Source organism: Mycobacterium sp. SMC-17 (assembly GCF_045310915.1).
Taxonomy (GTDB): domain Bacteria; phylum Actinomycetota; class Actinomycetes; order Mycobacteriales; family Mycobacteriaceae; genus Mycobacterium.
The window spans coordinates 1-112,045 of record NZ_JBJIAK010000017.1; the positions used below are offsets into that span (position 1 = coordinate 1).

General features: G+C 67.9%; 109 protein-coding genes and 12 tRNA genes (1 of these 121 cut by a window edge). 61 read left to right on the plus strand and 60 right to left on the minus strand.

The window, feature by feature from the left end; translation table 11 throughout:
- The first annotated feature begins 336 nt into the window (after positions 1-336).
- From ACJH7A_RS13060 to ACJH7A_RS13080, 5 genes are all read left to right on the plus strand, one after another.
- A complete protein-coding gene (locus ACJH7A_RS13060; protein ID WP_406802099.1) occupies positions 337-990 on the plus strand; it encodes a TetR family transcriptional regulator in 654 nt (217 codons plus the stop codon).
- On the plus strand, positions 987-1,910 hold the full coding sequence (locus ACJH7A_RS13065) for an ATP-binding cassette domain-containing protein (RefSeq protein ID WP_406802100.1): 924 nt from the start codon (positions 987-989) through the stop codon (positions 1,908-1,910). The genes ACJH7A_RS13060 and ACJH7A_RS13065 overlap by 4 nt, the downstream gene beginning before the upstream one ends.
- Entirely contained in the window at positions 1,907-3,544 is a 1,638-nt protein-coding gene (locus ACJH7A_RS13070; protein WP_212812635.1) for an ABC transporter permease, read from the plus strand. The genes ACJH7A_RS13065 and ACJH7A_RS13070 overlap by 4 nt, the downstream gene beginning before the upstream one ends.
- An 8-nt stretch (positions 3,545-3,552) precedes the next feature.
- Positions 3,553-4,227: an isoprenylcysteine carboxylmethyltransferase family protein gene (locus ACJH7A_RS13075; RefSeq protein WP_212812636.1), complete on the plus strand. Its 675-nt coding sequence runs from the start codon at positions 3,553-3,555 to the stop codon at positions 4,225-4,227.
- 72 nt (positions 4,228-4,299) lie between these two features.
- Complete coding sequence (locus ACJH7A_RS13080) at positions 4,300-4,890, plus strand: DUF4126 domain-containing protein (protein ID WP_212812637.1); 591 nt, start codon at positions 4,300-4,302, stop codon at positions 4,888-4,890.
- Here the strand turns inward: ACJH7A_RS13080 and glgC are convergent.
- Positions 4,887-6,101, minus strand: a complete 1,215-nt coding sequence (gene glgC / locus ACJH7A_RS13085; RefSeq protein WP_064857802.1) for a glucose-1-phosphate adenylyltransferase — start codon at positions 6,099-6,101, stop codon at positions 4,887-4,889. The genes ACJH7A_RS13080 and glgC overlap by 4 nt on opposite strands.
- A gap of 77 nt (positions 6,102-6,178) precedes the next feature.
- Here glgC and glgA point away from each other — a divergent pair, with 77 nt between their 5' ends.
- The gene (gene glgA / locus ACJH7A_RS13090) at positions 6,179-7,348 is read left to right on the plus strand and encodes a glycogen synthase (RefSeq protein ID WP_212812638.1); all 1,170 of its coding nucleotides are present in this window, start codon (positions 6,179-6,181) and stop codon (positions 7,346-7,348) included.
- A gap of 1 nt (position 7,349) precedes the next feature.
- Here the strand turns inward: glgA and ACJH7A_RS13095 are convergent, their stop codons facing one another.
- From ACJH7A_RS13095 to folP, 5 genes are all read right to left on the minus strand, one after another.
- The gene (locus ACJH7A_RS13095; RefSeq protein WP_005059648.1) at positions 7,350-7,517 is read right to left on the minus strand and encodes a DUF3117 domain-containing protein; all 168 of its coding nucleotides are present in this window, start codon (positions 7,515-7,517) and stop codon (positions 7,350-7,352) included.
- A gap of 153 nt (positions 7,518-7,670) precedes the next feature.
- Positions 7,671-8,252, minus strand: a complete 582-nt coding sequence (locus ACJH7A_RS13100; protein ID WP_212812639.1) for a DNA-3-methyladenine glycosylase I — start codon at positions 8,250-8,252, stop codon at positions 7,671-7,673.
- The gene (locus ACJH7A_RS13105; RefSeq protein ID WP_212812640.1) at positions 8,249-8,554 is read right to left on the minus strand and encodes a DivIVA domain-containing protein; all 306 of its coding nucleotides are present in this window, start codon (positions 8,552-8,554) and stop codon (positions 8,249-8,251) included. The genes ACJH7A_RS13100 and ACJH7A_RS13105 overlap by 4 nt, the downstream gene beginning before the upstream one ends.
- A 46-nt stretch (positions 8,555-8,600) precedes the next feature.
- Complete coding sequence (locus tag ACJH7A_RS13110) at positions 8,601-9,533, minus strand: glucosyl-3-phosphoglycerate synthase (RefSeq protein ID WP_212814938.1); 933 nt, start codon at positions 9,531-9,533, stop codon at positions 8,601-8,603.
- 5 nt (positions 9,534-9,538) lie between these two features.
- Positions 9,539-10,363 (minus strand): dihydropteroate synthase, encoded by an 825-nt coding sequence (gene folP / locus ACJH7A_RS13115; RefSeq protein ID WP_212814939.1) that lies wholly within the window; start codon positions 10,361-10,363, stop codon positions 9,539-9,541.
- 225 nt (positions 10,364-10,588) lie between these two features.
- On the opposite strand from folP, the gene ACJH7A_RS13120 reads away from it, so the two are divergent.
- Complete coding sequence (locus ACJH7A_RS13120) at positions 10,589-11,413, plus strand: hypothetical protein (protein WP_212812641.1); 825 nt, start codon at positions 10,589-10,591, stop codon at positions 11,411-11,413.
- An 86-nt stretch (positions 11,414-11,499) separates the two neighbouring features.
- Here the strand turns inward: ACJH7A_RS13120 and fadD6 are convergent, their stop codons facing one another.
- The gene (gene fadD6, locus ACJH7A_RS13125) at positions 11,500-13,281 is read right to left on the minus strand and encodes a long-chain-acyl-CoA synthetase FadD6 (RefSeq protein WP_212812642.1); all 1,782 of its coding nucleotides are present in this window, start codon (positions 13,279-13,281) and stop codon (positions 11,500-11,502) included.
- 11 nt (positions 13,282-13,292) lie between these two features.
- Entirely contained in the window at positions 13,293-13,856 is a 564-nt protein-coding gene (locus ACJH7A_RS13130; protein ID WP_212812643.1) for a TIGR00730 family Rossman fold protein, read from the minus strand.
- Between the two features lie 101 nt (positions 13,857-13,957).
- Between ACJH7A_RS13130 and ACJH7A_RS13135 the strand changes: the two genes are divergently transcribed.
- The gene (locus tag ACJH7A_RS13135) at positions 13,958-15,616 is read left to right on the plus strand and encodes a tetratricopeptide repeat protein (protein ID WP_371824596.1); all 1,659 of its coding nucleotides are present in this window, start codon (positions 13,958-13,960) and stop codon (positions 15,614-15,616) included.
- Between the two features lie 71 nt (positions 15,617-15,687).
- Entirely contained in the window at positions 15,688-16,554 is an 867-nt protein-coding gene (locus ACJH7A_RS13140; RefSeq protein ID WP_212812645.1) for a type VII secretion target, read from the plus strand.
- Between the two features lie 126 nt (positions 16,555-16,680).
- Here ACJH7A_RS13140 and abc-f read toward each other — a convergent pair whose 3' ends face one another.
- From abc-f to ACJH7A_RS13170, 6 genes are all read right to left on the minus strand, one after another.
- Complete coding sequence (abc-f, locus tag ACJH7A_RS13145; RefSeq protein WP_406775602.1) at positions 16,681-18,270, minus strand: ribosomal protection-like ABC-F family protein; 1,590 nt, start codon at positions 18,268-18,270, stop codon at positions 16,681-16,683.
- Between the two features lie 142 nt (positions 18,271-18,412).
- Complete coding sequence (locus tag ACJH7A_RS13150; protein WP_073697652.1) at positions 18,413-18,775, minus strand: RNA-binding S4 domain-containing protein; 363 nt, start codon at positions 18,773-18,775, stop codon at positions 18,413-18,415.
- A complete protein-coding gene (gene dapE, locus ACJH7A_RS13155) occupies positions 18,772-19,836 on the minus strand; it encodes a succinyl-diaminopimelate desuccinylase (RefSeq protein WP_406784226.1) in 1,065 nt (354 codons plus the stop codon). The genes ACJH7A_RS13150 and dapE overlap by 4 nt, the downstream gene beginning before the upstream one ends.
- Positions 19,837-19,954: 118 nt before the next feature.
- Entirely contained in the window at positions 19,955-21,235 is a 1,281-nt protein-coding gene (locus ACJH7A_RS13160; RefSeq protein WP_318986206.1) for a GAF domain-containing protein, read from the minus strand.
- 23 nt (positions 21,236-21,258) lie between these two features.
- Positions 21,259-22,053, minus strand: a complete 795-nt coding sequence (locus ACJH7A_RS13165) for an acetoin reductase (protein ID WP_406802101.1) — start codon at positions 22,051-22,053, stop codon at positions 21,259-21,261.
- A gap of 14 nt (positions 22,054-22,067) precedes the next feature.
- Positions 22,068-23,114, minus strand: a complete 1,047-nt coding sequence (locus ACJH7A_RS13170) for a 2,3-butanediol dehydrogenase (protein WP_406802102.1) — start codon at positions 23,112-23,114, stop codon at positions 22,068-22,070.
- 114 nt (positions 23,115-23,228) lie between these two features.
- On the opposite strand from ACJH7A_RS13170, the gene ACJH7A_RS13175 reads away from it, so the two are divergent.
- Positions 23,229-25,043 carry an NAD(P)-binding domain-containing protein gene (locus tag ACJH7A_RS13175; RefSeq protein WP_406802103.1) on the plus strand — a complete coding sequence of 605 codons (1,815 nt, stop codon included), beginning with the start codon at positions 23,229-23,231 and terminating at the stop codon, positions 25,041-25,043.
- 82 nt (positions 25,044-25,125) lie between these two features.
- Positions 25,126-26,058: a 2,3,4,5-tetrahydropyridine-2,6-dicarboxylate N-succinyltransferase gene (gene dapD / locus ACJH7A_RS13180; RefSeq protein WP_318986210.1), complete on the plus strand. Its 933-nt coding sequence runs from the start codon at positions 25,126-25,128 to the stop codon at positions 26,056-26,058.
- Positions 26,059-26,130: 72 nt separating this feature from the next.
- Here the strand turns inward: dapD and ACJH7A_RS13185 are convergent, their stop codons facing one another.
- Positions 26,131-26,544: a PPOX class F420-dependent oxidoreductase gene (locus ACJH7A_RS13185; RefSeq protein WP_318986211.1), complete on the minus strand. Its 414-nt coding sequence runs from the start codon at positions 26,542-26,544 to the stop codon at positions 26,131-26,133.
- A 143-nt stretch (positions 26,545-26,687) separates the two neighbouring features.
- On the opposite strand from ACJH7A_RS13185, the gene ACJH7A_RS13190 reads away from it, so the two are divergent.
- Positions 26,688-28,013 carry a hypothetical protein gene (locus tag ACJH7A_RS13190; protein ID WP_406802104.1) on the plus strand — a complete coding sequence of 442 codons (1,326 nt, stop codon included), beginning with the start codon at positions 26,688-26,690 and terminating at the stop codon, positions 28,011-28,013.
- Here the strand turns inward: ACJH7A_RS13190 and ACJH7A_RS13195 are convergent.
- Complete coding sequence (locus ACJH7A_RS13195; RefSeq protein ID WP_406784224.1) at positions 28,010-29,407, minus strand: acyl-CoA synthetase; 1,398 nt, start codon at positions 29,405-29,407, stop codon at positions 28,010-28,012. The two genes, ACJH7A_RS13190 and ACJH7A_RS13195, sit on opposite strands and share 4 nt — an antisense overlap.
- Positions 29,408-29,548: 141 nt before the next feature.
- On the opposite strand from ACJH7A_RS13195, the gene ACJH7A_RS13200 reads away from it, so the two are divergent.
- The 4 genes from ACJH7A_RS13200 (at position 29,549) to ACJH7A_RS13215 (ending at position 32,552) form a co-directional block, all read left to right on the plus strand.
- Positions 29,549-30,532, plus strand: a complete 984-nt coding sequence (locus tag ACJH7A_RS13200; RefSeq protein WP_406784223.1) for an NAD-dependent epimerase/dehydratase family protein — start codon at positions 29,549-29,551, stop codon at positions 30,530-30,532.
- Positions 30,533-30,600: 68 nt separating this feature from the next.
- Positions 30,601-31,098 carry an NUDIX hydrolase gene (locus ACJH7A_RS13205; protein ID WP_318986276.1) on the plus strand — a complete coding sequence of 166 codons (498 nt, stop codon included), beginning with the start codon at positions 30,601-30,603 and terminating at the stop codon, positions 31,096-31,098.
- Positions 31,099-31,212: 114 nt separating this feature from the next.
- Positions 31,213-31,449 carry a hypothetical protein gene (locus tag ACJH7A_RS13210; protein WP_318986215.1) on the plus strand — a complete coding sequence of 79 codons (237 nt, stop codon included), beginning with the start codon at positions 31,213-31,215 and terminating at the stop codon, positions 31,447-31,449.
- An 83-nt stretch (positions 31,450-31,532) separates the two neighbouring features.
- Positions 31,533-32,552, plus strand: coding sequence for an isopenicillin N synthase family dioxygenase (locus ACJH7A_RS13215; protein WP_406784222.1), 1,020 nt, complete (start codon positions 31,533-31,535; stop codon positions 32,550-32,552).
- On the opposite strand, the gene ACJH7A_RS13220 is transcribed toward ACJH7A_RS13215, so the two are convergent.
- Complete coding sequence (locus tag ACJH7A_RS13220) at positions 32,540-35,995, minus strand: proline dehydrogenase family protein (protein WP_406802105.1); 3,456 nt, start codon at positions 35,993-35,995, stop codon at positions 32,540-32,542. The two genes, ACJH7A_RS13215 and ACJH7A_RS13220, sit on opposite strands and share 13 nt — an antisense overlap.
- 69 nt (positions 35,996-36,064) lie before the next feature.
- Here ACJH7A_RS13220 and ACJH7A_RS13225 point away from each other — a divergent pair, with 69 nt between their 5' ends.
- On the plus strand, positions 36,065-36,991 hold the full coding sequence (locus tag ACJH7A_RS13225) for a LysR family transcriptional regulator (RefSeq protein WP_406802106.1): 927 nt from the start codon (positions 36,065-36,067) through the stop codon (positions 36,989-36,991).
- 5 nt (positions 36,992-36,996) lie between these two features.
- Here the strand turns inward: ACJH7A_RS13225 and ACJH7A_RS13230 are convergent, their stop codons facing one another.
- A complete protein-coding gene (locus ACJH7A_RS13230) occupies positions 36,997-37,470 on the minus strand; it encodes a MarR family winged helix-turn-helix transcriptional regulator (protein ID WP_346415134.1) in 474 nt (157 codons plus the stop codon).
- Positions 37,457-38,497: a TIGR03617 family F420-dependent LLM class oxidoreductase gene (locus tag ACJH7A_RS13235; RefSeq protein WP_406802107.1), complete on the minus strand. Its 1,041-nt coding sequence runs from the start codon at positions 38,495-38,497 to the stop codon at positions 37,457-37,459. The genes ACJH7A_RS13230 and ACJH7A_RS13235 overlap by 14 nt, the downstream gene beginning before the upstream one ends.
- A 150-nt stretch (positions 38,498-38,647) precedes the next feature.
- Here ACJH7A_RS13235 and ACJH7A_RS13240 point away from each other — a divergent pair, with 150 nt between their 5' ends.
- Together ACJH7A_RS13240 and ACJH7A_RS13245 are read left to right on the plus strand one after the other, a co-directional pair.
- Positions 38,648-39,772 (plus strand): sulfotransferase family protein, encoded by a 1,125-nt coding sequence (locus ACJH7A_RS13240; protein WP_406802135.1) that lies wholly within the window; start codon positions 38,648-38,650, stop codon positions 39,770-39,772.
- Positions 39,762-41,054, plus strand: coding sequence for a DUF1214 domain-containing protein (locus ACJH7A_RS13245; RefSeq protein ID WP_406802108.1), 1,293 nt, complete (start codon positions 39,762-39,764; stop codon positions 41,052-41,054). The genes ACJH7A_RS13240 and ACJH7A_RS13245 overlap by 11 nt, the downstream gene beginning before the upstream one ends.
- Positions 41,055-41,124: 70 nt before the next feature.
- Here the strand turns inward: ACJH7A_RS13245 and dapC are convergent, their stop codons facing one another.
- On the minus strand, positions 41,125-42,228 hold the full coding sequence (gene dapC / locus ACJH7A_RS13250) for a succinyldiaminopimelate transaminase (RefSeq protein ID WP_406802136.1): 1,104 nt from the start codon (positions 42,226-42,228) through the stop codon (positions 41,125-41,127).
- Positions 42,229-42,230: 2 nt separating this feature from the next.
- Positions 42,231-42,551 carry a ferredoxin gene (gene fdxA, locus ACJH7A_RS13255; protein WP_029121628.1) on the minus strand — a complete coding sequence of 107 codons (321 nt, stop codon included), beginning with the start codon at positions 42,549-42,551 and terminating at the stop codon, positions 42,231-42,233.
- Between the two features lie 257 nt (positions 42,552-42,808).
- Between fdxA and ACJH7A_RS13260 the strand changes: the two genes are divergently transcribed.
- Positions 42,809-43,375 carry a PadR family transcriptional regulator gene (locus tag ACJH7A_RS13260; protein WP_346415138.1) on the plus strand — a complete coding sequence of 189 codons (567 nt, stop codon included), beginning with the start codon at positions 42,809-42,811 and terminating at the stop codon, positions 43,373-43,375.
- Entirely contained in the window at positions 43,372-45,387 is a 2,016-nt protein-coding gene (locus tag ACJH7A_RS13265) for an FAD-dependent oxidoreductase (protein WP_406802109.1), read from the plus strand. Before ACJH7A_RS13260 ends, ACJH7A_RS13265 begins: the two co-directional genes overlap by 4 nt.
- A 119-nt stretch (positions 45,388-45,506) precedes the next feature.
- On the opposite strand, the gene ACJH7A_RS13270 is transcribed toward ACJH7A_RS13265, so the two are convergent.
- Together ACJH7A_RS13270 and ACJH7A_RS13275 are read right to left on the minus strand one after the other, a co-directional pair.
- Positions 45,507-45,968, minus strand: a complete 462-nt coding sequence (locus tag ACJH7A_RS13270; protein WP_406802110.1) for a DUF2231 domain-containing protein — start codon at positions 45,966-45,968, stop codon at positions 45,507-45,509.
- Positions 45,969-46,120: 152 nt separating this feature from the next.
- Positions 46,121-48,700, minus strand: coding sequence for a bifunctional FO biosynthesis protein CofGH (locus ACJH7A_RS13275; RefSeq protein ID WP_406802111.1), 2,580 nt, complete (start codon positions 48,698-48,700; stop codon positions 46,121-46,123).
- Positions 48,701-48,913: 213 nt separating this feature from the next.
- Here ACJH7A_RS13275 and ACJH7A_RS13280 point away from each other — a divergent pair, with 213 nt between their 5' ends.
- On the plus strand, positions 48,914-50,260 hold the full coding sequence (locus ACJH7A_RS13280; protein ID WP_406802112.1) for a hypothetical protein: 1,347 nt from the start codon (positions 48,914-48,916) through the stop codon (positions 50,258-50,260).
- A gap of 231 nt (positions 50,261-50,491) precedes the next feature.
- Here the strand turns inward: ACJH7A_RS13280 and ACJH7A_RS13285 are convergent, their stop codons facing one another.
- Positions 50,492-50,944: a hypothetical protein gene (locus tag ACJH7A_RS13285; protein ID WP_406775583.1), complete on the minus strand. Its 453-nt coding sequence runs from the start codon at positions 50,942-50,944 to the stop codon at positions 50,492-50,494.
- Between the two features lie 90 nt (positions 50,945-51,034).
- Positions 51,035-51,913 carry an N-acetyl-1-D-myo-inositol-2-amino-2-deoxy-alpha-D-glucopyranoside deacetylase gene (mshB, locus tag ACJH7A_RS13290; RefSeq protein WP_406802113.1) on the minus strand — a complete coding sequence of 293 codons (879 nt, stop codon included), beginning with the start codon at positions 51,911-51,913 and terminating at the stop codon, positions 51,035-51,037.
- A 28-nt stretch (positions 51,914-51,941) separates the two neighbouring features.
- On the opposite strand from mshB, the gene ACJH7A_RS13295 reads away from it, so the two are divergent.
- A complete protein-coding gene (locus ACJH7A_RS13295) occupies positions 51,942-53,240 on the plus strand; it encodes a chloride channel protein (RefSeq protein ID WP_406802114.1) in 1,299 nt (432 codons plus the stop codon).
- On the opposite strand, the gene ACJH7A_RS13300 is transcribed toward ACJH7A_RS13295, so the two are convergent.
- Positions 53,227-55,071, minus strand: a complete 1,845-nt coding sequence (locus tag ACJH7A_RS13300) for an ABC transporter family substrate-binding protein (RefSeq protein ID WP_406802137.1) — start codon at positions 55,069-55,071, stop codon at positions 53,227-53,229. The genes ACJH7A_RS13295 and ACJH7A_RS13300 overlap by 14 nt on opposite strands.
- Positions 55,072-55,168: 97 nt before the next feature.
- Here ACJH7A_RS13300 and ACJH7A_RS13305 point away from each other — a divergent pair, with 97 nt between their 5' ends.
- Positions 55,169-56,029, plus strand: coding sequence for a hypothetical protein (locus ACJH7A_RS13305; protein WP_318986229.1), 861 nt, complete (start codon positions 55,169-55,171; stop codon positions 56,027-56,029).
- A gap of 48 nt (positions 56,030-56,077) precedes the next feature.
- Here ACJH7A_RS13305 and typA read toward each other — a convergent pair whose 3' ends face one another.
- Complete coding sequence (gene typA, locus ACJH7A_RS13310; protein WP_318986230.1) at positions 56,078-57,982, minus strand: translational GTPase TypA; 1,905 nt, start codon at positions 57,980-57,982, stop codon at positions 56,078-56,080.
- Between the two features lie 68 nt (positions 57,983-58,050).
- Here typA and ACJH7A_RS13315 point away from each other — a divergent pair, with 68 nt between their 5' ends.
- Together ACJH7A_RS13315 and ACJH7A_RS13320 are read left to right on the plus strand one after the other, a co-directional pair.
- Positions 58,051-58,218, plus strand: coding sequence for a hypothetical protein (locus tag ACJH7A_RS13315; RefSeq protein ID WP_406802115.1), 168 nt, complete (start codon positions 58,051-58,053; stop codon positions 58,216-58,218).
- Between the two features lie 93 nt (positions 58,219-58,311).
- On the plus strand, positions 58,312-58,584 hold the full coding sequence (locus tag ACJH7A_RS13320) for a hypothetical protein (RefSeq protein WP_073698499.1): 273 nt from the start codon (positions 58,312-58,314) through the stop codon (positions 58,582-58,584).
- On the opposite strand, the gene ACJH7A_RS13325 is transcribed toward ACJH7A_RS13320, so the two are convergent.
- Together ACJH7A_RS13325 and ACJH7A_RS13330 are read right to left on the minus strand one after the other, a co-directional pair.
- Complete coding sequence (locus ACJH7A_RS13325) at positions 58,578-58,964, minus strand: (deoxy)nucleoside triphosphate pyrophosphohydrolase (RefSeq protein ID WP_406802138.1); 387 nt, start codon at positions 58,962-58,964, stop codon at positions 58,578-58,580. The two genes, ACJH7A_RS13320 and ACJH7A_RS13325, sit on opposite strands and share 7 nt — an antisense overlap.
- 74 nt (positions 58,965-59,038) lie before the next feature.
- Complete coding sequence (locus tag ACJH7A_RS13330) at positions 59,039-59,893, minus strand: DUF559 domain-containing protein (RefSeq protein WP_406802116.1); 855 nt, start codon at positions 59,891-59,893, stop codon at positions 59,039-59,041.
- Positions 59,894-60,037: 144 nt separating this feature from the next.
- Between ACJH7A_RS13330 and ACJH7A_RS13335 the strand changes: the two genes are divergently transcribed.
- Complete coding sequence (locus ACJH7A_RS13335; protein WP_064979105.1) at positions 60,038-60,313, plus strand: 4a-hydroxytetrahydrobiopterin dehydratase; 276 nt, start codon at positions 60,038-60,040, stop codon at positions 60,311-60,313.
- On the opposite strand, the gene ACJH7A_RS13340 is transcribed toward ACJH7A_RS13335, so the two are convergent.
- Positions 60,294-61,472, minus strand: coding sequence for a mannosyltransferase (locus tag ACJH7A_RS13340; RefSeq protein WP_318986232.1), 1,179 nt, complete (start codon positions 61,470-61,472; stop codon positions 60,294-60,296). The two genes, ACJH7A_RS13335 and ACJH7A_RS13340, sit on opposite strands and share 20 nt — an antisense overlap.
- A 183-nt stretch (positions 61,473-61,655) precedes the next feature.
- Between ACJH7A_RS13340 and ACJH7A_RS13345 the strand changes: the two genes are divergently transcribed.
- Together ACJH7A_RS13345 and ACJH7A_RS13350 are read left to right on the plus strand one after the other, a co-directional pair.
- Positions 61,656-62,441: a hypothetical protein gene (locus tag ACJH7A_RS13345; protein ID WP_318986233.1), complete on the plus strand. Its 786-nt coding sequence runs from the start codon at positions 61,656-61,658 to the stop codon at positions 62,439-62,441.
- 45 nt (positions 62,442-62,486) lie between these two features.
- Positions 62,487-63,497: a hypothetical protein gene (locus ACJH7A_RS13350; protein WP_406802117.1), complete on the plus strand. Its 1,011-nt coding sequence runs from the start codon at positions 62,487-62,489 to the stop codon at positions 63,495-63,497.
- On the opposite strand, the gene ACJH7A_RS13355 is transcribed toward ACJH7A_RS13350, so the two are convergent.
- The 5 genes from ACJH7A_RS13355 to ACJH7A_RS13375 form a co-directional block, all read right to left on the minus strand.
- On the minus strand, positions 63,498-64,913 hold the full coding sequence (locus tag ACJH7A_RS13355; RefSeq protein ID WP_406802118.1) for a CHAD domain-containing protein: 1,416 nt from the start codon (positions 64,911-64,913) through the stop codon (positions 63,498-63,500). It lies immediately after the preceding gene.
- Between the two features lie 98 nt (positions 64,914-65,011).
- Entirely contained in the window at positions 65,012-65,752 is a 741-nt protein-coding gene (locus tag ACJH7A_RS13360) for an SDR family oxidoreductase (protein WP_318986236.1), read from the minus strand.
- Between the two features lie 58 nt (positions 65,753-65,810).
- Positions 65,811-66,173 carry a nuclear transport factor 2 family protein gene (locus ACJH7A_RS13365; protein ID WP_318986237.1) on the minus strand — a complete coding sequence of 121 codons (363 nt, stop codon included), beginning with the start codon at positions 66,171-66,173 and terminating at the stop codon, positions 65,811-65,813.
- 32 nt (positions 66,174-66,205) lie between these two features.
- Complete coding sequence (locus ACJH7A_RS13370) at positions 66,206-66,634, minus strand: MarR family winged helix-turn-helix transcriptional regulator (RefSeq protein WP_406784236.1); 429 nt, start codon at positions 66,632-66,634, stop codon at positions 66,206-66,208.
- Positions 66,635-66,806: 172 nt separating this feature from the next.
- Positions 66,807-66,956: a DUF1059 domain-containing protein gene (locus tag ACJH7A_RS13375; RefSeq protein WP_064859942.1), complete on the minus strand. Its 150-nt coding sequence runs from the start codon at positions 66,954-66,956 to the stop codon at positions 66,807-66,809.
- Between the two features lie 33 nt (positions 66,957-66,989).
- Between ACJH7A_RS13375 and ACJH7A_RS13380 the strand changes: the two genes are divergently transcribed.
- Positions 66,990-67,652 carry a nitroreductase family protein gene (locus tag ACJH7A_RS13380; protein ID WP_318986238.1) on the plus strand — a complete coding sequence of 221 codons (663 nt, stop codon included), beginning with the start codon at positions 66,990-66,992 and terminating at the stop codon, positions 67,650-67,652.
- Between the two features lie 73 nt (positions 67,653-67,725).
- Here the strand turns inward: ACJH7A_RS13380 and ACJH7A_RS13385 are convergent, their stop codons facing one another.
- On the minus strand, positions 67,726-68,304 hold the full coding sequence (locus tag ACJH7A_RS13385; RefSeq protein WP_318986239.1) for an HhH-GPD-type base excision DNA repair protein: 579 nt from the start codon (positions 68,302-68,304) through the stop codon (positions 67,726-67,728).
- Positions 68,305-68,423: 119 nt separating this feature from the next.
- Between ACJH7A_RS13385 and ACJH7A_RS13390 the strand changes: the two genes are divergently transcribed.
- Positions 68,424-68,720: a DUF732 domain-containing protein gene (locus ACJH7A_RS13390; RefSeq protein ID WP_318986240.1), complete on the plus strand. Its 297-nt coding sequence runs from the start codon at positions 68,424-68,426 to the stop codon at positions 68,718-68,720.
- Positions 68,721-68,726: 6 nt separating this feature from the next.
- On the opposite strand, the gene ACJH7A_RS13395 is transcribed toward ACJH7A_RS13390, so the two are convergent.
- Together ACJH7A_RS13395 and ACJH7A_RS13400 are read right to left on the minus strand one after the other, a co-directional pair.
- Positions 68,727-69,614, minus strand: a complete 888-nt coding sequence (locus ACJH7A_RS13395) for a dihydrodipicolinate synthase family protein (protein WP_406802119.1) — start codon at positions 69,612-69,614, stop codon at positions 68,727-68,729.
- Positions 69,615-69,637: 23 nt separating this feature from the next.
- Complete coding sequence (locus ACJH7A_RS13400; RefSeq protein ID WP_064859945.1) at positions 69,638-70,423, minus strand: aldolase; 786 nt, start codon at positions 70,421-70,423, stop codon at positions 69,638-69,640.
- A gap of 99 nt (positions 70,424-70,522) precedes the next feature.
- Between ACJH7A_RS13400 and ACJH7A_RS13405 the strand changes: the two genes are divergently transcribed.
- From ACJH7A_RS13405 to ACJH7A_RS13415, 3 genes are read left to right on the plus strand one after another with little or no spacing between them, the layout of a single operon-like run.
- Positions 70,523-71,044, plus strand: a complete 522-nt coding sequence (locus ACJH7A_RS13405) for a helix-turn-helix domain-containing protein (RefSeq protein ID WP_064859946.1) — start codon at positions 70,523-70,525, stop codon at positions 71,042-71,044.
- Positions 71,045-71,049: 5 nt separating this feature from the next.
- Positions 71,050-72,270 carry an MFS transporter gene (locus tag ACJH7A_RS13410; RefSeq protein WP_406802120.1) on the plus strand — a complete coding sequence of 407 codons (1,221 nt, stop codon included), beginning with the start codon at positions 71,050-71,052 and terminating at the stop codon, positions 72,268-72,270.
- Positions 72,271-72,314: 44 nt separating this feature from the next.
- On the plus strand, positions 72,315-73,598 hold the full coding sequence (locus ACJH7A_RS13415) for an acyltransferase (RefSeq protein WP_406802121.1): 1,284 nt from the start codon (positions 72,315-72,317) through the stop codon (positions 73,596-73,598).
- On the opposite strand, the gene ACJH7A_RS13420 is transcribed toward ACJH7A_RS13415, so the two are convergent.
- Together ACJH7A_RS13420 and ACJH7A_RS13425 are read right to left on the minus strand one after the other, a co-directional pair.
- Positions 73,595-73,783 carry a DUF5302 domain-containing protein gene (locus tag ACJH7A_RS13420; protein WP_226520921.1) on the minus strand — a complete coding sequence of 63 codons (189 nt, stop codon included), beginning with the start codon at positions 73,781-73,783 and terminating at the stop codon, positions 73,595-73,597. The two genes, ACJH7A_RS13415 and ACJH7A_RS13420, sit on opposite strands and share 4 nt — an antisense overlap.
- An 18-nt stretch (positions 73,784-73,801) precedes the next feature.
- Positions 73,802-74,245: a PPOX class F420-dependent oxidoreductase gene (locus ACJH7A_RS13425; RefSeq protein WP_318986245.1), complete on the minus strand. Its 444-nt coding sequence runs from the start codon at positions 74,243-74,245 to the stop codon at positions 73,802-73,804.
- 54 nt (positions 74,246-74,299) lie between these two features.
- Between ACJH7A_RS13425 and ACJH7A_RS13430 the strand changes: the two genes are divergently transcribed.
- Both ACJH7A_RS13430 and ACJH7A_RS13435 read left to right on the plus strand, forming a co-directional pair.
- On the plus strand, positions 74,300-74,824 hold the full coding sequence (locus ACJH7A_RS13430) for a DUF1697 domain-containing protein (protein ID WP_318986246.1): 525 nt from the start codon (positions 74,300-74,302) through the stop codon (positions 74,822-74,824).
- 62 nt (positions 74,825-74,886) lie between these two features.
- Positions 74,887-76,158 carry a solute carrier family 23 protein gene (locus tag ACJH7A_RS13435; protein ID WP_318986247.1) on the plus strand — a complete coding sequence of 424 codons (1,272 nt, stop codon included), beginning with the start codon at positions 74,887-74,889 and terminating at the stop codon, positions 76,156-76,158.
- On the opposite strand, the gene ACJH7A_RS13440 is transcribed toward ACJH7A_RS13435, so the two are convergent.
- Positions 76,131-79,274, minus strand: coding sequence for a cytochrome P450 (locus ACJH7A_RS13440; RefSeq protein WP_406802122.1), 3,144 nt, complete (start codon positions 79,272-79,274; stop codon positions 76,131-76,133). The two genes, ACJH7A_RS13435 and ACJH7A_RS13440, sit on opposite strands and share 28 nt — an antisense overlap.
- A gap of 34 nt (positions 79,275-79,308) precedes the next feature.
- Positions 79,309-80,814: a flavin-containing monooxygenase gene (locus ACJH7A_RS13445; protein ID WP_406802123.1), complete on the minus strand. Its 1,506-nt coding sequence runs from the start codon at positions 80,812-80,814 to the stop codon at positions 79,309-79,311.
- A gap of 132 nt (positions 80,815-80,946) precedes the next feature.
- On the opposite strand from ACJH7A_RS13445, the gene ACJH7A_RS13450 reads away from it, so the two are divergent.
- The 14 genes from ACJH7A_RS13450 (at position 80,947) to ACJH7A_RS13515 (ending at position 84,271) form a co-directional block, all read left to right on the plus strand.
- Complete coding sequence (locus ACJH7A_RS13450; protein ID WP_406802124.1) at positions 80,947-82,143, plus strand: PucR family transcriptional regulator; 1,197 nt, start codon at positions 80,947-80,949, stop codon at positions 82,141-82,143.
- 487 nt (positions 82,144-82,630) lie between these two features.
- A tRNA-Leu gene (locus ACJH7A_RS13455) sits at positions 82,631-82,720 on the plus strand.
- 5 nt (positions 82,721-82,725) lie between these two features.
- Positions 82,726-82,799: transfer RNA gene (locus ACJH7A_RS13460), tRNA-Leu, on the plus strand.
- A 3-nt stretch (positions 82,800-82,802) separates the two neighbouring features.
- Positions 82,803-82,874 (plus strand) — tRNA-Lys (locus ACJH7A_RS13465).
- A 55-nt stretch (positions 82,875-82,929) separates the two neighbouring features.
- Positions 82,930-83,424, plus strand: coding sequence for an HNH endonuclease (locus ACJH7A_RS13470; RefSeq protein ID WP_406784214.1), 495 nt, complete (start codon positions 82,930-82,932; stop codon positions 83,422-83,424).
- A gap of 58 nt (positions 83,425-83,482) precedes the next feature.
- Positions 83,483-83,558 (plus strand) — tRNA-Asn (locus ACJH7A_RS13475).
- 1 nt (position 83,559) lies between these two features.
- Positions 83,560-83,643 (plus strand) — tRNA-Tyr (locus tag ACJH7A_RS13480).
- Positions 83,644-83,647: 4 nt separating this feature from the next.
- A tRNA-Gln gene (locus tag ACJH7A_RS13485) sits at positions 83,648-83,719 on the plus strand.
- Positions 83,720-83,724: 5 nt separating this feature from the next.
- A tRNA-Ser gene (locus ACJH7A_RS13490) sits at positions 83,725-83,809 on the plus strand.
- Positions 83,810-83,811: 2 nt separating this feature from the next.
- Positions 83,812-83,888 (plus strand) — tRNA-His (locus tag ACJH7A_RS13495).
- Between the two features lie 60 nt (positions 83,889-83,948).
- A tRNA-Ile gene (locus ACJH7A_RS13500) sits at positions 83,949-84,025 on the plus strand.
- Position 84,026: 1 nt separating this feature from the next.
- Positions 84,027-84,114 (plus strand) — tRNA-Ser (locus tag ACJH7A_RS13505).
- A gap of 3 nt (positions 84,115-84,117) precedes the next feature.
- Positions 84,118-84,189: transfer RNA gene (locus ACJH7A_RS13510), tRNA-Arg, on the plus strand.
- 5 nt (positions 84,190-84,194) lie between these two features.
- A tRNA-Ile gene (locus ACJH7A_RS13515) sits at positions 84,195-84,271 on the plus strand.
- 185 nt (positions 84,272-84,456) lie between these two features.
- Here ACJH7A_RS13515 and ACJH7A_RS13520 read toward each other — a convergent pair.
- The gene (locus ACJH7A_RS13520) at positions 84,457-84,819 is read right to left on the minus strand and encodes a GntR family transcriptional regulator (RefSeq protein WP_133425552.1); all 363 of its coding nucleotides are present in this window, start codon (positions 84,817-84,819) and stop codon (positions 84,457-84,459) included.
- A gap of 61 nt (positions 84,820-84,880) precedes the next feature.
- Here ACJH7A_RS13520 and ACJH7A_RS13525 point away from each other — a divergent pair, with 61 nt between their 5' ends.
- Positions 84,881-85,609: an NAD-dependent deacylase gene (locus tag ACJH7A_RS13525; protein ID WP_064859958.1), complete on the plus strand. Its 729-nt coding sequence runs from the start codon at positions 84,881-84,883 to the stop codon at positions 85,607-85,609.
- On the opposite strand, the gene ACJH7A_RS13530 is transcribed toward ACJH7A_RS13525, so the two are convergent.
- The 3 genes from ACJH7A_RS13530 to ACJH7A_RS13540 are packed head-to-tail and all read right to left on the minus strand — an operon-like array spanning position 85,596 to position 89,109.
- Positions 85,596-86,225, minus strand: coding sequence for a bifunctional 2-polyprenyl-6-hydroxyphenol methylase/3-demethylubiquinol 3-O-methyltransferase UbiG (locus ACJH7A_RS13530; protein ID WP_064859959.1), 630 nt, complete (start codon positions 86,223-86,225; stop codon positions 85,596-85,598). The genes ACJH7A_RS13525 and ACJH7A_RS13530 overlap by 14 nt on opposite strands.
- 2 nt (positions 86,226-86,227) lie before the next feature.
- On the minus strand, positions 86,228-86,896 hold the full coding sequence (locus ACJH7A_RS13535) for a TetR/AcrR family transcriptional regulator (protein WP_406802125.1): 669 nt from the start codon (positions 86,894-86,896) through the stop codon (positions 86,228-86,230).
- Positions 86,893-89,109 carry an MMPL family transporter gene (locus ACJH7A_RS13540; protein ID WP_406802126.1) on the minus strand — a complete coding sequence of 739 codons (2,217 nt, stop codon included), beginning with the start codon at positions 89,107-89,109 and terminating at the stop codon, positions 86,893-86,895. The genes ACJH7A_RS13535 and ACJH7A_RS13540 overlap by 4 nt, the downstream gene beginning before the upstream one ends.
- 337 nt (positions 89,110-89,446) lie before the next feature.
- Between ACJH7A_RS13540 and ACJH7A_RS13545 the strand changes: the two genes are divergently transcribed.
- Positions 89,447-89,569: a hypothetical protein gene (locus ACJH7A_RS13545; protein ID WP_020099274.1), complete on the plus strand. Its 123-nt coding sequence runs from the start codon at positions 89,447-89,449 to the stop codon at positions 89,567-89,569.
- 173 nt (positions 89,570-89,742) lie between these two features.
- Here the strand turns inward: ACJH7A_RS13545 and ACJH7A_RS13550 are convergent, their stop codons facing one another.
- The 4 genes from ACJH7A_RS13550 to ACJH7A_RS13565 form a co-directional block, all read right to left on the minus strand.
- Positions 89,743-90,888 (minus strand): acyl-CoA dehydrogenase family protein, encoded by a 1,146-nt coding sequence (locus tag ACJH7A_RS13550; protein WP_346415165.1) that lies wholly within the window; start codon positions 90,886-90,888, stop codon positions 89,743-89,745.
- Between the two features lie 115 nt (positions 90,889-91,003).
- The gene (locus ACJH7A_RS13555) at positions 91,004-92,005 is read right to left on the minus strand and encodes an NAD(P)H-dependent flavin oxidoreductase (RefSeq protein ID WP_406776026.1); all 1,002 of its coding nucleotides are present in this window, start codon (positions 92,003-92,005) and stop codon (positions 91,004-91,006) included.
- Positions 92,005-92,757 carry a 3-hydroxyacyl-CoA dehydrogenase gene (locus tag ACJH7A_RS13560; RefSeq protein WP_346415167.1) on the minus strand — a complete coding sequence of 251 codons (753 nt, stop codon included), beginning with the start codon at positions 92,755-92,757 and terminating at the stop codon, positions 92,005-92,007. Before ACJH7A_RS13560 ends, ACJH7A_RS13555 begins: the two co-directional genes overlap by 1 nt.
- A 41-nt stretch (positions 92,758-92,798) precedes the next feature.
- Positions 92,799-93,893, minus strand: coding sequence for a CaiB/BaiF CoA transferase family protein (locus ACJH7A_RS13565; protein ID WP_406802127.1), 1,095 nt, complete (start codon positions 93,891-93,893; stop codon positions 92,799-92,801).
- 122 nt (positions 93,894-94,015) lie between these two features.
- On the opposite strand from ACJH7A_RS13565, the gene ACJH7A_RS13570 reads away from it, so the two are divergent.
- Positions 94,016-94,807 (plus strand): enoyl-CoA hydratase, encoded by a 792-nt coding sequence (locus tag ACJH7A_RS13570; protein ID WP_406802128.1) that lies wholly within the window; start codon positions 94,016-94,018, stop codon positions 94,805-94,807.
- A 216-nt stretch (positions 94,808-95,023) separates the two neighbouring features.
- Positions 95,024-96,307: a tetracycline efflux MFS transporter Tet(V) gene (tet(V), locus tag ACJH7A_RS13575; RefSeq protein WP_406802129.1), complete on the plus strand. Its 1,284-nt coding sequence runs from the start codon at positions 95,024-95,026 to the stop codon at positions 96,305-96,307.
- Between the two features lie 57 nt (positions 96,308-96,364).
- On the opposite strand, the gene ACJH7A_RS13580 is transcribed toward tet(V), so the two are convergent.
- Positions 96,365-96,880: a gamma carbonic anhydrase family protein gene (locus tag ACJH7A_RS13580; protein WP_155902415.1), complete on the minus strand. Its 516-nt coding sequence runs from the start codon at positions 96,878-96,880 to the stop codon at positions 96,365-96,367.
- Between the two features lie 111 nt (positions 96,881-96,991).
- On the opposite strand from ACJH7A_RS13580, the gene ACJH7A_RS13585 reads away from it, so the two are divergent.
- Together ACJH7A_RS13585 and ACJH7A_RS13590 are read left to right on the plus strand one after the other, a co-directional pair.
- Positions 96,992-98,212 (plus strand): MFS transporter, encoded by a 1,221-nt coding sequence (locus tag ACJH7A_RS13585; RefSeq protein ID WP_406802139.1) that lies wholly within the window; start codon positions 96,992-96,994, stop codon positions 98,210-98,212.
- A gap of 133 nt (positions 98,213-98,345) precedes the next feature.
- Entirely contained in the window at positions 98,346-99,089 is a 744-nt protein-coding gene (locus ACJH7A_RS13590) for a fasciclin domain-containing protein (protein ID WP_346415171.1), read from the plus strand.
- A 95-nt stretch (positions 99,090-99,184) separates the two neighbouring features.
- Here ACJH7A_RS13590 and ACJH7A_RS13595 read toward each other — a convergent pair whose 3' ends face one another.
- The 3 genes from ACJH7A_RS13595 to ACJH7A_RS13605 are packed head-to-tail and all read right to left on the minus strand — an operon-like array spanning position 99,185 to position 102,286.
- Positions 99,185-100,327, minus strand: a complete 1,143-nt coding sequence (locus ACJH7A_RS13595) for an acyl-CoA dehydrogenase family protein (RefSeq protein ID WP_346415172.1) — start codon at positions 100,325-100,327, stop codon at positions 99,185-99,187.
- Positions 100,328-100,340: 13 nt separating this feature from the next.
- Entirely contained in the window at positions 100,341-101,141 is an 801-nt protein-coding gene (locus tag ACJH7A_RS13600; RefSeq protein ID WP_406784207.1) for a crotonase/enoyl-CoA hydratase family protein, read from the minus strand.
- Positions 101,138-102,286: an acetyl-CoA C-acyltransferase gene (locus ACJH7A_RS13605; RefSeq protein ID WP_346415174.1), complete on the minus strand. Its 1,149-nt coding sequence runs from the start codon at positions 102,284-102,286 to the stop codon at positions 101,138-101,140. The genes ACJH7A_RS13600 and ACJH7A_RS13605 overlap by 4 nt, the downstream gene beginning before the upstream one ends.
- 219 nt (positions 102,287-102,505) lie before the next feature.
- Between ACJH7A_RS13605 and ACJH7A_RS13610 the strand changes: the two genes are divergently transcribed.
- Positions 102,506-103,303, plus strand: coding sequence for a GntR family transcriptional regulator (locus ACJH7A_RS13610; RefSeq protein WP_346415175.1), 798 nt, complete (start codon positions 102,506-102,508; stop codon positions 103,301-103,303).
- Here ACJH7A_RS13610 and ACJH7A_RS13615 read toward each other — a convergent pair.
- From ACJH7A_RS13615 to ACJH7A_RS13635, 5 genes are all read right to left on the minus strand, one after another.
- Positions 103,293-105,020, minus strand: coding sequence for a DUF3556 domain-containing protein (locus tag ACJH7A_RS13615; RefSeq protein WP_406802130.1), 1,728 nt, complete (start codon positions 105,018-105,020; stop codon positions 103,293-103,295). The two genes, ACJH7A_RS13610 and ACJH7A_RS13615, sit on opposite strands and share 11 nt — an antisense overlap.
- Positions 105,021-105,132: 112 nt before the next feature.
- On the minus strand, positions 105,133-105,648 hold the full coding sequence (locus ACJH7A_RS13620) for a DoxX family protein (protein WP_406802131.1): 516 nt from the start codon (positions 105,646-105,648) through the stop codon (positions 105,133-105,135).
- Between the two features lie 9 nt (positions 105,649-105,657).
- Positions 105,658-106,896 (minus strand): WS/DGAT domain-containing protein, encoded by a 1,239-nt coding sequence (locus tag ACJH7A_RS13625; protein ID WP_406802140.1) that lies wholly within the window; start codon positions 106,894-106,896, stop codon positions 105,658-105,660.
- A gap of 79 nt (positions 106,897-106,975) precedes the next feature.
- Positions 106,976-107,605, minus strand: a complete 630-nt coding sequence (locus tag ACJH7A_RS13630; protein WP_406802132.1) for a hypothetical protein — start codon at positions 107,603-107,605, stop codon at positions 106,976-106,978.
- On the minus strand, positions 107,602-108,237 hold the full coding sequence (locus tag ACJH7A_RS13635) for an Mce protein (RefSeq protein ID WP_406802133.1): 636 nt from the start codon (positions 108,235-108,237) through the stop codon (positions 107,602-107,604). The genes ACJH7A_RS13630 and ACJH7A_RS13635 overlap by 4 nt, the downstream gene beginning before the upstream one ends.
- A 138-nt stretch (positions 108,238-108,375) precedes the next feature.
- Between ACJH7A_RS13635 and ACJH7A_RS13640 the strand changes: the two genes are divergently transcribed.
- From ACJH7A_RS13640 to ACJH7A_RS13655, 4 genes are all read left to right on the plus strand, one after another.
- A complete protein-coding gene (locus ACJH7A_RS13640) occupies positions 108,376-109,263 on the plus strand; it encodes an alpha/beta fold hydrolase (RefSeq protein ID WP_064980910.1) in 888 nt (295 codons plus the stop codon).
- Positions 109,264-109,297: 34 nt separating this feature from the next.
- Positions 109,298-110,128, plus strand: coding sequence for an adenylate/guanylate cyclase domain-containing protein (locus ACJH7A_RS13645; RefSeq protein WP_020099254.1), 831 nt, complete (start codon positions 109,298-109,300; stop codon positions 110,126-110,128).
- 177 nt (positions 110,129-110,305) lie between these two features.
- Positions 110,306-110,998 (plus strand): guanylate cyclase, encoded by a 693-nt coding sequence (locus tag ACJH7A_RS13650; RefSeq protein ID WP_167838047.1) that lies wholly within the window; start codon positions 110,306-110,308, stop codon positions 110,996-110,998.
- A gap of 111 nt (positions 110,999-111,109) precedes the next feature.
- The gene (locus ACJH7A_RS13655) at positions 111,110-111,337 is read left to right on the plus strand and encodes a hypothetical protein (RefSeq protein WP_135356691.1); all 228 of its coding nucleotides are present in this window, start codon (positions 111,110-111,112) and stop codon (positions 111,335-111,337) included.
- A gap of 19 nt (positions 111,338-111,356) precedes the next feature.
- Here ACJH7A_RS13655 and ACJH7A_RS13660 read toward each other — a convergent pair whose 3' ends face one another.
- Positions 111,357-112,045, minus strand: partial view of a phytanoyl-CoA dioxygenase family protein gene (locus tag ACJH7A_RS13660; RefSeq protein WP_406802134.1) — the 3' portion only. The gene runs 172 nt beyond the window's last position; only the last 689 of its 861 coding nucleotides appear in the window; its start codon lies off the right edge, out of view; its stop codon occupies positions 111,357-111,359.

The window sequence follows — 112,045 nt, forward strand, 5'->3', positions numbered from 1 at the left end:
TGACTCACAACACACACGCGCCACAGAGCGCCTTGAGGCACCCCGCCCCAAAACCGCCTTATTCAGCAGGCTCCTAGCCATTCCCGCGAGCGTGCGTGTCTGCACCTAGATACGCCGCTCCACCCGTGCTGTTCGCGCACGTTCGCCGCCGCTGAGCGGGACCAAAATGCACACGCCGGACGGCGTGGCGGCTGCAGACACGCACGCTCGCCGCTGGATCAACGGCCGCCAAGCACCGGCTCACGCCGTGCCGTTGACGTCGCTGTCGAATCTTTACGGGCTCTTGACGGGTCAGACGCTTGACGACCGACTGAACGCGTGTTTAGCGTACTAAACATGCGTTCAGTCGAGGACCTCACCACCGTCGCCCGTATCCGCGATGCGGCCATCGAGCAGTTCGGCCAGCAGGGGTTCTCGGCCAGCGTCCGCAGCATTGCGACGGCCGCCGGGGTCAGCGCGGCCTTGGTGATCCACCACTTCGGCTCCAAGGAGAAACTGCGCGAAGCCTGCGACGCGTACGTCATCGAGACCGTCCGGGCCGCCAAGACCGAGTCGATGCAGAACGCCAGCCCGAGCGCATGGTTCGCGCAGCTCGCCGAGATCGAATCCTTCGCACCCATGACCGCCTACCTGATGCAGGCATTGCAGACCGGCGGCGAACTGTCGAAGTCGCTGTGGCAGAACATGATCGAGAACACCGAAGGCTATCTCGAAGAGGGCGTCCGCGCCGGCACCATCAAGCCGAGTCACGACCCCAGAGCGCGGGCCCGCTTCCTGGCGCTGACCAGTGGCGGCGCCTTCCTGACGTACATCCAGCTGCACGACAACCCGACGGACTACCGCCAGGTGCTGCACGACTACGCGCAGGACATGGTGCTGCCCGCACTCGAGGTGTACACCGAGGGCCTGATGGTCGATTCGACGATGTACGAAGCCTTTCTGGCGCAACAGGAATCAGGCCAACCCATCGTCACCACCACTGAGGAGTGAATGTGAACGCCGCTATCGAAATCGACACCCTGACAAAGAACTTCGGGGCGGTCCGGGCACTCGACGGACTGAACCTGAGGGTCGAGCGGGGCGAGGTGCACGGCTTCCTGGGGCCCAACGGCGCAGGCAAGTCGACGACGATCCGCATCCTGCTGGGGCTCGTCCGCGCCGACTCTGGTTCGGTCCGGCTGCTCGGCGGTGACCCGTGGACCGACTCCGTGGCATTGCACCGCCACATCGCTTATGTGCCAGGCGATGTCACGCTGTGGCCGACGCTGACCGGCGGCGAGACGATCGACCTGCTGGCGCGGATGCGCGGTGGCATCGACGAAAAACGCCGCGCCGAGCTCACCGAGCGGTTCGACCTGGACCCCACCAAGAAGACCCGTACGTACTCCAAGGGCAACCGGCAGAAGGTCTCCCTGGTCTCGGCTTTCGCCTCCAACGCCGACCTGCTGTTACTCGACGAACCCAGCAGCGGCCTGGATCCATTGATGGAGAACATCTTCCAGCAGTGCGTCGCCGAGGCCGCCGGACGGGGCACCACCGTCCTGCTGTCGAGCCACATCCTGGCCGAGACCGAGCGACTGTGCCAGCGGGTGACGATCATCAGGGCCGGCCGGACCGTCGAGAGCGGAACGCTGGAGTCGATGCGGCACCTGTCGAGCACCACCATCAAGGCCGACATGATCAACAACCCGGGCCGGATCGACCACCTCCCAGGGGTTTCCGACATCTTCTTCGACGGCCGGATGCTCACAGCCCGCGTCGAATCGGAGAGTCTCGGCGCGGTCATCAAGGCACTCGGCGATGCCGGTGTGCGCTCACTGGTGAGCCAGCCGCCCACGCTGGAGGATCTGTTCCTGCGGCACTACGACAGTGGCCGGAACCGCCGCGAACCCGAGCAGGTGCGGGCATGACCGCCGTCCTGGACCGCCCGGCCCGGCCCGCCCGGCCGGCCGCCGGGGCCTCCAGCTTCACCGGAACCCTTGGGCTGCTTCGTCTTTACCTGCGCACCGACCGGATCGTGCTGCCCCTGTGGGTGCTGCTGCTGTCTCTGCCACTGTCCACGGTGTACATCGGCAGCATCGAGGCCGTCTACCCCACCGCGGCGGCCCGCGCCGGATTCGCGGCGAGCATCATGGCCAGCCCGGCCCAGCGCGCGATCTACGGCAACATCTACAACGACAGCCTGGGCGCGGCCGGCATCTGGAAAGCCGGCATGTTCCACGTGCTGATCGCCGTCGCCGTGATCCTCACGATGATCCGGCACACCCGCGCCGATGAAGAGGCCGGCCGCACCGAACTCATCGACTCGACGGCCGTCGGCCGCAACGCGAGCCTGACCGCCGCGCTGCTGTTGACCGGTGGCGGCTCGCTGCTCACCGGTTGGCTCGGCTTCCTCGGCCTCCTGAATACCGATGTGCCCGTGGCGGGTTCACTGGCGTTCAGCTGCGCGCTGGCCGCCTCCGGGTTGGTGTTCACCGCCGTCGCCGCCGTGGCCGCGCAGCTCTCGGCCAGCGCGCGCGTCGCCCGCGGTATCGCCTTCGGCGTTCTCGGCGCCGCGTTCACGCTGCGCGCGGTGGGCGACGCCAGTGGCAGCGAACTGTCCTGGGCCTCTCCCCTGGGCTGGTCACTGCTGGTCCGCCCGTATGCCGGTGACCGGTTCGGTGTGCTGGCACTGCACCTGACACTGACCGTCGCCCTGGTGGTACTGGCGTACCAATTGCAGGGCGCCCGCGATGTCGGAGCCGGGATGTTCGCCGAGCGGCGCGGCCGGCCTCGGGCCACCGGAATGCTCAGCGGCCCAACAGGGTTGGCCTGGCGGCTGACCCGCGGCTCGGTCCTGGTATGGACCGTCGGGCTGGGGCTGTACGGGCTGCTCGTCGGCAGCGTCGTACACGGCATCGGCGACGAGCTGGGCGGCAGCGGCTCGGCACGCGACATCATCACGCGTCTCGGCGGTACCAGCGCACTGGAGGAAGCGTTCATCTCGATCGCCTTCAACATGCTCGGCATGGTCGCCGCCGCGTTCGCGGTATCGCTGGCCCTGCGGCCGCATCAAGAGGAGACCGGCCAGCGCGCCGAGACGTTACTCGCCGGAGCCGTGAGCCGGATCCGTTGGCTGACCGGCTATCTGGCCATCGCGCTCGCCGGCACCACGGTCGCGATGCTGACGTCGGGCCTGCTGGCCGGCCTGACGTACGGCGCGGCGGCCGACGACCTCGGCGGCAAACTGCCCCTGGTGCTGGGCTCGGCAGCAGTGCAACTGCCCGCCATCTGGCTCCTGATCGCAGTGACGACCGTGTTGTTCGGGGCAGCGCCGCGATTCACTCCGGTGGCGTGGGGCGCCCTGGTCGGCTTCATCGCGGTGTATCTGCTTGGTTCGCTGGCGAATTCACCGCACTGGGTGCTGGACCTCGATCCGTTCAGCCATATCCCGCGGGTTGGTTCGGGTACCTTCACCGCGACGCCACTGGTCTGGCTGCTGGCTCTGGACGCAACTCTGATCATCCTGGGCGCCTTGGCTTTCCGGCGCCGTGATCTACGGTAGGAGAAATCATGAAACTCGCTCTGCAGGCGCTCGCCTCGGCGGCCGGGGGCATCGTCTTCTTCGCGGTGCTGCTGTGCGTGCCGGCCGGCACCATCCACTATTGGCAGGCTTGGGTTTTCATCGCGGTCTTCATGGTCGCGACCATGGGCCCGAGCATGTACCTGGCCATCAAGCGCCCCGAGGCGCTGGCGCGACGGATGCACGGCGGCCCGACGGCCGAGACGCGCCCGATTCAGAAGGTGGCGATCTGGGCGATCCTCGCGTCGGTGATCGGAACCGGCATCGTCAGCGCACTCGACTGGCGTTTCGGGTGGTCCTACGTGCCGACGGCCGTCGTCATCCTCGGCAACGTCGTCGTCGCGGTGTCGCTGCTGGCGGCCCAGTGGGTCGTCATCCAGAACAACTTCGCGGGCGCGAGCATCTCGGTCGAGGAAAACCAGCCGGTCATCTCCACCGGCCTGTACGGCATCGTGCGGCACCCGATGTACATCTGCGCACTGATCATGATGCTCGCGACCCCGCTGGCACTGGGCTCCTACTGGGGGCTCATCCCGGTGCTGGCCGCCGCCCCGGCGCTCATGGCGCGCATCTTCGACGAGGAGAAGATGCTGCGCGCCGAACTGCCCGGCTACGTCGATTACACCCACAAGGTGCGCTACCGGTTGCTCCCCTACGTCTGGTGACACCGCGGGATTTGTGCACGAAAATCCGCGGACAGCGCGGGAAATCGTGCACAAATCCCGGAGACTGAACGGGTGGAACTGTTCACCGGCCTCGGTCTGGCCACCGCGTCGGGCCTCAACGCCTACATTCCCCTGCTGGCGATGGGCCTGCTGGGACGCTTCACCAACCTCGTGGAGCTCCCGCACCCGTGGGCGTGGTTGACCAACGGCTGGGTGATCGGCATCGTGGCCGTGCTGTTGGTCGTCGAGATCGTCGCCGACAAGGTGCCCGCCCTCGACAGCGTCAACGACGTCATCCAGACGTTCGTGCGGCCGACGTCCGGCGGCATCGTCTTCGGCTCCGGCACCGCGGCACAGACTGCCGCCGTCACCGATCCCGGCGCGTTCGCCAGTTCCGGTCAGTGGATTCCCGTGGTGATCGGGGCCGTCACCGCGCTCGTGGTGTCGCTGACCAAGTCGACGGTGCGGCCCGTCGCCAATGTCGCCACCGGCGGGCTCGCGGCACCCGTGCTGAGCACGGTGGAAGACGTGGCCAGCGTCGGGCTGGTGATCGTCGCGATCGTGCTGCCGGTGCTGGTTGTCGTCGCGCTCGCGCTGCTGGTCTGGGCGGCGGTGGCGCTACTCCGCCGCAGACGCCGCCGGACGCCCGATGCGGCCGTCTAGATCCAGACGCCCTTACCGACCGCGACGACGCCGCCGGCACTGACCGAGAAGCGTTCGCGGTCCTTCTCCAGGTCCACGCCGACCATCTCGCCGGGGCCGACGACGACGTTCTTGTCCAGGATGGCGTGCCGCACCACGGCACCGCGCCCGACGCGGGCGCCGGGCATGATCACGCTGCCCTCCACGATGGCGCCGTCGTCGATCACGACGTTGGACGACAACACCGAATTGCGCACCGACGCAGCCGAGATGATGCTGCCCGCGCCGACGACCGATTCCTGGGCCGAGCCGCCGTTGACGAACTTGGCCGGGGCCAGATGCTCCGACTCACCGAGGATGGGCCAGCGCCGGTTGTAGAGGTTGAACACCGGGTGCACCGACACCAGGTCCATATGGGCGTCGTAGAACGCGTCGAGCGTGCCGACGTCGCGCCAGTAGCCGTGGTCGCGCTCGGTGGCGCCGGGCACCTCGTTGTCGTTGAAGTCGTAGACGGCGGCCATTCCGTCGGCCACCATCTGCGGGATGATGTTGCCGCCCATGTCGTGGTCGGAGTCGTGGTTCTCGGCGTCCACCCGGATGGCGTCAATGAGCGCCTTGGTGGTGAACACGTAGTTGCCCATGGAGACGAACGTCTGCTCGGGGTCGTCGGGCGTGCCCGGCGGGTCGGCCGGCTTCTCGACGAAGCTGCGGATGCGGCCGGACTCGTCGGCGTCGATGCAGCCGAACGCCGACGCCTCGGCGCGCGGCACCCGGATGCCGGCGACCGTCGCGCCCGCTCCGCTCTCGATGTGGAACCGCACCATCTGCTCGGGGTCCATGCGGTACACGTGATCGGCCCCGAAGACCACGATGTAGTCGGGGTCCTCGTCGTAGATGAGGTTCATCGACTGATAGATGGCGTCGGCCGAGCCGGTGTACCAGCGCGGGCCCAGGCGCTGCTGCGCCGGGACCGGGGTGATGTACTCGCCGGCCAGGCCCGACAGCCGCCAGTTCTGCGAGATGTGCCGGTCCAGTGAGTGCGACTTGTATTGCGTCAGAACACAAATCCGCAGGTATCGGGCGTTGACGAGGTTCGACAGGACGAAGTCGATGAGGCGGTAGGCGCCGCCGAACGGGACGGCGGGCTTTGCGCGGTCCGCCGTCAGCGGATACAGCCGTTTGCCCTCACCGCCGGCCAAGACGATTCCCAGCACCTGCGGCTGTTCCCTCATGCCACCAAACCTAGTAGCCACCAACCGAAGCGGCCAGACATACGCCCCAACCCGTCGCACGCGTTAACGTCATCGACATGCGGGTGGCGATGATGACGCGGGAGTATCCACCGGAGGTCTACGGCGGCGCGGGCGTGCATGTGACCGAGCTCGTCGGGCAGCTCACGAAGCTGTGCGACGTCGACGTGCACTGCATGGGCGTGCAGCGGCGGGACGCCTTCGTGGCCCAGCCCGATCCCCTGCTCGCCGGCGCCAATGCGGCCCTGACGACGCTGTCGGCAGATCTGGCGATGGTCAACAACGCGTTCGCCGGGCCGGCTGCCATGCCGAACGTGGTGCATTCGCACACCTGGTACACCGGCATGGCCGGGCATCTCACCGCGCTGCTCCACGGCATCCCGCACGTGCTGACCGCGCACTCGCTCGAGCCGCGGCGGCCGTGGAAGGCCGAGCAGCTCGGTGGCGGCTACCGCATCTCCTCGTGGGTCGAGCGCACGGCGATCGAAGCGGCCGACGCCGTCATCGCGGTCAGTGCCGGCATGCGGGCCGACGTCCTGGCCACCTACCCGCAGCTGGACCCCGCGCGAGTGCACGTGGTGCGCAACGGGATCGACACCGACGACTGGTATCCGGTCGAGGCGGGCCAGACCCTGGTTGACCTCGGGATCGACCCGGACCGGCCGATCGTGGCGTTCGTCGGGCGGATCACCCGGCAGAAGGGTGTCGGTCACCTCATCGCGGCGGCCCACCGGTTCGACCCGGACGTGCAGCTGGTGCTGTGTGCGGGCGCACCCGACACCCCGGAGATCGCGGCCGAGGTGGCGGCCGCGGTGAAAGAGCTCAGCGCGACGCGCGCCGGCGTGCACTGGATCCAGGAGATGCTGCCGCTCGAGAAGATCCGCGAAATCCTGGCGACGGCAACAGTTTTCGTCTGTCCGTCGGTCTACGAACCGCTCGGCATCGTCAACCTCGAAGCGATGGCCTGCGGCACCGCCGTGGTCGCCTCGGACGTCGGCGGCATTCCCGAGGTGGTCGACGAAGGCAGCACAGGGTCACTTGTGCACTACGACGCCGCGGATGCGGTGGGGTTTGAGACAGGGCTCGCGGACGCGGTCAATGCGTTGGTCCGGAACCCGGAACAGGCCCGCACGTTCGGGCAGGCCGGCCGTCGGCGGTGCATCGAGGAGTTCTCCTGGATGCAGGTCGCCCAGCAGACGCTCGACATCTATCGGAGCGTCTGCGGCTGAACTAGCTGGTGACGTTCTTCAGTTCGTCGCCCAGGGCTGCGGCCTCATCCGGGGTCAGCTCGACCACCAGACGACCGCCACCCTCCAGCGGTACCCGCATGACGATGCCGCGCCCCTCTTTGGTTGCTTCCAGTGGACCGTCGCCGGTCCGGGGCTTCATCGCCGCCATCGGGTGCTCCCTCCGCACGCGCCCGGACCGCATCCACGGTCCCGGATCAAGGCCGGATCTACCCACTCAGTGGGTCGGATCACGGCACTGAACTGCAACTGAACTATGTCTATTGTTCCCTATCGCTACCTGAGGGTGTGAAAGACCCGCCCGTCACGCCTCCGACAAGCTGTAACGGGGCACCCAACAGGCCTCGACATGGTCGTCCACCATCCCGGTGGCCTGCATCAACGCATACGCCGTGGTCGGGCCGACGAACCGGAAACCGCGGCGCTTCAGCTCCTTGGCCATGGCCACCGACTCCGGTGTGGTCGCCGGAACCTGCGCCAGGTCGGCCGGCCGCGGCCGCGCCGGTGGCGCGAACGACCACAGCAGCTCGTCGAGGTCCAGGCCCCCGTCGATCACGCGGGCGTTGGCGATGGTCGCCTCGATCTTGGCGCGGTTGCGGACGATGCCCGGGTCGGCCAATAGCCGGTCGATGTCCTTCTCCCCGAAGCCGGCGACCGTGGCCACGTCGAACCCCTTGAACGCCGCCCGGAAGTTCTCCCGCTTGCGCAGGATGACCAGCCACGACAGGCCGCTCTGGAACGCCTCGAGCGAGACCCGTTCGAACAGCGCCTGGGTGCCGCGCAGCGGACGCCCCCATTCGGTGTCGTGGTAGTCGCGGTACAGCACCGCGTCCGCCGACTCACCGATGTTGACCCACCCGCAGCGGGTCCGCTCGGCACTCGTCATTGGTCGGCGTCCGCGGTCTGCGCCCGCAGCGTTGTCAGCTCGCCGCGCAGCGAGTCCAGTTCCTGCGCCAGCCGGTCCAGCACCCAGTCGACCTCGCTGGTCTTGTAGCCGCGCAGGGTCTGCGTGAACTTGACGGCGTCGACGTCGGCGCCGGTGACACCGGATGCGGGGAGCACGGTGGCCGTGGTGCCGCGTGCCAGCGGCGGCAGCTGCTCGCTGCGCCCGAACAGCACGGTGCCCAGCGCGAAGAGCACCACCGCGACGAGGATCAGCACCACGAGGTAGATCAAAATCAGTGTCACACCGACGATCCTGCCGGATGGCACCGACAAGCGCCGCGAGGGCGGGTCAGCGCAGGGTGTTCATGGCGGGACGGTCGATCAGTGACACCGTCGACGTGCGGGGCGTGAAGGTGTCGCCGTCGGCGAAGAACTGTGTCAGGCCGACGCCCGAGTCGCTGATGCCGCAGCGCGACAGCAACGTCGCGATCACCTGACGGCTCATCGAGGCCAACTCGTTCAACGGCCGGTTGCGGTGCGTGCGCACCCCGAGATTGACCTGCGCGATGGCGTCGAGGCCCAGCTTGTCGTAGGTGTCGATCAGCAGACCGATCTCGACGCCGTAGCCCGGCGCGAACCCGACCGACGTCAACAGCTCCCGGGTGCCGGCGTATTCGCCGCCCAACGGCTGCAGCAGGCACGTCAGCTCGGGCCGCAGGGATGCCAACAGGGGCCGTGCCACGAGTTCGGTGACCCGGCCGCCGCCGTTGGCGTCTTCAGTGCCGCCGACCTTCAGCGGCCGCCGGTAGAAGCCCTTGACCAGATGCACCCCGTCGGCGAGCAGCAGGGGGCCCAGGAGCTTGGGCACGAACATCGGGTCGGGGTCGAGCAGGTCGGAGTCGACGAACACGATGATGTCGCCGGTGGTGGCCGCCAGCGAGCGCCACAGCGCCTCACCCTTGCCGGGCTGTACCGGCACCTCGGGCAGCGCCTGTTCCCGGCTGACGACCCGGGCGCCGGCCTCGATGGCACGCAGTTCGGTCTCGTCGGTGGAACCGGAGTCGAGCACGACGAGCTCGTCGACCAGACCACCCAGCAGCGGGCTGATGCTGTCGATGACGTCGGCGACGGTGTCTTCCTCGTTCAGCGCGGGCAACACGACAGAGACGGTCCGGCCAGCCTTGGCGGCCTCGAGCTCGGCGATGGTCCACGCCGGCCGGCTCCAGCTGCGTTCGGCCAGCCACGCATGGCGAGCGATGGATTCAGCAGTCATCTCGGGCATTAGGGTCACGCGAGTCCCCTCACTGTTCGGCTCGGTGGACGCCCGCCCTGGATCGACGCGACCATTTCCAGCACGCGTCGGGTGGGGCCCACCTCGTGCACCCGGAACATGGCGGCGCCGTCAGCGGCGGCGAGTGCCGTCGCGGCCAGCGTCCCCTCCAGGCGCTCGGTCAGTTCGACACCTAAAGTCTCCCCCACGAAATCCTTGTTACTGAGGGCCATCAGGACTGGCCATCCGGTATTTACAAGATCTTTTACGTGGCGCAACAAACTAAGACCGTGGTAAGTGTTCTTGCCGAAATCGTGCGTCGGGTCGATCAGGATGGCGTCCCGCGCGACGCCGACATCGACGGCATGATGCGCCGCTGAGGTGACCTCGGCGATGACGTCGTCCACCACGCCGCGTTCGGTGACGCCGTAGTTGACGCGAAAGGGCCGGGTTCGCGGCACGGCCCCGCCGGTGTGCGAGCAGACCAGTCCCGCGCCGAATTCGGCGGCCACCTCGGGCAGTCCCGGATCGGCGCCGGCCCAGGTGTCGTTGATCAGGTCGGCCCCGGCCGCGCAGGCCTGCTTGGCCACGTTCGCGCGCCAGGTATCGACGCTGATGAGTTGGTCGGGGTACTCGCCGCGGAGCCATTCGATGAACGGCACGACGCGCGCGATCTCCTCGTCGGCGTCCACGGTGCTGCCCGGACCCGCTTTGACGCCGCCGATGTCGATGACGTCGGCCCCGTCGGCGATCTTCTGGTGCGCGGCGTCCTTGGCCGCGCCGTCGCTGAAGGTCGCCCCCCGGTCATAGAAGGAATCCGGGGTGCGGTTGACGATCGCCATGATCAGCGCGCGATCGCCGGCCACCTGGCGACCCAGGAACTGGCCCCTTGCGGAGGACTGCACGACTCCCAGGCTATCGGGCTGCCGCAAATCCGCTCATTCCGCGGCCACCGCTGTGGCAAATGCCGCGAAGTGTAGGGAATTCCCTGATTCGAGGAGGTGCCGCGGTCAATAGGTTCGATTCACGTCCAATCGGATCGAGAGCAAACTCCCAGGAGGCCGCAGATGAGCAAGCGAGCACTGTATTTGACGCGCGTCGCCGTCGTTGCCGCGATGACGAGCTTCCCCGTGTTGGCACCGGCGCCCGCCGGGGCCCTACCCAACGGTCTCGACGTGAACTGCAATCAGGAACCCGGCGAGATCACCACCGCGATCTGCGTCATCAGCGGCTGCCCCCGGGTGCACGGCGACTATGTCGTCGACGCGGTGCACTGGAAGATCGACGGCGGCGAGCAGCAAGAAGAGGGCTTCAAGTGCATCAACGGCGCGACCACCCGATTCACCCTCGGCGGCGGTCCGGGTGCCCACTGGAACATCGCGGTGCAGGCGTGCCGCAAGAAGGATCTCGAGGGCGACTGGTGCGGTCCGTGGTCGAACACGACGTTCACCATGCCCGGGAACGCGAAACCCACACCACAGGCACCGCCCGTCGTGACCCCGCCACCGGCGGAGAAGCCCCCGGTGCAGTGCCCCGCGGGCTCCCCCACCCCGACGGTGCCGGCCGGCCAGACCTGCGCCCCGATCCCTGACGTCACCAACGCGATTCAGGCGTCGTTCGGCGCACCCGGCGTCTCCAGCATCGCGTTCAACGTCACCAACACCTCCAACATCGCGGCTACGTGCAACTACACCGCGACGGCGGATTCGATCAACCCGCTGGTCCCGAAGAAGACGACGCGGCAGTTCAACGTTCCCGCCAACGGCAGCCACACCGAATCCTTCAGTGGCGCACCAACATTGAGCACCTACAACGTGGTGCTGTCATGCAAGGACGCCAGCGGCAGGCAGAAAGCCGAACTCGGCCACGTCGAGACGTCGGTGACGTGGTGATCAGCTGACCGAATTCGGCTCGCCACCCGTGTGATTTGTGCACGATTTTCCGCGGTAAGCGCGGAAAATCGTGCACAAATCCCTGACTAACGCGGCTTCTTGCCGTCCTTCACCTCGGCGGGGTACTCGGGGTAGAACGGCACGTAGCCCTCGTCGCGGCCGGCCAGCACGTAGATCGGGTCCTTCACCTCGTCGCCGTAGCCCTGCTTGCGCAGGTCGACCTTCTGGCTCTTGAACGTCGAGGTGTGCGCCAGGGCGGGCACGACCCGGATGAACAGCGGTACCGCGTAGGCGGGCAGGTGCTCGAAGCCGGCTTTGGCCAGGCGGGCTCCGTCGAACTCGGCGCCCTCGCGCAACTGCACCGACGCCATGCCGGCGCGGCCGCCGCAGCCCGGCACCTCGACGCCGTACACCGTGCACTCCTCCACCTGGTCGTCGGCGCCGAGCGCGGCCTCGACCTCGGTGGTGGCGACGTTCTCGCCCTTCCACCGGAAGGTGTCGCCGAGACGGTCGGCGAACGCGGCATGCGCGAAGCCCTGCGACCGCATCAGGTCACCGGTGTTGAACCAAACGTCGCCGTCCTTGAATGCGTTGCGCACCAACTTCTTCTCGCTGGCGGCCTTGTCGGTGTAGCCGTCGAACGGCTGCAGGTTGTTGACCTTGCTGAGCAGCAGGCCCGGCTGGCCGCGCTTGACCTTGCGCAGCCGGCCGTCGGGTCCGCGGGCCGGCTCGCCGGTCTCCAGGTCGTATTCCACGTAGACGACGGGCGACGGGCAGATGCCCGTCGTCTTGTCGATGTTGAAGACGTTGACGAAGCCGGTGTTGCCCTCGCTGGCGGCGTAGAACTCGCACACCCGCTTGATGCCGAAGCGCGAGGTGAACTCGTCCCAGATGGCGGGGCGCAGCCCGTTGCCGGCGATGACCCGGACCTTGTGTGCCCGGTCGGTGGGCTTGGGCGGCTGGTTCAGCAGGTAGCCGCAGATCTCGCCGATGTAGATGAACGCGGTGGCGTCGTACTTGATGACCTCGTCCCAGAACCGCGAGGCGGAGAACGACTTGCCCAGCGCGAGCGCCGCACCGGCGTTGAGGGCCGACGACGTCGCGACCGTCAGCGCGTTGTTGTGGTACAGCGGCAGGCAGCAGTACAGGGTGTCGCTGCTATTCAGACGCAGCCCCAACCCGCCGAACCCGCCGAGGGCGCGCAGCCAGCGGTAGTGCGTCATGACACTGGCCTTGGGCATGCCGGTCGTGCCCGAGGTGAAGATGTAGAACGCCTTCTCCTTGGCCAGGATCTGGCTGGTGCCCACCGGGTTGGCGGTCGACTGGCCGACGGCCTGCTCGCGCAGTTCCTCCACCGACATGAGACCCGCGGTCAGCTCCGGAGCGGCACCGCACTCGATGACGGGCTCGTGGAAGTCCGGCTCGGTGACGAGCACCTTGGCGCCGAGCAGGCCCAGGCTGTGCGCCAGCACGTTGCCGCGCTGGTTGTAGTTGATCATTCCGGCGATCGCGCCGCACTTGACCGTCGCCAGCATCAGCAGCACGGCGTCCGGCGAGTTGCGCAGCATGATGCCGACGACCGAACCCGGGCCGACGCCCTTGGCCGCCAGCACCGCCGCGTAGCGGTTCACCGTCGCGTTGGCCTGGCCGTAGGTGATGCGCTGGTCCTCGAACTTGATGAAGACCTTGTCCTTGTTGGCCTCTGCGCGTTCCTGGAAGACCTTGCCGATGGACGTCTTCGCCGTCGGGGTCGCACCGAAGCCGGTGATCAGGCCGCGCAGGATCACCGGGGCGTCGGACAGGAAACCGGGCAGTTGCTTAGCAATATCGAGCAGCCCGACGCCGGTGCGTGATGTCTCGTCACTCATGCCCGGTGAGCCTAGTGAGCGATGTCACGCGGCGCACAAGCAGCCATGGCCGCGTCGACGTCTTTGACGACTATGAGCCGGTCGAGCGCGGCCCGCTGGACATAGCCGGTGTCGACCAGCGTGTGCAGCCACGCCAGCAGGCCGTCGTAGTGGCCGTGCGGATCGAGCATCACCAGCGGCTTGTCGTGCATGTTGAGGTAGCCGGCCGTCCAGGCCTCGAAGAACTCCTCGAGGGTGCCGATCCCGCCCGGCAGCGCGATGAACGCGTCGGACCGGTCCTCCATGATCTGCTTGCGCTCGCGCATCGTGTCGGTGACGATCAGTTCGCTGGCGTTCACATCGGCCAGCTCACGGTGCACCAGCTTCTTCGGGATGACACCGATGGTGCGGCCGCCGTTCTCCCGGGCTCCGTCGGCGACGGCGCCCATGGCCGAGACGTTGCCGCCGCCGGACACCAGCGTCCAGCCCCGGGCCGCGATCGCCCGGCCGACATCGCCGGCGAGGGTGAGCAATTCGGGATGACGGGGACCAGCGGCGCAGTAGACACAGACGGCGTAGGCGTTTTCGGTTGTCACACCGCAACGCTAATCGAGCCGTGCCGGGCATCGCGCAGCCATAGGATCGGACCGTGGTGCTGAGCCAGCTCGAAGCGGGCGTCGAAACCCGGTCCGGTGCGCTGCTCACCGGTGCCCGCGGGTCCGGCAAGACCACATGGGCACGGGCCGCATACGACGAGCTGGCGCCCGGCTTCGAGCGCGCCGCCTGGATCACCGGCACCGCGGCCGACTCCCGCGTACCGTTCGGCGCCTTCGAGCGGTTGTTCACGGTGCCCGAGACCGGCCGGACGGTTCAGGTGCTGAGCGCGGCCCGCGAGGCCCTCGGGACCGGACTGCTGTTGGTCGTCGACGACGGGCATCTGCTCGACCGGTTGTCGGCGTCGCTGGTCTACCAGCTCGCGGTGTCGGGGGCGGCCCGGGTCATCGTCACCGCGGAATCGAATCAGTCTCTGCCCGAAGGCATTTCGGCACTGGTACGGGACCGGCTGGTGATGCCGGTGACCGCCGACGGGCCGGTCCCGCCCGTTGCGTCCCCCGCTGCCGACCCGCTGCCGACGCCGGACGACGACGGTGTCGTCGGTCGGCTGCGGCGTGCGGTGCGGGCACTCGACGGCGGTGACGCCCTACCCGTCGCCGAGCTGGCTGCCGCCGCCGACGATGCCCTGCGGCTGGGTGATCTCGAGCTGGCGGAACGCCTGGGCCGCGCCGCGCTGCCGGGCGGCGGCCTGGCCACCCGGGTGACGCTGAGCTACGCCCTGGCCTGGCAGGGTCGCGGTCCGGATGCCGATGCCGTGCTGGCCGAGGTCGACGCGACCGCACTGACCGAACCCGCGTTGCTGATGTGGGCGCTGCCCCGCGCGGCCAACCAGTTCTGGATGCTGTCCGAGCCCGAGCGGGCGACGGCCTTCCTGCGCACCGTCCGCAGCCGGGTCCAGACGCCGACGGCGCAGGTCACCCTGGACGCCTTGTCGGCGACGTTCGCGATGAACGCGGGCAATCTCAATCGGGCGATGCAGCTGGCCGACTCGGTGCTGTCCAGTCCTGATCCGAGCGACACCGCCGTCGGCTGGGCGGCATCGGCGGCGGCGCTGAGCTGTGCGCGAACGGGCCGGTTGACCGAGGTGGACGGCTTCGCCGAGCGCGCGCTGGCCGCCGGCCAGCCGGGCCTGTTGCGGTTCACCAGTGGCTTCGGGCAGACGACGGCCCTGCTGTTGGCCGGCGAGCCCGACAACGCGCAGCGGCTGGCGCAGGAGCTGATCGATTTCACGCAGTCCCAACAGCCCGGGCGGGCCATCGGTGAGGTGCTGTTGGCCGATGTGTTGATCTCGCGGGGCGAACTCGACTCGGCGATCGAACTGCTTGAGAACGCGGCGAAAGCGCTGGCGCGCACCGGGTATTCGTGGGGCCCGCTGGCATGGATGCTGCTGGCGCGAGCCCTCGGACAGCGCGGGGCGACCGCCGAGGCGGGCCGGGCACTGGCCCGCGCCGAGGCCAGGCACGGCTTGAAGTCGATGTTGTTCGCTCCCGAACTGGCCCTGGCTCGCGCCTGGACCAACGCGGCGCGGCGGGACCGGCACGGCGCGATCGCCGCCGCCCGCGAGGCGTTCCGTGCCGCCGAGCGCGGCGGCCAGTCGGCCGTGGCGCTGCGTGCGTTGCACGACGCGGCGTTGTTGGGCGATGTCCGCGCCGCAGACTGTTTCGGCCGCGTCGGCGTCGACTGTGCGTTCGCCAGGCAGGCTCGCGCGGTGGCGGCGGAGGTTGCCGCCGATCGCACCTGACCATTTGCCGCAGGGCAGGTCGTCGACGCCGCCATAGGATTGACCGCAACAGATCTTCGAGGGGTCAGGTCATGGGCGATCCGCTGTACGTCAATACCGAGGGTGTGCTGGGCATGGCCCGGGTGCACGACGCCGTGGCGGCCGGGCTCGGTCAGCTGCAGAACGGCGCGGGTCTCGGCCAGTCGGTCGGCCCGGCCGGTCCGGCGGCGACGCACGGGCTGATCGCCCACGGCATGAATTCGGCACTTGGTGGGGTCATGGCGCGACGCGACAGCATCCTGCAGTCGACGGGCGCCGCCGGTCAGCAGCTGTCCGAGCAGCTGCACCGCGCCGCCGAGGCCTACCGCGCCGGTGACGAGCAGGGTGCGCGTGGGCTGTCCTCGGCCGCCGAGGGCATTCCCGGCGGTGGTGGCGGTGGTGGCGGTGGTGGCGTCAGTGCCGGCGCGCCCGGGGGACTCGGTGCCGCGGTGCCGGGTTCCCCCGCCGCCGGTGGTGGTGACGCCGCGCAGACGCTCGGGCAGGTGGGCCAGCAGGCCGGTCAGATCGCGCAGGGTGTGGCGCAGACGTTGGGGCAGATTCCGGGACAGATCGCCCAGGGCGTGAGTGGCGTGTTGGGCGGGTTGCTCGGCGGACTGGGCGGGGCTGACGGTGTCGGCGCCGGCCATGCGGCGGGCACGGGACTGGGCGGAGCGAGCGGCTCGGGTGGCGTGGATTCCGTTGGGGAACATGACAAGCCGGACACCGACGACCGGGAACGGGAACGCCGGGATCCCGAACGCCACGAGAAGGGTGACGACGACAAGCGGATCCTGTCGGTCGAGCACCGCGGTCCGGCAAGCGGCACCGCCGACGGGAGCGGGGACCCGGCGGCCGGTCCGTCGGGCGTCGCCGCTCCCCCGCCGCGGCGTCCGGCCCAGACCCGGCCGCAGGACATCTAGATCGGGGCCGGGGCCTCACCCGGTGACCCGGAGCTGTCACCAAACCCGACATTGTCAGCCGATGTTGACAGTTTCAAATCGCAAGCGCCGCAGGAGAGCCGACACGCGGAGCCGTGCACGCCGGTTTCACTCCAGCGTCATCCGCCGCTCGATGCCGATCGCATCGAGGAAGCGCTCGTCGTGACTGACCACGATGAAGGCGCCGCGGTAGGCGTTGAGCGCCGACTCCAGCTGCGCGACGCTGACCAGGTCCAGGTTGTTGGTCGGTTCGTCGAGCAGCAGCAGGTGCGGCGCCGGTTCGGCGTACAGCACGCACGCCAGTGTGGCGCGCAGCCGCTCGCCGCCGGACAGCACCGACACCGGTAGGTCGATCCTGTTGTCCTGGAACAGGAACTGCGCCAGCAGATGCCGCCTGCGGGTGATGCTGAGGGTCGGCGCCCAGGCCATCAGGTTCTCCAGGACACTGCGCTCCTCATCGAGCAGGTCGAGGCGCTGCGACAGGTAGGCGATGCGGCCGTCGCCTCGGATCAGGGTTCCGGCGTCGGGTTCGAGGTCGCCGTTGATCATCTTGAGCAGCGTCGACTTGCCCGCACCGTTCCGGCCGGTCAGGGCGATCCGCTCGGGTCCACGGATGTCGAGGTCGATTCCGTTGCCGGCGAACAACGTCCGGCCGCCGCGCTGGATGTTCAGGCCGGCCGCGCTCAGCACCGTCCGGCCTGCGGGCACTTCCGTGTCCGGCAGGTCGAGGGCGATGACGTCGTCGTCGCGCACCGCACGCTCGGCGGCGTCGAGGCGCGCCCGGGCATCGTCGACGCGCTGGGAGTGGACCTCGTCGGCGCGGCCTGCCGACTCCTGGGCATTGCGCTTGAGCTTTCCGGCAATGATTTTCGGCAGCCCGGCGTCCTTGACGTTGCGGGCAGCAGTGCCGGCCCGGCGGGCGGCGCGCTCGCGGGCCTGCTGCATCTGCCGCTTCTGCAGCTTCAGTTGCGACTCGGCGTTACGCATCTCATCGACAGCCGCTCGCTGCAATTCAGCGATCGCATCCTGGTACGCCGTGAAGTTGCCGCCGTAGAACTGGACGTCACCGTCACGTAGTTCGGCGATGCGGTCCATGCGGTCCAGTAGTGCGCGGTCGTGACTGATCAGCAGTAGAACGCCTGGGTAGCGGTCCAGCTCGTCGTAGAGCCGTTGCCGTGCAGCAGAATCCAGGTTGTTGGTCGGTTCGTCGAGCAGCAGGACATCGGGACGCCGCAGCAGTTGCGCGGCCAGGCCGAGGGTGACGACCTCACCGCCCGACAGCGTGCCGAGCACCCGATCGAGCGGGACGTCGAGACCGAGCCGGGCCAGCTGCGCCGTGCTGCGTTCCTCGATGTCCCAGTCGTCACCGATGGTGGCGAACACGGCCTCGGAGGCGTCACCCTCGGCGAGTGCCGCCAAAGCCGCCAAAACGGGTGCCACGCCGAGCATTTCGGCGACGGTCAGATCGGTGGCGAACGGCAGTGTCTGCGGCAGGTAGCCGAGCGTGCCGTCGACGGTCACATTGCCGCCAGTCGGCTGCAGTTCTCCGGCAATGAGTTTGAGCAGCGTGCTCTTCCCGGCGCCGTTGGGAGCGACCAGTCCGGTGTGACCGGCACCGACCGTGAACGACAGATCCGAGAACACTTCGGTGCCATCGGGCCAGGAAAACGACAAATGGGAACAGGAGATAGAAGACATGCAAGAGCTCTCGTGAGAGTGACAGGGCGAGGGCGTACTCCGGTTATCCGGAGATGTCTTCTCCCAGCATGTTTCGGCCCACCTCGGTTGGCAGCAGTTGCAAAGCCCACAGTACTCACGGGCGCAACTGATTTATTGCCGCTCAGTACCCGCGCAACTGATCCAGCTGTCGCCGTTCACGTTTGGTGGGCCGGCCGGCTCCGCGATCCCGGACGGGCACTGCCGGCATCGTCTCTTTGGCCGGTGGCGGCGGGCTGCGGTCGATCAGGCATTCCGGCACGACGGCCGCGCCGACCCGCTTGGCGATCGGGCGGATGACCTCGACGATGCGCTCGCGGCCATCGAGCCGGACCCGGACCTCGTCGCCCGGGCTGACCAGCTGCGCCGGTTTGACGGTGACGCCATTGACGCGGACGTGGCCGGCCCGGCAGGCGGCGGCCGCCAAAGACCGGGTCTTGGTGATCCGGACGGCGAAAATCCAGCTGTCGACGCGGACGCTACTCAACTTGTCAGATACCGCCGCAGCATCTCGGTGACGGCGGTGATGTCCGCCGTCGTCACGCGCTCGTCGACCTTGTGCGCCAGGTTCGGGTCGCCCGGTCCGTAGTTGACGGCCGGAATGCCCAGGGCGGCAAAGCGTGCCACGTCGGTCCAGCCGTACTTGGCTCGCACCTGGTCCCCGGCCGCGGCCACCAGCGCGGCGGCGGCCGGCTGCGTCAGACCGGGCAGCGCGCCGGCAGCCGAGTCGGTGAGCTCGATGCGGACGTCGAGACCGGCGAACACCTCGTGGACGTGCGCGAGGGCCTGCTCAACGCTGCGGTCCGGCGCGAACCGGAAGTTGACGGTGACCGACGCGGCGTCGGGGATGACGTTGCCGGCGATGCCGCCGTCGATCCGGACCGCGGACAGTCCCTCGCGGTAGACGCAGCCGTCGATGTCGACCGAGCGCGCCTGGTAGGCGGTGAGCCGGTCGAGGACGGCACCGAGCTTGTGAATCGCGTTGTCGCCCAGCCACGATCGCGCCGAATGCGCGCGGGTACCGGTGGCGTGGATGATGACGCGCAGGGTGCCCTGGCACCCGGCTTCGATGAGACCACCCGACGGCTCGCCGAGGATCGCGACGTCGGCTTTGAGCCAGTCGGGCAGTTCACGCTCGATGCGGCCGAGACCGTTGGCGCTGGATTCGATCTCCTCGCAGTCGTACATGACGAGGGTGATGTCGTGCGTCGGCTCGGCGATGGTGGCCGCCAGGTGCAGGAACACCGCGTCGCCGGCCTTCATGTCGGAGGTACCGCAGCCCCAGAGCTCGCCGCCGACGAGCCGACTGGGGAGGTTGTCGGCCGCCGGGACGGTGTCGGTGTGCCCGGCCAGCAGCACGCGCGACGGCCGGCCCAGATTGGTCCGGGCCAGCACCGCGTCGCCGTTGCGGATCACCTCGAAGTGCGGAGCCTGGGCCTTGATTGCGGCCTCGATCTCGTCGGCGATGAGCTGCTCGTGCCGCGATTCGCTGGGGATGTCGACCAGGGCGGCGGTCAGAGCGATCGGGTCGGCGGTGAGATCGAGCATTCAGCCAGATTAGCTGGTCACCTTTCACCCGCGAGCAGACGCAAAACTGTCGTTTTCACGGCCGAAAACGACAGTTTTACGTCTGCTCGCGAGGGGAGAGTGCCCCAGCTCACGAGGTTCAGGCGACGGCGCGCAGGGCCCGGATGGCAGGTGCCGTCGAGGCGCCGAGCAGTGTCGAGCGGTCGGCCGGGTAGCGCACGTCGATGACGGCGTCGTCACCGAACCGGTAGGGCTTGCCGAGAATCAAGCCCGCCAACTGCTTTCGCATCCGGGACAGCTCGGCCCGCACCGTGACCACCCGGCTCCGGTCGCCGTACAGGTCTTCGGCGAGCTCCGACGCCGAGCGCCCGTTCCGGTGGATCGCCAGCACCAGCAGGATTTCGGCGTGCCGTAGCGAGATGTCATGGCGCCATCCCCCGAACTCCCCGGCCATCTCGAGGACCGGGGCGGCGCGCAGGTCCAGGACGACGCGGGTGGCGGTGGCGTCGTCGTCGGCCGCGGCGGTGGACGGCCGGACCAGCCACCCGCCGGGCAGCATCTCGACGTCGCATCGTCCGAGGGTCGGGATCCACGCCCGCCCCGGGGCCAGTTCGTCGGGCAGCAGAATCCGATTGTGCAGTGGCATCTGGTCGACGGCGGCCACCCAGCCGTCGGCGTCGACCGCCAGCGCCGGACTGCCGATGCGGGCCAGGATGGGCGCGGCGACCATCCGCAGCCGGTTCAGCGTGCCCTCGTGCTGCTCGCGCAGGTGCGCTTCGGCCAGCCGGGCGACCGCGTCGACGAGCGCGACGGTGGTGGGATGCACCGTCGCGGCCGGGCCGGAGACGTCGACGACGCCGATGACCTGGCCGGTGCGCGGGTCACGGACCGGAGCGCCCGCGCAGGTCCAGGCGTGGTGGCTGCGCAGGAAATGCTCGGCGGAGAACACCTGCACGGCCCGGTTGGACGCCAGCGCGGTCCCGATGGCGTTGGTGCCGACGGCGCCCTCACCCCAGTTGGCGCCTTCGACGAACCCGAGCCGGTCGGCCTTGCCCAGCACGGCCGCGGACCCGGACCGCCACAGCACACGACCCCGCGCATCCGCCAGCACGAGGATGTTGTCCCCTTCGGCGACAATGGATTCCAGCCCGCGTGACACGTCGTCGAGCACGGCGAGCAGCCCCGACGACTTGCGCAGCGCATCCAGACCGGACGATTCGATGACCGGCGGGATGTGGGTGTCGGGGTTGACGCCGCGGGCCAGCATCCGCTGCCACGACTCGCCGATGACGTCGCGGGGCCGAGCCGGCGCGCGGCCGCCGGACATGGTCGCGTCGTAGACAGCCGACATCAACCGCGCGTAACTGCGCGGGTCCTCGCCAACAGCTACCGCTGGTTCAGGCACGGCCGGGCTCTGCATCAACGCCGATTGTGCTCCGCATGTCAGCGATAAACCAGGCCGCCGTCGATGAGACCGGCCTGCCCGGTCATGTAGTCGGCGTCGGGCCCGGCCAGGTACGACACGAACCCGGCGACGTCATCCGGGGTTTCCGCACGGCCCAGCGCGATGCCGCCGACGAACTTCGCGTACGTCTCGCCGACCGGGGCGCCGGTGAGTTCGGCGAACCGCTTGTCGATCTCCACCCACATGTCGGTACCCACCACGCCGGGGCAGTAGGCGTTGACGGTGATGCCGTCGGCGGCGTGCTCCTTCGCGGCGGCCTGGGTCAGGGCGCGCACGGCGAATTTGGTGGCGCTGTACGGCCCCAGCATGGCGAAGCCGTCATGCCCGGCGATCGATGAGGCGTTGATGATCTTGCTGACCTTGCCGTGCGCCTGGTTGCCGAGTTCCTTGAATTTCGCGACCGCGGCCTGGATGCCCCACAGCACGCCGTCGACGTTGATCGACCACAACCGCTGCAGATCCTCCGGTGTGACGTCGGCGAGCGGGCCGACCAGTGCGACACCGGCATTGTTGACCATGATGTCGAGCCCGCCGAGTTCGGTTGCCACATAGTCGACGGCCGCGAACACCTGGTCCCGAGCACTGACATCGGCGACGAAAGTGGTGAATTTGGACCCGATTTCGGATATCTCGGCGGCCACCTCCGCCAAGGGATCGGCTTCGACGTCGACGAGCGCGACGTCGGCGCCGTCACGCGCCAGCCGTAGCGCGATACCGCGACCGATGCCACGTCCGGCCCCGGTGACCAGGGCTACCTGTCCTGCCAATGTCATTGCTGTTTCTCCGCTCATCGCGTCGGGTCGACCAGAACTTTCATCTTGTTCCCCGCATGCAGGGCCTCGAATCCTTCGGAAACCACGTCACCGATCGGGATCTGGGCCACCCATCCGCTGGTGTCGTAGGCGCCCTGCGCCATCAACGCGATGACGGCCTCGAAGTCAGCGCCCGTGTAGCACAGCGAGCCCTGGATGCGGGACTCGTTCATCACCAGGTTCAAAAGCGGTGTCTGCAGCGGCTTTTCGTAGATCGCGACGCTCACCATCGGCTTGCGGGATCCGACGCACGCCAGTGCGGTCTCCACAGCGGGCGTGACACCGGCGGCGTCGTACACCGCGTCGGCGCCGGCACCGTAGGTGTGGTCGGCGATGAAGCCGGGCACATCGCTGACCGTCGGGTCGAGCGTGACGGCGCCGAGCGCTTCGATGGCCGCGCGGCGCGTCGGCGACGGCTCGACGACGAACACTTCCTGAAGTCCCTTGCCGCGCAACGCGAACCACAATCCGATGCCGATGGGACCGGCGCCGAACACCATCGCGGTGTCACCGGGTTTGACGTCGCCGAGGGTTGCCGCGTGGTAGGCCACCGACATCGGTTCGACGAGCGCGCCGAGTTCCAGCGAGACGTTGTCGGGCAGCCGGTGCAGCATGTTCGTCGGCACCACGGTGTACTCGGCCATGCCACCGTCGGACATCAGGCCGTGGAAGCCGATCTGCTGGCAGACGTTGTAGTTGCCTGCCGCACACGGGCCGCAGTGGTCGCATTTGTAGATCGGCTCGACGGCCACCCGGTCGCCCTCGCGCCAGTCCGTCACCCCGGCGCCGACCGCCGTGACGGTGCCGGAGAACTCGTGGCCCAGCGTGAGCGGGAGTTCCTGATGCGTCAGGGGGTGCGGCTGTGTGGGGACGAAGATGGGGCCGGCGTAGTACTCGTGCAGGTCGGTGCCACAGATGCCGTTGAATCCGACCTGTAGTTGCACCTGGCCCGGCCCGGGAGTCGGGATGGCGACGTCCTCGACCGAGACTTTGTTGGGTCCGTAGTAGACAGCAGCTCTCATGCGACCAGTTGTATGTGACCGCGGCCACACACCGACAGAGTTGCAGGAGGTTGCAACGCTGCAACGTGCTGCAACTCTTGTCGGGAGTTGCGCCCTGGCTGTGTTCTGAGTCACATGACCGCAACACTGGAACCCACCACCGCCATGTCGCCGCAGCAGCGCGTCGAGAACTGGCTCGCCAACTTCGAGGCGGCACTGGCCGCACAGGACATCGACGGCGTCGTCGGGATGTTCGCCGTCGACAGCTTCTGGCGTGACCTCGTCGCCTTCACCTGGAACATCAAGACCGTGGAAGGCCGCGACCAGATCGCCGGCATGCTGCGCGCGCGGCTGGCCGACACCACCCCGTCCGGGTTCCGGACCCGTGAACCCGCCACCGCCGACGGCGACGTGACCTCGGCGTTCATCGAGTTCGAGACGGCCACCGGGCGCGGCTCGGGCCACCTGCGGCTACGCGGCGACGAAGGTTGGACGCTGCTGACCACGCTGCAGGAGCTCAAGGGCCATGAGGAGCGCAAGGGCGCGACGCGGGTGCTCGGCGCGGTGCACGGGTCCGACCCCGACCCGCGCTCGTGGGCCGAGAAGCGCGCCGAGGAAGAGGCGACGCTGGGGCGCGAGAAGCAGCCCTATGTACTGGTCATCGGCGGTGGTCAGGGCGGTATCGCGTTGGGTGCGCGGCTGCGGCAACTCGGAGTGCCGTCGATCGTCGTCGACAAGCACGAGCGGCCCGGCGACCAGTGGCGCAAGCGCTACAAGTCCCTGTGCCTGCACGACCCCGTGTGGTACGACCACCTGCCCTACCTGCCGTTCCCGGCTAACTGGCCGGTCTTCGCGCCCAAGGACAAGGTCGGCGACTGGCTGGAGTTCTACACCAAGGTCATGGAGGTGCCGTACTGGTCGCGCACCGAATGCCTCTCGGCCACTTACGATTCCGATGCCGGCCGGTGGAGCGTCGAGGTGAACCGCGACGGCGAGCGCATGACGCTGCACCCGACCCAGCTGGTACTGGCGACCGGCATGTCCGGAAAGCCAAGCATCCCAACACTTCCGGGCCAGGACATCTTTGCCGGGGAACAGCACCACTCGAGTCAGCACCCGGGCCCGGACCGGTACGTCGGCAAGAAGGTCGTCGTGGTGGGGTCGAACAACTCGGCGCACGACATCTGTAAAGCCCTGTACGAGAACGGCGTCGACGTGACGATGCTGCAGCGCTCGTCGACCCACGTCGTGAAGTCCGACTCACTGATGGAGCTCGGCCTCGGCGACCTGTACTCGGAGCGCGCGGTGGCCGCCGGCATGACGACCGAGAAGGCCGACCTGACGTTCGCGTCGCTGCCGTACGCCATCATGGCCGATTTCCAGCGACCGATCTACGACGCGATCCGGGTGCGGGACAAGGACTTCTACGACCGGTTGGAGGCGGCCGGCTTCGAGCTGGACTTCGGCGACGACGACTCCGGCCTGTTCATGAAGTACCTGCGCCGCGGCTCGGGCTACTACATCGACGTCGGTGCGTGCGAGCTGGTGGCCAACGGTTCCATCAAGCTGGCGCACGGCCAGGTGTCACATCTGACCGAGAACGCGGTGGTGCTGGCCGACGGCACCGAACTGCCCGCCGACGTCGTCGTCTACGCGACCGGCTACGGCTCGATGAACGGCTGGGCCGCCGACCTCATGGGCCAGGAGATCGCCGACCGCGTCGGCAAGGTGTGGGGCCTGGGCAGCGGGACCGCCAAGGACCCCGGCCCGTGGGAGGGCGAACAGCGCAACATGTGGAAGCCGACGCAGCAGGAGAACCTGTGGTTCCACGGCGGCAACCTGCACCAGTCACGGCACTACTCGCTGTATCTGGCGCTGCAGCTCAAGGCCCGGTACGAGGGCATCCCGACGCCGGTGTACGGGCTGCAGGAGGTCCATCACCTGCAGTGAGGGTTCCCTCGCCGGACCGGGGGCACCGCCCGCTCGTGGGTGGTGCCCCCAGTTCAGCGCTGGTTCAGTAGCCTTTAGCAACGTGACTTCTTCTTCTGGTGCATCCGGCATCGGCATCGCCACCATCACCTCCGACGGAACCGTCCTCGACACCTGGTTCCCGGCACCCGAACTGAACGCCGACGCCGCGGCCGGCCCGGTCCCCGCTGAGCTGGAAGCCCTCGTCGGCACCGACGAGGACCGCGGCGTGCGCACCGAGATCGTGCGCACCACCATCGCCTCGCTCGACGACAAGCCCGCCGACACGCACGATGTCTGGCTGCGCCTGCACCTCCTGTCGCACCGCCTGATCGCGCCGCACGGCGCCAACTTGGACGGCATCTTCGGCCTGCTGACGAACGTGGTGTGGACCAACTTCGGCCCCTGCGCGGTCGAGGGCTTCGAGACCGTCCGCGCCAAGCTGCGTCGTCGCGGCACGGTCACCGTGTTCGGTGTCGACAAGTTCCCCCGCATGGTCGACTACGTGCTGCCGAGCGGTGTGCGCATCGCCGACGCCGACCGTGTCCGTCTCGGCGCGCACCTCGCGTCGGGCACCACCGTCATGCACGAGGGCTTCGTCAACTTCAACGCCGGCACCCTGGGCACCTCGATGGTCGAGGGCCGTATCTCGGCGGGCGTCGTCGTCGATGACGGCTCCGACGTCGGCGGCGGCGCGTCGATCATGGGCACGCTGTCCGGTGGCGGCAAGGAGGTCATCTCGGTGGGCAAGCGCTGCCTGCTGGGCGCCAACGCGGGCCTGGGCATCTCGCTGGGCGACGACTGCGTCATCGAGGCCGGCCTGTACGTCACCGGCGGCACCAAGGTGACCACCGCCGACGGCCAGACCGTCAAGGCCAAGGAACTGTCCGGCTCGAACAACCTGCTGTTCCGCCGGAACTCGGTCAGCGGCGCGGTCGAGGTCGTCAAGCGCGACGGCACCGGCATCACGCTCAACGAGGCGCTGCACGCCAACTAGAGTCTGCTCACCGAAAGTGAGCTTGTGTGCGTGGTTTCATCGAAAGCTCGCACACAAGCTCACTTTCGTCGTTCAGGCCCAGGGGCCGACGCCCGTCACCTTGTCGATGGTGATGCGGGTGAGGTATCCCGGCGGCGCGCCGGCCGGTGGGAACTGGCCGTTGAACTCGGGCGCCATCACGTTGGTCAGTCGGGTCAGCACCTCGGGCGCCCCACCCTCGACGATGCGGGCGGTACCGCTGATCGCGAGGTACGGATTCACCGATGCGGCGCCCCGGTCGGTGCCGATGATGGTGACCGCCACACGCGGGTCGCGGCGCATGTTGCGCAGCTTCTTGTAGTCGCCGAGGTGCGCGCTGACCAGTTCGTCGCCCTGCAGTTCGACCCACACCACCGAAACCTGCGGGCTGCCATCGGCATTCAGAGTCACCAGCGTTGCGTTGGCCCCGTCCCCGATCAGGGCGCGGGCTTCGTCTGTGAGTTGCATGGGATCTACAAGGCCGCGGCGGCGTGTGGCATTCCCGCCGGGAAAGAGCTTGTGCGCGTGGATACGCCCAGCTCGTCGCCGCCGGGAAGTTGGAGGTTTTCCCCCAGGGACATCGGCGCACATTCATCGCTAGCGTCAATCCGGTGAGCACTACGACCGGCGACGCGGACACCTTGACACCTACCGAACCCGACAAGATTTCGGCGCCCGAGTGGACCGGCGCGCAGAAGCTGGCGTTCCGGCTGTTCTTCACCATCGGCGGCGGAATCCTGATCCTCTCGGTGTACGGCAATCTGGGCCTGAGCGTCTTGATTGCCCCGCTTCTGCAGGGGCTCGCAAACCTGGGCAGTTTCGTGACCCGCGGCGAGGGCGCGTACCTGAACGTCGACGGCGGCGCTGATTCCCTGGCGGAGTGGTGCCTGCACCTCGGCTGGATCCTGGTGGCTCTGGTGATCACCGCGGTGTGGACCGCCCTGGACCGGCATCGGCCGAACTACCGCAGCCTTGCCGCGCTGCTGCTGGTGTTCGCGCGGTTCGGTCTGGCCGTCTCGATGCTGCTCTACGGTCTGGCCAAGCTCATTCCCACGCAGATGGCCTACATGATGCTGCCCGGCTACCAGATCCAGATGGTCGGCGACGTCAGCATGATGAACACGCTGTGGGGTTTCATGGGCGCCTCGGACCCCTACTCGGTGGCCACCGGCCTGGTCGAATTCGCCGCCGGTGCCCTATTGCTGTGGCGACGTACCTGGCTGCTGGGCGCGCTGATCGCGATCGTGGCCATGGCCCAGGTGTTCCTGCTCAACCTCTTCTACGACGTCCCGGTGAAGCTGGTGTCCGGCCAGCTGTTGTTCATCGCCGTCGCGATCACCACGCCGTACTGGAAAAGCCTGGCTCAAACGGTATTCCAGCTTGGCGCTCCCGAACCGGTCGCGCTGTGGCCGGCGCTGGGTTCCGGCAGGCGGTGGGTGCGCCGGACCGGCACCGTGGCGAAGTTCGCCATCGCAGGCGTCGTCGTCGTGCTGGTCACGACGTTCAGCGTCGTCACCTACCAGCAGATTCGGCACCGGGAATCGGACATCGACGGAGTCTGGCGCGCAACGTCATTCACCGTGGAAGGCGAACAGGCGACGCTGCAGCAGACCTCGCCGGCGCCATGGACGAATGTCGCGATCGCGGACCGGTCCGGCGACTACACGAGCTTCGTCACCCAGGTCCCGGCGGGCTACGTGACCGTCTACCTGTTCGAGATCCGCGGCGACCGGCTGGAGATCAAGAGGCACGAAGCGGATCCGCCCACTGTGCTGCACTTTCGCCTCGACGGTCCCGACCGGCTGACGTTGACCGGCACGGTCGACGGCAAGCACATCGAAGGCGACTACCAGCGACGGCACATGCAGCGCAGCGAATCTCACTTCCGGTTGATCCAGCCGGAGATCGAGGGTGGACCGGCCAGTCGTCTGCCCTAGACGAGGAGCTTCTTCTGCACCTTGCCCATGGCGTTACGCGGCAGGCTGTCGACGAGGCGCACCTCGCGCGGCCGTTTGTGCACCGAAAGCTGTTGCGCCACAAAATCGATGAGTTCCTGCGCCGATGCGGACCCGACCACGAACGCGACGATGCGCTGGCCCAGGTCGTCGTCGGGCACGCCGACCACCGCGGCCTCCGATACACCCGGGTGCCCCAGCAGGACGGTCTCGATCTCGCCGGCACCGACCCGAAAACCACCGGACTTGATCAGGTCCACCGACTCACGGCCGACGATGCGATGCATGCCCTCGGCGTCGACGACGGCCACGTCGCCGGTGCGGTACCAGCCGTCGTCACCGAGCACCTCCGCCGTCGCCTCGGGCCGGTTGAGGTACCCGCTGAACAACGTCGGCGTGGAAACCTCCAGGCGGCCAATGGTTTCCCCGTCGTGCGGCACCGGCGACCCGTCCTCGGCGACCAGCCGGGTCTGCACGCCGTCGAGCGGCAAGCCGACCCAGCCGGGCCGGCGTTCACCGTCGACCCGGGTCGACAGGGTGATCAGCGATTCGGTGCTGCCGTAGCGCTCGACGGGTGCGTGCCCGGTGAGCCGCACCAGGTCGTCGAACACCGGTACGGGCAGCGCCGCACTGCCGGACACCAGCAGCCGGGCGCCCCGCAACGCCTCGGCGGCGGCGGCATCGGCCACGACGCGGGACCACACGGTCGGCACGCCGAAGTACAACGAGCCGCCCGCCTCCGCATACGCGGCCGGTGTGGGTTTCCCGGTGTGCACGAAGCGATTTCCGATGCGCAGCGAGCCCAGCAGGCCGAGGATCAGGCCGTGCACGTGGAACAACGGCAGGCCGTGCACCAGCGTGTCGGCCGGGGTCCAGGCCCAGGCTTTGGCCAGCGCATCGATGTCGGCCGCGATGGCGCGACGGCTGATCAGCACGCCTTTCGGCAGACCCGTGGTGCCCGAGGTGTACATGATCAGCGCCGTCGAATCCGGCGAGGGCTCGGCGTAGCGGTGCCAGGACCGGGCGTGCAACCGGACCGGAACAACCGGTAGTCCTTCAGTCTCCTCGGGCGCCTCCCCCAGCCAGGCCTGCGCGCCGGAATCGGTGATCATGTGTCGGCGTTCGGCCGCACCGACATCGGCCGGCACCGGAACCACCGGCACCCCCGCGATGAGGCAGCCGGCGATCGCCAGCACCGTCTTGGCGGTAGGCCGTGCCAGGACGGCGACCAGCGACGCCCCCGCGACCCGCTCGGCGACCGATGTCGCAGCCCCGACCAGATCGCTGCGTGACAGCACCGCGCCGTCGATCCGCACCGCGTCTTCGAGGTCGTGTCCGGCAGCGACAACGGCGGGGTTCAGAGAGGTCAGCAGCACATCGCGAGGCTACTCGCCTATCCGATTCCAGCGAAGGACCCGCGTCAAAAATGACTCGCGCTCGGCCGTCGGCGCCAATAGGTTCGAAGCCGTGAGGGCGGGACATCGTCCGTTCGGCAGGGCAACCGGGGACCAGCGACAATGAAGATTCTCGTGACCGGCAGTTCGGGTCACCTGGGTGAGGCACTGATGCTGCGCTTGCAGCAGACGAACCACGAGGTCGTCGGCCTCGATACGACGGCGTCGGTCTTCACCCGCCACCAGGCATCGGTCACCGACCCGGTGGCCGTCGCCGAAGCGATACGCGGGGTCGATGCTGTTGTGCACACCGCGACGCTGCACAAGCCGCACGTCGCGACCCACACCCGGCGGGAATTCGTCGATACGAACATCACCGGCACGCTCAACCTTCTCGAGCACGCGGTCGCGGCCGGGGTGACCCGATTCGTCTACACCAGCACGACGAGCGCATTCGGGGACGCACTGGTTCCTGCTGCGCACGAACCCGCCGCGTGGATCACCGAGGACGTCGCGGACAGGCCCAAGAACATCTACGGCGTCACCAAAGCAGCCGCCGAAGACCTGTGTGAACTGTTTGCGCGCCGGCGCGGACTCCCCTGCGTGGTGTTGCGGACCTCGCGGTTCTTTCCGGAATCCGATGACAGCAAGGACATTCGGGACAGCTACGACGATGCCAACGCAAAGGTCAACGAATTCCTCTACCGCCGTGTCGATCTCGAAGATGTCGTCGAAGCCCACCTGCGGGCCATCGAGCGCGCACCTGTTATCGGGTTCGGGCGCTACATCATCAGCGCGACGTCGCCGTTCACCGTCGCGGATCTGCCGCAGTTGCGGCTGGACGCACCGGCGGTCGTGGCACGCTGCGTGCCCGGGTACGTGGACGAATACCGGCGCCGCGGCTGGACCATGTTCCCGTCGATCGACCGGGTCTACGTCAACGACCGCGCCAGGACCGAACTGGGTTGGCACCCGCGGCACACCTTCGCCGAGCTGATCGGAGCACTCGCGCAGGGTCGCGAGTTCCGCAGTTCCCTGGCGCTGTCGGTCGGCTCGAAGGGATATCACTCGCAGGTCTTCTCCGACGGCCCATACCCGGTCGAATAGCGGCACTCCGCGATACTGGAGCTGTGATCGAACGCGTCGGCTCCCGTGAGGTCTACCGCAACGCCTGGATGTCTGTGCGCGAAGACGACATCCGTCGTCCCGACGGCACCACCGGCATCTACGGCGTGGTGGACAAGCCCACCTATGCCCTGGTGATCGCCCGCGACGGCGACCGCTACCGGATGGTGGAGCAGTTCCGCTACCCGATCGGGTTGCGGCGCTGGGAGTTTGTGCAGGGCACCGCGCCGGGCACCTTGGACGGCGACGAGCCTGCGCCCGGCGATCTGGCGGCGCAGGAACTCCGCGAGGAGACCGGGCTGCGTGCCGAGACGTGGGAGGTGTTGGGCCAGTTGGACGTCGCACCCGGGATGTGCAGCCAACGCGGCTGGGCCTACCTCGCGACCGGCATCACCGAGGGCGAACACGAACGTGAGCATGAGGAGCAGGACATGCACAGCGAGTGGTTCACCGCCGATCAGATCGAGGACATGATCCGCCGCGGCGACATCACCGATGCGCAATCGTTGGCGGCGTGGACGTTGTTGCGGTTGCACACGGGCCGATAAGCGATCCTGCCAACTCCGATAAACATCGCGCCACCTGGGATGACGCCGTTTCGGGCGCCTGTTGATCTGGGCATCGCACCCAGGCACCCAGCAGGAGGCAACGGCATGAAAACGATGAGCAGTAGTACACGGCAGGCACTGGGCCGTTACGTTCTCGCAGGCGCACTCGGAGTCGGAGTCCTGGTGTCCCCGATCGTGTGGTCGTTCGCCGAGGACACGCAGAAGGCGCTGCCGGAAACCGTTGTGGCATCGCACAACAACCACGGCATCGATCAGCTGCAGTGGCTCCAGGACATCCAGCCGCACGCGCAGGCGCCACGGGTCGACACCACGGTGCACCAGAGCCAGTAGTCGGCGTCACAGACCGACTGTGTTGCGCGAGAAGAATTTTCACACTTGATCTCAACTTAGGTTGAGGTTCTAGCGTCGACAGCATGACCCAACCAGAAGTGATCGTCGACCGCGTCGTCCTGCAGGACGGCTTCGTCCCAGTGATAGACATCAGCAGCGCCCGCACCGGCGACCCGACGCACCGCCAGGCGGTGGCCGATGCGATCGGCCGGTGCTGCGAGACGAGCGGCTTCCTGATCCTGGTCGGGCACGGCGTGCCGTACAAGGCCATCAACGACGTCAACCGCGCCCTGCGCGAATTCTTCGCGCTACCGCAGGCCGAAAAGGACAGCGTCCGAGCACTTCCGGGCGACCCGCTGGCCCGTGGATTCAGCAGCGCGGGCAAGCTCGCGGCCACCAACGATGGCGCGGACGTCGCGGCCGAACACCAAGCGCCGGACCGGGTCGAGAAGTTCGTCCACTTCCCGCTGGGCAACCCGGAGGGTCTGGGCGGCGACGGCTGGACCGACGAGCGGGTGGCCGTCGCCGACCGCTGGCCCGACCTCCCGGGATTCCGCGCGGCCTACGAGCGCTACTACGCCGAAATGGAATTACTGGCGACCGAATTGTCGCGGCTGTTCGCGCTTGCCCTCGGCCTGCGCGAGGACTGGTTCGACGCGTCGATCGACCGCCACAACTCCAACCTGATGGCCAACTACTACCCGGCCGACAATCGGCCGGCCGGCGAAGTCCGGCTGAGCCAGCACAGCGACTGGGGCAATCTCACGATCCTGTTGCAGGACGAATCTCAGCGCGGGCTACAGGTTCGGGGTGACCAAGGCGAATGGATCGATGTGCCCATCGTCCCCGGATCATTCGTCATCAACATCGGCGACCTGCTGGCCCGGTGGACCAACGACCGCTGGGTCAGCACCGTGCACCGTGTAGTGAGCAACGGCGCGGGCGGAGAGCGGTTCAGCCTGCCGTTCTTCCACCAGCCCAACTTCGACGCCGTCATCGAGTGCATCCCCACGTGCACGACGGCCGACAATCCGCCGCGCTACGCACCGGTGGTGTCGGGGCCCTATCTGCTCGACAAGTTCAAGCTCGCCTACGCGCTCTGAGTTACCGCGTCACCGAACAGGTTCTCGGACAACGGCGTCGGAGAACCGAATCGGTGCGCCGTCACGGCGATCGCCTGCTCGTGCAGGAATGTCAGCAGCTCGACGCGCCCGGCTTCGACAACCGGCCCCGCGTAGAGCGCGGTGCCGACAGCGCCGGCACTGTCGCGCGCGAACTGTTCGCGGCTGCCGCCGAGCAGGCGAACCCGTCCAGGTGCGTTGCCGCGCAGGGTGTTCCGCCACGACACCGCATCCTCCACCCGGTAGACGACGCCGGCGGTGGCCAGCGTGCCGGCGATCGCCGGAGCGAGCGGAACCGGGGTGGAGACGGTCACGCGGGAGCCGGCCAGGATGCCCGCGCCGACCACGCGCAACAAGGCTGCCGGATCGGCATTCTCGGCGCGCACCGTGACCGGGACGGGCAGGTACCGGAAGACGTTCTTCTCCGCCATCAGACCGGAGACATCGCGCGCGACGCCGAACTCCGTCGCCCAGGCATGTGCGTCGGCTCCGAAGGACCGTTCGAGGAAATCGATTTCCGCGGAATCCAGCGCGAAAGTCTGTGCGGCGTCGAGGATCGCTTGTACGGCCGGCGAAACCGGAGCAGTCTGGGTCGCCGGCGCGGAACGCCAGTCACTCAGCCCGACAAGGTAGTTCGGGCAGCCCGCCTTCGTGCCCGCACCGACCGCCGATTTCTTCCACCCGCCGAAGGGCTGACGCTGCACGATCGCGCCGACGGTCGAGCGGTTCACATAGGCGTTGCCCGCCTCGACCCGGTCGAGCCAGTGTTCGATCTCCTCGCGGTCCAGACTGAAGAGGCCTGCCGTCAGTCCATAGTCGACCTGATTCTGGATGGCGATCGCCTCATCGAGATCGGCGGCGGCGATGAGGCCCAGAACCGGTCCGAAGTATTCGGTGAGGTGGAACTCCGAGCCGCGCCGAACCCCGGTCTTCACTCCCGGCGACCAGAGCCGGCCGGTGTCATCGAGTTGGCGGGGCTCCACCAGCCACTGCTCCCCCGGTCCGAGCTGCGTGAGCGCCTTCAGCAGTTTGCCGTGCGCGGGTTCGATGACGGGCCCCACCTGAACGGTCGGGTCCGACGGGTAGCCGACCTTCAGCGACGTGACGGCATCGACCAGCTGGTCGCGGAACCGCGCGGACCGCGCGACCGAGCCCACCAGAATGCCCAGCGACGCTGCCGAACACTTCTGTCCGGCATGCCCGAAGGCCGAGTACACCAGGTCTTTCACCGCGAGATCGAGATCGGCATGGGGAGTGACGATGATGGAGTTCTTGCCGCTGGTCTCGGCCAGCAGCGGCAGGTCGGGCCGGAAGCCGCGGAACAGTTCGGCGGTCTCGAACGCGCCGGTGAGGATCAGCCGGGCGACGCGCGGGTCCGATACCAACCGGGTGCCGAGATCGCCCTCGTCGAGATGCACCAACCGCAGCACGTCGCGCGGCACGCCGGCGTCCCAAAGTGCTTGCACCATGACGGATCCACACCGCCTGGCCTGCGTGGCGGGTTTGATGATGACGGGACTGCCCGCGGCCAGCGCGGCCAGCACCGACCCGGCGGGGATCGCCACCGGGAAGTTCCATGGCGGCGTCACCACCACCAATCCCGCAGGCACCGCGACGGCGCCGTCCACAGCATCGAGTTTTTCCGCCTGTGCCGCATAATAATTCGCGAAATCGATGGCCTCGGAGACCTCCGGATCGCCTTGATCCAGCGTCTTGCCGCACTCGGACGCCATCACCTCCAGCAACACCGCCCGCGCTGCCTGCAACGAGGCCGCCGCGCGCCGCAGGACCGCCGCCCGCTCAGCACCGGTCCGCTTCGCCCACACCGCACCCGCGGTGACGGCCTCGGCGATGATTCCGTCGAGCGCGGCCGTGCTCGTCACGGTGTGCTCGGCCACCAGCTCCACACCGGTCGACGACGCGGCGATCCGCTCGGTGATCGCCCGCCCCCACAACCGATTTCCGGGCAGCGCCGGATCGGTGTCGGCGACATTCGCGAACCGGCCGGCCGGGCACATTGCCGCGCGCGGATCGTCGGTACGGCGATCCTGACGACGGTTGGGCACCGGAATGACAGTCTCCCCCACGAGATCCGCGAGCGACGCGATGAACCGGTCCTTCTCGCGCTGGAACAGCGACTGGTCGTCGTGCAGCTCGAACACCGCCGACATGAAGTTGTCCTGGCTGGCACCTTCCTCCAACCGCCGCACGAGGTAGGCGATCGCGACGTCAAAGTCCTTGGGGTGCACCACCGGTACGTACAGCAATAGACCGCCGACGGTGCGCCGGACGGCTTCGGCCTGGGCCTCCGCCATCCCCAGCAGCATCTCGAACTCCACCCGGTCCCGGACGCCGCGACGCCCCGCGAGCGTCCACGCGTACGCGATGTCGAAGAGGTTGTGCCCGGCGACACCGATCCGCACGTTCGCCGTGTGTTCGGGCCGCAGCGCGTAATCCAGCACCCGTTTGTAATTGGTGTCCGTGTCCCGTTTGGTCGGCAGGGTCGCCACGGGCCAGCCGTGCAGCGAGGCCTCCACGTGTTCCATGGGCAGGTTGGCGCCCTTGACCAACCGGACCTTGATGCCCGCGCCGCCCCGCTCGCGGCGCGCGCGAGCCCAGTCCTGCAGGCGCATCATCGCGCTCAGCGCATCGGGCAGGTAGGCCTGCAGCACGATCCCGGCTTCGAGGTCCAGCAGATCGGCCCGGTCGAGCAGCTTGGTGAACACCGCGATCGTCAACTCCAGGTCGCGGTACTCCTCCATGTCGAGGTTGATGAACTTCTTCGTCGGCGCGGTCGCCGCCTGCGTGAACAACGGCAGCAGGTTCTGCGCGATGTGGTCGACGGCTTCATCGAACGCCCACGGCGAGTGCGGTGGCACGGTGGCCGAGACCTTGATCGACACGTAGTCGACGTCGGGGCGGGCGAGCAGCCGTTCGGTGCCCTGCAGCCGTCGGGCCGCCTCGGCCTGGCCGAGCACGGCCTCACCGAGCAGGTTGATGTTGAGTCCGACACCACGGCTGCGGATCCGTGCGATGGATCGTCCGAGACGGGCATCGGTTGCGTCGACGAGAAGGTGACCGACCATCTGGCGCAACGCCTTCCGGGCGACTGGGATGACCAGGCCGGGCGCGATCACCGACACCAGGGCGCCGAGCTTGATCAACAGCCGTTCGTGCAGCGGCAGGAAGGCAGGCGCGTTGCGCGCGAGGGCCCGGAGGTTGGCCGCCGCGACGCGATGGTCTTCGGGCCGGATCACCCGGTCGACGAAGCCGACGGTGAAATCCAGGCCGTGCGGATCGCGCAGGACGTCGGCCAACCGTCTGCCGGCCGGGGCGACAGGCAGGCGGGCGGCGTCGTCGAGCCAGGACCGGACCTGACTCACGACATCGGTCAGCAGATCTTCGTCACTGCCTAGCTGGGTCATCTGCCCATCATGAGCTCGTCAGACACTTAAAATAAAGCGATGATTTCTGACAGAAAAGATTAAGCAGAAATGAGATATCAGCGCGCTGACCTGCTCGACACCCGACGGCTGCGTCTGCTGCACGAGCTGAGCCTGCGTGGCACGTTGTCCGAGGTCGCCGAGGCACTGCACCAAAGCCCGTCATCGATATCGCAGGCGCTGAGCCAGCTCGAACGCGAAGTCGGCGTGCCGTTGCTCGAGAAGGTCGGGCGCCGGCTGCGGCTCACGCCCGCGGCCGAGGTGCTCGTCGAACACACCGCGGTCATCTTGGCGCGGCTCGAGCAGGCCGCCTCCGATGTCGCGGTGCAGAGCGACGAGGCGTCCGGCACCGTTCGGCTGGCCGTCTTCCAATCGGCGGCCTCGGCCTTCATGCCGCAGATGTTGACGGAGCTGGCGACCCGCCATCCGCGGCTGCGCGTGACCATGTCGCAGCGCGAGCCGGAGCAGGCGCTGTACGAGACCTGGCTGCGCGAGTTCGATCTCGTGATCGCCGAGGAGTATCCGGGGCACGCCGCGCGCGCGTATCCCGATCTGCACCGGGCACCGCTGACCACCGACCTGCTGCGGCTGGCCGTCCCACCGAGCGGAGCTCCGTGGGACCGCATCTCGTCGGTCGAAGATGCCGCCGACCTGCCGTGGACGATGGAGCCCGAAGGCACCGCTTCCCGGCACTGGGCCGAACAGCTCTGCCGGAAAGCAGGTTTCGAGCCCGATGTCCGCTTCGAGACCGACGATCTCGAAGCCCAGATCGCGCTGATCGAGAACGGCAACGCCGTCGCCATCCTGCCCGACCTGATGCGCGTCCGGCGCCGTCCCGATGTCCGCGTCATCGACGTCGATCCGCGTCGGCGCGTGGTGTTCACGGCGACGCGGACCGCCATCAGCAAGACGCCGGCCATCGTGGCGTGCCGGGCGGCGCTGGCTTCGGCCGTGCCCGCGCAACTCGATGTCGACTGAACGCCCTAAATCGGGGTTTCCTTGGTGTCGTTGACGAACCGGTTCAGCAGCACGTCGAGCTGACGCAGATCGTCGGCGCTCCAGTCCGCGAGCGCACGCGCCAGGTGTTCGCGACGCACTTCCTGCAGCGCGTCGGCCGCCCGCTGCCCCGCCGTGGTGACCTGCACGATGGACACGCGCCCGTCATTGCCGTCGGCGTGCCGGGTGACGTGCCCGGCGTCGACCAGGGCCTGCACGCGCCGCGTGGTCATGCCGACGTCCATGTGCGCGGTGGTCGCCAACTGCCCGACGGGCTGCGGCCCGTCATCGATCAGGACCCGCAGCAGCGCGTACGACGGCTGCGACAGTTCGGTGTCGGCACTGGCGGCCTGCCGCTTGAAGGCCGCACGGCTCAGGCTCAACCGCACCACCTGGGCGAGGGCGGCGCTGATCGAATCCACCGACTCCATCTTGCGTTTCGACGCCCTAATCGAGGCCATGGCGCGCTCCGTTCTGCAGGTCCCGGACGCAGGCCCGCACGGGTTGATCCTCGTTCTCGTCCGCACCGACCGGCGGTAGTACCACCCCGTCCGCAATGCCGTCGTACTTGGCACGCAGCAGATCCGGAAGCTGATCGTATCGCCCGGCCGTCACGAGCTGATCGAGTACGGCGTCGTCGAGGACGGTAGGCAGGTCTTGCCACCGTTGCTGTTTGATGAGGGCACGAAGGTCGTCGGCCAAGTCGTGCCAGCCTTTTCGTTTCAGTGTCGCCGCGTAGGCGGGCGTCGAGAGCAGGAAGGCCAGCATCCGGCGTTGCCGCTCGCGGTCCTGCGCGACCCGCAGGTCAGTGCTGCCGGTGGCGACCGCGGTAGACGCCACGAGGGCCGGCAGCCCGGAGCGGCCCGCCGCCTCGGCACCGCGCTGAAGTGCCGGGCGCACAACGTCTCTCAGATAGTCCGGGTCGGAATTGGTGGAGTGCGTGACGACGCCGTCGGCCACCCCGCCGGCCAGTTTGCACATCCGCGCATTAACCGCGCCCAGCCAAATCCGCGGTGGCGCCAGGTCATTCGGCCCCGGGTTGAAGTACGGCTGGAGCCGGGTGATGCGGTAGGCGTCGCCCTCGTGCCGGACGGGCTCGCCGGTCCGAAATGCTTCGAAAATCGCCTTGAGGGCACCGACGTATTCGGCCATCCGTGCCCGCGGTTCACTCCAGGGCATGCCGAAGCGGTCTTCGATGTTCTGGCGGATCTGGGTGCCCAGGCCCAATTCGAAGCGCCCACCCGAGAAGGTCTGCAGGTCCCAGGCCGCATAGGCGGTGAGCATGGGGCTGCGGACGAAGGCCAGCGTGACGGCTGTGCGGATGGTCAGCCGTTCGGTGTGTTCGGCGGCCAGTAGTGCCACGGCCAGTGAGTCGTGCGTCGTCTCGGCGATGTGCAGGCCGTCGAAGCCGAGTCGCTCGATCCGGCGTGCGTAGGCCGGCACCTGGGTCAGCGGCAGCTCGGGCGACATGGCGGCGAATACCTGCATACGCCAGGACGCTAGCCAGCCTGGTTGACATTGTCAATTGATTGACAAAGTCAACTAAATCTACTTACGTTGTGGCCGGTCCCATTCCGACTCCACGCTCGAGGAACACCCGTGTCGCGTTTCTACTTCGACTGGTCCAACTACTTCACGATGCTGCGTCTGCTGCGCCGTGACGCCCGTTCGCAGCGCCGGTGGGCGCCCTTCGTGCGATTCGCCGCCGGGGTACCACTGATGGCCGGCCTGCATGCGCTGTGCTTCGCACTCGACCCGCTCCTGTTTCCGTCATTGCGCCGCACCGAGGTTCGCGCCCCCACGTTCTGTATCGGGCACGCGCGCAGCGGCACGACGTACCTGCACCGCTTGATGGCACAGGACCCGCAGTTCAGCTACGCCCTGATGTATGAGCTGTTCTTCCCGTCGCTACTGGAAAAGAAGCTGCTGCGCTTGTTGTTTCGTGTCGACGCGGCGACCGGCGGGAGGTTGCGTCGCCGGCTCGAAGACATCGAGGAGCGGGCTTTCGCGCCAACCGAGGACATCCACAAGACCGGTTTCTTCGTACCCGAAGAGGACGACGCGTTCCTGACGTGGTCCCTGAGTTCCGGATTCTGGATCGTGGCGTTCCCCTACATGGGTGAGTTGGACTTCTATCACGTCGACCGCTGGCCCGCGGCGAAGCGGCGCCGCATGATGGCGTTCTACAAGGAATGCGTGCGGCGCCAGATCGCCCTGAACGGCGGCGGCACCCACCTGAGCAAGAACCCGACCTTCTGCGGCCGCGTGGAGACCCTGATCGAGACCTTCCCCGACGCGAGAATCATTGTGCCGATGCGCAATCCGTACGAGACGATTCCGAGCCTGCTGAAACTGATGCAGACCGAATGGTCGCTGCGCGGGCGCGATGACCAGCTCGTCGCCGGCTCACTGCGCGTGCTGGCCGACCAATCGGTCGACACCTACCTGCACCCGCTCGAAGTGCTGGCGCGCCATCCCGAGGTGCGCGCCAGCATCGTCGACTACCGCGAACTCGTCGGCGCGCCGTCCGCCACCATGCGCCGCGTCTATGCCGACCTCGGCCTCGACGTCGGCGCAGAAGCAGAGCAGGCCTTCATTGCCGCCGAACGCCGACCCGGTCACGAGACGACGCACCGGTACAGCCTGTCCGAGTTCGGGCTCGATCCGAATGACATTCACCGGCGACTGGCCGGCCTGTTTGACGAATACCACTGGGCCACCCTGGTAGAGGACAAAGGAGAAAGCAACGCTCATGTCAGCTGAACTCGAAACGATGCGCGCGGCGTGGACCGACATGATGGCCGCGCTGGACCGCGCCCGCGATGCCGTCGACTCCCCCGACCTGCACGCACCACCCGTGACATCCCTCGGCGTCGCCGAAGGCTACCGGTACCTCATGGGTTTCGCGTTCAGCGCCATCGAACGCGCCTTCCACGAGGACCCCGCGTTCCCCTATTTCCGCCGCGCCATCCAGCCCGTCGACAAAGCCACCATCGACAACGCCGACGCGCTGTACCTGTCGGCGGCGATCGACGGCACACACTGCTACGTGATCCGCGGGGTCTTGCGACCAAAAGCACCGCAGTACCTCATCTTTGAGACGCACACGGTGTACGCAGGCGATACCGGCACGCTGGCCGAGCTGGGGCCGGGTGGGCGCGTCGTCACCGGGATGCTGGACTCCGCAACGCTTCGCATCGACGACGACGGCCGGTTCGAAATCCTGCTGGCCCCCGAGCGGCCGGCCGGCCACACCGGCAATTTCATCGCCACGGCGTCCGACGGGAACACCGCCGGATATGTCATCGCGCGCATGCTCTTTCATGACTGGGAGCACGAAAACTGCCCCGATCTGCACATCGCGCAGATCGGCGCCGAGGGCACGCATCCGCCAGCGCTGACACCGTCGTCCACGGCGGCCCGGCTACGGCGCATCGGTGACCTCGTCGAGAATCAGATGAAGTTCTGGAATGAGTTCTACGACGTCGTCCTCGAAGCACACGGCGACAAGAACGGCGACGGCATCACCTTCATGCCCCGCAACGCGCTCAACGCACCCATGCCCGCCAACCTCGCGACGGGCGGCGGCCAGTGCACCAACGTCTACTCCGGCGGTACCTACGATCTGGGTCCCGACGATGCACTGCTGGTCGAGCTCAATGTCCCTGTGCCACCGGCATATCTGGGTTTTCACCTGTCGAACCTCTGGGGTGAGTCACTCGACTACGCCAATCACGTCAGCAGCCTCAACGGATTTCAGACCGAACCCGACCTGGACGGCCGGCTGCGCTACGTCATCACCGATGTCGATCCACAGGTGCCGAATTGGCTTGACACCGCGGGACATTCGCAGGGCTTCCTCACGGTGCGGTGGACGTACAGCGCGCCGCCCGCGGAGTTGCCGACGGCGACAGTGACGGTGATCAGCCGCGACGAGGTGCGCAAGCATCTGCCCGAATCCACGCGCACCGTCAGCGCCGACGAACGCCGCGAGCAGATCAGGATCCGGCAGGAGCATGTCCAGCGGCGCTACCGCCAGTACTGAATCTTTCGCGAGCAGACGTAAAACTGTCGCTTTCCTGGTGAAAACGACAGTTTTGCGTCTGCTCGCCGAGTTAGGCGAGCCGGGAGACCGCGGCGGCAATGCGCTCGTCGGTCGCGGTCAGCGCGATGCGCACGAACTGCTCGCCCGCCGGGCCGTAGAACTCGCCGGGGGCGACGAGGATGCCGCGTTCGGCCAGCCACGCGACCGTTGCGCGTCCGGACTCACCGCGGGTGGCCCACAGGTAGAGGCCGGCCTCGGAGTGCTCGACGGTGAAGCCGGCGCCCCGGACCGCCGCCAGCAGCGCGTCGCGGCGCTTGGCGTACCGGTCGCGCTGGACGCGTTCGTGTTCGTCGTCGTCGAGGGCCGCGACCATCGCGGACTGCACGGGCGTCGGGACGATCATCCCGGCGTGCTTGCGCACGGCCAGCAGTTCCGCGACCAGTTCCGGGTCGCCGGCGACGAAACCGGCGCGGTAGCCGGCCAGCGAGGAGGTCTTGGACAGCGAGTGCACGGCCAGGAGGCCGGTGTGGTCGCCGTCGCAGACGTCGGGATGCAGTACCGACAACGGCTGGGCGTCCCACGACAGGCCGAGGTAGCACTCGTCGGACGCGATGACGACGCCGCGCTCACGCGCCCAGCCGACAACCTTGCGCAGGTGGTCGACACCCAGCACCCTGCCGGTCGGGTTGCTGGGCGAGTTGAGGTACACCAGCGCGGGCACCTGGGGCCCGATCTGCGTCAGCGAATCGGCCCGCAGTACCTGTGCGCCGGCCAGCCGCGCGCCGACGTCGTACGTCGGGTAGGCCAGCTCGGGCACCACGACGGTGTCGGCGGCTCCCAAACCGAGCAGTGTCGGCAGCCAGGCGATGACTTCTTTGGTGCCGATGACGGGCAGTACCGCCTGCTCCGGCAGGCCGGTGATGCCGTAACGGCGCTGCAGGGCAGCCACCGCCGACGCGCGCACGGCCGGCGTTCCGGCCGTCGTCGGGTAACCCGGTGAGGCACTGGCAGCGGCCAGCGCCTCCCGGATGACATCAGCGACCGGATCAACCGGCGTGCCGACGGACAGATCGACGATGCCGTCCGGGTGGGCACGAGCGGTCGCGGTCGCCTCCGCCAGGGTGTCCCAGGGGAACACCGGCAGTGCGGCCGAGACCTTGGCTCTAGCGGACAGCGTCACTCGCCCTGCGGCGCGAGATCCTTGACCGCCTGCGGGTCGTTGTCGGTCTGGCCGACCTTCGACGCACCACCCGGCGAGCCGAGCTCGGCGAAGAAGTCGGCGTTGTTCTGGGTGTACCCGCTCCACTGATCGGGGACGTCGTCCTCGTAGTAGATGGCCTCGACGGGGCAGACGGGCTCGCACGCGCCGCAGTCCACGCACTCATCGGGGTGGATGTACAGCATGCGTGCACCCTCGTAGATGCAATCGACCGGGCATTCTTCGATACATGCCTTGTCTTTGACGTCGACGCAGGGTTCGGCAATGACGTACGTCACCGGTAGTTCTCCTGTTCCAGTGGGCTGCTGGCTCGTCAGGAATACAACGAGCAGACGTCAGTATGGTGCGCCCGTACCGAAGCGTCTGGCTCAGTGTTACCTAACTTTACGCGCCGCCCGGGAAGGGTGGCGCGTGGTTACTGATACTAGACGTTGCACATACCGTCCGACTAGTTCCCACCACAGCTTTTTACGCGTGTCATTTTTGGCTTTGCAATCTGTTGCATAGGACCGTCGGTAGCACCTACGCTCATGCCGTGGCCCTCCCCCACGCCATCCTCGTGGCGTTGTGCGAACAAGCCGGTTCCGGTTACGAACTGGCCAGCCGGTTCGACCGGTCGATCGGCTACTTCTGGGCCGCCACCCACCAGCAGATCTACAAGACGCTGCGCACCATGGGCGCCGACGGCTGGGTCAGTGTCGAGGTCGTCGCGCAGCATGGCCGTCCGGACAAGAAGGTCTATTCGGTGACCGACGCCGGCCGGGCCGAACTCGAACGCTGGATCGCCGAACCGCTCACCGGCCGCGGCAGTTCCGTGACCGACGCCCGTACCCGCGAACTCGCGGTGAAGCTGCGCGGCGCGACCTACGGCTCCGCGAACAGCACCGCCGCCCTGCGCGAGCAGATTCGCGCGCTGCGCGCCGAACGCGCCGCGCTGCTCGACACCTATCGCGGCTACGAAAAACGTCAGTTCCCCGATCCCTCCGCGCTGACCGGCAGCGCGCTGCACCAATATCTGGTGCTGCGCGGCGGTATCCGCGCCGAGCAGGGGTCGGTGGACTGGTTGGACGAAATCCTGCTCGCCCTAGAAGGAACACCATGACCAACCCCTATCCGAACCTGTTGTCGCCGTTGGACCTTGGCTTCACCACACTGCGCAACCGGGTCATCATGGGCTCCATGCACACCGGTCTCGAGGACCGCGCCCGCGACACCGGAAAGCTGGCCGAGTACTTCGCCGAGCGGGCCCGCGGCCGCGTCGGCCTGATCATCACCGGCGGCTACGCCCCCAACCGCACCGGGTGGCTGCTGCCGTTCGCCGCCGAGATGCTGTCGTCGAGCGACGCCCGCCGGCACCGCAGGATCACGAGTGCGGTGCACGCCGAAGGCGGCAAGATTCTGCTGCAGGTGCTACACGCGGGACGCTATGCGTACCACCCGCTTTCGGTCAGCGCGTCATCGATCAAGGCGCCCATCAATCCGTTCCGGCCGCGGGCCCTGCGCGATGTCGAGGGCACCATCAATGACTTCGTGCGGTGCGCGCTGCTGGCCCGCGAAGCGGGATACGACGGCGTCGAGATCATGGGCAGCGAAGGTTATCTGCTGAACCAGTTCCTGGCGCCGCGCACCAACAAGCGCACCGACGCCTGGGGTGGCACACCCGAGAAGCGCCGCCGCTTCCCGGTCGAGATCGTCCGCCGCACCCGCGAGGCCGTCGGCCACGACTTCATCATCTGCTACCGGCTGTCGATGGCCGACTACGTCGAGGACGGCCAGACGTGGGAGGAAATCCTCACGCTGGCAACGGAAATCGAAGCCGCTGGGGCGACGATCATCAACACCGGCATCGGTTGGCACGAAGCGCGCGTGCCCACCATCGTGACGTCGGTACCCAACAGCGCGTTCGCGGACATCAGCAACGCGGTGGCGCAACACGTCACCATTCCGGTGGTGGCGTCAAACCGGATCAACATGCCCCAGTCCGCCGAACAAATCCTGGCCGACGGTGCGGTGCAACTGATCTCGATGGCGCGACCGCTGCTGAGCGACCCGGATTGGGTCCGCAAGGCACAGCACGACGCCGCCGACGAGATCAACACCTGCATCGCCTGCAACCAGGCCTGCCTGGACCACGCGTTCGTGCACAAGACGGTGTCGTGCCTGCTGAATCCGCGGGCCGGGCACGAAACCACGTTGGTACTGGGCAAGACTCGGGTGACGAAGCGTGTCGCAGTCGTCGGCGCCGGCCCCGCCGGCCTGGCCGCCGCCGTCACCGCCGCCGAGCGCGGCCACGACGTGACACTGTTCGAGGCCGGCGACCACATCGGCGGCCAATTCGATTTGGCCCGAAGGATTCCCGGCAAAGAGGAGTTCAACGAGACCCTCCGCTACTACACCACGATGCTGGCCAAGCACCGCGTGGATGTCCGGCTGAACACCCGGGCGTCGGCCGACGAACTGTCCGGCTACGACGACGTCGTGCTCGCCACCGGTGTCGCGCCGCGCATGCCTGCGATCCCGGGCATCGATCATCCGATGGTGCTGTCGTACGCGGAGGCCCTGACGGGCGCAGCGGTCGGCAAGCGCGTGGCGGTGATCGGCGCCGGCGGAATCGGTTTCGACGTCAGCGAGTTCCTCACCGTCGACGAATCGCCCACCTTGAACCTCAAGGAATGGCGCGCCGAGTGGGGCATCGCCGACGGCGGCGACTCCCGCGGCGGGTTGGCCACGCCGATCCCGCTGCCACCGGCCCGCGAGGTGTACCTGCTGCAGCGCACCAAGGGTGCCCAGGGGCGCGGGCTCGGCAAGACCACGGGCTGGGTGCACCGGGCATCGGTCAAAGCCAAAGGCGTCCAGCAGCTTTCCGGCGTGAACTACGAGAAGATCGATGACGCCGGCCTGCACATCAGCTTCGGCCCCGACCGATCCGATGCCCGCATCCTCGAGGTCGACAACGTGGTGATCTGCGCCGGCCAGGAGTCGGTGCGTGACCTCGAAGAAGGCCTGCGGCGCAACGGGATCACCCCACACGTCATCGGCGGCGCAGCGGTGGCGGCCGAGCTGGACGCCAAGCGCGCCATCCGCCAGGGCACCGAGTTGGCGGCCAAGCTCTAGTCGGCCGCTGTCCCGGCCACGGCCCTACGTCGAGCGTGGGCGTTGCCGCGCTCCGTGCGGCGTGTCGTCACCAGCAAGCGCCACGCTCGGCGTAGGACGGCCGCCTTGTCGGGCCCGGGCTACAGACTGAAGCCGCCCCAGACGGCCCGGGCCCCGGTGTGCCCGATCCGCACGATCTGGTAGATCGTGGCCACGCCGACGACCACAGCCAGCACCGCCACCACGATGCGGGCCAGCGTCTCCTTGTCCCCCAGTCGCGCACCCCAGCGGTGCAGGAAAGCCACGGCCAGCGACACCACGAGCAGACCGATGACGAAAAAGACTGCGGTATCGCCGAGTTCGGCGTGCTCACGCAGCACCGGGTTGTCGGGCAGCTGCTTGATCAGCGCCTCGCCGGCCTCGATGGCGAACGGTGTCAGAATGACCGTCACCACGGACAGCGCCAGCGTCAGCCATACGAGCCGCTCCCGGGCGGCCGTCCATACGGCGCACATGATCGTCAGGACCGCCGTCAGCGGCGTCAGGACGATGATCGCGTGCACCAGCAATGGGTGGGCGGGCAGGTCACCGATGGTGTTCACGCATCACAGCGTGACACTCGCCGCCCACGAGCGCGCGCAAAATGCACGCGACACACCGCGAAAGCCCGTACAAACACGGCCGCTCGCGGGAGGTGGTGGGGCGCCCCAGCTCGCGGGAGGTGGTGGTGCGCCCCGGCTCGCGGAAGGTGGGGCTAGGCGGCCAGGGGCGAGTAGTCGGTGCTGCGTTGGCGGGCGGGGCGGCCGATGCCTTCGGCGATGGCGACCAGCTCGGCGACGGTCTTGGCCGAGCCGTTCTCCGAACCGGCCATGCGCGAGATGGTCTCCTCCATCAACGTGCCACCCAGATCGTTGGCGCCGCCCTGCAGCATCACCTGCGTGCGCTCCACGCCGAGCTTGACCCACGAGGTCTGGATGCTCGGAATCCGGCCGTGCAGCATGATCCGCGCGAGCGCGTGCACCGCGCGGTTGTCGCGGTGCGTCGGCCCCGGGCGTGCCCCACCGGCCAGATACAGCGGCGAGGACTGATGCACGAACGGCAACGGCACGAACTCGGTGAAACCGCCTGTGCGGTCCTGGATTCCGCGCAGCACGTTCAGGTGCCCCACCCAGTGCTTGGGGGTGTCCACGTGCCCGTACATCATCGTCGACGACGACCGCAGCCCCACCTCGTGCGCCGTGGTCACCACGTTGATCCACTCGGCGGTCGGCAGCTTGCCCTTGGTCAGCACCCAGCGGACCTCGTCATCGAGAATCTCGGCCGCGGTGCCCGGGATGGTGTCCAGGCCGGCTTCCCGCAGTGAGGTCAGCCACTCGCGCACCGACAACCCGCTGCGCGTCACGCCGTTGGCGATCTCCATCGGCGAGAAGGCATGCACGTGCATCGACGGCACCCGCTTCTTCACCGCCCGCACCAGATCGGCATACCCCGTCACCGGCAGCTCGGGGTCGATACCGCCCTGCATGCAGACCTCGGTGGCCCCGGCGACATGCGCTTCCCAGGCCCGGTCGGCGACCTCGTCGACCGACAGCGAGTAGGCATCCGCGTCACCCTTGCGCTGCGCGAAGGCGCAGAACCGGCAGCCGGTGTAGCAGATGTTGGTGAAGTTGATGTTCCGGTTCACCACGAACGTGACGTCATCACCGACGACGTCCCGCCGTAGCGAATCGGCCAGCGCGGCAACAGCATCCAGCGCCGGACCGTCAGCGGTGGCCAGGGCCAGGTACTCGTCGTCGGAGCAGCCGCCCGGGTTGCGTTCGGCCGACCGCAGCGCGGCCAGCACGTCGGTGTCGATGCGCTCGGGGGCCCGGGCCGCCAGCTCGGAAACCTTCTCCCGGATGGACTCCCAGTCCCCGAACGCACTACCCAGATCGCTGCGCGTCTCGGTCAGCCGGCCCTCGGTGTCGATCGCAGAGTGCAGATCGGTGCGGCCCAACGACTCTGACGCCTCATCGGGTTCCTGCCACGGCAGGCCGACGGGGTTGACCTCGCGTGCCCAACCGGTCTCCGGGTCGGCCAGCGCATCCACATGCCCCCGCACCCGCGGGTCGATCCACGCCGCCCCGGCCTGCACGTACGACGGCTGCGCCGTCAACCGCTGCACCAGGTCATAACCCGCCTCGGCCGTCACCGCAGCCAGATCGTCCAGCGCCGGCCACGGCCGTTCGGGGTTGACGTGGTCGGGGGTCAGCGGGGACACCCCGCCCCAGTCGTCCACGCCGGCGCCGATCAGCGCCAGGCATTCCTCACGGGACACCAGATTCGGCGGCGCCTGAATCCGCATCTTCGGCCCCAGCACCAAGCGGGTTACCGCGATGGTGGCCAGGAAATCGTCGATCCCGGCATCGGGGGTCGCCGCCATGGCCGTGTGGTCCTTGGCCCGGAAATTCTGCACGATGACTTCCTGCACGTGCCCGAATTCCTTGTGCGACTTGCGGATGGCATGCATGGTCTCGGCCCGCTCGGTGAGATTCTCACCGATACCGACCAGCAGGCCCGTGGTGAACGGGATCGACAACCGGCCCGCGTCATCCAGCGTGCGCAGCCGCACCGCCGGATCCTTGTCGGGGCTGCCGTAATGCGCCAGGCCCTTGGTCTCGAACAGCCGCCGCGACGTCGTCTCCAGCATCATGCCCATCGACGGCGCCACCGGCTTGAGCCGCGACAGCTCCGACCAGCTCATCACACCCGGATTCAGGTGCGGCAGCAGACCGGTCTCCTCCAGCACCCGGATCGCCATCGCGCGCACATAGTCGAGGGTGGAGTCATAGCCCCGCTCGTCGAGCCACTGCTTGGCCTCGTCCCAACGGTCCTCCGGGCGGTCACCCAGGGTGAAAAGCGCCTCCTGGCAACCCAACTCGGCACCGCGGCGGGCCACGTCGAGAATCTCGTCGGGCTCCATGTACATACCCACGCCCTGCGCGCGCAGCTTGCCCGGCACCGTCACGAACGTGCAGTAATGGCACGTGTCGCGGCACAGATGCGTGACCGGGATGAACACCTTGCGCGAATACGACACCGGCAACCGACCGGTCGCACCCCGCCGTCCCGCGGCCTCCAGCCCGGCGTCCCGCACCCGGGCAGCACTCGCACAAAGGTCCACGAGGTCGTCGCCGCGGGCCGTCATCGCGATCGCGGCCTCATCCACATTCAGCGCCACACCATCACGGGCGCGGCGCAGCACGCGACGTAAGGCGGACGACGATGCGGGGGCGGCGAGCGGTGGGACCACGGGAAGAGGCAGGTCTGCGCCGTTCTGGGGGTTCAGAGCCACTTCCGTGTAACCCCGCTGAAGTCGACGTTCATCCACGCGTCTCACATTCTGAAACCACTGCGCCTGGCATACCGGCCACAGTAGCGCCAGCTCGCCGGCGCGGCGCGGGCCCCATACCCGGACACACACAGCAAACCCGCAGACTATTGGTCGAATTTGGTGACGACCGCGTAAGTTCAGAGGGTCGGGACGCGATCATTTCGAGGAGCCACGGTGTCCGTTTCAGTCCGCTCGTATGTCATGGCGGGCGCCGCCGCTGCGACCGCCACAGCTGTCGCATTGACCCCCATCCAGGTGGTTCCCGCCGACGTCGCGGTCCCCGCGCACGCGACCACAGCCCAACCGCACCTGACCGAGGCCATGGTCAAGCTGCTGGCCGCGGCAAGCAACATGACGCCGCCGGCGCCGCCCAAGCTGCCCGCCGCGGGCGTCGTCCCCAAGGTCGGGCCGAACCCGCTGGCGGCCGCACCCACGGTGACCGGGCCCGTCGTCACCCCACAGAACGCGGCCAGTGACTGGCTCACCAACGCGTACACCGGCATTCAGGCATGGGTCGACTGGGGCGTCGACTACGCCACCGACGTTCTCTATTGGCTGAACTGGTTCGTGCCATTCACCGGCACGATCGCCGCCCAGACCGACATCTTCTACTGGACGCTGATCCGGCCCGTCTCGGACGACATCTTCTACCAGGCGGTCGTCCCGATCGTGAACGATCCGCTCAACCTGGGCGTGTGGGTCAACGGCATCGGCAATGCGATCCGCTACTCGGTCAATGACGTCATCAACTTCGGTATCGCGGAGTTCAACTACTTCTTCGGTTGGATCATCCCGCCGATTCCGCCGCTGCCGCCCATCGGGTCGTTGGCCGCCACGCAGACCACCCTCGAGTCGATCGCCAAGACGGTGCAGACCACGCTGACCAGCCTGGCCGCCGGCCTGGTCCCCGCCAAGGCCGCCGAGAAGGCCGCCGCCGCGGACGCCGACCCGGCGAGCAAGCTCGCGCCGACCGCCGCGCAGTCCCCGGCAGCCAAGCCGGCGGACAAGCCGGCCGAGACGCCTGCCGAGACGCCGGCGGTGACGCCGACGAAGACGGACGACAAGGGCAAGTCCGACGACAAGGGCACGCAGCCCGCGGGCACCGAGGCCGGCCAGCAGCCGACCGACCCGCAGGCCGAGCCCAAGACGGACCCCAAGGCGGAGCAGCCCAAGACGGATCCCAAAGCCACCGACCCGAAGACCGAACCCAAGGCCGATCCGAAGACCGAACCCAAGACCGGCACTGCGACCGGCGAGGCCGAGGGTCCGGCCAAGCAGCAGGACGAGGTCAAGGCACCGAAGCCCGTCAAGAAACCCGGCAAGAAGGCCGGGGAGAAGACCGAGGCCACCAACAACAACGCCGGCACGGATCACCTGACCGGCACGACCGGAGCGACGAAGCCCGGCAAGGGCGACAAAGCCGGAAGCGGCAAGGCCAAGGGCGACAAGGGCGCCGGCCAGTCACAGGGTGCCGCCGGCGGCCAGACGGCCGGTTCGGGAAGTCACACGGCCAATAGCTGAGCCAGGCGCCCAGGTTCGCCTGCTCTTGTCACACGTCGATCGCCGCGCCCTGACCGCAGAATCACCGACACCGTCGCTGGCTCTGCGTCAGCGGCGTCAGGCACTCGACCTTTCCCGTCACAACCGCAGGACCAACCAGGCACCGCGATCGACCCTACGGCCACGGCGGCATCTACTCGATAGTTGTCGCCCTCAGTGCGGAGTCGATGCGGAAATGCCGGAGACCGGACGCTAGTCCGGCGCTGCCGCGCGCCGCTGGGCATTTCGCCACAGCACCACGCCGGGCGGCGTCGCCCCGAGCAGCAAGAAGATCAACGGTGAGGCCTGCATGATTCCGGCGCCGCCGAACACGATGTCATCGCCTGGCCCACCGAGCAGCAGGAGCACGACGGTCGTCAACCAGGCCCACATCGGCAGCGCGGCCAGGCGGGGATGGGACGTCCACTGGAGGCCGGCCCAGACCAGCGCCGCATTGACGAGACCACTGAGCAGGCCACTGATCGGGAACGGCACGGGGCCGAGGTAGAGCGGCAGGAACAGTGCGCCGGCGATGGCCGACAAGGCGCCATCGAACGCCAGCACACCGAGCATCAATGCGCGCGCCCGACCGGAGTCGGCGCGCACCGGGGCAGACGTCAGGTCGGGATGCTGTCGAGCAGACCGACGAGGGAGCCGACGACCCACTGATAGTTGTCGCCGAGGCCCTGCAGGTGCTGCAAGTTGGGGTCCAGATCCGAGTCCATGGCGGCTACCCTACTCCCCCGCTTCCCGGTCTCACGCGAGGTTTATCCCGCTGAGTAGGTCAGTTTCCACACCACGGGCGTCACGTTCGCCGGCCGTGCCGTCGACCAACACGTAGTGCTCGACGGCACTGATCGGTAGTGCAATGTTGTTGGACAGGGCAAAGACCCGGCCGGTCGGCTCGACCGTCACCTGCGTCTCGTGGGCCCGCATGGCGGCGACCTTGGCCGGCAGGCTGTCCTGCGCGTCGATGATGGCGTCGATGCGGTGGCCGAGGTCGAAGGGCAACGCAGTGGCCGGGATCCGTACCCAACTCTCGGGCAGCTCGATCCCGTTGATCGACTCCAGGGCCTCGGCCATCGACTCACCGTCCATCACGGTCCAGTAGAACTTCGGGACCTGCCACGGCTCGCCGGGATGGCCGTCGCCCGCCGACGCGGCGACCGCAGCCGTCGTCACCCGATGCGCCTGGATGTGGTCGGGGTGCCCGTAGCCGCCGTTGGGGTCGTAGGTGACGACGACGTGCGGGCGGAAGTCCCGCAGCACCGCCACCAGTTCAGCGACGGCCTCGTCCATGTCGGCGTCCGCGAACCGCTGACGGTGCCGCGCCGGGCTGCCTTCCATACCGGAGTCCCGCCAATGCCCGGCCCCGCCCAGATACCGCGGCCGGTCGACGCCCAATGCCCGTAGCGCCGAGGTCAATTCACCGATCCGGTAGCCGCCCAGCTGGTCAGCTCCGTCGACCGCCAGCTGCGCCCATTGCGAACCGATGACCTCGCCCTCTTCGCCCAGGGTGCAGGTGAGTACCCGCACGTCGGCGCCGCGGGCCGCGTAGTGCGCGATGGTCGCTCCGGTAGTCAGTGTCTCGTCATCCGGATGGGCATGGACGAACAGCAGCCGTGGGGTCTCCATATCCCCCAGGCTGGCATACATTCACCGGGTGACGCGACGTGCGCTGGAGTTCGGCAGTGCGGTGCTGCTCACCGGCCTGCTCGCCGGTGTCGCGGGGGCACTGACGGTCTCGCTGCTGCACGCCGTCGAACATCTCGCCTACCACTATTCGTACGGGCTGCTGCTCGACGGCATCGGCGCCAGTTCACCGGTTCGGCGCGCGCTGGCACCGGCGATCGGCGGGGCGCTGGCAGGGCTCGGCTGGTGGATTCTGCGCCGCCGCAGTGGGACTCCGTCACTGTCGGCGACCATCGCCGGGAAGAAGCCGATGCAGCACCTGCCGATGGCGGCCGACGCGGCGCTGCAGGCGCTGGCCGTCGGCAGCGGTGCGTCGCTCGGCCGCGAGACGGCGCCGCGACAATTGGCCGCGGTACTCAGCAGTTACGGGACGACGTGGCTCGGGCGGCTCACGTCATCGACGCTCGGGACGCTGACGGCCCGCGACCGCGAGATTCTGCTGTCCTGCGCCGCGGGCGCCGGCCTGGGCGCGGTGTACAGCGTGCCGCTGGGTGGGGCGTTCTTCGCCGCCCGCGTCATGATGGGCACCTGGCATCCCAAGGTCGTCGGCACGGCGCTCATCACGTCGAGCCTGGCGGTCGCGGTGTCGCATCCGGTCACGCATTTCGAGCGCGATCTGATCTGGCCGGATCCGGCACTGTCGTACCAGTTCACGATGCTGGCGTTGGCCATCGCACCCCTCGCGGTGGTGATCGGCCTCGTCTTCAACAAGCTGATGGCGGTCGCGGGACCCAAGCCGCAGCTGACGTCCTGGGTGCTCATCCCGGGTGTCGCGCTGGCCGGGCTGGTGACCGGCATCTGCTCGATCTACCGGCCCGAGCTGCCCGGCAACGGCCGCAGCGTGCTGATCGTCAGCGTCGACGCGCAACTGAGTCTCGCCGCCGCGGCGGTTCTCCTGATACTCAAGCCATTGCTCACCGCGCTGTATCTGCGGGTCGGCGCGGTCGGCGGCCTCATCACGCCGGCGCTCGCCACCGGCGCGGCCGCGGGCACCGTCGCGACGTTCGCCCTCAACGGTCTGGCCGGTACGCACCTGCACGTACCCGCGGTGGCATTGACATGTGCGGCCGGCGTCCTCGCCATCACGCAGCGGGCGCCGGCGTTCGCGGCGTTGTTCGTCTGGGAGCTGGCGCATCCGCCGATCTGGCTGCTGCTGGTTTTCGCGGTGGCCGCGTACTCGTCGCACGGGATCCGGCTGCTGCGGGAGCAGTCGGCGGCCCGGGCGGCCGCCGTCGCGTCGCCGGTTCACGAAAAGCTCAGGGAACCTTGACCCACTTGCCGGCGTCGCCGACGATCCCGACCGGGACGGCGCCGGTGAGGCTGACGTTCTGCACCGTCGGCCCCGCGGCGACGATCGTGGTGTCCTGCAGGATCGGCAGCACCGTCTCCATCGCCCAGAGCTTGGGCTCCAGCTCGTTCAGCACGTCGGCGATCTTCTCGGTGCCGGCCAGCGCCGCGTCGATCTTCGGCTGGATCGCGTGGTCGCAGATGCCGGTCAAGTTACTGGGCGCCTGCACGAGCTGATCGCCGCCGAGCGGCTTGGGCAGCGGAATGGTCGGCGCCGTCGACGTCACCGTCGGCGTCGAGGGCTGCGGCACAGCGGTTTTCGAGGTTGACGCCGTCGGCTGCCCCGTGGGCGCCGGCGGCGTGGCGGTGGAGACCGCCGTCGCGTCCAATCCCGGGCAGCCGTAGCGCGATGCCAGCACCGTCGCCAGGTCGCCCCCGGCATGACGCCAACCGACGATCGCGTCTACCCGCTCCAGTCCCTCGGCGTACAGGGCCACCGGATCCATGGCCAGCACGGTGGCCTCGATCCCGACGCTGCGCAGTTGGTCGGCTGCCGTGTTCGCCACCGCGACCGACGTCGGGTCGTTGGCGGCGACGCCGATGGCCAGCCCCAGCGGCTTGCCGTCTTTGACCAGCCGATCGTGGCCGGGCGGCGGTGGCATGCCGGGAGGCGACGGCGGCGCGACGTCGGGCTCGATGTTGTACCCGGCACGCACCAACAGGTCCATCGCGGCGTTGCGGTCGAGGGCCGGCGGCGCCGTCGGCACGTAGCCCGGGTCCGACGGGGTCCGGATCTGCGCCTGGGCCAGCGTCACGGTGTTGTCGCTGCCCGCGCCGACAGCGGCCAGCAGGCCGACGTCGAGCAGGCCCAGCAGTGCCTTACGCACCTGGACGTCGGTCAGTGCGGGCCGCTGCGCGCGCAGCGTCAACTGCATGACCCGCGGGGTGACGATCCGCGCGGTCCGCACGCCCGGGATGGCCGCGAGTTGCGCGAACGTCGCCTGCCCGCCGTGCACCTGGGCCACCTGGGTATCCCGGTTGCGGATCGAATCAGCAAGGGCCGCAGGCGATCCCCCGCGCCGGAACAGCACCTGGTCGGGCACCGACGGCACACTCCAGTAGCGGTCGTTGCGCGCCAGCAGGATTTCGTCGCGCTGCGGGTCGATGCTCTCGACGCGGAACTGGCCGCCCGTCACCGGCATGGCCCGCGCCAGCCCGGCACCGAAACCGCCCGGCACGTCCTTGACGATGTGCGCCGGCAGGATGTTGTTGAACAGTTCGCGCCAGGCCGGGTACGGCCGGGCGAAGGTGACGACGGCCGTCTTGCCGCCGTCGACCGACTGGACACCGGTCACCAGGTCGTAGCCGGCCGGGTCGACGACGCCGGGCTGGCTGACCATCTGGCGCCACTGGTACCAGTAGTCGTCGGCGGCGATCGGCGCGTTGTCGGTCCACTGCGCCTCGGGACGAATCTTGTACGTGACGGTGAACGGGTTCTGATTGGTCACGTCGGCCGACAGCAGCAGCGACGGATCCAGTTCCCAGCGCGAACCCGACGGTGCGGCCGGGTCGGCGATGGGCCGGAACGAGCTCGGCAGGACGAGCGCCGAGATGGCCGCGTTGACCGGCGACTGGTCGGACTGCAGATGCGGATTGAAGCCGGGGCCGATCCAGTCGATGGCCATGATGATCTGGCTCATCTTCGGTGGCGGTGGGACGACGGTCTTGGTCGTCTCGGTGCTGCGCGGCGCCGGCGGCGGGCTCACGGTGCAGCCCGCAAGCGCCAGAACCGACACCAGTGCCCCGGTCGTCATCAATCGGCGGCGGGCGGTCGGCACGAGGTTCAGGGTATCGGCAGGGTGAGGCCGAACCACCAGGCGGCCACGATCACCGTGGTCCACAATCTCCGGTATGGGACTACTGCCGAAGCCGTACACCCCACTGTCCGATGCCGACGTCGCCGACGCGCTGAGCCGCGCCGTCGCCGTCATCAACCCATTGCTCAACGTGCTGTCGCAAGCCGATCCGATCGGGTTGCGCAAGCGCTCCCATCGTCTGCTGAGTCCGCCCCGCGGGCTGACCGACCGGGTCCGGCGGCTGCGACTGCGGCTCCGGCGCGTTCAGGCCGGCCGTAGCCCCAACGCCGCGGACCTGGCCATGAACGCCGGCGCGCAGCTGATGAACGCCGCCGACCTGCCCGGCACCGCCGCCTGGGAGCGGATGAGCCGAGACGAGCGCATCCACTGGTGGGTGCACCGCGTCGGCGCGTTGAACACCGTGCTGGTGGCCACGCCGGGCGCATTCGGTGTGCTGGCCCGGGTGCTGCCGGTGAGTGAGCTGGCCGGGTTCGTCAACCACGCCATCGTGTTGTGCGCGGTGGCCCGCGAATACGGCGTCACCGATCGGCGCGAGCAGGTGCGACTGCTGGCCGCGGTGTTGTGCGGACGGCAGCTGCCCGCGGACTTCGATGTGCCGCAGCCCCCGGAGCCGGAGCCGCTTCCCGACACCCCGCCGGACGGCTGGAAGCCCCTGGAGGCCATCACGTCGTCGCTGCCGGTCGTCGTCGTCAAGAGCATCTGGCAGCTGGCCGGCATCTTGCGCGCGACGTTCGACGAGATCGCCAAGCGGCCGCAGCCGAACAAGTGGTGGCAGCGTTTGAGCGCGCTGCCGTGGGTCGGCGCGGTGTCGACGTACTTCGGTGAGCGCGGGGCGCTGATCAAGGCGGCCGACGAGGGTGTCGCCTGGCTGGACCAGAACCAGAAGGCCGGTTAGCACTCCGCGAAAACGCTTGTGCCGACCGGCCTTTCGGTTCGGTGAGAGTTAGTTGCGGGCCTTCTCGCGGGCCTTGGCGCGAGCGCGCAGGCTCGCGGTCAGCTCGACCTTGCGCACGCGCACGACCTCGGGCGTGACCTCGACGCACTCGTCCTCGGCGCAGAACTCCATGGCCTGCTCCAGACCGAGCTCCAGCGGCCGCGCCAGCGTCTCCATGACGTCGGCGGTGGAGCTGCGCATGTTCGTCAGCTTCTTCTCGCGGGTGACGTTGATGTCGAGGTCCTCGGCGCGCGGGTTGATGCCCACGACCTGGCCCTCGTAGGTGTCCTGGCCCGGCTCGACGAAGAACTGACCGCGGTCGGCCAGCTGGATCATGGCGAACGGCGTCACGGTGCCGCTGCGGTCCGAGACCAGCGAACCGGTGTGCCGGGCGCGGATCTCGCCGGCCCACGGGCGGTAACCGTCGAACACGGCGTTGGCGATGCCGGTGCCGCGCGTCAGGGTCAGGAAGTCGGTGCGGAAGCCGATCAGGCCACGCGACGGCACGATGAAGTCCATGCGGACCCAGCCGGCGGCGTGGTTCGTCATCTCTTCCATGCGGCCCTTGCGGGCGGCCATCAGCTGGGTGATGGCGCCGACGAACTCGTCGGGACAGTCGATGGTCATGGCCTCGAACGGCTCGTGCAGCTTGCCGTCGATCTGCCGGGTGACCACCTGCGGCTTGCCGACGGTCATCTCGAAGCCTTCGCGGCGCATCTGCTCGACGAGCACGGCCAGCGCCAGCTCACCACGGCCCTGGACCTCCCAGGCGTCCGGGCGGCCGATGTCGACGACGCGGATCGAGACGTTACCGATGAGCTCGGAATCCAAGCGGGACTTGACCATTCGTGCCGTCAGCTTGTGGCCGGAGACCTTGCCGGCCAGCGGCGAGCTGTTGGTGCCGATGGTCACCGAGATGGCGGGCTCGTCGACGGTGATGCGCGGCAGGGCGTGCGCGTGATCGGGGTCGGCGAGGGTGTCGCCGATCATGATCTCCGGCATACCGGCGACGGCCACGATGTCACCGGCGACGGCCTCGGTGGTCGGGGTGCGCTCGACGCCGACCGTGACGAGCAGCTCGGTGATCTTGCCGGTGGTGATGACGGGCGCGCCGTCGACCTCACGCATCCAGGCCACCTGCTGGCCCTTCTTGAGCTTGCCGTTGTAGATCCGGACGAGCGCCAGACGGCCGAGGAAGGCCGACGCGTCGAGGTTGGTGACCAGGGCCTGCAGCGGGGCGTCGGGGTTGCCCTTGGGCGCCGGGATGTGCTCGAGCAGCACGTCGAACAGCGGGTCGAGGTTCTCGCTGTCGGGCACCTCGCCGTTGGCGGGCTGAACGGTCGAGGCGACGCCGGCACGGCCCGAGGCGTACAGGGTCGGGAGGTCCAGGGCCTTCTCGGCGGCGGCCTGGGCTTCTTCGTCGAGGTCGGACGCGACATCGAGCAGCAGGTCGTGGCTCTCCTCGACGACCTCGGCGATACGGGCGTCGGGGCGGTCGGTCTTGTTCACCACGAGGATGACGGGCAGGTGCGCGGCCAGGGCCTTGCGCAGCACGAAGCGGGTCTGCGGCAGCGGGCCCTCGGAGGCGTCGACCAGCAGCACGACGCCGTCGACCATCGACAGGCCGCGCTCGACCTCGCCACCGAAGTCGGCGTGGCCGGGGGTGTCGATCACGTTGATGACCGTCACGGTGCCGTCGGCGTTGTGCCGGTGCACCGCGGTGTTCTTGGCCAGGATCGTGATGCCCTTTTCCTTCTCCAGGTCACCCGAGTCCATGATGCGTTCGGTGGAGTCGTCACCCCGGTCCAGGGCTCCGGACTGCCGCAGCATGGCATCGACGAGGGTCGTCTTGCCGTGGTCGACGTGTGCGACGATGGCGACATTTCTGAATCCGGCACTGGCCTGCTCACTCACGCCCAAGATTGTCGCAGCGAGGGGGTCGGTTTGCGAAACCGCGAACGGCCTGGCAAAACTGCTAATCGATGAAGGCCAGCAAGCTCGCCGCGGCGAAACCGAAGAAGAAGTGCTGCCGCAGCAAGCCCCGGTGCAAGCGGTGTCCGCTGGTGCTGCACAAGGTCCAGAAGGCGGCGCACCACGGGGTCCACGGCAAGGACCTCGAGAAGGTTTTCAAGCGCGCCCGCAAGGCCTGATATATACGCATTGACCTGCCTCTATGCCTGTTTCGCGAGTACCGTGGAAACGTCTCGTCAGTTCGGGGAAACCAGCGCGAGGAGGTCGCCATCATGACCATCTACGAAGTGTTGACCGGAGTCATCGGGTTCGTGCTGGCGCTCGGCGCAACGGCCGCGATATTCGCCGGATTGGCCAATTGGGCCGGCGGATTCTTCGTGGTGAGGTGTGCTGCGTGTCACCATTTGGCGTTCTCCACGGTGAACAAGCCGAAGACCGACTGCCCGCATTGCAAGTACCCCGCGCTGCTGCACCCGCTGTACACCGCGCAGCACGGCACGGCGATGGCGTCGGCGCGCGTCGTCGGCGACAAGCTGCACTACTGAGTCAGCGCGTCCTTCAGCTCCGCGAGCCAGGCGCGGTCCGCCGGCACCCAGGGCAGGTCGTCGAGTTCGGCCGCATCCACCCAGCGCACGGCATGGTGATCGTGGGCGTGGGGCGCGTCGTCGGTCGACACCCGGTACGCCCGCAACGTGACGGTGTCGGACAACGGCACGTCCTCGCCCACCTTTTCCCCGACGGTCACGATGACGCCCAGTTCCTCGTGGAGTTCCCGGGCCAGCGCCTGCGCGTCGGTCTCCCCCGGCGCGACCTTTCCACCCGGCAGCTCCCAGAGGCCGGCGAGTTCCGGCGGCCGATTGCGCTGAGCGACCAGCAGTCTGGCGTCGGCGATGAGCGCTCCGGCGACGACGATCACGTCGGCCAGGCTACTGGCTCGTCGAACGTGGGGGTTTACGCGAATAATCGGCCGAAGTACCTCGTAAACCCCCACGCTCGGCGTCAGACCGGGCATCCGGCGGCTCGCAGCTTCGCGCGCACCCGCGCGACCAGCTTTTCGGGTTCGCGCAACATCGCCGCACTGACCCGGATGACCACCCACCCCATGGCTTCCAGGATCGCGAGACGTTCGATATCCCAGGCCCGCTGCCGACTGTCGTTCCAGTGCTGGACACCGTCGTACTCGACTGCCACCTTCCACTGACGCCACCCCATGTCGACGCGGATGAACGCCTCGCCGTAATCGTCGAAGAAGCGGATCTGCGTCTCGGGAAACGGAAGGCCGCCGGCGACCAGCCCCAGCCGCAGCCGCGATTCCTGCGGCGATTCCGCACCACCGTCGACCAATGTCAGAGCAGACTGCGCCCGATGCACACCGCGGGCACCTGGATTCGCCGCGATCAACGGTTCGATGTCGACGAGTTTCAGATCGGTTGCGTTCATCAGCGCATCCACTATCGGCACGGCCCGGTGCTGCGGCAGCAGTCGCGCGAGGTCGAAGGCCGTGCGGGCGGCAGTCGTGACACGCATGCCGCGCCGCACACAAATGTCTTGCGGAGCAAGGGCATACGAATGAGTCGTCAGCCCTCGTGGGCTATGGCGATCTGGCCGGACCACCACCGCGGGCGCATCGGGGTCGAGCCACTTCGTACCGTGCACCGCAGCCGCAGACACCCCGGCAATCACCGCATCCGGCCCTGCGAACAGCCAACCGGCGCGCGCCTTCAACTCGGCCGTCATCTCGACGCCCTTGGCCAGGTACACGTTGCGATAAACCATGCGATACCGGGTACGCAACTGATGCTCCGTCAGGCGTCCTGTCCGCAGCGCCTGCGACCCGAGGATGAGTTGGTCCATGACGTCACCCTCGACGGGACGGGCGACAAATCTGACGCCCAGCGACCCGGTTATCCACAGGTCAGGCCGTCGAGCGTGGGGGTTTACGCGGAAAATCGCAAACGATTCCTCGTAATCCCCCACTCTCGCCGCAACAATGGGGTCATGGCCGTCCTCACCGATGAACAAGTAGACGCCGCACTGCCCGAAGGCTGGGAACGCGCCGACGGCGCGCTACGCAGGTCCGTGAAGTTCCCGGCGTTCCTCGACGGTATCGATGCCGTCCGCCGAGTGGCGATCCACGCGGAAGCCAAGGATCATCATCCGGACATCGACATCCGTTGGCGGACAGTTACTTTCACCCTGGTCACACATTCCGAGGGTGGTATCACCGACAAGGACGTGGAGATGGCCACGGACATCAACGGACTGGTCGTCTAGTCCTGGTTCGCAGGGCCATCCACGCCAGCGTCACCACCGTCATCACCGGGTAGATCAACCCCGCCCAGGACAGGTACCACGGACGGCTGATCACCCAGATCGTCGGCTGCGCGAAACTCAGCAGCCACGGCACGCCGACCAGCAGCAGCACCAGCCAGATCCAACGCAAGACGCGCGCGGAAGCGAGCTCCGCGAACGGCCCGTGCCACAACCACATCATCAGCGGGATCAGCCACACCCAGTGGTGGGTCCACGAGATCGGCGAGAACAGCAGGCCGAACAACTGCACGACGAGCAGCGCGCCCAGTCGATCCGGCCGGCCGGGACCGTAGACGGCGCGCCAGGCGAACACCGCCAGCACGGCCGTCAGCACCACCGCGATCAGCACCGCGGGCTCGAAACCGGCGTCGTGGCCGACGATCCGCGAGATCGCGCCGCGCCAGGACTGGTTGAACGACGTCGCGACGGGACCGATCCGGTGGGCGTCGCCGAGCAGGTCCGTGAAGTAGTAGAGCGCCTGGTCGCGCAGCACCAGCCACGACACCAGCACGGTGCCGGCGAAGGTGACGGCCGCGAACACCGCAGCGCCCCACCGGCGGACGCCGAGGAAGTACAGCCCCGTGACCGCGGGCGTCAGCTTCACCCCGGCGGCCAGACCCACCAGCAGACCGGACCACCACCAGCGGGTGCTGTAGACGGCGTAGAGAACGGCCAGTACGAGGACGACGTTGATCTGCCCGTAGTCGAACGTGCTGCGCAGCGGCTCGGTCCAGATGCCGACGGCCGTCCAGGCCATGGCCAGCCGGTGCGAGGGATCGACTGGACATTTCCCGTCGCTTCGCTCGCCCCGAAACCCGATGAGCCGCAAGCTGATCCACACCACGCCGTAGAGCGCACCGATGATCCCGACCTGCCAGCAGAACGCCAGCAAACCGAACGGCACGAAGTGCAGCGGATAGAACAGCACTGCCGCGAACGGCGGATAGGTGAACGGCAGCGGGAAGTCCGGGGTCTGGTCGGCGTAGACGTAGTCGTACAGCGGGCGACCACTGCCGAGGGTCGCCGCGCCGCCGAAGTAGACGTGGAGGTCGACGAAGTTGGCCCCGTTGGGGACCAGGTAGGTCCACGCGAAGCGCGCGGCGACGCTGAGCGCCAGCATCAGCGGCGCCCATCGGAGAACTGATCGCGTGGCGGTGTTTATCGCATGACTGTAACGGTCGGTCACCCTTCGCCTTCCGATCAGTAACGGATCCATAAATGCCACACGTGTCACTTGAGTAACACCAGTAACTGAATAGCTTCGGTGATGACGCGCCACGACTGGACCGGGAGGACCCCCAAAATGCGCACACGCACCACTGGAAAATTGTTGGCCACCAGCATGATTGCCGCCGCCGGCGCAGTCCCGGTGGCGATCGCCCTGAGCGCGGTCGCCGCCGCCGACCCGGCCCCCGCGGCCCCGGCCCCCGTCGTGCCCGGCACGCCGCTGGTCAACGAACTCGCCCAGGCTCCGGTCCAGGCGCTGTCGGGTGTCACCCAGGCCCTGACCTCGGGCGCGCCGGCCGCCGCTCCGGCCGCTCCGGCCGCCACTGCATCGGTGACCCTGCCGCAGAACCTGGTCCCCGGCGCCACCGCTCCGGCGGCCGCTGCCCCGGCCGCCGCTGCTGCGCCGGCCCCGGCCCAGGGCCTGATCCCGTCGGCCAACATCAACCTGCCGCAGATTCCGGGCTCGCCCGTCCCGCTGCCGAAGCAGGTCGCCTTCCCCGGTGACCTGACCTCGCTGCTGCCGGCCGGCACCCCGCTGGCGAACCTGCTGCCGCAGCCCGCTGCTGCTGCCGCGCCCGCTGCGACCGCCGCAACCGCTGCGACCTCGCCGCTGACTGCCCCGCTCGCCGCCGCGACCGCACCACTGGCCGCACCGCTGGCTGCCGCTGCTCCGGCCGCTGCCGCCCCGCTGGCCGCCGCCACGGCACCGCTCGCCGCTCCGGCTGCGGCGGCGTCGCCGCTGGCCACCGCACCCGCCGCCGTGGCGGCTGCCGCGCCGGCTGCACAGGCCATCCCGGGCGTCGTCCCGGGGATCATGAGCCTGACCAGCCTTGCGCCGGTCATCACCTCCGGCTTGCCGTGATCCGCGCCGTAACCAGATAACCGATACGAAACCGGGGAGAGAGTCATGCAATCGAGGAAGCTGTTCGTCGCACTCGGCGCATCCGTCGCACTCACGATCGGCGCGGCCACCGTCGCCCACGCTGATCCGGCGTCGCCACTGCCGTTGCCGCTGCCCATCGATGGCCTGCAGGCTCCTGGTCTGCCGGCCATGCAGACTCTCGCCCCGGTGATCCAGCAGGCCGCCGCTGACCCGGCGGGCGCCGCGGAGCTGCTCATGGCAGCAGCCCGGGCGTTCGCCGGGAACAAGGCGGCACCGTCGGATTCGAAGAATCTGGCCAACGCCGTGAACCAGTTCGCCGCCGACCCGGCCGCGAACCACGTGCCCGCCCCGGGCGCCGTTCCTGGTGCCGAGGCCCACCTGCCGGCCGGCGTCGACCCGGTGCACGCCGTCGGCCCGGTGGCCGAGGCCGCTCCGGCACCGGCCCCTGAGGCTGCCCCGGCTCCGGCTCCGGCAGCCGCCCCTGCCCCGGCACCTGCGCCGGCGCCGGCTCCTGAGGCCGCCCCGGCCGCTGCCCCGGTCGCCCAGGCCGCGGCGACGGTCCCGGCTCCCGATGCCGCCCCGGCCGCTGCGCCGGCCCCCGCGCCGGCCGGCGCGTTCGGCCCGGGCACGCCGATCACGCAGGACTTCATGTACCCGTCGATCAGCAACGGCTGCGGTGCCGACGGCGGCAACGTGCTGGCGACGGCCATCAGCGTGGCGGGCCCCGCGAAGATTCCGACCCCAGGTCCCGGCCCCGGCCAGACCGCCTACGTGTTCACCGCGGTCGGCACGCCCGGCCCGGCCGCCGAGCAGAAGCTGCCGCTGAACGTCACCTGGGTCAACCTGACGACCGGCAAGTCGGGCAGCGCGACCCTCAAGCCGCAGGCCGACATCAACCCGCAGGGCCCGACGACGCTGACCGCCATCGTCGACACCGGCTCGGGCAGCATCATGTCGACCATCTTCGGTCAGGTGACCACGACCGAGAAGCAGTGCCAGTTCATGCCCACCATCGGTTCGTCGGTGGTGCCGTAATCACAACATCTCTCGGGCCTGCTGTCGGCACGCGTCGGCTATCCGCTGTTCGCGGCCGTACAGCAGGCCGAAGGTGAAGCCGTTCTCGCCGGCCGTCGTGCCACTCGCCAGCGCCAGGCGGCGCAAGATGTCAGATGCGACCACGGTGTCCTGGTGATCGCCCAGGATCGACTGAAATCGCTTGTAATGCTTGACCGTTCGTTTCGAGCCCTCGACATCGCGGCATAGCTCCGCCGCGTACCGGGCGCGCTTGGCGGCCTTGCGGGCGCGGTGCAACAGCGCGGCGTCGACGTCATCGCCACCGAGCGCTGCGACGAGCCGTCGGTCAGCTTTCCGTTGGGCCTTACGTGCCCGCTTGATCAGTGCGGCGGTGCTCGTCTCGAGATCGACCGGTGGCGCCGTGCGCCATGACCGCAGCACCGTCATCATCGCCCGGTAACGCGGCGAGTCCATGGCCTCGGTGATGCGCGCCCGCGCGGGCAGCTCGACGGCCTGCAGGTCATTGCGGATGCGGGCCCGGACCGGACCCAGGATCAATTCTTCCGGCAACTCTTCGAGCGCTTCGGTGAATCTGAACTGCTGCACCTGACAATCACGAACCTCGCCGAGCAGCCCCGCGAACCATCGCAGGTCCTCATCGAGCTCTTCGACAGCGGCCTGATCCAGCAGCTTGCCGAACACCCGCAGCGTGCTCCGCAGCCGCCGGATCGCCACCCGCGTGTCGTGGATGGGGTCCTGTCCCCGCCGTAATTCGATGTCGCCCAACACGATCTGGTCGATCTGGGCGTTGAGGTACCCGAGCAACGCACGCGCCGCGGGCGACACGCGCTCGACGGACCGAATCTGCGGCAGGACGTGGGCGAGCTTCGACGGAAAGCGCGACGGCCGGGCGCCCGCGGCTTTCAGACGGCGGACGAGGCGCTTCGGCATCGACGGGGTGTGCGGCCCCAGTTCGACTTCGACCTCACGCCAGGCGAGTAGCCGCTCGTTCGCCGACGCCCGCACCGAATCGTCGGCAATCTCGGCATAGAGTTCGCCGGACCCGGGCTCGGCGAGCCGGTACCGATCCCGGACGGTGTGGATCGTGGCGACGCTCGCCAGTTGCTTGCCGAGGCTGATGCCGCCGAGGAGCTCAGCGGCCACATCGGGCAACTTCTCCGTCAACGCCCAGTGCAGTTCGACGCGCCCATCGGCGGCCGGCACCTTCAGCTGCCACCCCGTGTCACCGTCGCCGGAGCGACGGCGCAGCTGGACGCGGTGCGCCAGCAGGTCGCGGTCGCTGGTGTCGTAGTAGTCGCTGGTGAGGTCGACGGTGTCGTGCTCGATGTCGGCGTCCGGGACGATGCCGCGTAGGTCGGGCAACCCAAACCGGTCATCGACGTCCCACTTGCCTTCGCGTTCCAGAACCTCGTGCATACCCAGGGGCATAGCCGCGTGCTCCGGCGATCAAACCAGCCGTGGTGTCGAGACGATGCCGAGGTCAACCAGCCGACGGCATCGTCTCGACGTGGCGGTCAGAGCTGGATCTGGCCGCCGTCGACGGCCAATTCGGCACCGGTCATGAAGCTGCTCTGGTCCGAGGCCAGGAACAGCACCGCGGCCGCGATCTCCTCGGGGCGTCCCAACCGCTTCAGCGGCACCTGCGCCGCCATGCCGTCGAGGAGATCCTGCTTCTGCTCGGCCGGTGCCAAGCCGGTCAGTCCAGGGGTTTCGATCGGTCCCGGGACGACGGTGTTGACCCGGATCTTGCGGTCGGCGAGCTCCGCTGCCCACGTGCGACCGAGCGACCGGATGGCAGCTTTGGACGCGGCGTAGAGCCCGAACGCCGGAACGCCTTCGGACGCGGCGGTGGAGCCGGCGAGGATGATCGACGCGCCGTCGTTCAGCAGCGGCAGCGTCTTCTGCACGGTGAACACCGTGCCGGCCACATTGCGGTCGAAGTTGTCGCGGTAGTGCTGGGGTGTCACATCGGCGAGGGTGGCGAAGTCGCCGCCGCCGGCATTTGCGAAGACGACGTCGAGGCCTGCGCCGTGCTCGGCGATCGCGGCGGCGAGGACGTCGAGCTCCTCGGGCTTGCTGATGTCGCTCTGGACACCGTGCGCGCCGATGGCTGCGGCCGCCTCATCGAGCCGCGTGCGATCACGTCCGGTGATGAACACGTACGCGCCCTCGTCCGCGAGGCGCTTCGCGGTCGCCAGGCCGATGCCCGACGTTCCCCCGGTGACCAGTGCTGTCTTGCCGTCGAGCTGTCCCATGATCGTTGTCCTCACTGTTGTGTGCCGTTCGGCAGTCACAACATAGGTGATGTATCACCTATTCCGCGGCATTCAGCACAGTCCACAGCCGAACGATGCGCTCGTCGACGATCTCCGCGACGTCGAAACCCGACGCCACCGTGGCGTCGTCCGGAGTACGCACCTCCCACGCCAGGAAGCCCAGGCCACGGGTCTGGCGCACCGGGCCGACCTTCACGAAATGCAAGCCTGCCAGCTTTTCCTGCAGCTCAGCCGCCTTGGCATTCAACTGGTCGCGGCCGACGGTCACGCCGTCATCATCGACCCACGTGACATCGTCCGAGTAGGTCTCCGCGATCGCGGCGACACGGAGCCGTGGATCGCGTTCATCGAACACGGCGAGCAGATTGGCTTCCATCAAGCGGGTGATGACTTCACTCATGACGCTCCATATAGGTGATTTATCACCTAATTCTAGCCCGGCGCGGGCGGGAGCGAGCTGTGGTGATCGAGGTTGACGTGAATGTGCTCCAGTGCCGCGGTGAACGGTCCGAGCAGGTTCTCCGGCAGCGGGTCGAAGAACAGACTGCGCACGAGGTCGACGTGCCCGGGTGCGGCCTCGGCGATCGTCCGCCGGCCGTCGGCGGTCAGCACGACATTGGTGGTGCGGCCGTCCGCGGTGCTCGGTCGGCGCTCGGTCAAGCCGCGTTCTTCCATGCGACGCAATTGGTGCGAGAGCCGGCTGCGTTCCCAGCCGATCTGCGCGGCCAGGTCACTGACACGCAGGCCGCCGCCGTTGTCGCCGCTGAGCGCGACCAGCACGTCGTAGTCAGCGAGCGAGAGCCCCGAGTCGGCTTGCAGCTGCCGGTTCATCTCGTAGTTCATCCGAAGCTGTACCCGCATGTAGGCCACCCAGGCTCGCTGCTGCTTCGGCGTCAGCCAGCCCCGCTCGGGAGTCGGCTCCCCTGCCTTTCTCGGCGTCACGGTCGCCAGTATGACGGCCGGACACGACCCGACTACGCAACAGCGAGCGTGGCCCCCCCCCAACGGCAGCCACGCCCGCCTTGTTGATGGCTCAGTAGGCCATGAAGAGAATCATCTCGCGGTCGTACTCCCGACCGGGGTGTTGCTCGGCGAGGTGGGCCTGGGCCTTCTCGACCAGATCGTCCTCGTCACTGCCGGAAATCGCCTCGCCGCAGGGGCAATTCAAGTGTGTCTTAGCCATACACATCACCTTCCCATACGCATGATGGTCGGTATGGAGATTTACGACGTCATGCGCACGACCGGCGCTGTCCGCAAGTTCAGCGGCGAGCCCCTGCCCGACGATGTGCTCGAACGCATCCTCGACAACGCGCGCTTCGCCCCGAGTGGCGGCAACCGGCAGGGCGCGCGGGTGATCGCGGTCCGTGACGTCGAAACCCGCAAGAAGCTGGGCGAGCTGTCCAAGCCCGGCGCCCGGCAGTACATCGCGCAGATCGCCGCCGGCGAAGGACCGTGGAACCCGTTGCAGCCCTGCGGGGTTGATCCCGCGGTCGTGGAGGCGACCCCGGTACCCGATGGCATGGTCACCGGGACGCTGCTGGGCGCCGAAGTCGTGCTCGTGGTGTGCCTGGACCTCGGCGTGGCAGCGGCGTTCGATCAGCACCTGGATCGCATCGGTGTGATCAGCGGCGCGTCGATCTACCCGTTCGTCTGGAACATCCTGCTGGCCGCCCGCAACGAAGGCTACGGCGGCGTGCTGACGACCATGGTGGTCGCGCAGGAGCCCAAGGTGCGCGAGCTGCTCGGCATCCCGGACAACTACGCCGTCGCGTGCATGCTGCCCCTGGGCAAGCCCGTCAAGCAGGTGACGAAGCTGACCCGGCGTCCGGTTTCGGAGTTCACCACCCGCGAGCGGTTCGACGGTCCGCCGCTCTGACCGCGTCGAGCGTGGGGCTTGACGAGGGGAATCGCGACAATCTCCTCGTCATCCCCCACGCTTGAATCAACACTCAGGCCTTGGCGGCCTTCGCCGCTGCTTTCATCTGCTTCTTGTAGGCGCGAACCTGATCCAGTGAGCCCTTGTCGACGACGTCGGCGACGGACATGTGCGTGCCCTGCTTGCCGTAGTCGCCCGCCGCGGCGCGCCAGCCCTCGGGTGTGACGCCGTACTGCTTGCCGAGCAGCGCCAGGAAGATCTTGGCCTTCTGCTCGCCGAAGCCGGGCAGTGCCTTGAGCCGGCGCAGCACCTCTTTACCGTCGGGGTTGCCGGTGGTCCACAGGGCCGCGGCGTTGCCGTCGTACTCGTCGACGATCACCTGCGACAGCGCCTGCACGCGCTTGGCCATGGAACCCGGAAACCGGTGTACCGCAGGGGTTTGCGCGAACAGCTCGGCGAACTTGTCGGGGTTGTACTCGGCGATCTCGCGCGCGTCGAGCGAGCCCATCCGGTCCTCGAGCTTCTTCGGTCCGGCGAACGCCACTTCCATCGGAATCTGCTGATCCAGGAGCATCCCGACCAGCAGTGCGAACGGGTTGGACTCGAGCAGTGCGTCGGCGGACGGCTCCTGAACCAGCTGCAGCTTCGACATCACGTCAGTTTAGGACGCCCCCGCGCGGACTTCGATTACGACGGTTCTAGTTTCTGCCTGCGCGCAATATGCGAACGTGTAAGCCGATATCCGGTGGACATGCCTGTAGGGGGACGGACATGAGACGTACAGTCGCGGCACTTTTCGCGGCCATCGCGGCCGCGGTGGCGCTGGCCGGCGCGGCCAGCGCCATACCGGACCAGGGCACGCCGGAATTCGACCAATACCTGCAGGGCCTGGAGCGCAACGGCTACAACCTGAACCCCGATACCGCCTGGCGCGTGGCGCACCAGGCGTGCATCGGCGGCATCCCCGGTTACATCAATCTGGAACTGGCCGCACAGGGCGTCATCGGGCCCGGTGCGCAGCAGCGCGTGATGGACGTGGCCCGCAAGTACGCCTGCCCGGTTCAGTAGGCGTACTCAGACGTTGGCCAGCAGGCCTTTGAGTTCGGCGCGGCCGTCCTCGTCGAGAGGCAACAGCGGCGGGCGCGGGTCACCGGCATTGCGCCCCAGCAGATCCAGCCCGGCTTTGACGGTCGTCGGCAGACCACCGGCGACGATGAAGCGCAGCAGCGGCGCGAGATCGTCGTAGATTTCCTGCGCCCGGTCCCGGTCGCCACGTCGCACCGCGTCATACAGCTCGACGCAAGGCTGCGGGCGCAGATTCGGTGCGGCCGTGCACCATCCGGACGCGCCGGCGAGCAGCGCGTCGAGCACCAGTGGGTTGCTTCCGTTGTAGAACGGCAGCGCTCCTTCGGAGAGCTCCTTGATGCGCAGCATCCGGGTGAGGTCACCGGTGGATTCCTTGACCATGCGCACGTTCTCGATGTCGTTGAACATCCGCACCAGCAGTTCCGGAGCCATGTCGATGCCACTGGTGGCGGGGTTGTTGTAGACCATGATCGGCAGGTCGACGGCGGCCGAAATATTGGCGTAGTGCTGGAAAATCTCGCGCTCGTTCAACTTCCAGTACGAGATCGGCAGCACCATGACGGCATCGGCGCCGGCCTGCTGCGCGTACCGCGCGCGGCGAATGGTGTTGGCAGTGGTCAGATCTGAGGCGCCGACGATGACGGGGACGCGGCCGGCGACCGCGGCGACCGTGGTGTCGACGACGGCGTCGAACTCGTCCTCGGTGAGGTACGCCGATTCGCCGGTGCTGCCCAGCGGCGCGATCGCGTGGGCGCCGGTGCTGACCAGTTGCTCGACGACGGCGGCCAGCGTCTCGGTGTCGACGTTGTCGCCGTCAGCGGTGAACGGGGTGATCGGGTAGGCGATGATGCCGTGGATCCTGGGTGACTCAGTCATGGGTGTCTGCTTTCTACTGTCGGTCAGTGGTCGAGGGCGTCGGGGTGGCGCACCAGGGCACGGCGCGCGTAGTAGGCGAAGTTGGCGACGCTGCGTTTGGGCGTCAGCGTCCAGTCGTGGGCCTCGCGGGCCAGCCGGTCGGGCAGCGGCGCGATGGTGCCGGCAGCCATGGCGGCCAGCTGGAGCTTCGCCCCGCGTTCGATGAGCATGGCCAGCGAGCAGGCTTCCTCGACGCTGGCGCCGGCCACCACCTGACCGTGGTGCGCCAGCAGGATCGCCTTCTTGTCCCCCAGCGCGCCGGAGATGATCTCGCCTTCTTCGTTGCCCACCGGCACGCCCGGCCAGTCCTTCAGGAAAGCGCAGTCGTCGTACAGCGGTGCGATGTCCATCTGTGACACCGTCAGGGGCACTTCGAGCATCGACAGCGCCGCGACGTGGAAGGGGTGCGTGTGCACGATGCAGTTCACGTCCGGCCGGGCGCGGTAGATCCACGAGTGAAAACGGTTGGCGGGGTTGGCCATTCCGCCACCGTCGAGGACGTTGAGGTCCTCGTCGACGAGCAGCAGGTTGCCCGCGGTGATCTCGTCGAAGCCCAGGCCGAGCCGCTGCGTGTAGTAGGTGCCCGGCTCCTCGGCGCGGGCGGTGATCTGCCCGGCCAGGCCCGAATCATGTCCGGCGTCGAACAGCGCCCGGCAGGTCAGCGCCAGCTTCTCGCGGACCGTCAGGGCGGATTCGGCGATATGGCGGTTCAAGCCCTCCTCGGCGCGCTGCATCAGTTCGCTCTTGGAGTCATGCATGGTGTCGGTCATTCGGAACTCCTCTCGTCCTCGTGCGTAATCGCATTCGATGACACATTGCAGACTGTAGGACACAAGGTGTCATGCAGTCAATGAGGTATCCTGAGCGGCGTGAGTGGCTTGTTGCGTGCGGTGCGCCAGCAACGCGGAATGACGCTGGAAGAGCTGGCAGCCGGCACCGGGTTGACCAAGAGCTACCTGTCCAAGGTCGAGCGCGGCCAGAGCGTGCCGTCGATCGCCGCCGCACTGAAGATCTCACGAACCCTCGATGTCGATGTGGCGCAACTCTTTTCCGATGACCCGGAAGTCAGCACGTTCGCCGTCGAGCGCGCCGCCGACCGCGGCGCCGCCCGCAATCACGCGATCGCGGCGGGCATGCTCGGCAAGGCCATGTCGCCGTTCGTCGTCCGCCCGGGCCGTCAGTTCGCCGCCCATGCGCACCCGACGCATCCCGGTCAGGAGTTCGTGTTCGTCCACGCCGGGACCGTCGAACTCAACTACGACGGCCGCCTCGTCGAACTGTCCGCGGGCGACTGCGCCTATTTCGACGCCGCCACGCAGCACAAGCTCCGCCAGGTCGGCGACGAGACCGCCGAAGTGATCGTCGTGACGTGTCCCGCACCGCGCCGCTGAGAGGAATGCCAGCGGGTCCCGCGCGTGTTGCCCTACCCGTGCTCCAGACTCGAACCGTGACCTCGCGCCTCGGCTTCCCGCTGCTCGCCTACGCCTTCGCCGCCATCATGCTGGGCACCACGCTGCCGACGCCGATCTACGCGCTGTACGGCCACAACCTGCACTTCGCGGTCCTGACGACGACGGTCATCTTCTCGGCCTACGCCATCGGCGTGCTGGCCGCGCTGCTGCTGTTCGGCCGCTGGTCCGACGCGGTCGGCCGACGGCCGGTGCTGATCGCGGGCGCGGTCGCCGCCATCGCGAGCGCCGTCGTCTTCCTCTACGCCGACAGCGTGCCGTTGCTGCTGGTGGGCCGGCTGCTGTCCGGGTTGTCTGCGGGCATCTTCACCGGCACCGCGACGGCCGCTGTCGTCGAATCCGTGCCGGAGGACCGGCGCGAGCAGGCCGCCGCAGGCGCCACCATCGCCAACATCGGCGGGCTGGGCGCCGGGCCCGTCCTCGCCGGTCTGCTGGTGCAGTACGCGCCGCACCCGTTGCAGCTGCCGTTCCTCGTGCACATCGTGCTGGCGGTGCTGGCGATCGTCGCGGTGTGGCTCGTCCCCGAGACGTCGAGCCGCAGCGGCCGGATCGGCTTCCAGCGGCTGTCGGTGCCCGCCGAGGTCCGGGCGACTTTCGTCCTCGCGGCCACCGCCGCCTTCGCCGGGTTCGCGGTGATGGGCCTGTTCACGGCGGTGGCGCCGTCGTTCGTCAGCAGCGTCATCGGCATCGACAACCACGCCGTCGGTGGCGCCGTTGCGGCCTCGATCTTCGTCGCCTCGGCCGCGGCGCAACTGGCCGGACGCCGCCTGCATCCTCCGAAGGCCGTCGCGCTGGGCTGCGCGATCCTCGTCGCGGGTATGGCGATTCTGGCTGTGGCACTGCAGTTGTCATCGCTGCCGGGCCTGCTGGTGGCCGCGGTCGTGGCCGGCGTCGGGCAGGGCATCAGCTTCAGCCGGGGCCTGGCGGCCGTCGTGGAGGGCACCGCGACCGAGCGTCGGGCCGAAGTCAGTTCGACGTACTTCGTGGTGGCCTACGTGGCCATCTCGCTGCCGGTCGTCAGCCTGGGCTTCGCCGCCCAGCGCTGGGGCCTGCAGGAGGCCGGGGTCAGCTTCGCCGTCATCATCGCGGTCCTGGCGGCCGTCTGCCTGGCCGCCGTCTTGTGGCAGGAACGCCGCAGGTCAGCCTGATTTGAGTAGCAATACCTAGGGGTCGGCCCCTTACGTTCAAAGGCATGACCACCCGCGTCTTTCCTTCGGCTGCCGAGATCGCGCAGCGCACGCCGGCCGACCGTGACCGCGCCATCGACGTCATCCGCATCGTCTCGCTGGTCGGCGTCGTCGCCGGGCACACCATCATGGCGACCAGCATCATCGACCACGAGGTGTTCCGCTGGGGCAACCTCCTGACCACGTCCGTGGTGTTCCAGGCCCTGACCTGGGTATTTCAGATCATGCCGCTGTTCTTCTTCGCCGGTGTCGCGGCGTCGGTCGGCTCGTATGACGCCGGGACCAGCTGGGGCGGATGGCTGCTCAAGCGCTGCACCCGGCTGTACCGGCCGGTGTTCTACTACCTGGCCTTCTGGGCCGCGGCGTTGCTGATCCTCAAGCCGCTGCTGCCGATCCATGTCTATGAGCCCGTCGCCGGCATCAGCACGCAGCTGTTGTGGTTCCTGGGCGCCTATGTGCTGGTGCTGGCCGCGGTGCCGCTGCTGGCGCGCATCACGACGTCCGGCGGGCTCATCGCTTCCGTGGCGGGCACCTACGCCCTCGTCGCGCTCGTCGACACCATCCGCATCAACGACCACTCCTGGGCTGCGTTGGGCTATCTGAACTTCGTGGTGTGGCTCATCCCCGGCATGCTCGGGGTGGCGTATCGCCGCGGGCTGCTGACCACCACGGCCGCCCTGCGCGTCGGCATCGGGATGCTCGCGGTCAACGTGGCGCTGGTCTGGATCGGCCCGTATGAGCTGAGCCTCGTCGGCATCGAGACGCAGCACATCAAGAACATGACGCCGCCGTCGCTACTGCTCGCCGGTCACGCAATCATGATGTGTGCGTTCGCGATTGCGGCCGCCCCCGCCATCAGCCGCTGGGCTGCCCGGCCGCAGGTGTGGCGGCTCGCGGTGATCGGCAACACCGGCGCCATGACGCTGTACCTGTGGCACATGCCCGCCCTGCTCGGCATGCACCTGGCCTTCGACTTCGCGGGCCTGCCCCGCTACCCCGGCCAGCCGCATTTCCTGGTCCTGAGCGTCTACCAGATGACGATCATGACGGCGCTGGTCGCCGGGCTGTTCCTGCTCCTGCGCCCGCTGGAGAACAACCCGTTGCCGCTGTGGGACGGCGGCCGGGTCGCGGCACCGGGTTGGCGCAGCGCGATCGTCGGCACCCTGTTGGTCGTCGCCGGCGCCGCCACCCTGGCGTCAGTCGGCTGGGGCCTGAAAGACACCGGCCTGCAGTGTGTTTCGGTGATGCTCGTGACCCTCATCGGGGCCCGCGCGTTGGCGCGGGATTAACCGCTCTTGCGGCGGAATTCGCGGCGGCCACCGCCGACCGCGCCGTGCGACTTGGATTGCTTGGCCCCGCCGTCCTGGTGGGCAGTGCCGCCGGCAGAGCCGGCCTTCTTACGCTCGAGCGCCTCGCGGAACTTGCGCTTGGTCTCGTCGGACGATGCTGAACCTTCGGCGGAGTTCTCGGCCATGCACGCAGACTAGCGCGTTCAGCGCACGCCCGGAGGCAGCCCGTACAAGTGAGTGATGGGCATGGTGAGCAGGACCCGGCGGTCGGCCACCATCGCCCGGCGATAGTCGTCCCAGTCCGGGTGCTCGCCGGAGATGTTGCGGTACAAGGCAATCAGACCTTCTACCGTGTCGTCATCGGGTGCCGCGGCAGGCGGACTCAGCACCGCGTTCCCCTCGGCCACCGCGTACGCCCACCCGTCGTCGGAGCGGACGTAGATCGAGGCCCGGGCGTCGCGCCGCAGATTGCGCGTCTTGGCCCGGGGCTCGGTGACCGACACCCCGATGGTGACGGCCCGTGGATCGAAGTAATAGGACACGTTGGACAACTGCGGGCGACCGTCGCGCTTGATGGTGGCCAGCACGCCCAGCGAATTGTCACTGATCAGCGCGAGCAGCTTGTCTTCGAAGACCTGACGGGTCATGGCTCCCAGCGTACGGGGCAACTGCCTACCATTGGGTGTCATGACGGAGTTGGGATGACGCGCTACGCGGTGTTTCTGCGCGGCGTCAACGTGGGCGGCGTGAACCTGAAGATGGCCGAGGTCGCCGCCGCCTTCCGCGAGGCCGGCTTCGATGACGTCAAGACGCTGCTCGCCAGTGGCAACGTGGTGCTGTCCAGCTCGGCCAAGGCTGCGACGGTACGTACGAAAGCCGAAGCGGCGCTGCGGGAATCGTTCGGGTACGACGCCTGGGTGCTGGTGTACCCCATCACGGAGCTCCGGACCATCTCGGCGGACTACCCATTCGAGCGTGAGGTCGAAGGGCGCCATTCGTACATCACGTTCGTCAGCGATCCGGACGTGCTCGACGAACTCGCGGCGCTCGAACCGGTGGGCGACGAATCGATCAGCCGCGGTCACGGCGTCCTGTACTGGCAGGTGGCTCGCGGCGACACCCTGAGCAGCGCGATCAGCAAGACCATGGGCAAGAAGCGCTACAAGTCGTCGACCACCACGCGAAACCTGCGGACGGTCGAGAAGGTCCTGGCTGCGGGCGAATAGCTCAACCCGGCCAAACGTGCTGACAGACGGCGAAAGTGAACCGGGTCCGGCACTATGACCGGATGATTCCGCTCTCCTGGACGCCGGTCGGACCGGACGCCGCCGTCGTCGGCCCCGATGAACGGCTCAGCTGGCCCCGCACCATCGGTATCGGTGCCCAGCACGTGGTGGCGATGTTCGGCGCCACGTTCCTGGTGCCGGTGCTGACCGGTTTCCCGCCGGCCACGACGCTGTTGTTCTCCGGCGTCGGCACGATCGCGTTCCTGCTCATCACCGGAAATCGGCTGCCGAGCTATCTCGGGTCGAGCTTCTCGGTAATCGCACCGGTCACCGCCGCGGTCGCCGCGCACGGAACCGGCAGCGCGCTGGGCGGCCTGATCGCCGTGGGCCTGCTGCTGATCCTGGTCGGCGGGGTGGTGCATCTGGTCGGCACGCACTGGCTCGATGTGACGCTGCCGCCGGTCGTGACCGGTGCGATCGTCGCCCTGATCGGTTTCAACCTGGCACCGGCGGCGAAGAACAACTTTGAGAAGGGGCCGCTGGTCGGGCTGGTGACGCTGGTGCTGTTGGTCGCGACCCTGGCGTTCTTCCGTGGCATCATCGGCCGGCTGGCGATCTTCCTGGCCGTGGTGGTCGGCTACCTGCTGGCACTGGCTCTCGGCGAGGTGAACACCGCGGCCATCGCCGCCGCCCCGTGGATCGGGCTGCCCGAATTCCACGGGCCGTCGTTCAGCCTGGCGGTCCTGCCGATGTTCTTGCCGGCGGTGATCGCGCTGATCGCCGAGAACATCGGGCACGTGAAATCAGTGGGCCAGATGACCGGGAAGGATCTGGATCCACTGATGGGCCGGGCGTTGGCGGCCGACGGCGTGGCCACCGTGCTGGCCGGTGCGGGCGGCGGTTCGGCCACCACCACGTACGCCGAGAACATCGGCGTGATGGCGGCGACCCGCATCTATTCGACGGCCGCGTATTGGGTCGCTGCTGCCGTGGCCGTCGCACTGTCGTTGTGTCCCAAGGTCGGTGCGGCCATCTCGGCCATTCCGCCGGGCGTGCTGGGCGGGGCGACGATCGTGCTCTACGGTCTGGTCGGCATCCTCGGGGTGCGGATCTGGCTGACCAACCACGTGGATTTCTCGCAGCCGATCAACCAGATGACCGCCGCCATCCCGCTGATCATCGGCATCGCCGACTTCACCTGGCAGGCCGGACCGTTGACGTTCACCGGCATCGCGCTCGGTTCCGTTGCGGCGCTGGTGATCTACCACGGCATGCGCGGGCTGACCGCCCTGCGCGGCACGACCAGTCAGCCGGCCCAGACGTCCTCGACGTAGCGGTCGGTGCTGACCAGTCCGGCGAGCCAGGCGCGGGCTGCCTCGTCGTCGGCGCCGGTCTTGCTGCGGTAGATGTCCTGGAACGCGGCGCGCACGGCGGGCGCCATCCGGGCACCGTCGCCGCACACGTAGACGTGGGTGTCGTTGTCCGGGTTTCCGAGCATGTCCCAGACTTCGTCGGCGTCCGCGGCGATCCGGTCCTGCACGTACTTGACCTCATCACCGGCCCGCGAGAACGCCGGACGCATCCGCACGACGCCGAGACGTTCGGCGTCCTCGGCCTCGTGGCGGAACAGGTAGTCCACGTCGGGGTGCCGCACGCCGAAGAAACACAGCGCGGCGGTGAACGGCTCCCCTGCTTCCAATGCGCCCAGCCGGTCTCCGATGAAGCCCCGGAACGGGGCCACACCCGTCCCGGCGCTGACCAGGATGACGTTGCGGGTCGGATCGGCGCCCGCCCGGAAGGCCTGCCGAGCCGGGTCGACCCGCATCCGAATCTGCTGTCCCGGCACAGCATCCGCGAGGTAGCTGGATGAGACGCCGCGGAAGACACCGGAGCCGGACCGGGCCGGCCCTTCCAGCACCCCCACGACCAGTTCGACTTCCCGGACGCGGCGGCGCGACGAGGTGGCGATCGAATAGTGCCGCGGGGACATCGGTTCGAAGAGCTCCAACAACTCTTGGCGGCTCAGCTTGGTGGCCGGGAACTCCGCCAGGCAGTCGGTGATGCTCAGTGCGCGGGCCTCGGGGTCGTCGGCCAGGGCGGTCAGCGCGGCCCGTTCCGGCGGACACGGGTTGGCGGCCGCGAGCCGTAGCAGCTGACTGCGGGTCGCCGGCTTGCGCAGTTCCAGGAAGTGCGTAAGCAGTTGGCGCACAGTGACTTCCCGGTCGATCGGGATGGCCCGCCGGGTACTGCGCCGTGGATTGATCGAGATGCGACGGTCGAGGCGCAGGTCCAGCAGTTCACCGACCTCGTCGACCAGGGCGGGGCTGTTGTCCGGCAATACGGTCAGGTGGTCGCCGGTCTGATAGTCGACGCCGTCGGGCAGCGCGATCCGGATGAGCCGCTTGTCCTGCCCGAACTCGGAGCCCGTGTCCACCAACGGAATGTTGTCCAACACCGTCGCCGGTTGCACTTGATGGCGGGCATCGATCGCGGCGGTAACCGGCCCGTCGATGGCGCGCAGATCGTAGAGCGGCTCATCGGCCACGGGCTCATCGGCGGCGACGGCGCCGAAGACACCGCCGAGCGCATTCCACAGTGCCACCGAGAAATCCTCGACCACACCAGCGAAGTCGCCCGAGGTGTCGGCTTCGGCCATCGGAAGCAGTTGTGTGGCACCGAGTTCCACGAGCCGGGCGTCGATGCGCCGCGGTATCGCCAGGTATGTCTCGGCCCAGTTCCGGTCTCCGACACCGAGTACCGCGTACGGCACTGCCGGTACTTGATCCGCCGACCCGTCCAGCCAGTCCACGAACGTCCGGGCATCGTCGGTCGGCATCCCGTTGTACGACGCGGCGACGATCACCACCGCCCCCTGGTCCGGCAGTGCCGCGGTTGCGGAATCCAGTGCGGCGACGGTCGTTTCGTAGCCGAGGTCGACGGCCTCGTCACCGAGTTGCTGCGCCAACGACCGGCAGTTTCCGAGGTTCGAACCATGCAGCACAAGCAGTTTCGTGCCCGGCGGCACGGTCGCGCGGGATTGTGTCACCGGCGCGGCAGCGACGGCCGCCGGAGCTTGGCGGCGCTCCTCCGGGGTGCGGCGGATGAGTTCGACGTAGAACCCCTCCGGCTTGCGCAACACATCACTGTGGGTACGCAGCGTGTAGTGCCCGACGTCGACGAACCGGTAGCGGTGCACCAGAGTGGCGATCGCCATGGTCGCTTCGTGCAGCGCGAACTGGCGGCCGATGCACGACCGCGCACCGGTGCCGAACGGCTTGAACAGGTTGACCGGCCGCTGCCCCGCCCGGTCTGGCGCGAACCGGTCCGGATCGAAGATCTCGACGTTGTCGCCCCACTCCGGTTGCCGATGCAGTGACGACGTTAGCACCGTCACGGCTTCACCCTGGCGCACCGGGTACTTGCCACCGATGACGGTGTCCGACAAGGCCATTCGATCGAATTCCCGCACCGGCGGGGACAGGCGCAGCGCCTCGTCGATGATCTGGCGGATGTAGGTGAGCTTGCCGATCTCGTCGAACGCCGGCACGTGGTCGTCGTCGGGGCCGAACACCGCGTCCGCCTCGGCCTGCGCGCGGTGCAGCACCGCCGGGTTCTTGACGATGCTGTACAAGGCCGTCGGCATCAGTATCGACGTCGTGTCCTGGCCGGCAACCAGGAACGTGGCGATCTGGTTGCGGATGCTGTCGTCGTCCAGCAGCGGCACCCCGTCGGGACCGGGCTGCAGCATCAGGGCCAGGAGATCGTCGAGGTCCACGTCCCCCGCACGGTGCCGGCCGATGAGGTCGGTGATGAAGCTGAACAGCTTGCCGCGCTCGGTCTCGAACACCGCCTGGTCGGCGTTGGATCCGAGCAGGACCTGGTTCAGCGTGGCCGCGAAACTCGCTGGGATGTCGGCGAGTCCGTCGTGCTGATAGGAGTCGAACCGGGCCCCGAAACCAGCCAGACCGACGGTGTCCATGGCCAGCTTCGCCAGATCACCGGCCACGTCCACCGTCCGCGTGCCGACCGCCGCGTCCCACTGTGCGATCAGTTGCCGGTTGATGTCGAGCATGGCGGGGTGATAGCTGCGCAGCCCGCTGAAGCTGAAGCCGGGGATCAAGACGTCGTGAGCTTCCTGCCAGCCCTCCTCGCCGGGGTACGCGGTGAACAGCCCGTTGCCGACCACCGGGCGGAACCTCGCCAACCGGCCCGTGAGTGCTTTGCTGAACCGGCTCTCATCGCAGAGTTCGTCGACCAGTGCCAGCGAGCAGGCATAGAGGCGGCGGCCGGGCCCGAGGTCGGCGTAGAACAGTGGGCCGTACTGCTCGGAGAGCAAGTCCAGCGGCAACGAATAAGGCCGCCCGGGCACTGGCCCGGACGGCAACTCGACACCGACAGCTGAAGGGACATCGGGAATCTCGGGCGGCACCGCTGGCGAGAAGCTCTCCATTCACGCCAGCGTACACGGCCGCCCTGAGAGCAGATCAGGAAACCGGCGCGAACGCTTGAACTTCTGCGCGACGGGCGGCGGCGAACCGCAGGTTCGGATCCGTGACCGCGCCGTGCCGCAGCACCTCGCGGTCGAAGTTGTAGTTCATCGACATCACCCAGGGGCCAGCGGCGCCCTGCCGCGGCAGCGTGTCCGCGACCCGCTGCACGTATCCCGCCGCGAAGTCCAGCAGCGGCTTGGTTTCCATGCCCGGATCGTCGAACTCCGGCCGGACGCTGTCGAATCCGCGTTCGTCCATGTGGCTCAGCAGTCGGCAGAAGTGCTCGCACAGCAAGCCGACCTTGAGCGTCCACGACGAGTTGGTGTAGCCGAAAGCGAAGGCGAAGTTCGGCACACCCGACAGCATGATGCCCTTGTAGGCGACGGTTTCCGAGAGGTCCACCGCCTGACCGTCGACGGTCAGCGTCATCCCGCCGAACAGCTGGACGTTCAAACCGGTTGCGGTGACGATGATGTCGGCATCCAGGTGCTGCCCGGATTCCAGTTCGATGCCGGTCTCGGTGAAGGTCGCGATCCGGTCGGTGACCACCGCGGCCTTGCCGCTGCCGATCGCCTTGAACAGGTCGGCGTCGGGCACCGTGCACAGGCGCTGGTCCCACGGCTTGTAGTCCGGGCTGAAATGGGTGTCGACGGGATAGCCCGCGGGCAGCTCGCGGGCGTTGGTCCAGCGGATCAACCGCCGGGCGGCGGCCGGATACTTCTGGCAGAAGGTGTAGACGGCGCGCTGCCGGATGACGTTCTTGCGCCGGGCCAGCGCGTAGCCGCGGTCGGCGCCGAGTACGCGACCGGCCACGTTGGCGAACGCGTCTTTCGACGGCACCGGCAGGATGTACGTCGGCGACCGCTGCAGCATGGTGACGTGCGCGGCCTTGGCCGCCATCGACGGCACCAGCGTCACCGCGGTCGCCCCGCTGCCGATGATGACGACCTTCTTGCCCGTGTAGTCGAGGTCCTCGGGCCAGTGCTGCGGGTGCACGACCTGGCCGGCGAAGCGGTCGCGGCCCGGGAACTGCGGGGTGAAGCCCTGGTCGTAGCGGTAGTAGCCGCCGGCACAGAAGAGCCAGTTGGCGGAGATTTGCACCAGTTCGTCGGTGTCGGTGCGCTCGACGTCGACGAGCCACCGCGCGGTGCCGCTGTCCCACGCGGCACCCAGCACTTTGTGGTGGAACCGGATGTTGCGGTCGATGTTGTTCTCGCGCACCGTCTCTCGTAGGTAGGCGAGGATCTTGTCGGCGGAGGCGATGGCGTCTTCGTCGCGCCACGGCTTGAACTCGTATCCGAAGGTGTGCAGGTCGGAGTCGGAGCGAATGCCGGGGTACCGGAACAAATCCCAGGTGCCGCCGGTCGCGCCGCGGGATTCCAGGATCGTGTACGACCTTCCGGGATGCTCCTGTTGCAGGTAGTAGGCGGCACCGATGCCGGAGATTCCGGCGCCGACGATCAGGACGTCGACCTGGGTGGTGTTGGCGGTGTGCTCCATTGCGAACTCCCTGTTGGCGGTGATGGGGTTGGCAATAATGGTGGCGCGCGACGAGCCCCCGGCTGAAGGTCAAAACATCTCAACTTTGGCTGCCTGCGGTGCAAAATGCACCACACGCGATACGCTCACCCCATGGACGGCGCGCAGCCATCACCGCAGGTACGCGACCTGATCCGGCAGTGCGCGCAGGTCGTCGTCAACGCCCCCGCGGAATGGCTCGACGAACTCGACCGCGCTGTACTGGGCGCCAACCCGGCCATCGCCTCCGATCCCGAACTGGCCAACGCCGTCAGCCGGAGCAACCGTTCGAACCTGTTGTTCTGGGGTGCGGCCAACGTGCGCGATCCCGGCGCACCGGTACCAGCCAACGCCGGCACCGAACCCATGAGCGTCGCCCGGGAAATGGTCCGGCGCGGCGTCGACTCGTACACCTTGGACGCCTACCGGGTCGGTGAAGGCGTGGCGTGGCGGCGCTTGATGGACATCGCCTTCGAACTGACCTCCGACCCGGCGGACCTGCACGCGCTGCTCGACGTCTGCTCACAGTCGATCAGCGACTTCATCGAGGCCACCCTGGCAGCCATCGCCGCCCAGATCGAACTCGAGCGCGACGAACTCACGCGCGGCAGCCACGCCGAGCGGCGCGCCACCGTCGCACTGCTCCTGGAGGGCGCCCCGATCCCCCGTCCGCGCGCCGAAAGCCGCCTCGGATACGGCCTCGGCGGCACCCATACCGCGGCCGTCATCTGGACCGACAACCCCGATGGCGACCTGTCGCAATTGGACCGTGCCGCTGAAACTTTCGGGCGTGCCGCTGGTGGCCGCCCGCTCACGGTGCTGGCCAGTAGCGCCACCCGGTGGGTGTGGGCACCCGGCGCCGTCGACATCGACGCGGTGGCCTCAGCCGCCGGAGCCGAAGTGCGCGTCGCGATCGGTTCCACCGGCACCGGGGTAGACGGGTTCCGGCGCAGCCACTTCGACGCCATCACCACCCAGCAGATGATGGCGCGCCTGCACTCACCGCAGCAGATCGCCGAATACACCGATATCGAACTCGTGGCGCTGCTCACCGCGGACGCCGACCGTGCGGCGGTATTCGTCAAACGCGTTCTCGGCGAACTGGAAGCCGCGAGCCCGGAATTGCGGTCCGCGGTGCGCGCGTTCGTCCATGAGCAGTGCAACGTGTCCCGTGCCGCGGCCAAGCTCTTCACGCATCGCAACACCTTGCTGCGCCGGCTCGCCCGCGCCGACGAACTGCTGCCGCGCCCGCTGACCGACAACAGCGTCGAAATCGGCGTCGCGCTCGACGTGTTGCACTGGCGCGGTTGAGGTTTCACCGGCGGAAATAACCACTCGGTTTTGTCGCCCGGCGCTGTTACCGTTGACCCGTGGCTTTTCTGCATGACGACCAGCTCGCCGAGGTGTCTTCGACGCCGACGGCGGCTTTGTCGTGCGCAGGCACCGTCAGCTCCATATCAAGCGAGCACAGCAGCATCCTCTGGCAGCCCATGCGCTTCCGGCCATTCCGCCGTACTTACGCCGCGCATGCCGGCGTGCGCGGCGGACGGAAGCTCGGGCCAGACTCTCACAAATTTCACAATCTTACAGTTTTCGCTGGCAGGAACGTCGCCTGACGTTCCTGTAGTTCCGTGCACCCAATTGCGTTGCACAGCAACATATTTCGTGTACATATTCGCTCGACAACTCCCGCGTCGATGCGCATCATTGATCACACGCCGGATCGATCCGGACATGCAGTGCGGTACGAGTCAGCCTGCGCTGGAAGAACTTTGAGAACTACATAGTGTTGGCATTCGCGCTCGTGGCGAAAACTTCGGCAGACGCGCCCGGCTCAAACCCGGGTGCCGGTAGCCCCGGCGTGCAGGTTCAAGTCCTGCCGAGCGCACGCATGCCCCGCTGGCCCAACTGGAAGAGGCACTGGATTTAGGTTCCAGGTGTTGGGGGTTCGACTCCCTCGCGGGGCACAGGCGCCGTTAGCTGAGCTGGGATAGCACCAGACTCTTAATCTGGAGACGGAGGATCGAAACCCTCACGGCGCACAGCACATTCATCACTGCCGGTGAGGTGTAACTGATCAGAAGGGAGGCACGCGGTATGACGCATTTTCGACAACACCAGGCCAGTCACCGGGCCGTGGCGGTGTACAACGCCGACTACCGCGTGCTGACCCACGTGAGCTGGCAGGAGGCGGTCCGGCTGCTGCTGCGGGGTTCGGTCTACGTGATCGAACGCCACAGTCCGGCCGTGCACATACACAGCCCGTCGACTGTCATCGAGCTGCCCGCATCCGTCGCGCTGCATCAGTACGTCCACGTGCCGTACCGGCCGCACAACCGGGTCACCCGTGACGGGGTCCTGGCTCGCGACGGCTACACCTGCGGCTATTGCGGTGGCCATGGCGACACGGTGGATCACATCGAGCCGGTGTCGCGAGGCGGGCAAGACACCTGGCTGAACCTCATTACGGCGTGCGCGCCGTGCAACGGCCGCAAGAGTGACCGCACACCGGAGGAAGCCGGTATGCGGCTGCTCTGGGAGCCCTATGAACCCCGCGATCGGGATCGCTACCGGGTCCCCGAATTGGTTTGAAACCCGTCGGGCGGGGCGGGAGGTCCGTCACCTCTCGCCCCGCCACGACGAAACACGTTGCCCCGTAGCTCAACTGGCAGAGCAGCTCCCTGTTACGGAGTAGGTTGCAGGTCCGACTCCTGCCGGGGTAGCCAAGCGTGCGCGGCGACGCGGGAGTGTCGCACCTGGCTGTAAACCAGAGGCCTTCAGGCACAGGGGGTTCGAATCCCTCCGCACGCACCGATGACCCGTGGTGTAACCGGTAGCACTGCTGATTTTGGTTCAGCCGGTTCAGGTTCGAATCCTGGCGGGTCAGCTTCAGGAAGACAGCGCGCCGTGGTGGCGCATCCCGTTTCGAAAACGGGCGCGGGGTGAAAGCCCTGGGGTTCGACTCCTCTGTCTTCCGCTGTGTGCGATGCCGAAGCGGTCGAGGCCCCAGGTTGTGAGCTTGGGCGAAGCGGGTTCGAGTCCCGTCGCACACCCCAACTTCGACAACGCCTCGGATTGCAGTCACCCACTGACTGCAATCCGAGGCACTAACCCAATGTCCGGTAGCTCATCTGGTTAGAGCGTCGCCCTGATACGGCGGAGGCAGGTGGTTCAAGCCCATCCCGGACAACCACGGAGGCGTGGCAGAACGGTAATGCAGCGGCTTGCTGAGCCGTGGCCGCTGTCCAGCGGTTGTGGGTTCGACTCCCGCCGCCTCCGCCAAATGCCCCTGTAGCTCAACGGAAGAGCACCTGCTTTCGACGCAGATGGCTGGGAGTTCGAATCTCTCCAGGGGCGCGCATGCGCAGGTAGCTCAGTTGGTCAGAGCGCCGTCCTTATAAGACGGATGCCGCGGGTTCAATCCCCGTCCTGCGCACCACCCTCCGGCGGCAGTGCCAGGTCAAAGCCGTCACCAAGGGCTGACAATGTCACGTTTTGCGACAGCTCCCAGCGCGCACTCATGCGAAGCCCCGCAGCGGCCAGGAACTGGCGCGCGAATGTGCACACAGCTCGCCGGATCCGCGAAACGGGCGCTCTGCTCGCACACTCGCGAAGCACCCCGCCCTACTCGAACGCCGCGTCCAGATACCGCAGCGCGTCGGCTTTCAGCACGCCCAATGCCCGGGCGGTGTCGGCGAAGGCATTGGCCGCGTCCACCATGGCCGCGGCAGCCGGGTCGGCAGCCGCCACGAAAGTTCCAGACCTCCCCCGGGTTTCGAGGACCCCGGCGGTCTCGAGCTCGCGGTAGGCCCGGGCGACGGTATTGGCGGCCATTCCCAGCGTGCCGGCCAGCTCACGCACAGTGGGCAGGCGGGTACCGGCGGGCAGGCGCCCAGCACGAATGGCTTCGATGATCTGCAGCCGCAACTGGTCGAACAACGGCCCCGCGTGCGGATCGAGGCGCACCCACTCACCGAAATCGGTCACCAGCCGAGTATGACCGATGACGAGGTGGCCCAGATCACCCAGAACCCGATAACGTGGTCCAATGCGGGTGACGGTGTTCAGCGGTGCGGGAATGTCCGCCGACAGTGGCGTGCCGACCTTCCGGGATGCCGAGACCGGCCTGTGGGCCAACACCGACCCCTACGAAATTTCCAGCTCGGACGCCTGGCGCCGCCACCCCGAGCGAGTGTTCGCCTGGTATCTGTGGCGCCATCACATGATGGGCAATGTATCCCCGAATGACGGGCACCGCGCGGTCGCCGCGTGGCAGGACTACACCGAGGTCGACATCGTCACCCAGAACATCGACAACCTGCATGAGCGGGCCGGCAGCACACGGGTCCATCATCTGCACGGCAGCCTGTTCCACTTCCACTGCGACAGTTGCAAAGCCGAATTCGAAGGTACGTTGCCGCCGATGCCGGAGCCCGAGATCGCCATCGAACCGCCGGAGTGCTACTGCGGCGGCTTGGTGCGGCCCAATGTGGTCTGGTTCGGCGAGAACCTGCCCTCCGACGCGTGGAACAACTCCGTCGCCGCGGTCAGCGCGGCCGACCTGGTCATCACCGTCGGTACGTCGTCGGTGGTGTACCCGGCGGCGTCATTGCCGGAAGCCGCGGTGCAGCAGGGCATTCCGGTCATCGAGGTGAACCCGAAGCCGACCCCGTTCTCGGATCAGGCCACGGTATCCCTGCGCGAAACCGCGGCCACCGCGCTGCCGACGCTGTTGCAGCGGTTGCCCGAACTGCTGCCGACGATCAAGCAGGCCTGACGGCGCGGCCCAGCGCCACCTCGGCCAGCGGCACCCAGCCCGGCAGCATCAGCACGCGCCGGGCATCCGAAACCTCGAAACCCGCACCGACGATGCTCTGCTCGGTTTCCCGGTGTGCGTGACAGTTGCCGGAAATCTTGGGCCAGAACGTCGAATCCAGGAAGCGCTGCACCCGGCCCCGCACCCCGCCGCTGGCGACGTGCTCGAAGTAGCGCAGCTCACCACCGGGCTCGAGCCGTGAATACACCTGCCGCAGCACACTTTCCGGCTGGTCGACCGAGCACAGCACCAGGGAGCACACCACGGCGTCGAAAAGATCGGCGCCGTCGAAGTTCTCGACGGTCTCGGTGCGGACCGTCACCGGCACCGGCGCGGTCAGTGCCGCCTTCCGGGCCAGCGGCGCCAGCCGGACCTCCGGCTCGACGGCCACCACCTCGGTCACGGTGTCCGGATAGAACGCGAAGTTGGTTCCGGTTCCGGCACCGATCTCCAGCACCCGGCCGCGGAGCCCGGCCAGATTCTCCTGCCGCAGTCTGGTCATGAACTTGCGCTCACGCGACGACATCGCGATCCACATGCGGGCGAAGAACGGGTTGTCCACCGAGGTGTCGGTCATCGTCAGGAGCCTTTCAGTCGCTCGACCAGCTGTTGCGGCGCCACATCCGGTCCGCCCAGTCCTCTCACCATGCCACCGAGGCACGCGGCGCTGAGTACCCGGTCCGCGAACTCCTCGAGATCACCGAACGGCAGATACGGCCGCGAGATGAACAACGCTGCCAGACCGTGCGCCACCGTCCACAACCCGAGCGCCGTCACCGTCACGTCGCCGGCCGGATAGCTGCCCTCGTCCATCAGCGCCTGCACCGAATCCCGCATGTGCACGAACGCCGCGGTGTTAAGGGCCTGGTCCACGTCGCTGTCCGGATGCCCCTCGGACATCATGGCGATCCGGTAGAGCTCGGGGTTCTGGCGGGCGAACCGGACGTATGCCAGCCCTTGCGCGCGCAGCCGGTCGATGGTCGTCGGTTGCTCGGCGGCCACCTGCTGCATCACGGCGTCCAGTCGCTCGAAGTACCGGCCGCACACCGCGTCCAGCAAGGCGTCCTTGTCGGCGAAATGCAGGTAGATCGATGGCGGGGTGACGCCCACCCGCTGTGCGACGGACCGGATGGACACCGCCTTCTCCTGGTTCGATTCCAGGAGAATTTCGGTTGCCGCGTCCAGGATTTCGTCGCGCAGCTGGTCTCCGGACCCGCGCGGGGCACGACGCCGTTTGGCCTCCGTCATCGCGCGCCGCACTCCGACAGCTGGGGCGCCGATTCACTGATACCGATGCGTTTGTGCAGCCGCGCCAGCGGCGCCGGCGCCCACCAGTTCCACCGCCCCATCAGGTGCATGAACGCCGGCACCAGCACCGTCCGCACCAGGGTGGCATCCACGAGGACGGCGATGGTCAGGCCGAGCCCGAACATCCGCATGAACGACACCTCGGCGGCGATCAGCGCGCCGAACGAAATCGACATCACGAGGGCCGCCGCGGTGATGACCCGTCCGGTGTGGGCCAGGCCGAGCGCGACGCTCTCGTCGTTGTCCTGTTCGACGAGCCAGAACTCCCGGATACGGGCGACCAGGAACACCTCGTAGTCCATCGACAGCCCGAACGCGATGCAGAACAGCAGCACCGGCATGTTCGACGCCAGCGTTCCGGTCGCCGTGGTGCCGAGCGCGCCGAGGTGACCGTCCTGGAAGATCCAGACCAGCGCACCGAATGCCGCCGTGAGCGAAAGGACATTGAGGACAACGGCTTTCACCGGCAGGACCACGCTGCCGGTAAGCAGGAACAGGAGCCCGAGTGTGATGACGGCGATGACGGCCAGCACCCACGGCAGCCGGTCGGTGACGGCCTGCACGCTGTCGTGACTGATCTGGGCGACGCCCGCCAACTGCACCAGCCGCCCGTCCGGTCCCCGAACGGCGTGCACCGCATCGAGCTGCGCCTGAGACGCGTCCGAGAACAGCGGCGCGCTGCTGCCGATTGTCAGGAAGGCGCTGCCGTCGACGATCGCCGCGCCGGGACCGGCCGGGCCCACTTTCCGGCCGCCGACGAAAGTGCCAGTGGGCGAGGAGACTTCGGTGACCGCGGCGACGCGCGAGACATCGGCGGCGTACGTATCGAAAGCGGCCGGGCTCAGCCCGGCGGCGTCGGGAATGACGGCGGTGATGTCGGTGGCGGAGTTGTTGGCGAAGTCGTTGCGCAGCTGGTCCCCCAGCTGGTGTGCCGACGCCGTGGTCGGCAGTACCCGCTCGTCGGGGAATCCCCATTTCGCACCGAGGAAGGGCGCGCCCAGCACCAGCAGCAGCGCGACGACGGCGAGGCTCGCCGAGACCGAGCGGCGCATCACGGCTTTGGCGGCGCGGTACCAGAACATTTCCTGCACGGGTTTGGGCGTGGTGTCGCGCCGGAACAGGTGCGGCAGGCTGAGGGAATCGAGCCGGTCGCCGAGGAGCCAGATGGCGGCCGGCGTGACGATCACCGCGGCCGCGGCGGCGAATGCGACCGTCGCGATGCCGGCGTACGCGATGGAGGTGAGGAAGTACATCGGGAACATCAGCATCGCGGCCATCGACAGGCCGACCGTCGTCGCCGAGAACAACACGGTGCGGCCCGCGGTGACCATGGTGCGGATCAGCGCCTGGTCCCGCGGCTGGCCCTCGGCCACCTCGTCGCGGTAGCGACTGATGATCAGCAATGTGTAGTCGATGGCGAGGGCGAGCCCGAGCGCGGTGGCGACGTTCAGCGCGAAGACGGACACGTCGGTGAAGAACGTGATGGTCCGCAGCACCGCCAGGGTGCCGGTCATCGCCAATCCGCCCACCAGGATCGGCAACGCCGCGGCGACCAGTCCCCCGAACACCCACACCAGCACCAGGAAGCTGAGCGGTATCGCGATGGACTCCATCAGCAGCAGATCATGTTCTGTCTGGGTGTTGATCTGGGAGTAGATGATCGCCCCGCCACCGGCCTTGACGGTGACGCCGGGCCGGTCGTGGACGACCTGGTCGGCGAGTTCCTGGGCGTACTTCTGCGCGTTGTTCTCGCCGCCGTTCATGCCGGCCACGATCAGCCCGGACTTGCCGTCCTTGCTGATCAATTCCCCGGCCGCGGCCGGCGGCACCGTCCAGGCCGAAGACACGTAGGCGACGTGCGGCGAAGCCTTCAGATGGTCGACGATCTCGCGGGCGGCCGCGGAAGCCGCCGGGCCGTGGACCCCGTCAGGCGCCGTGACGGTAACCAGCATCGGCATGTCGCCCTGGTGGAACTTGGTGGCCAGCAGCCGGCTGGCTTGTGCCGACTCGGACTTCGGATCTTGGAAGCCGCCCGCGGGCAGGGTCTTGACGACCGGGACACCGAAGATCGCCGCGGCGATCAGGACCAGCCCCGCGACGGCCAGAATTCTCTTCGGCGCGGCGATGGCCAGCAGCGCGATGCGGTTCAGCATGCAGTCCCCTTCTGCTAACACCGCTAAGTTATCGTCGATAACTCAGACCTGTCAATGCTCACTCACCCCTGGTCACGAGATTTATTGACGTCTGGTTCACACCGCCCACCAGGCGTTACCGCGGTGACCGTCATCATGTTTGCTACTGGCCAGTGAACTAAGCCGCGACCAGGACCGCTGTCCGCACATCAAGATCACCTGCGACCTTGCGGAATGTGAGCTACCCACGGGTCACTTGGGGGTCGGAGTAGGCCAACCTACCCAGCGGTAAGAATTGCCAACGTTTTCCGAATCGTGACTCAATGATTTCTTAATAGCGACCCATAGCCTCATAGACATGTGGATCGACGACACCAACGCAGATGTCATCAAAGTAGATTTCGATGCCCTGTACCACGGGGACGTCCTGATCGAGGGTGACACGTCCGAGCAGTTCCCCGACCTCGCCGAGGCTGTCTGATTCCGCGGGTTCACCCGCGAGTCTGACGCCGCGCCGAGGCGCGACGCCCGTGCACTGAAATCGCGTGCACGCAGGGACTCGCTGGGGTGATCACCAGCGTCAAAGCCACCGACCAATACGGTCGGTGGCTTTTTGTGTGTCCGGGCTCGGGTCCCGGCTCACCCGACAGCCATCTACAGCCCCAGGTCGCGACCGATGACCTCGCGCATGATCTCGTTCGAGCCCGCCCAGATCTTGGTGACGCGGGCGTCCTTCCAAGCCCGCGCGACCCGGTACTCGTTCATGAAGCCGTAGCCGCCGTGGATCTGGACGCAGTTGTCCAGGATTTCGTTCTGCACCACCGAACTCCAGTACTTGGCTTTCGCCGCGTCGACGGCGGTCAACTGGCCGCTCAGGTGCGCCATCACACAGTTGTCGACATAGGCCTGCGCCACATCGAGTTTGGTGACCATGTCAGCGAGCAGGAACTTGTTCCACTGCAGGGAGCCGATGGCCTGGCCGAACGCCTTGCGCTCCTTGGCGTATTCGACGGTGTCTTCCAGAATCCGCCGGACGTGGGCGAGGTTGGCCACCGCGACGCTGATCCGCTCCTGGGGCAGCAACGTCATCATGTGGATGAAGCCCCGGTCGACCTCACCGATGATCGCCGACTCGTCGACCCGGACGTCTTCGAAGAACAGCTCCGCGGTGTCCGCTTCGGGCTGGCCCACCTTGTCCAGCTTGCGCCCGCGCGTGAACCCCGGCATGCCCGTTTCGACGGCGAACAGCGTGATGCCCTTGGAGCCCTTTTCGGGTGCGGTTCTCGAGGCGACGATCACCATGTCGGCCTGGGTCCCGTTGGTGATGAACGTCTTCGAGCCGTTGATGATGTAACTGGACCCGTCCTTGACCGCGGTGGTCTTCAACGCGGCCAGGTCCGATCCACCGGAGGGCTCGGTCATCCCGATAGCGGTGATCATCTCGCCGGTGCAGAACTTCGGCAGCCACCGCCGCTTCTGTTCCTCGGTGGTCAGCGTGACCAGATATGGTGCGGCGCAGTCGTAATGGATGGTGAACGCCGACGCCGCGGCGGCACTGGACCGCGAAAGCTCTTCGCACAGAACGGTGTTGAAGCGGTAATCGCCCGCGGCGCTACCGCCGTACTCTTCGGGCACCTCCAGCCCCAGATACCCGTTGCGGCCGGCCTCCAGCCACACCTCACGGTCGATGTAGCGCTGCTCGATGAACTTGTCTTCATTTGGCTCGATGTGTCGAGAGACGAATTCGCGCACCGAGGCACGGAAGTCGTCGTGATCTACCTCGAACAAGCTGCGCTGCATATCAAAGTCCTTAACGCGGGTCGCCTTTGGCCAAAAGCTACCCCGCCGGCCGCCACCGAACGCAGTGAGGGCCGTGACCCGGTGGGAGTCACGGCCCTCGGCGCATGAATTGCGGCTAGACGCCGGCGAGTTCGGCTTCGCCCGCGCCGACCATCCGGGCCAGCCGGCCGGTGATGATCTCCTCGGCTTCCCCGACGATGCGGTGAATCAGCTCGTCGCACGTCGGGATGTCGTGGATCAGGCCCATGACGGTGCCCGCGGTCCAGATGCCGGCGTCGAGGTCGCCGTTCTCGAACACCTTGCGGCCCCGCACACCGGCCACCAGATCCTTGACGTCCTCGAACTGGCCGCCGCCCTTGAGGATTTCCACCACCTCACGCGAGACGGCGTTGGACGCCACGCGCGCGGTGTTGCGCAGGCTGCGGAAGATCAGCTCGGTGCCGCGCTCGTCGGTCGCCACGATGGCTTCCTTGACGTTCTGGTGGATGCACGACTCGACGGTGCACATGAAGCGCGTGCCCATGTTGATGCCGTCGGCGCCGAGCGCCAGTGCGGCCACCAGGCCGCGGGCGTCACCGAAGCCGCCCGAGGCGATCATCGGGATCTCGATCTCCTTGGCCGCGGCCGGGATGAGCACCAGGCCTGGCACGTCGTCCTCACCGGGGTGACCGGCGCACTCGAAACCGTCGATGCTGATGCCGTCGACGCCGAGGCTCTGGGCCTTGACGGCGTGGCGCACCGAGGTGCACTTGTGCAGCACCTTGATGCCGGCGTCATGGAACATCGGCAGGTGCGGTCCCGGGTTGGAACCGGCCGTCTCCACGATCTTGATGCCGGCGTCGACGATCACCTTGCGGTACTCGTCGTACGGCGGCGGGTTGATCGACGGCAGGATCGTCAGGTTCACGCCGAACGGCTTGTCCGTCAGGTCGCGGGTCTTGGCGATCTCGTTGGCCAGATCCGCCGGCGTCGGCTGTGTCAGCGCGGTGATGAAACCCAGGCCGCCCGCATTGGCAACGGCGGCAACCAGTTCCGCGCGACCGACCCACTGCATGCCGCCCTGGGCGATCGGGTGCTCGACACCGAAGGCCTCGGTGAACTTCGTCCGGATTCCCATCAGCGCGGCGCCATCCGGATCGCGCCATCCAGACGGATGACCTCACCATTGAGCATCGGGTTCTCGATGATGTGCTGTGCCAGGGCGCCGTACTCATCGGGGTCACCGAGGCGCGCGGGGTGCGGCACCTGCTGGCCGAGGGACTTCTGCGCCTCTTCCGGCAGCGAGCCCAGCAGCGGGGTCTTGAACAGACCCGGGGCGATGGTGCAGACGCGGATCAGCTCACGCGACAGGTCGCGCGCGATCGGCAGGGTCATGCCGACGACGCCACCCTTGGACGCCGAGTACGCGGCCTGACCGATCTGGCCGTCGAACGCGGCGACCGAGGCGGTGTTGATGATGACGCCGCGCTCCTCGCCGACGGGCTCGGTCTTGGCGATGCGCTCGGCGGCGAGGCGGATCACGTTGAAGGTGCCGATCAGGTTGACCTCGACCACCTTGCGAAAACCGTCGAGCGGGAACGCACCGTTCTTGCTCAGCGTCTTGATGGCGTTGCCGATGCCCGCACAGTTGACATTGATGCGGACCGGGCCCATCTCCTCGGCCGCGTCCAGCGCCGCCGCGACGCCGGCCTCGTCGGTGACATCGGTGGCGACGAACTTGGCGCGCGGCCCCAGCTCGGCGACGACGTCCTCACCCTTGAGGTCGATGACGACGACGCTGCCGCCGGCATCGAGCAGGCGCTTGGTGGTCGCCAGGCCCAGGCCCGACGCACCACCGGTCACGACGGCTACGGAATCTTTGATCTGCATTGATGCAATTCCCTTCTTGTTACGGAAATCTGTGGGGCGCCTCAGGCCCAGTCGCGCAGGACCGACTCGGTGTCGGAACCGGGCACGCGAGGCGGCGTCGGAACGCTCGGCACGCTGCGGGAGAACCGCGGCGCGGGCATCGGCTCGAGGTTGTCGCCGTCGTCGGGCGAGAACCGGAAGAAGGTGTCGCGCTCGGCGATGTGCGGCTCGGTCTCGACCTCGGCGAAGCTCAGGACGGGGCTGACGCACGCGTCCGAGCCGGTGAACACCTTGGTCCAGTGGTCCCGGGTCTGCGCCTTGAAGGCAGCGGTGAAGATCTCGCGCAGCTCGGGCCAGCGGGCGACGTCGTTCTGGCCGGGCAGGGCCGCCGGGTCGAGTTCCAGCTTGGCCAGCAGCTCGGCGTAGAACTGCGGCTCGATGGAGCCGACGGCCATGTACTTGCCGTCGGCGGTCTCGTAGGTGTCGTAGTACGGCGCGCCGGTGTCGAGCATGTTGGTGCCGCGCTCGTCGCTCCACATGCCCTGCCGGCGGAAGCCCCACATCATCTGCATGAGCACGCTGGAGCCGTCGACCATCGCGGCGTCGACCACCTGGCCCTTGCCGGAGGTCTGCCGCTCGAACAGCGCCGACAGGATGCCGACCAGCAGGAACATCGACCCGCCACCGAAGTCGCCGGCCAGGTTCAGCGGCGGCACCGGGCGTTCGCCCTTGCGGCCGACGGCGTGCAGCAGGCCGTTGAGCGAGATGTAGTTGATGTCGTGGCCGGCCTGCAGGGCGCGCGGTCCGGTCTGGCCCCACCCCGTCATGCGGCCGTAGATCAGGCGCTCGTTGAGCTTGGCGCAGTCTTCGGGGCCCAGGCCCAGCCGCTCGGTGACACCCGGGCGGAAGCCTTCGATGAGGACGTCGGCCTTCTTGATCAGGCTCAGGACCAGCTCGCGTCCTTCGTCGCTCTTCAGGTCGGCGGTGACGGAGCGGCGGTTGCGCAGCATCGAGTCACCGCTGGGCTTGCCGGACTTGCTCGGGCGTTCCACGCGCACCACGTCGGCGCCCAGGTCACCGAGGATCATCGCCGCGTGCGGTCCGGGGCCGATGCCGGCCAACTCGACAACGCGCAGTCCCTGCAATGGTCCAGCCATCTAAATGCACCTCTTGGTCGATCGGTTTGAGCCCCAGTTCTATTGACCGCGACATAGCTTACTTGTATAACGAAGTCTGTCTAGTGCGGGCATCTGGCCCGCCCATGAAACTGGGGTACTGAATGACTTACACCGGATCCGACGATCTGACGGTCTCACTGGAAGACGGCGTGTTGTCCGTGACGCTCAACCGGCCGGACACGCTGAACTCGCTGTCGCTGGAAATGCTCGAACTCCTCGGCGATGCGGTGCTCCAGGCCGCGACCGATCCCGAGGTCAAGGTGGTCCGGCTGGGCGGTGCGGGCCGTGGCTTCTGCTCCGGCGCGGGCCTGAGCCCCGAGGACCAGGAGGCCAAGAAATTCGATGCCGCCGCGGTGCTGAACGCGGCCAACCGGGCCGTCGCGGCGCTGGTGAACCTGCCCAAGCCCGCGGTCGCGGTGGTGCACGGCGTCGCCGCCGGTGTCGGGGTGTCCCTGGCCCTCGGGTGCGACATCGTCCTGGCATCGGAGAAGTCGGCGTTCCTGTTGGCGTTCACCAAGATCGGCCTGATGCCCGACGGCGGCGCCTCGGCTCTGGTCGCCGCATCGATCGGCCGGGCCCGGGCCATGCGGATGGCGCTGCTGGCCGAGAAGCTGCCCGCGTCCGAGGCGCTCGCCGCCGGGCTGGTGAGCTCGGTGCACGCGGCCGACGAGCTCGACGCCGAGGTCGACCGGGTTCTCAAGGCGCTCAAGTCCGGCCCGGCCGTGGCCCTGCGCAAGACCAAGCAGGCCATCAACGACGCCAGCCTGACCGAGCTGAACAACACGTTCGCCCGCGAAACCGCCGGGCAGATCCAGCTTTTGAACGCCGCCGACTTCCGCGAGGGCGTGGCGTCCTTCCAGGAGCGCCGGCTGCCGGTCTACACCGACGTGTAGCGAACGGGTCCACACCACGAGCGTGCGCACAGATCACCAGATCCGCGGTTGACGCGCTCTGGTTGCACAGTCGCGGAGTCATGCGTTTCGGCGGGTTCGCGAGTGTGCAACCAGGGCGTCGATTTCGCGGATCCGGTGATCTGGTTGCACATTCGCGGCAATGGCTCATACCGACGTACGGCCTAAATCGCTTGACGGGCGCGGGACGATGGACTGGTGAGTTCCCAGTTCGACGTCGAAACGCCAGAACCGCGGACCACTGACCGCTGGCGGGTGTTCGCGCCCTTACGTTTCCGCGAGTACCGCCTGCTCATCGCGGCCGTCTCGCTGTCCATCTTCGCCGAGGGCATGTGGACGGTCGTGGCCGCGCTGCAAGTCATCGCGCTGGACAACGATCCGGCCGCGCTGTCTCTGGTGGCGACCTGCCTGGGTACCGGCCTGGTGTGCTTCGTGTTGGTCGGTGGCATCGCGGCCGACCGGCTGAACCGACGAAACATCATCATCACCGTCGAGACCGTCAACCTCGCCGCGGTGACGGCCGTCGCCGTCCTCAGCACAACTGGGGCGCTGCGCATTTGGCACATGGCGGTGGCGGCGACCTGCCTCGGCATCGCCGCGGCCTTCTTCTTCCCGGCCTACAGCGCGTTGCTCCCCCGCATCCTGCCTGCCGAACAACTGTTGGCGGCCAACGGTATTGAGGGCGCGGTGCGCCCGGTGCTGCAGCAGGCGATCGGCCCGGCCGCCGCCGGCGTCCTGGTCGGGCTGACGTTCCCGAGTATCGGTGCGACGACGGTCGCGGTGTTGTTCGCCGTGGGCCTGGTTCTGCTGGTGGCCACCCGGCCGAGCACCGTCCGGGCCGACGAGGAACCGGTCGAGCACAAGCACGTCCTGCACGACCTGCGCGACGGTTTCCGGTTCATGACCCGCACCCCGTGGCTGTTGTGGACCCTGCTGGTCGCGAGCGTCTACGTGTTGGTGGTGCTGGGACCCATCGAGGTGCTGGTGCCGTTCATCGCCGAACGACGCTTCGAAGACGGCCCGCGCGCCTACGGGTTCATCATGGCCGGGTTCGGTATCGGCAGCGCCGTTGGCGCACTTGCGGTTTCCGCCGCGCGGATGCCGCGGCACTACCTGACCGCGATGATGGTGATCTGGGGCCTCGGCGCGCTGCCACTCGTCGTGGTCGGCAGCACGTGGTCGTTCCCCGTCATGCTCGCCGCGACGTTCCTTGTCGGCATCGGCGAGGGCGCCAGCATGGTGATCTGGGGGACGCTGCTGCAGATGCGGGTACCGACCGAGATGCTGGGCCGGGTCTCGAGCCTCGACTTCTTCGTCTCGCTGGTGTTCCTGCCGGTGTCCTACGCGATCGTCGGCCCGCTGTCGAAAATCGTTCCGATGCAATGGATTTTCGTGGTGTCCGGCGTGGTGCCGTTGGTGCTGACGGCCATCGCGTGGGGCGTGGCCAGGATGCGCGCCGACGAACTGGCCCACCCCCTGTGATTTGTGCACGATTTTCCGCGGCGGGCGCGGAAAATCGTGCACAAATCCCTGGTCGAACTAGCCGCGGTGCAACGTGAGCAGGTGCTCGTAAACCTGGCCGTTGATGCGGTTGTGGTTGATCTCGTCTTCGGTCAGCTCGCGGCGGATCTTGCCCGGCACACCGGCGATCATGGTCCCCGGCGGCACCACGAAACCTTGCGGCACAACGGTTCCGGCCGCGACCAGGGAGCCGGCGCCGATCACCGCGCCGTTGAGGACGATGGCCCCCATGCCCACCAGGGCGCCGTCCTCCACCGTGCAGCCGTGCAGGACCGCGTTGTGCCCGACGCTGACGCCGGCGCCCACCTTCACCGGGAAGCCCGGGTCGACGTGCACCGTGCAGCCGTCCTGGATGTTGGAGCCCTCACCGATCTCGATGGGCTCGAACTCGGCGCGCAGCGTGGTGCCGTACCAGATGCTGGCCCGCGCGGCGAGCGTCACCTGGCCGAGCACCGATGCGGTCGGCGCGACCCACGACTCGTCGTGCAGCTGCGGGGCGTGGCCCTGGATGGGAAGAATCAACGGTCCTGACATGCGGCAGAGTTTAGGTCGCGCGCCACCGCGGCCGGGAGCGTGGCGCAATCTGTGCGATTCGTGTCGGTTCTGCCACTGGCCTGGCCGTGGCGCACCGGCCAGAGTGGGGCGGTGACGCTCACCTCGACGACTGCGCCGACTCGCGCCGCATGGGCGGTGGCCGCCGTCAGTTTCCTGGCGATCCTGGCCGCCGCCGGCTTCCGGGCGGTCCCCGGCGTGCTGATGACCCCGCTGCACCATGAGTTCGGTTGGTCGCACGCCACGGTCGGCCTCGCGATGTCGGTCAACATGACGCTGTTCGGGGTCACCGCTCCGTTCGCGGCTGCGCTGATGGACCGATTCGGCGTCCGGCCGGTGCTGTCGGTGGCGCTGGGGCTGATCACCGCCGGTTCGGCACTGTCGGTCCGGATGACGTCCGGTTGGCAGCTGGTGGCGTGCTGGGGCGTATTGGTCGGTATCGGTACCGGCTGCATCTCGATGGGCTTCGTGGCGACCCTCGCCACCCGCTGGTTCGACGAACGCCGCGGCCTGGTGACCGGCGTGCTGACCGCAGCCAGCGCCACCGGGCAACTCATCTTCCTGCCCCTGGTCGCCGAGGTCGCGACCCGTCACGGCTGGCGCTGGGCCTGCCTCATCGTCGCCGCGGCCGCGTTCGCGGTCGTCGCACCCGTCCTCATCGTCATGCGCCACCATCCTCCTGCGCCGACGGCGGCGCCGACCAACGGCTTCCGGTCCGCGCTCGACGGGCTCGTCGTCGGCGCGCGGGTGCCCGTGTTCTGGCTCCTCGCGGGCAGCTTCGCGATCTGCGGTATGACCACCAACGGATTGATCGGCACCCACTTCATCCCTGCCGCAGGCGACCACGGCATGCCGACGACGGTCGCCGCGGGGCTGCTGGCCACGATCGGCGTTCTCGACGTGGCGGGCACGGTCTGTTCGGGCTGGCTCACCGACCGGGTCGATCCGCGGCTCCTGCTCACTGTGTATTACGTCGGACGCGGGATTTCGCTGATGCTGCTGCCTTCGCTGCTTTCCGCGCACGCCGACCCGGGCACCTGGGTGTTCATCGTCTTCTACGGCCTGGACTGGGTTGCCACGGTGCCGCCCACGATCGCGCTGTGCCGCGACTACTTCGGTGATCGGTCCCCGGTGGTGTTCGGCTGGGTGTTTGCCGCGCATCAGGTCGGCGCCGCGATCGCCGCGGCCGCCGCCGGCTGGCTCCGCGATCTGCAAGGTAACTATGACCTGGCCTTTCAACTCGCGGCAGGCTTGTGCGCGGTCGCCGCGCTGCTGTGCTTCAGCGTTCGAAAAGTGCAGGTCAGCCCCGCCTGACGAAACCGGACCGCCGGTAGCTGATTTTGCTGTTTCCCAGAGCCAGCCATTACCATTCGACGGGCGCCACGCCCCGGATGGGGTCTCCCCGGTCGGGCGGGGTGCGCGTCATGAACAGCTGAGGAGCCGAACCATGAAGACTCGCACCAGCAGATTTCTGGGCGTAACCGCGGCCGTCGCCGCCCTGACCGCATCGCTGCCGCTGGCAGTGTCCGCCTACGCGGACCCGCCGCCGCTGCCGCCGCCGACCAACAAGACGGTGGACCCCCAGGGCCCCGGCTGCGACAAGGTCAAGACGGGCATGCCCGACCTGAAGACGTTGGTCAACAAGCCCGTGAGCCAGGCGCTGGCCGCCATTCCGGCGATCAGCACCTTCAACTCGGCGATCTCCGGCGGCCTGAACCCCGCCGTGAACATCACCAGCGTGCTGGACAACGGCCCGTACGTCGTGTTCGCGCCGACCAACGAAGCCTTCGCGGCGCTGGACCCGGCCAAGCTGGAGGCCCTGAAGGCCGACCCGGCCGCGCTGACGAGCCTGGACTACTACCACGTGTTCCTGGGCGTGCTGGGCAATGACACCGTCAAGGGCCAGCGTCCGACGCAGCAGGGCACCCAGATCAAGGTGACCGGCGACGGCGGCGACATCAAGGTCAACGACACCGCCAAGCTGGTGTGTGGCGCGATCGAGGCGAGCAACGCCCGCATCTACGTGATCGACACCGTGCTGGACCTGGCTGAGGCCCCGGCCCCGGTGACCGCCGCGGGTAGCGAGACCTCCACCTCGACCTCGGCCACCACCGCGACGTCGACCTCCGCAGCGCCGAGCGCCGCCGAGTCGACCTCGGCGACCCCGACCACCACGTCGGCCGCGCGGTAGCCAACAGATTCAAACGAAATCGGCGCCCCTGCACCACGTTGTGCAGGGGCGCCGATTGGCTTTGCGGGGCTTACAGGCCACGTCGGCCGAGCCGACTACAGACCCAGGTCGCGGCCGATGATGTCCTTCATGATCTCGGTGGTGCCACCGAAGATCGTCTGGATGCGCGCATCGCAGTAGTCGCGGGCGACGCGGTACTCCATCATGTAGCCGTAGCCACCGTGCAGCTGCACGCAGCCGTCGATGACCTTCTTGGCGGTCTCGGTGCAGAACCACTTTGCCTTGGCCGCCTCGACCGCGGACAGGTCGCCGTCGAGCACGCCCTCCAGGCACCGGTCGATGTAGCGCTCGCAGACGTCGAGTTCGGTGTCCATCTCCGCCAGCAGGAAACGGTTGTGCTGGAAGCTGCCGATCGGCTGACCGAAGGCCTTGCGGTCCTTGGCGTATTGCAGTGTCTGGCGCCAGGATTCGCGCGCACCGGCAATCGCGGAGATCGCGATGCCGAGCCGCTCCGACGGCAGGTTCTGCATCAGGTGGTAGAAGCCGCGGCCTTCCTGACCGAGGATGTTGGCCGACGGGACCCGCACGTTCTCGAAATGCAGTTCCGAGGTGTCCTGCGAGTGCAGGCCCATCTTGTCCAGTTTGCGGCCGCGGGTGAAGCCCTCCATCCCGCGTTCGACGACGAACAACGTGAAGCCCTTGTGCCCGGCCTCGGGATCGGTGCGACACACCGTCACGACGAGATCGCTGTTGATGCCCGCCGAGATGAAGGTCTTGGAGCCGTTGATGATCCAGTCGTCGCCGTCGCGGACGGCGGACGTGCGAATGCCCGCCAGGTCGCTGCCGGCACCGGGCTCGGTCATCGCGACGGCGAGGATCAGCTCACCGCTGGCGATGCCCGGCATCCACCGCGCCTTCTGTTCGTCGTTGGCGAGGTGCTTGAAATACGGTGCGACGACGTCGTTCTGGAGACTCAGCGCCGGCGCGGGGCCACCGTAGCGGGCGATCTCCTCGTCGATCACGGCGTTGAACCGGAAGTCGTCCGACCCGCCGCCGCCGAACTCCTCGGGCATGTTGAACCCGATCAGGCCGTACTTGCCGGCGGCGACGTACGCCGACCGGTCGACCATGCGTTCCTGTTCCCACTTCTCGGCATTGGGGACGAGCTCACGCTCGATGTACTGCCTGGTGGATTCCCGGAGCGCCTCGTGCTCCTCTTCGAATACTGTCCGCTTCACGATTTCTTCTCCGTCACTTGGCTTTCCATACAGGCTGACGTTTCTGCGCGAACGCCAGCGGGCCTTCCTTCGCGTCCTCGGACTGCAGCAGGGTCACGAACTCCCGGTTGGTGCGCCGCCAGCCGTCCTTCTCCGCGGTCACGACGCCGTCGTCGGCGCCGTACGCCACGCGCTTGCTCGCCTGCACCGCCAATGGTGCGTTGGACGTGATCCGTTCCGCCAGAGCCAAAGCCGCGTCGACGACGGTGCCGTCCGGGACCACCTGGTTGATCAGGCCCCAGCGCAGGGCATCGGCCGATGTCATGGGCTCACCGGTGAACAGCAGCTCCAGTGCCACCTTGCGCGGCAGCTGGTCGACGATCCGGAACACGCCGCCGGCACCGGCGATCAGTCCCCGCTTCACTTCCGGCAGGCCGAATTTCGCGCTCTCCTCGGCGACCACGAGGTCGCTCGCCAGCGCCAGTTCCGAGCCGCCGCCCAGCGCGGTGCCGTTGACGGCCGCGATGGTGGGTTTGTCGATGAAGTGGCTGACGTAGCCGGCGAAGCCCCAGTCCGTGTGGTCGGGGTGGAAGAGGTTCTCGCCGCGCGAGAGTGCCTTGAGATCCGCACCGGCACAGAAGGATTTGTCGCCGGAGCCGGTGATGACGACGGCCCGGATCTCGGGATCGTCCTGCGCGGCCTGCAGGGCGTCGCCGACACCGATGCTCACGGCCTGGTTCACCGCGTTGCGGGCGTCGGGCCGGTTGATGGTGATCAGCAGAACGTTGCCCCGCCGTTCGGAGAGGGCTCCGGGTTCGGCGGACACCGCGGTCACAGCAGTTCCAGGATGGTCGCGTTGGCCTGGCCGCCACCTTCACACATGGTCTGGAAACCGTACTGAATTCCGTTGTCCCGCATGTGGTGCAGCAGGGTCGTCATGATGCGGGCGCCGGAACCGCCGAGCGGGTGGCCGAGGGCGATGGCGCCACCGTTCGGGTTCAGGCGGTTCTCGTCGGCGCCGATGTCCTTGAGCCAGGCCATCGGAACGGGGGCGAAGGCCTCGTTGACCTCGAAAACCCCGATGTCGTTGACGCTCAGGCCGGACTTCGCCAACGCCTTCTGCGTGGCGGGGATCGGGGCGCTCAGCATCATCACCGGGTCGGCACCGGCCAGGACACCGGTGTGCAGACGGGCAAGAGGCTTGAGCCCCAGCTCTTTTGCCTTCTCGGCCGACATGATCAGCAGCGCGGCCGAGCCGTCGGAGATCTGAGAGGAGTTGCCGGCGTGGATGACACCGTCTTCCTTGAACGCCGGCTTGATGGCGGCCATGGACTCGACGGTGCCGCCGCGGCGGATGCCGCCGTCTTCGGTGACGATGTTGCCATCCTGGTCCTTGATCGCCACGATCTGGTCCTTGAAGGCGCCGGCATCCTGTGCGGCAGCGGCCTTTTCGTGCGACCGCAGCGAGAACTCGTCGAGCTGGGTGCGCGACAGGCCCCACTTCGCGGCCATCATCTCGGCGCCCGTGCCCTGGTTGGGTGACTGGCCGTCGTAGCGGGCGCGGAACGCCTCCGGGTACGGGTGTCCGCCGTTGGCAAGCGACGAGCCCATCGGCGTGCGCGACATCGATTCGACACCGCCGGCGACGACGACGTCGTAGTGGCCGGCGACCACACCGGCGGCGGCGAAGTGCACCGACTGCTGGCTGGAGCCGCACTGGCGGTCGACGGTGACACCGGGAACGGTCTCGGGCCAGCCGGCGGTCAGGACCGCGGTGCGGGCGATGTCGAGCGCCTGCTCTCCGGCCTGCATGACGCAGCCCCAGATCACGTCGTCGACCAGCGCCGGGTCGACGCCGGCGCGCTGCACCAGGGCGTTCAGCACCTGAGCCGAGAGCTCCGCCGGATGGACACCCGACAGGGCGCCGTTGCGCTTCCCGATGGGCGAGCGGACCGCCTCGACGATGACTGCTTCAGCCACGGACTTCTCCTTCAACGTTGAATATCGACCCGGGATTGACACCTGTAAAGGCGCCCACATCTGCGAACATAGAACAGAAGGTTTACTAGGTCAACCTACTAGTTGGTAGGCAGACGCCATTTCCGCGAATGCCGGCTGAATGCCAGGCCGCCGCCCGTTCACATGGTTTACTGAGTTGCCTAACAGGAGGCCAAGACAATCGGTTCAAGGAGGGCCCAGATGGCGCAGACTCCGCCGTTGTCGCCGATGATCGACCCACGTACTGTGCCATCCTCGGCCAGCGGCCCCATCCGCTCCCCCAAAACCGCGGAACTGGTGGCCGGCACCCTGCGCCGCATGGTCGTCGACGGCCAGCTCAAAGAAGGCGACTTCCTGCCCAACGAGGCCGAGCTGATGGCCCACTTCGGAGTCAGCCGCCCGACCCTGCGCGAGGCCGTGCGCGTGCTGGAATCCGAGCGCCTGGTCGAGGTGCGACGTGGGTCGCGCACCGGCGCCCGCGTCCGCGTGCCCGGACCCGAGATCGTCGCGCGCCCGGCGGGCCTGCTGCTGGAGCTCTCTGGCGCGACCATCTCCGACGTGACCACTGCCCGCGCCGGCATCGAACCCACCGTCGTACGGCTGCTGACCGAGCAGGGCAACACCGAGGCGTTCGACGAGCTCGACACCATGCTGGCCGAGTACGTCCCGTCCGGCTACGAGACCGGCCGCATGGCCGAGACCACCGGCGACTTCCACCAGCGCATGGTCGAGCTGTCCGGCAACGCGACGCTGGCCATCGTCGCCGGCATGCTGCACGAGATCACCGTCCGCCACATCGCTTTCGCGATGCGGGAGAACCGGCCGATGTCGAAGTCGGACTACGACATCCTGATGCGGTCCTACCGGCGGCTGATGACGCTCATGCGCTCCGGCAACGCCGCTGCGGCCGAAGCGCATTGGCGCAAGCACCTCGACGTCGCCAACGGCCTGCTGTTCGCGGGCATGGAGGACGTCAAGGTCCGCGACGTCATGCGTTAGTGACGCCGTACACGGGGACATCGTCGGCCCACGGCTGGCGGGTCACCATGTCGCGCACCTTCACGTAACCGCGCTCGAACTCGCCGGTGGCAGCGTCGACCAAGCGGTACTGCTGCGTCTGCTGGTGGATGGGCTGTGCGTCGAGCATGACGATCCGCACCTCACCGGGCTCGAAATGGCAGCGCTCCTGCAGCGCCGCGACGAGCTGTTCATTGGACATGTGGCCGTCACCGAAGTTCCAGCCGATGGCGGTCGAGACGATCCGCTCGCCGTCGGTCAGGGTGTAGTCGGCCTCGTCCAGCCCGGCCATCGCGCGGTGCGCGAGCGTGAACAGCGCGCGGCCGTGCGTGTTGAAGGCGCGGAACGCATAGCCCATGTACAGATACATCTGCGCGTTCTCGGGGCTGCCGTAATACCGCTCCATCTGGGTCGCGGGCATGCTGGCGATCGCGACGATGTTCTTCTCGATCTTCTCCGAAGCCGACGGCTTGATGCACCACAGCGACGTGTCCCAGTTGCCGGCGTAGTACCGCATGCCCGGCAGGAAAGAGACCTTGCGCGGGAACAGGTTTCCGATGACGACGGTGCCCGCGACGACCGCGAACAGCACCAGCGGCCACGGCGACGTCAGGTCGGTGATGCCGATGTCGGCGTGCCCGACGAACAGCGTCACGACGCAGAACATCATGAAGACGTTCCACTCCAGCGGCACGCCCATCGGGATCGCCGACAGGATGCCGAAGTGGAAGCACAGCATGACGAACGCGGCGAGGTACGTCGGCCAGCCGCCGTGGCTGAAGAACAGCGCGAGCGGTACCGCGCCCTCGATGAAGGTGCTGAAGTGCGCCATGAAGCGTGACGGGCGGCCGGGGCGCAGGTCGTCCGGGAAGTGTTCGAAGAACGCGCGCTTGATGAACTTCGGCCGCAGGACGGGGTTGTTGCTCATCATCGTGGAAATGACGAACGGGAAGTGGTGGTTGAGTTTCGACGTCGCGGCGCCCAGCCAGATCACCATGCACACGAGCTTGGCGGCGATGATCAGGTCGACGCCGTAGCCGGCGAACAGGAAGGCGACGGTGAACGAGCCGTACACCTCGCCGCGCGCGGCCAGGAAGATCACCTTGTCGCGCAGGCCGGCCAGGGCGAGCACGCCGAGGATGGCCCAGATGTGCCACATCGGGAGCACGCCGACGTGCGCGCCGGGCAGGACGGGACCGGTACCGTCGGCGCACAGGGCGACGACGAGCAGGACGAGCAGCGCGCCGTAGAGCAGCACATCAACAGGGGTCCGGGCATCACCACGCGTCAGCGGGATGCGGCCGGGCCACGGCGGCAGACGAATGGTCTTCGGCCGCAGCCAGTACAGAATCGAGCCCATCGGCGGGAAGAAGCGGTTGTTCAGCGGGCCGAACCCGCAGCCGAGGCCGATGACCTCGAACAGCATCGTGTACAGCACGACCTTCTCGAAGACGATCGGCTCGGTCCACCACGCCGCGACGTTCGTGAACCCGTCGATCCCCTTGGTGGACAACGCGATCAGCCAGCCACCCAAGATGTAGAGGCAGATCTTGACGACGTAGAACAGGTGCAGTGCCACGGGAGTGCCGAAGCCCGTCTCGGCCCAGTGCCGGGCCATGGGGACGATCTTCTGCGCGCGGCTGCCCTTGTTCCACTCCTCGAAGTCGATGACAGGAGTGTCCTGCGTGAGAAAACCCATGCCCGTCAGACTAGAACGTGTTCTAGTCTGACGGAATCAGATCCCCTCAGTTCGTCCGGTAGCCAGGTCGCCGGCATTCGAGAAACCCGCGCCCCGGGCCAACGACAGGTGCTCAGGCCTTGGCGGGCGGACGGAAGAAGATCAGCAACTGCCCGATGCCACCGGCGAGCCCGAGTCCGACGGCGATCGCCAGCCCGCACCAGCCGTGCAGCAGGTGATAGAAGCCGGTGTTGTGGAAGAGCAGGCAGTCCAGGCTGTAGCGGCCCGCACCGGTGCCCGCGATCGCCACGGCCGCGACGCCCAGCACCAGGTTGTACTCCCAGCCGGATTTCACGATGAAGAAGCCGTTTTCGCGGTGCACCGTCCAGGCCGCCACCACCATCAGCGCCACGAATCCCGCGGCGGGGATCGGCGTCAGGAAGCCGACCGCGAGACCCAGGCCCGCAAGGATTTCGGTGCCGGCAGCCAGGCGGGCATGCAGCATGCCGGGCTTCATACCGATGCTGTCGAACCAGGCGGCGGTACCCGGGATGCGGCCACCACCGAAGAACTTGTTGTACCCGTGCGCGGCCATGGTCAGACCGAGCACCACCCGCAGCAACAGAATCGAGAACGCGTAAGCAGTCACGCGATGAATCTAGCCCGCGGCGTCCAGGACCGCTGACAACCGTTCCACATACGAATCGACATCCGGTAAGGCCGACGGGGACGCATGCACGCTGATCGTGACGGTGTCCCCGATGCCGTGCACGCCGTGCGTCAACCCCATCATCGGCGACAGCGCCGGACATGCGGTGGTCAGCACCACCGGGCAGCCGCCGAATGTCAGATCGGCCGCGCCGCGGTTGACGCTCGAGACCACGGTGTTCCCGGTGGCCGTCGTGGACCGCGCGTGCACGTCGAATTGCGCGGTGCCCCAACGCAGCAGCCGCGCCGGCACCGCTGCGGTGGCGGCATCGCTCGTCGCGGCAGAAGGATGCTCGAACCGCTGCCGTCGCATGGCGAGTTCCGACTCGATCCGGACCGCCCGCTCATGAAAGGGCAAATCCGGGCGCAGGGCCACGCCGACGTTGCCGTAGTGGTTGTACGCCCGGCGGGCCCCCGTCTTGGCCATCGGCACCTCGGCCCCGAGCGCGGTGATCCCACCCAGCTCGGCCGCCAGTGCCTCGGAGATGGCCGCCAGTACGCCGATCGTCACCGTCGGCCCGGGCAGATGCGTACGGTGACGCACCACCGTCCGCAATGTGTCGGGGCCCGCCGGCGCGTTGTTGGTCGGCTGCACCGGCCACGAATCCGCCGGTGGGGCAACAGCACCCGACTCGGTGTCCCGCACGAGTTGCCGGTGGGCGGCACTGGCGCGCCACGCCAGGTACGGCAGCGCCCATGTCCCCAGCCGCGACTCGACCACGGCAGGCACCGGCTGGTCCCGGCCGAAGATGCGCCCCATGAGGGCCGTCGCGCGCTGCCCGTCGGCGAGGGCGTGCGACATCTGCACGACGACGACGGTGCCGGGTCCCGTCGTCTCCGGTATCCCGGCGACGCCGGCGAAGACGTGCAGTCGCCATGCCTGCACGGTCGCGTCGAGCTGGTCACTCGCAGCCAGCGCGCACACGGAGCTCAGGCACCCGGACCAGGTGGCGTCCCCGGGTTCGTGCACGACGATCTGCGGGGCATCGCACCGCACCCAGGACGGATAGCGCCAGGAATGCGAATCGTCGATGCGTACCAACAACTCTGGGCACGCCGAGACATTGCGGCGCACCGCCGCCAGCGCGGCGTCCAGGTCAGCGGGCACGCCGTCGAACCCGCACACCAGGAACATGTCGTTGGGGATTTTCGCCGACATCCAGAAACTCTGGGCGTCGGCCGCCGCCATCCGGGTCACGTCCACCACCCTGGGATTTGTGCACGAAAATCCGCGCCCACCGCGGAAAATCGTGCACAAATCACGACCATCACACCGGCTCGAACTTGGCGATCAGCCACTGGCCCCCCAGTCGTTCCAGGGTCACTCGCGCGCTGGTCGGGGTGCTGGTCGGCGGCTGGTCACCGACGCGAACCGTCTGGTTGACGAACACCAGCACCACGGCATGGTTCTCCTCGACCGAGACCGCGGCGGCGGCGGGCACCGACGTCGCCGCCGCGATGTGCCGCTGTTCGGCGCCGGGGATCACCGACTTGGTCAGTGTCGTGTACTCGTCCAGGAACGGTGTGGTGAGCAGCTTGCGTGCGTCCGTCAGTTGCTGACGGACCGTGTCCGGCTGGTACGACAGCAGGGTGACCGTGCCGTCGCTGGCCAGCTTGATCACGGCGGCCCGCTGGGCGTCATTGCTGTGCTTGGTGGTCAGATACCACAGTCCGCCGGCCGCGATCACGAGCACCAGGGCCAGCACCGGCAGGACCCGGTACGCCGTCACCCGCGCCCACTCGATGCCACCGACCCGGTGCGGGTTCACTTGCCGCACAGCAGCATTGGGCGCCGCCGACGCTGTCTCGACAGCCTCAGCCGCATCCGGTTCCGCCTCCGTCGACTCGGCCTCCGCGTCGGCCGGCTCGTCAGGTTCGTCCATTTCGTGCTTGCTCATTGGATCGGCTCCACCTTCGATGCCTTGGCGCTGTCGCCCACCTTCTGCATCGTCAGCCGCACGCGCCAGTAGCGGTCGCGTTGCGGCGGCCCGCTGCCGACCTCGGTGTGCACCTTCACCGCGACCAGGACCACGCCGCTGGTGTCGTTCGCCGACTCCACGCCGGCCTCGGTGACGGTGCCGACCGACGCCGACTGCTGCTGTTTCACCGAGTCCACCACAGCCACCGAACGCTGTTTGAAGTCGTCGAAATAGGCGCCGGTCGAGGTGTCCAGCGCCCGCTTGATGTCGTCGTCGACGTGCCGGTAGTCGATGGTCGTGAGATTCACCGCAACCTGTTTTCCGGCGGTCAGGTACATCTGATGCAGGGCGTCGTCGCGACGCAACTGCAGCTCACGCTGACCGAGCCAGGCCACCAGCGCACCCAGCGCGCCGACCACCAGCACTCCCACGACCAGTGCCACGATCACCCGCTTATCCCGTTGGGGTGCAGTCGGTTTCAGGAAGGCGAGGGCGTCCTCGTCGGAGATGGCCGGTGCGTCGTCGTCGGCATCCGGGGTCTCGTCCGGGGCGCTCGTGTCGTCGTCGTCCACCTCGTCGGGATTCCTGTGCCGCCCGTGCTCGTCAGCCATATGCCTTCCTCTCGCCGCGCGCCCGGCCGGACGCGCGACACCTCGGCCGAGTCTAGAGACCGTGGGGTGACGAGGGTCCCGTTCGGTTCAGTTAGCACAGCTCGGTAACGTGCAGGAGAAGTGACGAGAGGATTCCCAGTGAGCACCGACGAACGCACTTCCCCGGCCGATGGCGGCAACGGTCCACAAACGGTGCGATTCCGCGGTATCGACGAACTGACCCTGGTCGCCGACGAGTGGAACCGCGACGCGGATGCCGCCGCGGACAAGCCCACCATCCTGATGTTGCACGGTGGCGGGCAGAACCGGCACTCCTGGAAGAACACCGGCCAGATTCTCGCGAACGCCGGCTTCCACGTCATCGCGCTGGACAGCCGTGGGCACGGCGACAGCGACCGCTCCCCCACCGCGAACTACTCGCTCGAGACGCTGACCGGCGACACCCTGCAGGTGATCTATCAGATCGGCCGGCCGGTGGCGCTGATCGGCGCCAGCATGGGCGGGCTGACCAGCCTGCCGGTCGCGCATGAAGCCGGGCCCGAACTGGTCACCAAACTGGTCCTGGTCGACGTCGTGCCGCGATTCGAGAAGAGCGGCAGCGCCCGCATCCGGGACTTCATGTTCAGCGGCATCGACGGCTTCGCCTCGCTCGAAGAGGCCGCCGACGCCGTCGCGGCGTACCTGCCGCACCGCACCCGGCCGCGCAGCGTCGAAGGCCTCAAGAAGAACCTGCGGCTGCGCGACGGCAAGTGGTTCTGGCACTGGGACCCGGCCTTCCTGACCGCGCCCGGCGACGACCCGTTCGAGCGCGCCGAGATGCTCGAGCACGCGGCGATCAACCTCGAGATCCCGATCCTGCTGATCCGCGGCAAGCTCTCCGACGTGGTCAGCACCGAAGGCGTGCAGGACTTCCTGCAGAAGGTGCCAGGCGCCCAGTTCGTCGAGCTGTCCGATGCCGGGCACACCGCCGCCGGCGACGACAACGACGCGTTCACCGACGCGGTGGTGCAGTTCGTCCGTCAATGACCCGATCGGGGCTCGTCGCCTCGATACTTGAGCGGTGACGGTATCGACGATCTCGCTGATCGCCATCTGTGTGCTCGCCGTGGTGGTCGTCGTCGAGACCATCGTGTTGCGGGTGACGCGCGCCCGGCTGCGGGCCGCGCGGCAGGAGATCGAGGAGCTGCGCGCACCGTCCGAACCCCGCACCAATCTGCTGCTGGCCGGCGGCCGCGCCGCGGTGAAGACGATGTGGCAGACCGCCAACCTCATCAACAAAGAGGGCTTCGGCGGCGCGATGTGGTCATCGATCGAGGAGCTCGCCGGCTGGGCCGAGGTGGAGCGGCCGGACCTGGCCAAGTTGGCACCGACTGGCCGCGTCGCGATCATGTTCTCGGACATCGAAGGGTCGACGGCCCTCAACGAGCGCATGGGTGACCGGGCCTGGGTGCGCCTGATCGACCATCACGACAAGTTGGTCGGCCGGTGCGTCAAGAAGCAGTCGGGGCTGGTCGTGAAGAGTCAGGGCGACGGATTCATGATCGCCTTCGCCGAGCCCGAGCAGGCCGTGCGCTGCAGCATCGACATGCAGCAGCAATTGGCGAAGGCGCCGGGTGGCGTCCGGGTCCGGATCGGGATTCACACCGGCAAGTCGGTGCGCCGGGGCGACGATCTGTTCGGCCGCAACGTCGCCATGGCCGCGCGGGTGGCGAGTCAGGCCGACGGCGGCGAGGTGCTCGTGAGCAAGGCCGTGCGAGATGCCTTGTCCGCCTCGGCTTCCTGCGCGGACATCACCTTCGACGGCGGCCGGGTGGCGGAGCTGAAGGGCTTCGCCGGGGACCACCGGCTCTATGCCGTGGGCTGGCTCCCACCGGATTCGGCCAGCCGCTGATGCAGCCGGGCGCGAATATCGTCGGCCGTATATGACTCGCGGTTGCGCTGATCGCGCGCGACCAACACGCCACCGGCGACCACGCCCGCGACACCGGCCAGGCCAACCCACTTCCACACGCCACGCATGCAGTGATTATGGCCGAGCGAAGCGCCGGGGAATGTCTAAGCTGCCCAGATGACTGGTAACGCGGTGACATTGGAGCGAGCGCTGGCCGAAACCCGGACCGGCGACATCTGGTTGTTCCGTGGGGCTTCCAAGCCCGACCGCGCCATCCAGACGCTCACCAACGCGCCCGTGAACCATGTCGGCATGACGGTCGCCATCGACGACCTGCCGCCGCTGATCTGGCACGCCGAACTCGGCGACAAACTCGAATGCCTGTGGAGCGGCAGCCACCACCGCGGCGTGCAACTCAACGATCTGCGGGCCGCTGTCGAACGGTGGGTGTACGTGTACGGGCAGCGGTGCTGGCTGCGACAGCTGACGCCGTACGCCACCCGCGAGCAGGAAGACCTGGCATTGAAAGTGGTGGCCCGCATGGACGGCACCGCGTTCCCCACCACCGCGCGGTTGACGGGCCGGTGGTTCCGTGGCCGGGCGCCGGTGGTCAGCGACTACACACGCGGAATTCCGTTGGTACATCGTAAGGTTCGCGAATCCGCCGAGAAGGACAAGAACCGCCGGCGGGCAGCCGGGCTCGAGACCGCGTATTGCGCCGAGACAGTGGCCATCACCTACGAGGAAATGGGACTGCTGGTCACCGAGAAACGCGAGAACTATTTCGATCCGGGGTCGTTCTGGAGTGGTGATTCGCTGTCGTTGACGCCGGGCTACCACTTGGGCGACGAGATCGAAATCCTGGCCTGACATGTCCGCCCGGAAAGCCGGCCAATAAACTCAATCGCCGTCAATGAAGTCAATAGGCGACTAGCATTTGTGCGCAAATTCCCAGCAAACGGGCAGCTCACAGGAGGCGGCATGCGAAAGAAAATCGCGCTGGTTGCACCATGGATTGCAGCGGCCGCGATCGGCGGCGCCGTAAGTCTCGCTCCGATGGCGGGAGCCGACCCGGACCCCGACGTCCCCTACGGCGGTGACGAATTCGACCTGCCGCAGCAGGGCCCGAACCCGTACGACTTCGGGTTCCACGAGTCGAATCACGACGAGAAGGACACCTCCGCCGGCGCCACCGACGTGCCGTACTGATCCGCCTGATCGTCGACGATCAGGCGTACTGATCGCCGGCGATCTCCAGCAGCCGCTTCGGGTGCATGCCGTCCACCTGCCCGATGAAGGGCGGGTGAATGCTGTAGCCGAGCATGCGGCGTATGTCTTCCGATACCCGGCGGACGGTGTCGCGGGTCATCGACAACGTGAATGCCTCCTGAGGCCGGAGCCACGGCTCGCAGTATTGGGCGGTGACCGCCAGCCGCGGAAGGTCGGTGCGGTTCGCCCCGCCGCCGTGCCACAGCGTGCCCGGAAAGAACACGCAGGACCCGGCTTTCATCACCACGGGCCGGCGCTCGACGTCGTCGCCGGGCAGCCGGTCGCCCCAGAGCTGGCTGCCGGGCACGACGTCGGTGGCACCGTTGTCGGCGGTGAAATCGTCGATGGCCCAGATGGTCGCCGCGCCCAACGGGGCACGGGGCCGCGGCAGCGGGTAGAAGCCGTCGTCGGTGTGCAGCATCTGCGCCTGCTCCCCCGGCAGGATGTTGATCACCTGGAGCATCGACAGCAGATAGTTGGGCAGGAACATCCGGTCCAGCAGTGCGAGCACGCGCGGGTGGTCGGCGATGACGTCGCACGCCGCGGTCTTGTTGAGCACGCTGTAGATGCGCTGCGTCGACCGTCCCTCAAAACCGTTGCGGCCGTGTCGATCCAGCATCGGCGTCACGGCGGCGCGGATCTCGTCCA

Coding starts and splice junctions, on each gene's coding strand:
- ACJH7A_RS13120 (WP_212812641.1), top strand. CDS start 10,589: ATGAGCAAGCGAGCACTGTATTTGACGCGCGTCGCCGTCGTTGCCGCG.
- ACJH7A_RS13350 (WP_406802117.1), top strand. CDS start 62,487: ATGCAATCGAGGAAGCTGTTCGTCGCACTCGGCGCATCCGTCGCACTC.
- ACJH7A_RS13315 (WP_406802115.1), top strand. CDS start 58,051: ATGAAGGCCAGCAAGCTCGCCGCGGCGAAACCGAAGAAGAAGTGCTGC.
- ACJH7A_RS13540 (WP_406802126.1), bottom strand. CDS start 89,109: ATGCTGAACCGCATCGCGCTGCTGGCCATCGCCGCGCCGAAGAGAATT.
- ACJH7A_RS13240 (WP_406802135.1), top strand. CDS start 38,648: ATGCTGCGTCTGCTGCGCCGTGACGCCCGTTCGCAGCGCCGGTGGGCG.
- ACJH7A_RS13075 (WP_212812636.1), top strand. CDS start 3,553: ATGAAACTCGCTCTGCAGGCGCTCGCCTCGGCGGCCGGGGGCATCGTC.
- ACJH7A_RS13230 (WP_346415134.1), bottom strand. CDS start 37,470: ATGGCCTCGATTAGGGCGTCGAAACGCAAGATGGAGTCGGTGGATTCG.
- abc-f (WP_406775602.1), bottom strand. CDS start 18,270: ATGTCTTCTATCTCCTGTTCCCATTTGTCGTTTTCCTGGCCCGATGGC.
- ACJH7A_RS13570 (WP_406802128.1), top strand. CDS start 94,016: ATGACTTACACCGGATCCGACGATCTGACGGTCTCACTGGAAGACGGC.
- ACJH7A_RS13530 (WP_064859959.1), bottom strand. CDS start 86,225: ATGACCGACACCTCGGTGGACAACCCGTTCTTCGCCCGCATGTGGATC.
- ACJH7A_RS13615 (WP_406802130.1), bottom strand. CDS start 105,020: ATGGGTTTTCTCACGCAGGACACTCCTGTCATCGACTTCGAGGAGTGG.
- ACJH7A_RS13625 (WP_406802140.1), bottom strand. CDS start 106,896: ATGGCGGCGGCCGACGCCCAGAGTTTCTGGATGTCGGCGAAAATCCCC.
- ACJH7A_RS13070 (WP_212812635.1), top strand. CDS start 1,907: ATGACCGCCGTCCTGGACCGCCCGGCCCGGCCCGCCCGGCCGGCCGCC.
- ACJH7A_RS13245 (WP_406802108.1), top strand. CDS start 39,762: ATGTCAGCTGAACTCGAAACGATGCGCGCGGCGTGGACCGACATGATG.
- dapE (WP_406784226.1), bottom strand. CDS start 19,836: ATGCTCGATCTCACCGCCGACCCGATCGCTCTGACCGCCGCCCTGGTC.
- ACJH7A_RS13330 (WP_406802116.1), bottom strand. CDS start 59,893: ATGGACCAACTCATCCTCGGGTCGCAGGCGCTGCGGACAGGACGCCTG.
- ACJH7A_RS13210 (WP_318986215.1), top strand. CDS start 31,213: ATGAGCAGTAGTACACGGCAGGCACTGGGCCGTTACGTTCTCGCAGGC.
- ACJH7A_RS13550 (WP_346415165.1), bottom strand. CDS start 90,888: ATGCAGCGCAGCTTGTTCGAGGTAGATCACGACGACTTCCGTGCCTCG.
- ACJH7A_RS13635 (WP_406802133.1), bottom strand. CDS start 108,237: ATGGCTGACGAGCACGGGCGGCACAGGAATCCCGACGAGGTGGACGAC.
- ACJH7A_RS13390 (WP_318986240.1), top strand. CDS start 68,424: ATGAGACGTACAGTCGCGGCACTTTTCGCGGCCATCGCGGCCGCGGTG.
- ACJH7A_RS13395 (WP_406802119.1), bottom strand. CDS start 69,614: ATGACTGAGTCACCCAGGATCCACGGCATCATCGCCTACCCGATCACC.
- ACJH7A_RS13095 (WP_005059648.1), bottom strand. CDS start 7,517: ATGGCGGCGATGAAGCCCCGGACCGGCGACGGTCCACTGGAAGCAACC.
- ACJH7A_RS13100 (WP_212812639.1), bottom strand. CDS start 8,252: ATGACGAGTGCCGAGCGGACCCGCTGCGGGTGGGTCAACATCGGTGAG.
- ACJH7A_RS13335 (WP_064979105.1), top strand. CDS start 60,038: ATGGCCGTCCTCACCGATGAACAAGTAGACGCCGCACTGCCCGAAGGC.
- ACJH7A_RS13215 (WP_406784222.1), top strand. CDS start 31,533: ATGACCCAACCAGAAGTGATCGTCGACCGCGTCGTCCTGCAGGACGGC.
- ACJH7A_RS13445 (WP_406802123.1), bottom strand. CDS start 80,814: ATGGAGCACACCGCCAACACCACCCAGGTCGACGTCCTGATCGTCGGC.
- ACJH7A_RS13410 (WP_406802120.1), top strand. CDS start 71,050: ATGCCAGCGGGTCCCGCGCGTGTTGCCCTACCCGTGCTCCAGACTCGA.
- ACJH7A_RS13185 (WP_318986211.1), bottom strand. CDS start 26,544: ATGCAACTCACAGACGAAGCCCGCGCCCTGATCGGGGACGGGGCCAAC.
- ACJH7A_RS13650 (WP_167838047.1), top strand. CDS start 110,306: ATGACTGGTAACGCGGTGACATTGGAGCGAGCGCTGGCCGAAACCCGG.
- ACJH7A_RS13425 (WP_318986245.1), bottom strand. CDS start 74,245: ATGACCCGTCAGGTCTTCGAAGACAAGCTGCTCGCGCTGATCAGTGAC.
- ACJH7A_RS13590 (WP_346415171.1), top strand. CDS start 98,346: ATGAAGACTCGCACCAGCAGATTTCTGGGCGTAACCGCGGCCGTCGCC.
- ACJH7A_RS13165 (WP_406802101.1), bottom strand. CDS start 22,053: ATGACATTGGCAGGACAGGTAGCCCTGGTCACCGGGGCCGGACGTGGC.
- ACJH7A_RS13400 (WP_064859945.1), bottom strand. CDS start 70,423: ATGACCGACACCATGCATGACTCCAAGAGCGAACTGATGCAGCGCGCC.
- glgC (WP_064857802.1), bottom strand. CDS start 6,101: ATGAGGGAACAGCCGCAGGTGCTGGGAATCGTCTTGGCCGGCGGTGAG.
- ACJH7A_RS13380 (WP_318986238.1), top strand. CDS start 66,990: ATGGAGATTTACGACGTCATGCGCACGACCGGCGCTGTCCGCAAGTTC.
- ACJH7A_RS13220 (WP_406802105.1), bottom strand. CDS start 35,995: ATGACCCAGCTAGGCAGTGACGAAGATCTGCTGACCGATGTCGTGAGT.
- ACJH7A_RS13200 (WP_406784223.1), top strand. CDS start 29,549: ATGAAGATTCTCGTGACCGGCAGTTCGGGTCACCTGGGTGAGGCACTG.
- ACJH7A_RS13060 (WP_406802099.1), top strand. CDS start 337: ATGCGTTCAGTCGAGGACCTCACCACCGTCGCCCGTATCCGCGATGCG.
- ACJH7A_RS13305 (WP_318986229.1), top strand. CDS start 55,169: ATGGGACTACTGCCGAAGCCGTACACCCCACTGTCCGATGCCGACGTC.
- ACJH7A_RS13535 (WP_406802125.1), bottom strand. CDS start 86,896: ATGACGGAGGCCAAACGGCGTCGTGCCCCGCGCGGGTCCGGAGACCAG.
- ACJH7A_RS13300 (WP_406802137.1), bottom strand. CDS start 55,071: ATGACGACCGGGGCACTGGTGTCGGTTCTGGCGCTTGCGGGCTGCACC.
- ACJH7A_RS13370 (WP_406784236.1), bottom strand. CDS start 66,634: ATGCGGGTACAGCTTCGGATGAACTACGAGATGAACCGGCAGCTGCAA.
- ACJH7A_RS13525 (WP_064859958.1), top strand. CDS start 84,881: ATGCGGGTGACGGTGTTCAGCGGTGCGGGAATGTCCGCCGACAGTGGC.
- ACJH7A_RS13345 (WP_318986233.1), top strand. CDS start 61,656: ATGCGCACACGCACCACTGGAAAATTGTTGGCCACCAGCATGATTGCC.
- ACJH7A_RS13470 (WP_406784214.1), top strand. CDS start 82,930: ATGACGCATTTTCGACAACACCAGGCCAGTCACCGGGCCGTGGCGGTG.
- ACJH7A_RS13450 (WP_406802124.1), top strand. CDS start 80,947: ATGGACGGCGCGCAGCCATCACCGCAGGTACGCGACCTGATCCGGCAG.
- ACJH7A_RS13340 (WP_318986232.1), bottom strand. CDS start 61,472: ATGCTGGCGCTCAGCGTCGCCGCGCGCTTCGCGTGGACCTACCTGGTC.
- ACJH7A_RS13630 (WP_406802132.1), bottom strand. CDS start 107,605: ATGAGCAAGCACGAAATGGACGAACCTGACGAGCCGGCCGACGCGGAG.
- ACJH7A_RS13355 (WP_406802118.1), bottom strand. CDS start 64,913: ATGCACGAGGTTCTGGAACGCGAAGGCAAGTGGGACGTCGATGACCGG.
- ACJH7A_RS13110 (WP_212814938.1), bottom strand. CDS start 9,533: ATGCCCGAGATGACTGCTGAATCCATCGCTCGCCATGCGTGGCTGGCC.
- glgA (WP_212812638.1), top strand. CDS start 6,179: ATGCGGGTGGCGATGATGACGCGGGAGTATCCACCGGAGGTCTACGGC.
- ACJH7A_RS13545 (WP_020099274.1), top strand. CDS start 89,447: ATGTGGATCGACGACACCAACGCAGATGTCATCAAAGTAGATTTCGAT.
- ACJH7A_RS13435 (WP_318986247.1), top strand. CDS start 74,887: ATGATTCCGCTCTCCTGGACGCCGGTCGGACCGGACGCCGCCGTCGTC.
- folP (WP_212814939.1), bottom strand. CDS start 10,363: ATGGCGATCGTCAACCGCACCCCGGATTCCTTCTATGACCGGGGGGCG.
- ACJH7A_RS13375 (WP_064859942.1), bottom strand. CDS start 66,956: ATGGCTAAGACACACTTGAATTGCCCCTGCGGCGAGGCGATTTCCGGC.
- fadD6 (WP_212812642.1), bottom strand. CDS start 13,281: ATGAGTGACGAGACATCACGCACCGGCGTCGGGCTGCTCGATATTGCT.
- ACJH7A_RS13235 (WP_406802107.1), bottom strand. CDS start 38,497: ATGCAGGTATTCGCCGCCATGTCGCCCGAGCTGCCGCTGACCCAGGTG.
- ACJH7A_RS13430 (WP_318986246.1), top strand. CDS start 74,300: ATGACGCGCTACGCGGTGTTTCTGCGCGGCGTCAACGTGGGCGGCGTG.
- ACJH7A_RS13610 (WP_346415175.1), top strand. CDS start 102,506: ATGGCGCAGACTCCGCCGTTGTCGCCGATGATCGACCCACGTACTGTG.
- ACJH7A_RS13560 (WP_346415167.1), bottom strand. CDS start 92,757: ATGCAGATCAAAGATTCCGTAGCCGTCGTGACCGGTGGTGCGTCGGGC.
- ACJH7A_RS13225 (WP_406802106.1), top strand. CDS start 36,065: ATGAGATATCAGCGCGCTGACCTGCTCGACACCCGACGGCTGCGTCTG.
- ACJH7A_RS13440 (WP_406802122.1), bottom strand. CDS start 79,274: ATGGAGAGCTTCTCGCCAGCGGTGCCGCCCGAGATTCCCGATGTCCCT.
- ACJH7A_RS13420 (WP_226520921.1), bottom strand. CDS start 73,783: ATGGCCGAGAACTCCGCCGAAGGTTCAGCATCGTCCGACGAGACCAAG.
- ACJH7A_RS13205 (WP_318986276.1), top strand. CDS start 30,601: ATGTCTGTGCGCGAAGACGACATCCGTCGTCCCGACGGCACCACCGGC.
- ACJH7A_RS13365 (WP_318986237.1), bottom strand. CDS start 66,173: ATGAGTGAAGTCATCACCCGCTTGATGGAAGCCAATCTGCTCGCCGTG.
- ACJH7A_RS13175 (WP_406802103.1), top strand. CDS start 23,229: ATGACCGCAACACTGGAACCCACCACCGCCATGTCGCCGCAGCAGCGC.
- ACJH7A_RS13580 (WP_155902415.1), bottom strand. CDS start 96,880: ATGTCAGGACCGTTGATTCTTCCCATCCAGGGCCACGCCCCGCAGCTG.
- ACJH7A_RS13160 (WP_318986206.1), bottom strand. CDS start 21,235: ATGCAGAGCCCGGCCGTGCCTGAACCAGCGGTAGCTGTTGGCGAGGAC.
- ACJH7A_RS13555 (WP_406776026.1), bottom strand. CDS start 92,005: ATGGGAATCCGGACGAAGTTCACCGAGGCCTTCGGTGTCGAGCACCCG.
- ACJH7A_RS13415 (WP_406802121.1), top strand. CDS start 72,315: ATGACCACCCGCGTCTTTCCTTCGGCTGCCGAGATCGCGCAGCGCACG.
- ACJH7A_RS13320 (WP_073698499.1), top strand. CDS start 58,312: ATGACCATCTACGAAGTGTTGACCGGAGTCATCGGGTTCGTGCTGGCG.
- ACJH7A_RS13360 (WP_318986236.1), bottom strand. CDS start 65,752: ATGGGACAGCTCGACGGCAAGACAGCACTGGTCACCGGGGGAACGTCG.
- ACJH7A_RS13385 (WP_318986239.1), bottom strand. CDS start 68,304: ATGTCGAAGCTGCAGCTGGTTCAGGAGCCGTCCGCCGACGCACTGCTC.
- mshB (WP_406802113.1), bottom strand. CDS start 51,913: ATGGAGACCCCACGGCTGCTGTTCGTCCATGCCCATCCGGATGACGAG.
- ACJH7A_RS13140 (WP_212812645.1), top strand. CDS start 15,688: ATGGGCGATCCGCTGTACGTCAATACCGAGGGTGTGCTGGGCATGGCC.
- ACJH7A_RS13170 (WP_406802102.1), bottom strand. CDS start 23,114: ATGAGAGCTGCTGTCTACTACGGACCCAACAAAGTCTCGGTCGAGGAC.
- ACJH7A_RS13265 (WP_406802109.1), top strand. CDS start 43,372: ATGACCAACCCCTATCCGAACCTGTTGTCGCCGTTGGACCTTGGCTTC.
- ACJH7A_RS13655 (WP_135356691.1), top strand. CDS start 111,110: ATGCGAAAGAAAATCGCGCTGGTTGCACCATGGATTGCAGCGGCCGCG.
- ACJH7A_RS13565 (WP_406802127.1), bottom strand. CDS start 93,893: ATGGCTGGACCATTGCAGGGACTGCGCGTTGTCGAGTTGGCCGGCATC.